This is a genomic window from Novosphingobium sp. JCM 18896 (assembly GCF_025938095.1).
In the GTDB taxonomy this organism is placed as follows: Bacteria; Pseudomonadota; Alphaproteobacteria; order Sphingomonadales; family Sphingomonadaceae; genus Novosphingobium.
In genome coordinates this window covers 1-112,989 of sequence record NZ_JAPCZF010000007.1, presented here as the reverse complement: position 1 = coordinate 112,989, position 112,989 = coordinate 1, and the positions used below count along the sequence as shown (strand labels likewise).

At 62.2% G+C, this 112,989-nt stretch carries 107 protein-coding genes, 3 pseudogenes, 1 riboswitch and 1 other annotated feature; of the genes and pseudogenes, 48 read left to right on the top strand and 62 right to left on the bottom strand.

All coding sequences use genetic code 11. The features are described from left to right. The first annotated feature begins 227 nt into the window (after positions 1–227). Both OLX23_RS21425 and OLX23_RS21420 read left to right on the top strand, forming a co-directional pair. Positions 228–698 carry an MASE1 domain-containing protein gene (locus tag OLX23_RS21425; RefSeq protein ID WP_264447210.1) on the top strand — a complete coding sequence of 157 codons (471 nt, stop codon included), beginning with the start codon at positions 228–230 and terminating at the stop codon, positions 696–698. A gap of 35 nt (positions 699–733) precedes the next feature. Further along, a complete protein-coding gene (locus OLX23_RS21420; protein WP_264447209.1) occupies positions 734–3,226 on the top strand; it encodes an ATP-binding protein in 2,493 nt (830 codons plus the stop codon). 201 nt (positions 3,227–3,427) lie between these two features. Here OLX23_RS21420 and OLX23_RS21415 read toward each other — a convergent pair whose 3' ends face one another. The 8 genes from OLX23_RS21415 to ectA form a co-directional block, all read right to left on the bottom strand. Beyond that, positions 3,428–4,402 (bottom strand): YihY/virulence factor BrkB family protein, encoded by a 975-nt coding sequence (locus OLX23_RS21415; RefSeq protein ID WP_264447207.1) that lies wholly within the window; start codon positions 4,400–4,402, stop codon positions 3,428–3,430. Positions 4,403–4,467: 65 nt separating this feature from the next. Beyond that, positions 4,468–5,793 carry an MFS transporter gene (locus tag OLX23_RS21410; RefSeq protein ID WP_264447205.1) on the bottom strand — a complete coding sequence of 442 codons (1,326 nt, stop codon included), beginning with the start codon at positions 5,791–5,793 and terminating at the stop codon, positions 4,468–4,470. Then, the gene (locus OLX23_RS21405; protein WP_264447204.1) at positions 5,790–7,073 is read right to left on the bottom strand and encodes a mechanosensitive ion channel family protein; all 1,284 of its coding nucleotides are present in this window, start codon (positions 7,071–7,073) and stop codon (positions 5,790–5,792) included. Before OLX23_RS21405 ends, OLX23_RS21410 begins: the two co-directional genes overlap by 4 nt. Beyond that, entirely contained in the window at positions 7,074–8,306 is a 1,233-nt protein-coding gene (locus OLX23_RS21400) for an MFS transporter (protein WP_264447203.1), read from the bottom strand. 37 nt (positions 8,307–8,343) lie between these two features. Beyond that, positions 8,344–9,267 (bottom strand): ectoine hydroxylase, encoded by a 924-nt coding sequence (gene thpD / locus OLX23_RS21395; protein WP_264447202.1) that lies wholly within the window; start codon positions 9,265–9,267, stop codon positions 8,344–8,346. A gap of 35 nt (positions 9,268–9,302) precedes the next feature. Next, positions 9,303–9,695, bottom strand: coding sequence for an ectoine synthase (locus OLX23_RS21390; RefSeq protein ID WP_264447201.1), 393 nt, complete (start codon positions 9,693–9,695; stop codon positions 9,303–9,305). An 11-nt stretch (positions 9,696–9,706) separates the two neighbouring features. After that, positions 9,707–11,014: a diaminobutyrate--2-oxoglutarate transaminase gene (ectB, locus tag OLX23_RS21385; RefSeq protein ID WP_264447199.1), complete on the bottom strand. Its 1,308-nt coding sequence runs from the start codon at positions 11,012–11,014 to the stop codon at positions 9,707–9,709. Beyond that, positions 11,011–11,598, bottom strand: a complete 588-nt coding sequence (gene ectA, locus OLX23_RS21380) for a diaminobutyrate acetyltransferase (protein ID WP_264447197.1) — start codon at positions 11,596–11,598, stop codon at positions 11,011–11,013. The genes ectB and ectA overlap by 4 nt, the downstream gene beginning before the upstream one ends. A 69-nt stretch (positions 11,599–11,667) precedes the next feature. Here ectA and OLX23_RS21375 point away from each other — a divergent pair, with 69 nt between their 5' ends. Beyond that, positions 11,668–12,294 (top strand): MarR family winged helix-turn-helix transcriptional regulator, encoded by a 627-nt coding sequence (locus OLX23_RS21375; protein ID WP_264447196.1) that lies wholly within the window; start codon positions 11,668–11,670, stop codon positions 12,292–12,294. Between the two features lie 266 nt (positions 12,295–12,560). Next, positions 12,561–13,097 carry a hypothetical protein gene (locus OLX23_RS21370; RefSeq protein ID WP_264447195.1) on the top strand — a complete coding sequence of 179 codons (537 nt, stop codon included), beginning with the start codon at positions 12,561–12,563 and terminating at the stop codon, positions 13,095–13,097. A gap of 589 nt (positions 13,098–13,686) precedes the next feature. Here the strand turns inward: OLX23_RS21370 and OLX23_RS21365 are convergent. Then, on the bottom strand, positions 13,687–15,000 hold the full coding sequence (locus tag OLX23_RS21365) for an SLC13 family permease (protein WP_264447281.1): 1,314 nt from the start codon (positions 14,998–15,000) through the stop codon (positions 13,687–13,689). 264 nt (positions 15,001–15,264) lie between these two features. Here OLX23_RS21365 and OLX23_RS21360 point away from each other — a divergent pair, with 264 nt between their 5' ends. The 6 genes from OLX23_RS21360 (at position 15,265) to OLX23_RS21335 (ending at position 21,368) form a co-directional block, all read left to right on the top strand. Beyond that, positions 15,265–15,978 (top strand): hypothetical protein, encoded by a 714-nt coding sequence (locus tag OLX23_RS21360; protein WP_264447194.1) that lies wholly within the window; start codon positions 15,265–15,267, stop codon positions 15,976–15,978. Positions 15,979–16,122: 144 nt separating this feature from the next. Further along, entirely contained in the window at positions 16,123–17,229 is a 1,107-nt protein-coding gene (nhaA, locus tag OLX23_RS21355) for a Na+/H+ antiporter NhaA (protein WP_413629924.1), read from the top strand. Then, the gene (locus OLX23_RS21350) at positions 17,226–18,530 is read left to right on the top strand and encodes a chloride channel protein (protein WP_264447193.1); all 1,305 of its coding nucleotides are present in this window, start codon (positions 17,226–17,228) and stop codon (positions 18,528–18,530) included. Before nhaA ends, OLX23_RS21350 begins: the two co-directional genes overlap by 4 nt. A gap of 179 nt (positions 18,531–18,709) precedes the next feature. Further along, positions 18,710–19,201: a hypothetical protein gene (locus OLX23_RS21345; RefSeq protein WP_264447192.1), complete on the top strand. Its 492-nt coding sequence runs from the start codon at positions 18,710–18,712 to the stop codon at positions 19,199–19,201. A 269-nt stretch (positions 19,202–19,470) separates the two neighbouring features. Then, a complete protein-coding gene (locus tag OLX23_RS21340; protein WP_264447191.1) occupies positions 19,471–20,733 on the top strand; it encodes a DUF4118 domain-containing protein in 1,263 nt (420 codons plus the stop codon). Positions 20,734–20,966: 233 nt separating this feature from the next. Then, positions 20,967–21,368, top strand: a complete 402-nt coding sequence (locus OLX23_RS21335; RefSeq protein ID WP_264447190.1) for a hypothetical protein — start codon at positions 20,967–20,969, stop codon at positions 21,366–21,368. A 254-nt stretch (positions 21,369–21,622) separates the two neighbouring features. On the opposite strand, the gene OLX23_RS21330 is transcribed toward OLX23_RS21335, so the two are convergent. Genes OLX23_RS21330 through OLX23_RS21320 form a run of 3 tightly spaced genes read right to left on the bottom strand, consistent with a single transcriptional unit; the run spans position 21,623 to position 24,638 of the window. Further along, positions 21,623–22,900 carry a cation:proton antiporter gene (locus OLX23_RS21330; RefSeq protein WP_264447189.1) on the bottom strand — a complete coding sequence of 426 codons (1,278 nt, stop codon included), beginning with the start codon at positions 22,898–22,900 and terminating at the stop codon, positions 21,623–21,625. Next, positions 22,897–24,456 (bottom strand): DUF389 domain-containing protein, encoded by a 1,560-nt coding sequence (locus tag OLX23_RS21325; RefSeq protein ID WP_264447188.1) that lies wholly within the window; start codon positions 24,454–24,456, stop codon positions 22,897–22,899. Before OLX23_RS21325 ends, OLX23_RS21330 begins: the two co-directional genes overlap by 4 nt. After that, positions 24,453–24,638 (bottom strand): hypothetical protein, encoded by a 186-nt coding sequence (locus OLX23_RS21320; RefSeq protein ID WP_264447186.1) that lies wholly within the window; start codon positions 24,636–24,638, stop codon positions 24,453–24,455. Before OLX23_RS21320 ends, OLX23_RS21325 begins: the two co-directional genes overlap by 4 nt. A 202-nt stretch (positions 24,639–24,840) precedes the next feature. Between OLX23_RS21320 and OLX23_RS21315 the strand changes: the two genes are divergently transcribed. Continuing rightward, positions 24,841–25,032 carry a hypothetical protein gene (locus tag OLX23_RS21315; RefSeq protein WP_264447185.1) on the top strand — a complete coding sequence of 64 codons (192 nt, stop codon included), beginning with the start codon at positions 24,841–24,843 and terminating at the stop codon, positions 25,030–25,032. Positions 25,033–25,191: 159 nt separating this feature from the next. Here OLX23_RS21315 and OLX23_RS21310 read toward each other — a convergent pair whose 3' ends face one another. Together OLX23_RS21310 and OLX23_RS21305 are read right to left on the bottom strand one after the other, a co-directional pair. After that, entirely contained in the window at positions 25,192–26,304 is a 1,113-nt protein-coding gene (locus OLX23_RS21310; RefSeq protein WP_264447183.1) for an HlyD family efflux transporter periplasmic adaptor subunit, read from the bottom strand. 216 nt (positions 26,305–26,520) lie between these two features. Beyond that, positions 26,521–27,354 carry a tetratricopeptide repeat protein gene (locus tag OLX23_RS21305; protein ID WP_264447182.1) on the bottom strand — a complete coding sequence of 278 codons (834 nt, stop codon included), beginning with the start codon at positions 27,352–27,354 and terminating at the stop codon, positions 26,521–26,523. Between the two features lie 470 nt (positions 27,355–27,824). Between OLX23_RS21305 and OLX23_RS21300 the strand changes: the two genes are divergently transcribed. Continuing rightward, a complete protein-coding gene (locus tag OLX23_RS21300) occupies positions 27,825–28,661 on the top strand; it encodes a LysR family transcriptional regulator (RefSeq protein WP_264447181.1) in 837 nt (278 codons plus the stop codon). A 118-nt stretch (positions 28,662–28,779) separates the two neighbouring features. Here OLX23_RS21300 and OLX23_RS21295 read toward each other — a convergent pair whose 3' ends face one another. Next, on the bottom strand, positions 28,780–29,817 hold the full coding sequence (locus tag OLX23_RS21295) for an AraC family transcriptional regulator (RefSeq protein ID WP_264447180.1): 1,038 nt from the start codon (positions 29,815–29,817) through the stop codon (positions 28,780–28,782). Positions 29,818–30,367: 550 nt separating this feature from the next. On the opposite strand from OLX23_RS21295, the gene OLX23_RS21290 reads away from it, so the two are divergent. Further along, positions 30,368–30,637: a hypothetical protein gene (locus OLX23_RS21290; RefSeq protein WP_264447178.1), complete on the top strand. Its 270-nt coding sequence runs from the start codon at positions 30,368–30,370 to the stop codon at positions 30,635–30,637. Positions 30,638–30,876: 239 nt separating this feature from the next. On the opposite strand, the gene rodA is transcribed toward OLX23_RS21290, so the two are convergent. After that, a complete protein-coding gene (gene rodA / locus OLX23_RS21285; protein ID WP_264447177.1) occupies positions 30,877–31,971 on the bottom strand; it encodes a rod shape-determining protein RodA in 1,095 nt (364 codons plus the stop codon). Positions 31,972–32,400: 429 nt separating this feature from the next. On the opposite strand from rodA, the gene OLX23_RS21280 reads away from it, so the two are divergent. Together OLX23_RS21280 and OLX23_RS21275 are read left to right on the top strand one after the other, a co-directional pair. After that, on the top strand, positions 32,401–32,589 hold the full coding sequence (locus tag OLX23_RS21280; RefSeq protein ID WP_264447176.1) for a hypothetical protein: 189 nt from the start codon (positions 32,401–32,403) through the stop codon (positions 32,587–32,589). A 59-nt stretch (positions 32,590–32,648) separates the two neighbouring features. Further along, on the top strand, positions 32,649–33,152 hold the full coding sequence (locus tag OLX23_RS21275) for a DUF305 domain-containing protein (RefSeq protein ID WP_264447175.1): 504 nt from the start codon (positions 32,649–32,651) through the stop codon (positions 33,150–33,152). A gap of 228 nt (positions 33,153–33,380) precedes the next feature. Here OLX23_RS21275 and OLX23_RS21270 read toward each other — a convergent pair whose 3' ends face one another. From OLX23_RS21270 to OLX23_RS21245, 6 genes are all read right to left on the bottom strand, one after another. Further along, the gene (locus OLX23_RS21270; RefSeq protein ID WP_264447174.1) at positions 33,381–34,511 is read right to left on the bottom strand and encodes a two-component system sensor histidine kinase NtrB; all 1,131 of its coding nucleotides are present in this window, start codon (positions 34,509–34,511) and stop codon (positions 33,381–33,383) included. A 354-nt stretch (positions 34,512–34,865) separates the two neighbouring features. Next, positions 34,866–36,344: a SulP family inorganic anion transporter gene (locus tag OLX23_RS21265; RefSeq protein WP_264447173.1), complete on the bottom strand. Its 1,479-nt coding sequence runs from the start codon at positions 36,342–36,344 to the stop codon at positions 34,866–34,868. Between the two features lie 63 nt (positions 36,345–36,407). Further along, positions 36,408–36,463 (bottom strand) — a sequence feature (sul1 is cis-regulatory element that is thought to sense ions involved in sulfur or methionine metabolism; They are found in Alphaproteobacteria). A gap of 159 nt (positions 36,464–36,622) precedes the next feature. After that, the gene (locus OLX23_RS21260) at positions 36,623–38,044 is read right to left on the bottom strand and encodes an alpha,alpha-trehalose-phosphate synthase (UDP-forming) (protein WP_264447172.1); all 1,422 of its coding nucleotides are present in this window, start codon (positions 38,042–38,044) and stop codon (positions 36,623–36,625) included. Beyond that, positions 38,041–39,837, bottom strand: a complete 1,797-nt coding sequence (locus OLX23_RS21255; RefSeq protein ID WP_264447171.1) for a glycoside hydrolase family 15 protein — start codon at positions 39,835–39,837, stop codon at positions 38,041–38,043. Before OLX23_RS21255 ends, OLX23_RS21260 begins: the two co-directional genes overlap by 4 nt. After that, entirely contained in the window at positions 39,834–40,643 is an 810-nt protein-coding gene (gene otsB, locus OLX23_RS21250) for a trehalose-phosphatase (protein WP_264447170.1), read from the bottom strand. The genes OLX23_RS21255 and otsB overlap by 4 nt, the downstream gene beginning before the upstream one ends. A 107-nt stretch (positions 40,644–40,750) precedes the next feature. Beyond that, positions 40,751–41,803, bottom strand: coding sequence for a mechanosensitive ion channel family protein (locus OLX23_RS21245; protein ID WP_264447169.1), 1,053 nt, complete (start codon positions 41,801–41,803; stop codon positions 40,751–40,753). Positions 41,804–41,872: 69 nt separating this feature from the next. Here OLX23_RS21245 and OLX23_RS21240 point away from each other — a divergent pair, with 69 nt between their 5' ends. Continuing rightward, positions 41,873–42,073: a hypothetical protein gene (locus tag OLX23_RS21240; protein WP_264447168.1), complete on the top strand. Its 201-nt coding sequence runs from the start codon at positions 41,873–41,875 to the stop codon at positions 42,071–42,073. A gap of 1,023 nt (positions 42,074–43,096) precedes the next feature. On the opposite strand, the gene OLX23_RS21235 is transcribed toward OLX23_RS21240, so the two are convergent. The 5 genes and pseudogenes from OLX23_RS21235 to OLX23_RS21215 all read right to left on the bottom strand — a co-directional run bounded on the left by OLX23_RS21235 (position 43,097) and on the right by OLX23_RS21215 (position 47,796). Beyond that, positions 43,097–43,765 carry a chloride channel protein gene (locus OLX23_RS21235; RefSeq protein WP_264447167.1) on the bottom strand — a complete coding sequence of 223 codons (669 nt, stop codon included), beginning with the start codon at positions 43,763–43,765 and terminating at the stop codon, positions 43,097–43,099. Positions 43,766–43,871: 106 nt separating this feature from the next. Next, positions 43,872–44,369 (bottom strand): annotated as a pseudogene (locus OLX23_RS21230) (chloride channel protein); the annotation flags it as partial. 134 nt (positions 44,370–44,503) lie between these two features. Continuing rightward, a riboswitch (Fluoride riboswitch) is annotated at positions 44,504–44,579 on the bottom strand. 293 nt (positions 44,580–44,872) lie between these two features. Then, a complete protein-coding gene (locus OLX23_RS21225; protein WP_264447166.1) occupies positions 44,873–45,832 on the bottom strand; it encodes a hypothetical protein in 960 nt (319 codons plus the stop codon). A gap of 48 nt (positions 45,833–45,880) precedes the next feature. Then, positions 45,881–46,906, bottom strand: coding sequence for a zinc-dependent alcohol dehydrogenase (locus tag OLX23_RS21220; protein ID WP_264447279.1), 1,026 nt, complete (start codon positions 46,904–46,906; stop codon positions 45,881–45,883). Positions 46,907–46,935: 29 nt separating this feature from the next. After that, entirely contained in the window at positions 46,936–47,796 is an 861-nt protein-coding gene (locus OLX23_RS21215) for an SDR family NAD(P)-dependent oxidoreductase (protein WP_264447165.1), read from the bottom strand. A 169-nt stretch (positions 47,797–47,965) separates the two neighbouring features. Here OLX23_RS21215 and OLX23_RS21210 point away from each other — a divergent pair, with 169 nt between their 5' ends. After that, entirely contained in the window at positions 47,966–48,619 is a 654-nt protein-coding gene (locus OLX23_RS21210) for a GntR family transcriptional regulator (protein ID WP_264447163.1), read from the top strand. A gap of 177 nt (positions 48,620–48,796) precedes the next feature. On the opposite strand, the gene OLX23_RS21205 is transcribed toward OLX23_RS21210, so the two are convergent. Then, positions 48,797–49,813, bottom strand: a complete 1,017-nt coding sequence (locus OLX23_RS21205) for an AraC family transcriptional regulator (protein WP_264447162.1) — start codon at positions 49,811–49,813, stop codon at positions 48,797–48,799. Positions 49,814–50,042: 229 nt separating this feature from the next. Here OLX23_RS21205 and OLX23_RS21200 point away from each other — a divergent pair, with 229 nt between their 5' ends. After that, on the top strand, positions 50,043–51,101 hold the full coding sequence (locus OLX23_RS21200; protein ID WP_264447161.1) for an alpha/beta fold hydrolase: 1,059 nt from the start codon (positions 50,043–50,045) through the stop codon (positions 51,099–51,101). A 40-nt stretch (positions 51,102–51,141) separates the two neighbouring features. Here OLX23_RS21200 and OLX23_RS21195 read toward each other — a convergent pair whose 3' ends face one another. Beyond that, complete coding sequence (locus tag OLX23_RS21195) at positions 51,142–53,631, bottom strand: TonB-dependent receptor (RefSeq protein ID WP_264447159.1); 2,490 nt, start codon at positions 53,629–53,631, stop codon at positions 51,142–51,144. A gap of 312 nt (positions 53,632–53,943) precedes the next feature. On the opposite strand from OLX23_RS21195, the gene OLX23_RS21190 reads away from it, so the two are divergent. The 5 genes from OLX23_RS21190 (at position 53,944) to OLX23_RS21170 (ending at position 58,150) form a co-directional block, all read left to right on the top strand. Further along, on the top strand, positions 53,944–54,783 hold the full coding sequence (locus tag OLX23_RS21190) for an SDR family NAD(P)-dependent oxidoreductase (RefSeq protein ID WP_264447158.1): 840 nt from the start codon (positions 53,944–53,946) through the stop codon (positions 54,781–54,783). A gap of 2 nt (positions 54,784–54,785) precedes the next feature. Continuing rightward, a complete protein-coding gene (locus OLX23_RS21185) occupies positions 54,786–55,946 on the top strand; it encodes an LLM class flavin-dependent oxidoreductase (RefSeq protein ID WP_264447156.1) in 1,161 nt (386 codons plus the stop codon). Between the two features lie 141 nt (positions 55,947–56,087). Then, positions 56,088–57,353: an MFS transporter gene (locus OLX23_RS21180; RefSeq protein WP_264447155.1), complete on the top strand. Its 1,266-nt coding sequence runs from the start codon at positions 56,088–56,090 to the stop codon at positions 57,351–57,353. Between the two features lie 36 nt (positions 57,354–57,389). Further along, complete coding sequence (locus OLX23_RS21175; RefSeq protein WP_264447154.1) at positions 57,390–57,923, top strand: hypothetical protein; 534 nt, start codon at positions 57,390–57,392, stop codon at positions 57,921–57,923. Beyond that, the gene (locus tag OLX23_RS21170) at positions 57,920–58,150 is read left to right on the top strand and encodes a hypothetical protein (protein ID WP_264447153.1); all 231 of its coding nucleotides are present in this window, start codon (positions 57,920–57,922) and stop codon (positions 58,148–58,150) included. The genes OLX23_RS21175 and OLX23_RS21170 overlap by 4 nt, the downstream gene beginning before the upstream one ends. 19 nt (positions 58,151–58,169) lie before the next feature. On the opposite strand, the gene OLX23_RS21165 is transcribed toward OLX23_RS21170, so the two are convergent. After that, complete coding sequence (locus OLX23_RS21165) at positions 58,170–58,961, bottom strand: alpha/beta hydrolase (protein WP_319641339.1); 792 nt, start codon at positions 58,959–58,961, stop codon at positions 58,170–58,172. Positions 58,962–59,454: 493 nt separating this feature from the next. Here OLX23_RS21165 and OLX23_RS21160 point away from each other — a divergent pair, with 493 nt between their 5' ends. Further along, positions 59,455–59,742, top strand: a complete 288-nt coding sequence (locus OLX23_RS21160; protein ID WP_264447151.1) for a hypothetical protein — start codon at positions 59,455–59,457, stop codon at positions 59,740–59,742. A gap of 81 nt (positions 59,743–59,823) precedes the next feature. Further along, positions 59,824–60,039, top strand: a complete 216-nt coding sequence (locus OLX23_RS21155) for a hypothetical protein (protein ID WP_264447149.1) — start codon at positions 59,824–59,826, stop codon at positions 60,037–60,039. A gap of 96 nt (positions 60,040–60,135) precedes the next feature. Here OLX23_RS21155 and OLX23_RS21150 read toward each other — a convergent pair whose 3' ends face one another. Together OLX23_RS21150 and OLX23_RS21145 are read right to left on the bottom strand one after the other, a co-directional pair. Continuing rightward, complete coding sequence (locus tag OLX23_RS21150) at positions 60,136–61,464, bottom strand: type II toxin-antitoxin system HipA family toxin (RefSeq protein WP_264447147.1); 1,329 nt, start codon at positions 61,462–61,464, stop codon at positions 60,136–60,138. Continuing rightward, positions 61,464–62,039, bottom strand: a complete 576-nt coding sequence (locus OLX23_RS21145) for a helix-turn-helix domain-containing protein (protein ID WP_264447146.1) — start codon at positions 62,037–62,039, stop codon at positions 61,464–61,466. The genes OLX23_RS21150 and OLX23_RS21145 overlap by 1 nt, the downstream gene beginning before the upstream one ends. A gap of 417 nt (positions 62,040–62,456) precedes the next feature. Here OLX23_RS21145 and OLX23_RS21140 point away from each other — a divergent pair, with 417 nt between their 5' ends. Next, positions 62,457–62,945: a tRNA-dependent cyclodipeptide synthase gene (locus OLX23_RS21140; protein WP_264447278.1), complete on the top strand. Its 489-nt coding sequence runs from the start codon at positions 62,457–62,459 to the stop codon at positions 62,943–62,945. Positions 62,946–62,956: 11 nt separating this feature from the next. Then, positions 62,957–63,289 (top strand): hypothetical protein, encoded by a 333-nt coding sequence (locus OLX23_RS21135; RefSeq protein WP_264447145.1) that lies wholly within the window; start codon positions 62,957–62,959, stop codon positions 63,287–63,289. A gap of 291 nt (positions 63,290–63,580) precedes the next feature. Here the strand turns inward: OLX23_RS21135 and OLX23_RS21130 are convergent, their stop codons facing one another. The 6 genes from OLX23_RS21130 to OLX23_RS21105 form a co-directional block, all read right to left on the bottom strand. Then, positions 63,581–65,710, bottom strand: a complete 2,130-nt coding sequence (locus OLX23_RS21130) for a TonB-dependent receptor (protein WP_264447143.1) — start codon at positions 65,708–65,710, stop codon at positions 63,581–63,583. Between the two features lie 157 nt (positions 65,711–65,867). Continuing rightward, positions 65,868–66,797 (bottom strand): NAD-dependent epimerase/dehydratase family protein, encoded by a 930-nt coding sequence (locus OLX23_RS21125; protein ID WP_264447142.1) that lies wholly within the window; start codon positions 66,795–66,797, stop codon positions 65,868–65,870. Positions 66,798–66,825: 28 nt separating this feature from the next. Next, the gene (locus OLX23_RS21120) at positions 66,826–68,043 is read right to left on the bottom strand and encodes a cytochrome P450 (protein WP_264447140.1); all 1,218 of its coding nucleotides are present in this window, start codon (positions 68,041–68,043) and stop codon (positions 66,826–66,828) included. A 12-nt stretch (positions 68,044–68,055) separates the two neighbouring features. Next, positions 68,056–68,550, bottom strand: coding sequence for a hypothetical protein (locus OLX23_RS21115; RefSeq protein WP_264447138.1), 495 nt, complete (start codon positions 68,548–68,550; stop codon positions 68,056–68,058). A gap of 175 nt (positions 68,551–68,725) precedes the next feature. After that, the gene (locus tag OLX23_RS21110; protein ID WP_264447136.1) at positions 68,726–69,766 is read right to left on the bottom strand and encodes a helix-turn-helix domain-containing protein; all 1,041 of its coding nucleotides are present in this window, start codon (positions 69,764–69,766) and stop codon (positions 68,726–68,728) included. Beyond that, complete coding sequence (locus OLX23_RS21105) at positions 69,732–72,191, bottom strand: TonB-dependent receptor (protein ID WP_264447135.1); 2,460 nt, start codon at positions 72,189–72,191, stop codon at positions 69,732–69,734. Before OLX23_RS21105 ends, OLX23_RS21110 begins: the two co-directional genes overlap by 35 nt. 325 nt (positions 72,192–72,516) lie before the next feature. On the opposite strand from OLX23_RS21105, the gene OLX23_RS21100 reads away from it, so the two are divergent. From OLX23_RS21100 to OLX23_RS21065, 8 genes are all read left to right on the top strand, one after another. Further along, positions 72,517–73,437, top strand: a complete 921-nt coding sequence (locus OLX23_RS21100; RefSeq protein WP_264447134.1) for a helix-turn-helix domain-containing protein — start codon at positions 72,517–72,519, stop codon at positions 73,435–73,437. 10 nt (positions 73,438–73,447) lie between these two features. Continuing rightward, positions 73,448–73,969: a VOC family protein gene (locus tag OLX23_RS21095; RefSeq protein ID WP_264447133.1), complete on the top strand. Its 522-nt coding sequence runs from the start codon at positions 73,448–73,450 to the stop codon at positions 73,967–73,969. 13 nt (positions 73,970–73,982) lie between these two features. Beyond that, positions 73,983–74,375, top strand: a complete 393-nt coding sequence (locus OLX23_RS21090; RefSeq protein WP_264447132.1) for a VOC family protein — start codon at positions 73,983–73,985, stop codon at positions 74,373–74,375. 229 nt (positions 74,376–74,604) lie between these two features. Next, entirely contained in the window at positions 74,605–74,934 is a 330-nt protein-coding gene (locus OLX23_RS21085) for an ArsR/SmtB family transcription factor (protein WP_264447131.1), read from the top strand. Between the two features lie 10 nt (positions 74,935–74,944). Continuing rightward, a complete protein-coding gene (arsC, locus tag OLX23_RS21080; RefSeq protein WP_264447130.1) occupies positions 74,945–75,370 on the top strand; it encodes an arsenate reductase (glutaredoxin) in 426 nt (141 codons plus the stop codon). 1 nt (position 75,371) lies between these two features. Continuing rightward, positions 75,372–76,445 (top strand): ACR3 family arsenite efflux transporter, encoded by a 1,074-nt coding sequence (gene arsB, locus OLX23_RS21075; protein ID WP_264447129.1) that lies wholly within the window; start codon positions 75,372–75,374, stop codon positions 76,443–76,445. Between the two features lie 17 nt (positions 76,446–76,462). Beyond that, positions 76,463–77,212, top strand: coding sequence for an arsenical resistance protein ArsH (arsH, locus tag OLX23_RS21070; protein WP_264447127.1), 750 nt, complete (start codon positions 76,463–76,465; stop codon positions 77,210–77,212). A gap of 176 nt (positions 77,213–77,388) precedes the next feature. Beyond that, the gene (locus tag OLX23_RS21065; protein ID WP_264447126.1) at positions 77,389–77,739 is read left to right on the top strand and encodes a hypothetical protein; all 351 of its coding nucleotides are present in this window, start codon (positions 77,389–77,391) and stop codon (positions 77,737–77,739) included. A 293-nt stretch (positions 77,740–78,032) separates the two neighbouring features. Here OLX23_RS21065 and OLX23_RS21060 read toward each other — a convergent pair whose 3' ends face one another. From OLX23_RS21060 to OLX23_RS21025, 8 genes are all read right to left on the bottom strand, one after another. Then, positions 78,033–79,013, bottom strand: a complete 981-nt coding sequence (locus OLX23_RS21060; RefSeq protein WP_264447125.1) for an NAD-dependent epimerase/dehydratase family protein — start codon at positions 79,011–79,013, stop codon at positions 78,033–78,035. Between the two features lie 148 nt (positions 79,014–79,161). Next, the gene (locus tag OLX23_RS21055; protein WP_264447124.1) at positions 79,162–79,986 is read right to left on the bottom strand and encodes a phytanoyl-CoA dioxygenase family protein; all 825 of its coding nucleotides are present in this window, start codon (positions 79,984–79,986) and stop codon (positions 79,162–79,164) included. A gap of 444 nt (positions 79,987–80,430) precedes the next feature. Then, positions 80,431–80,862, bottom strand: coding sequence for a hypothetical protein (locus OLX23_RS25850; RefSeq protein ID WP_264447276.1), 432 nt, complete (start codon positions 80,860–80,862; stop codon positions 80,431–80,433). Further along, the gene (locus OLX23_RS21045) at positions 80,862–81,095 is read right to left on the bottom strand and encodes a hypothetical protein (protein WP_264447123.1); all 234 of its coding nucleotides are present in this window, start codon (positions 81,093–81,095) and stop codon (positions 80,862–80,864) included. Before OLX23_RS21045 ends, OLX23_RS25850 begins: the two co-directional genes overlap by 1 nt. After that, positions 81,092–81,160 carry an excalibur calcium-binding domain-containing protein gene (locus tag OLX23_RS21040; RefSeq protein WP_264447274.1) on the bottom strand — a complete coding sequence of 23 codons (69 nt, stop codon included), beginning with the start codon at positions 81,158–81,160 and terminating at the stop codon, positions 81,092–81,094. Before OLX23_RS21040 ends, OLX23_RS21045 begins: the two co-directional genes overlap by 4 nt. A gap of 221 nt (positions 81,161–81,381) precedes the next feature. Beyond that, entirely contained in the window at positions 81,382–82,023 is a 642-nt protein-coding gene (locus OLX23_RS21035; protein ID WP_264447122.1) for a hypothetical protein, read from the bottom strand. Between the two features lie 798 nt (positions 82,024–82,821). After that, the gene (locus tag OLX23_RS21030) at positions 82,822–83,058 is read right to left on the bottom strand and encodes a hypothetical protein (RefSeq protein WP_264447121.1); all 237 of its coding nucleotides are present in this window, start codon (positions 83,056–83,058) and stop codon (positions 82,822–82,824) included. Between the two features lie 313 nt (positions 83,059–83,371). Further along, entirely contained in the window at positions 83,372–83,833 is a 462-nt protein-coding gene (locus OLX23_RS21025) for a hypothetical protein (protein ID WP_264447120.1), read from the bottom strand. A gap of 296 nt (positions 83,834–84,129) precedes the next feature. Here OLX23_RS21025 and OLX23_RS21020 point away from each other — a divergent pair, with 296 nt between their 5' ends. From OLX23_RS21020 to OLX23_RS20995, 6 genes are all read left to right on the top strand, one after another. Continuing rightward, positions 84,130–84,501, top strand: coding sequence for a hypothetical protein (locus OLX23_RS21020; protein WP_264447118.1), 372 nt, complete (start codon positions 84,130–84,132; stop codon positions 84,499–84,501). A 73-nt stretch (positions 84,502–84,574) separates the two neighbouring features. Next, positions 84,575–84,697, top strand: a complete 123-nt coding sequence (locus OLX23_RS21015; RefSeq protein WP_264447116.1) for a hypothetical protein — start codon at positions 84,575–84,577, stop codon at positions 84,695–84,697. Positions 84,698–86,237: 1,540 nt separating this feature from the next. Next, on the top strand, positions 86,238–88,724 hold the full coding sequence (locus OLX23_RS21010; protein ID WP_264447115.1) for a hypothetical protein: 2,487 nt from the start codon (positions 86,238–86,240) through the stop codon (positions 88,722–88,724). Continuing rightward, the gene (locus OLX23_RS21005; RefSeq protein ID WP_264447114.1) at positions 88,724–89,566 is read left to right on the top strand and encodes an META domain-containing protein; all 843 of its coding nucleotides are present in this window, start codon (positions 88,724–88,726) and stop codon (positions 89,564–89,566) included. The genes OLX23_RS21010 and OLX23_RS21005 overlap by 1 nt, the downstream gene beginning before the upstream one ends. Positions 89,567–89,762: 196 nt before the next feature. Next, a complete protein-coding gene (locus OLX23_RS21000) occupies positions 89,763–89,996 on the top strand; it encodes a hypothetical protein (protein WP_264447113.1) in 234 nt (77 codons plus the stop codon). Beyond that, positions 89,996–90,295 carry a hypothetical protein gene (locus tag OLX23_RS20995; protein WP_264447112.1) on the top strand — a complete coding sequence of 100 codons (300 nt, stop codon included), beginning with the start codon at positions 89,996–89,998 and terminating at the stop codon, positions 90,293–90,295. The genes OLX23_RS21000 and OLX23_RS20995 overlap by 1 nt, the downstream gene beginning before the upstream one ends. Positions 90,296–90,345: 50 nt before the next feature. Here OLX23_RS20995 and OLX23_RS20990 read toward each other — a convergent pair. The 3 genes and pseudogenes from OLX23_RS20990 to OLX23_RS20980 all read right to left on the bottom strand — a co-directional run. Further along, positions 90,346–90,678: pseudogene (locus OLX23_RS20990) on the bottom strand (DUF4113 domain-containing protein); the annotation flags it as partial. Continuing rightward, a pseudogene (locus OLX23_RS20985) lies at positions 90,671–91,008 on the bottom strand (transposase); the annotation flags it as partial. The pseudogenes OLX23_RS20990 and OLX23_RS20985, both read right to left, overlap by 8 nt. 219 nt (positions 91,009–91,227) lie before the next feature. Further along, entirely contained in the window at positions 91,228–91,860 is a 633-nt protein-coding gene (locus tag OLX23_RS20980; RefSeq protein ID WP_264447111.1) for a tyrosine-type recombinase/integrase, read from the bottom strand. A 79-nt stretch (positions 91,861–91,939) separates the two neighbouring features. Between OLX23_RS20980 and OLX23_RS20975 the strand changes: the two genes are divergently transcribed. From OLX23_RS20975 to OLX23_RS20965, 3 genes are all read left to right on the top strand, one after another. Further along, complete coding sequence (locus OLX23_RS20975) at positions 91,940–92,167, top strand: AbrB/MazE/SpoVT family DNA-binding domain-containing protein (protein ID WP_264447109.1); 228 nt, start codon at positions 91,940–91,942, stop codon at positions 92,165–92,167. Between the two features lies 1 nt (position 92,168). Beyond that, complete coding sequence (locus OLX23_RS20970) at positions 92,169–92,558, top strand: type II toxin-antitoxin system death-on-curing family toxin (protein WP_264447108.1); 390 nt, start codon at positions 92,169–92,171, stop codon at positions 92,556–92,558. Between the two features lie 320 nt (positions 92,559–92,878). After that, positions 92,879–93,736, top strand: coding sequence for a LysR family transcriptional regulator (locus OLX23_RS20965; RefSeq protein ID WP_264447107.1), 858 nt, complete (start codon positions 92,879–92,881; stop codon positions 93,734–93,736). Between the two features lie 20 nt (positions 93,737–93,756). On the opposite strand, the gene csgH is transcribed toward OLX23_RS20965, so the two are convergent. The 10 genes from csgH to OLX23_RS20915 form a co-directional block, all read right to left on the bottom strand. Next, positions 93,757–94,113: a curli-like amyloid fiber formation chaperone CsgH gene (csgH, locus tag OLX23_RS20960; RefSeq protein WP_264447106.1), complete on the bottom strand. Its 357-nt coding sequence runs from the start codon at positions 94,111–94,113 to the stop codon at positions 93,757–93,759. 6 nt (positions 94,114–94,119) lie between these two features. Next, a complete protein-coding gene (locus OLX23_RS20955; RefSeq protein ID WP_264447105.1) occupies positions 94,120–94,827 on the bottom strand; it encodes a hypothetical protein in 708 nt (235 codons plus the stop codon). 25 nt (positions 94,828–94,852) lie between these two features. Then, on the bottom strand, positions 94,853–96,181 hold the full coding sequence (locus OLX23_RS20950; RefSeq protein WP_264447104.1) for a hypothetical protein: 1,329 nt from the start codon (positions 96,179–96,181) through the stop codon (positions 94,853–94,855). Between the two features lie 76 nt (positions 96,182–96,257). After that, positions 96,258–97,202: a hypothetical protein gene (locus tag OLX23_RS20945; protein WP_264447103.1), complete on the bottom strand. Its 945-nt coding sequence runs from the start codon at positions 97,200–97,202 to the stop codon at positions 96,258–96,260. A 111-nt stretch (positions 97,203–97,313) separates the two neighbouring features. After that, positions 97,314–99,425, bottom strand: a complete 2,112-nt coding sequence (locus tag OLX23_RS20940) for a beta strand repeat-containing protein (RefSeq protein ID WP_264447102.1) — start codon at positions 99,423–99,425, stop codon at positions 97,314–97,316. Positions 99,426–99,625: 200 nt separating this feature from the next. Beyond that, a complete protein-coding gene (locus OLX23_RS20935) occupies positions 99,626–100,657 on the bottom strand; it encodes a CsgG/HfaB family protein (protein WP_264447101.1) in 1,032 nt (343 codons plus the stop codon). 22 nt (positions 100,658–100,679) lie between these two features. After that, a complete protein-coding gene (locus OLX23_RS20930) occupies positions 100,680–101,213 on the bottom strand; it encodes a curli assembly protein CsgF (protein WP_264447100.1) in 534 nt (177 codons plus the stop codon). 1,181 nt (positions 101,214–102,394) lie between these two features. Beyond that, positions 102,395–104,431, bottom strand: a complete 2,037-nt coding sequence (locus OLX23_RS20925; RefSeq protein WP_264447099.1) for a TonB-dependent receptor — start codon at positions 104,429–104,431, stop codon at positions 102,395–102,397. Between the two features lie 589 nt (positions 104,432–105,020). Then, positions 105,021–105,857, bottom strand: a complete 837-nt coding sequence (locus OLX23_RS20920; RefSeq protein ID WP_264447098.1) for a hypothetical protein — start codon at positions 105,855–105,857, stop codon at positions 105,021–105,023. 252 nt (positions 105,858–106,109) lie between these two features. Then, positions 106,110–106,817, bottom strand: coding sequence for a hypothetical protein (locus tag OLX23_RS20915; RefSeq protein WP_264447097.1), 708 nt, complete (start codon positions 106,815–106,817; stop codon positions 106,110–106,112). A 112-nt stretch (positions 106,818–106,929) separates the two neighbouring features. Here OLX23_RS20915 and OLX23_RS20910 point away from each other — a divergent pair, with 112 nt between their 5' ends. From OLX23_RS20910 to OLX23_RS20900, 3 genes are all read left to right on the top strand, one after another. Then, complete coding sequence (locus tag OLX23_RS20910) at positions 106,930–107,586, top strand: HAD family hydrolase (RefSeq protein WP_264447096.1); 657 nt, start codon at positions 106,930–106,932, stop codon at positions 107,584–107,586. Positions 107,587–107,794: 208 nt separating this feature from the next. Then, complete coding sequence (locus OLX23_RS20905; protein ID WP_264447095.1) at positions 107,795–108,829, top strand: IS110 family transposase; 1,035 nt, start codon at positions 107,795–107,797, stop codon at positions 108,827–108,829. 316 nt (positions 108,830–109,145) lie between these two features. Then, positions 109,146–109,433 carry a hypothetical protein gene (locus tag OLX23_RS20900; RefSeq protein WP_264447094.1) on the top strand — a complete coding sequence of 96 codons (288 nt, stop codon included), beginning with the start codon at positions 109,146–109,148 and terminating at the stop codon, positions 109,431–109,433. Positions 109,434–109,486: 53 nt separating this feature from the next. Here OLX23_RS20900 and OLX23_RS20895 read toward each other — a convergent pair whose 3' ends face one another. The 3 genes from OLX23_RS20895 to OLX23_RS20885 form a co-directional block, all read right to left on the bottom strand. Beyond that, positions 109,487–110,137 (bottom strand): VOC family protein, encoded by a 651-nt coding sequence (locus OLX23_RS20895; RefSeq protein WP_264447093.1) that lies wholly within the window; start codon positions 110,135–110,137, stop codon positions 109,487–109,489. A gap of 219 nt (positions 110,138–110,356) precedes the next feature. Then, entirely contained in the window at positions 110,357–110,791 is a 435-nt protein-coding gene (locus tag OLX23_RS20890; RefSeq protein ID WP_264447092.1) for a hypothetical protein, read from the bottom strand. A 766-nt stretch (positions 110,792–111,557) separates the two neighbouring features. Further along, complete coding sequence (locus OLX23_RS20885; RefSeq protein ID WP_264447091.1) at positions 111,558–111,779, bottom strand: hypothetical protein; 222 nt, start codon at positions 111,777–111,779, stop codon at positions 111,558–111,560. Between the two features lie 285 nt (positions 111,780–112,064). Between OLX23_RS20885 and OLX23_RS20880 the strand changes: the two genes are divergently transcribed. Then, entirely contained in the window at positions 112,065–112,664 is a 600-nt protein-coding gene (locus tag OLX23_RS20880; protein ID WP_264447089.1) for a hypothetical protein, read from the top strand. Positions 112,665–112,989: the final 325 nt, after the last annotated feature.

Here is a 112,989-nt window from a genome sequence, read left to right as displayed (position 1 = left end):
TTGAAACCCGCCGTTCGTTCATCGCATAATCGCGGAGTGGCGATGGGCTGGGTCTGGTCGCGAACTGCCCCGCAGTGACCGCAGCAGGACACGCGGACCTTCCTGCCGCTTTCGTGTATCGACCAGTTGGCAGAAGCGGACGCCCTTATCTGGTCCGATGTCACAATTGCGCAAAGCGAATGTTCAGCGCAGAGTGAGATTTTGGGAGGCTCGGAGAGGATCACGCTATGCTGCTGAGATCCTTGGTGATCGCAGTCGCACTGGGATTTGCGATGTTCGCTGCCATGGCGGTCGAAAGCCGCTTCACAGCAGAACCGACATCGCACGCGATTTTCTGGTTCGCCAATGGCTTACCGCTTGCCGTTTTGCTGCGGACGAAAACTCAGGTTTGGCCGCTGGCAATCCTCAGCGCGGTCCTTGGAGATCTTTCCGCTCGTCACTGGATTGCCGGGATGCCACTGGATTGGGCGGTTTTCCAGAGTGTCACGAGCACCCTGCAATACGGTGGCAGTGCTTTCGTCCTGCGACGTTTCTGTCGCGAATTCGACCTTCTCAACATCTCCCATTTGACGGCCTTTGCCGCCATGGCGTGTCTAACCGGACTTGCAAAGATTGCCGTCGTCGGGAGCGGGATCATCACGCTCGGACGGCCACAAGCGCTAATCGCCACGGGCGGGAGTTTTCCGCCCAGCCTTTGATCTGGATCGCGTGCGTTGCGCTCAGCACATTCGCCTTGGGTTGGCCGCTGCTGGCGATCACCGCGCAACAAGATGCACAGCGCTTCAAATTCGATTGGCCGGGCTATCCGATACTCATAGCATTGGCTGTCGCGTCCTATTTCTTTTTTGGACCGCCGGCGTTCTTTGCCGCCTACCTTATAATGCTGCCGCTGATGTGGTTGGCCTGGCGATATGGCCTCCAAGGGGCGGGCTGGGGCGCGTTTGTCACCAATGGCACAGGCCTGATCCTGCAGACGATGCCTGGATCTTACACACACAGGCTCGCAGCAGCAGGATTCTCGCCGATTGAAGTCGGGTTTTTTGTCGAGCTATTCCTGGCGGTGTCGGTCTTGGCAAGTATTCCGCTTGCTATCGGACGCGCGAAGCACATCGCGCGCGAGGCTGCACTGCAGGATGCCCTCACCACGACGCGCCTACAGGAAGAGCGATGGCGCATGGCCATCGACGGTTCGGGCTTGGGGGTATGGAACCGTGATCAGATCAAACGGCATCTCGAAGTTTCGTCAACTTGGCGAAAAATGCGCGGATATGGCGAGCGCGATCTGCTGCCCAAAGACGCAGATCTTGCCCATCCCGATGATCGGACCTTTGTCAGCGAAGAATATCGCCGTCACATAGCAGGCGAAACGGCCCAGCTAGAATTCGAATACCGGGCCCGCTGCAAGGACGGCAACTACAAGTGGTTTCTGGCACGTGGAATGGTTTCCGAACGTGGGGAGAGCGGGGAGCCCACGCGAATTACCGGGATCGAGATGGACATCGATCTGGCAATGCAAAATGCCATAAAATCAATGCGCCACAGCAAGCTGTTCAGTGCGATTGCGGCCGCAAGCCATGCCATCCTGCAACGTCGCTCAATGCGCGACATAGCCGATGAAATATGCAGAATTTTGGTTGAGGAGGGCGACATCGCCTTGGCCGGCGTATGCGTGCCCGACGAGACGGGAGATCGGATCGTCCATTATACCAGTTTCGGCAGCGCAACTGATGCTCGTTACCTTGAGGGGCTGGAGGTCTCGACTAGCTCGGCAGATGTGACAGGGCAGGGGCCGCTCGGCAGGGCCTATCGCGAGGGCACAGCCGCCTGGGTTGACGACTTTGGTTGCGACAAGAGGACAGGTCCATGGCACGATCGGGCGGGCACGTTCGGATGGCGGGGCGCGGCCGCATTGCCGATCAACCAGCGCGAAGGTGTTCGCGCGATACTCGTCCTCTACACACGTCAAGAGGGCTACTTCGACAGCGAGGCGCGCGCGCTGCTTTCGGGCATGGCCGCGCAGTGGGGGGCAGCGCTGGATGCGATCAGCGCGGAGAGCACCGCACAGGCGCTTCAGCATCAACTCCACAATTCACAGCGCAGAGAGGCGATTGGCCGAATTGCCGGAGGTGTAGCGCATGACTTTAACAACATCCTGACCGTGATCATCGGCAGCAGCGAAGACTTGACCGAGCAGATTTCTGACCCAGAGCTTCAGGACGTCGCCCACTTGATCCGACATTCAGCAGAACGCGCAGCCGAGTTAACCAGCAGCATGTTGGCCTTCTCGCGGCAGCAAACCTTGTCGCCACGCACGTTCGACGTCGCCGAACTGCTGGACCGGTTAGAGGCATTGATCCGGCGAGCGCTGGGCAGCGAACTGGATTTCGCGTTGGAAGCGGGCTCTGACTTTTGGTCTCTCAATGCCGATCCCGCACAACTCGAGAGCGCCATCCTCAACCTTGCGCTGAATGCGCGCGATGCCATGCCCCGGGGCGGCTCTCTTCGCCTCTGTGCCGAAAACGCGATAGTCGGCGAACTGCTTGCCCGGCGCTGCCTGGATGCCAAGCCCGGCGAGTATGTCGCAATTCGCGTTAGCGATTCCGGAACGGGGATTCCGGACGAAATCATCGACAAAATTTTTGACCCCTTTTTCACGACCAAGGAAGTTGGACGAGGCACGGGACTGGGTCTCAGCATGGTCTACGGTTTCGTTCAGCAATCCGGTGGTTTCGTCGATGTCGAGACGTGCCTTGGGAAGGGGACGACGATTTCGCTCTATCTGCCAAGAGGAGAGCCGGACACCCAGACAGCGGAAGCGCCGCGGCGGCAGGAGCATAAGGGGGGAGGCAAGTGCATATTGCTCGTCGAGGACGATGACCTGGTCAGGCAACACGTTTACCGGCAGTTGCATGGCTTGGGCTATCGGGTTCTCGACGTCGCACGCGCTGCGGATGCGTTGATGATCTTGAAAGAGCGCGACGACATCGACCTGCTGTTCACCGATCTTAGAATGCCGGGAGGTATGGATGGCGCTAGCCTGGCGGAGAGAGCGATTGCAGCACGCCCAAGCTTGTCCGTAATTCTTTCGTCGGGATATCCCAGCGAGTCCTATGCGAATGGAATGCCCGGTCACACCCAGGTTAAGTTTCTGGCCAAGCCTTACAACAAGGAGGCCCTTGTCGAAACGCTAGCGCTGATTTTTGGTGCCGCGCCTTCCGGCGCTTAAAAGCAGACTTGTCAACAATGCGGCGGCTTCCGCTGAGTTGGAGCGCCTGACAGGACATCGGCGCGTAAGCCGATAAAGAGCAGAACTTGATTTGGTCGTTTTTGCAGTCTGGAAAGTACGTTTCCTGGTAGTCTAGAGTTCGCGGAAGATCACATCGGTCACGACGAAGTCGAACTATACCGAACTAATTGCTGAATAATTTTACTGACGTAGGTCGGCATTCGCGCCGGCTTCGTCCAGCGCTGCACTGATGTCGGCCATGTGGGCGCCGCGCCGCCCCATTGGACGGGGCAAACCCGTCGTCGTATCGCGCGCGGTCTGTCGCTCGATCTCCGCATTGACGAGCGCGCCGACCAGCACTGCGTAAGCCGAAACATAGAGCCACATCAGCAGGACCGCGACCGCGCCAAGTGAACCGTAAGTGGCATCGTAATTCCCGAAATTTGCCGCATAGACACCGAACAGAAGCGTCGCCACGAGCCACAGCCCGGTGCCCATCGCGGCTCCCACACTCAGCCACTGCCAGCGCGCGTCGGATCGATCGGGCGCGAAGCGGTACATGGCGCCAAGGGTGAGGCAACATAACAAGGCAGCCGTGGTCCAGGCCAGCGCTCGGGCAAGAGGCGCGACGAAAGAGCCCGCGCTTGTGAAGACCGCCTCGGCAAATGCGAAAAGCGCCGCTGCGGCGAGGCCCGTCAGCGCGATGGCGACGGCGGCGACGATCAGCGCCATCGCAACGAGCCAGTTGCGGACGAGGCCGCGGCGGTTCCTTTCTTCATATATGACGTTCAGCGCTTCGATCATCGCGCCTGCCGCCCGGCTCGCGCTGAAGACCGAAATGATCATCGCGACGATCAGCGCGATACCCTTTTTCTTGCTGGCGGTTACGAGCAGCGTCACGAGCTGTTCGTTGACCAGCCGGGCCGCGTCGGTCGGGAGAACCTCGATCATGAAGGCCATGTGCCGTCCGACCGCTTCCGGGTCAGCGATGATTCCGTAAGACATGACCAAGGCGCCCAGCAGCGGGACGAACGATAGAAAGGCGTAAAAGGCGATGCCCGCCGACATCAGCCCCAGATGATGGCGATCGCTATTGAGCCAGACGCGACGAGCGATCGAGCGCCAGGCATTGAAAGGCATTGCCGTTGGAGAAGTGGCCTCGGCGCCGCGAAGCATCTGCTCGCTCGTCGCGGCTACCCCATCGCCAGCCTTGGACTGCGGGCCTTTGGGCGGCAAACCGTTCACGTCCCCGGCGTGCCGATCCCGCGAAGCGACTGACCGGCTGTCTCGACGAGAAAGGGCATTGCCGCGAGGCCCACGGTGCAGGCCGCCATCATGGCATATGCGGGAATGAGAATGTCGCCCGTCTCACCGATCGCCCAGGAATTGATGACGGGGGCTGTGCCACCGAATAGCGAGGTGGAGACGTTGTAGGCAATCGCGACGCCCGCGAAACGGACGTGTGTCGGAAACATTGCAGGAAAGGTCGAGGAGATCGTCGCGAGCTGGGGAACGTAGAGCAGTCCCAGCAGGACGAACCCCCCGACCGCGCCGGCAATACCGGTCGCCATCAGCTCGTAGGCGGGTATCGCCATCACCAGAAGGCCGGCAAGCGAGGCCCACCAGAGAGGCTTGCGTCCGAAGCGATCGGACAGGGCGCCTGCCGCCGGCAGGAAAGGTATCATGAAAAGCATGCCGACGATGGGCACGTAGAGCGCCTGTTCGGGCGTCAAGCCAAGCCGCAGCTGGAGATAGGTCGGCATGTAGCTCAGTAGGGTATAGTTCACGACATTGAGCGCGACGACGAGCATGCCGAGCACGATCAGCGGGGCGCGGAACCGGCGCAGGAGATCGCGCAGTTCGCGCAGGTGCCCGCGCTCTTTAGCGCCGATCGCCTCGATTTCGCGAAATACCGGCGTGTCCTCGATGCGCGACCGCAGGTAGAGGCCGGCAAGGCCGAGCGGGGCGGCGACGAGGAAGGGCAGGCGCCAGCCCCAGGCCTGCATTTCGGGCTCGCCCAGGACCATCGAGCAGCCAAGCATCAGCAGCGCGCCCAGCGAGAAGCCCGCGAGCGTTCCGACCTCGAGGAAGCTTCCGTAGAACCCGCGACGTTCGTCGGGCGCATATTCCGCCATGAAGGTGGCGGCTCCGCCATATTCTCCCCCGGTCGAGAAACCCTGGACGAGCCTCAGCAGCACGAGCAGGACCGGAGACCAGAACCCGATCGAGGCGTAGGACGGGACGAGGCCGATCGCGAGTGTTGCCGCTGACATGATGACGATCGTCAGAGACAGCACCGTCTTGCGACCGTACCGGTCGCCGAGAGGGCCCCAGAAAAGACCGCCGAGAGGGCGGATGAGAAACGATATCGCGAAAGTTGCCAGCGCGAAGAGCGTGGCTTTCTCGGTCGTGCCGGGAAAAAGCGCGCCCGACAGGTAGGTCACCCCATAGGCATAAATGCCATAGTCGAACCATTCGGTGGCATTGCCGAGGGCGGAAGCCGCGATCGCGCGATGCAAAGTCGCGCGCGATGACGGCAGCAGCGGCGCTGCGCTTCGAGAAATCATACGGGCAATTCCTCACCCTCTTGGTTTCGCTGGCTGTCCTCCCAGTTTTCGGCGGCAATTGAGCCGCCGCGCGGCCGAAAGTCGCTGCCGCCGGGGCGCTGATAGAGACGGAGGCCGAACCGCGGCAGGATCGCGAGGAGATGATCGAAAATGTCAGCCTGGATCGCCTCGTAGGCGCCCCAATCGGAGGTGTCCGCGAAGCAGTAGATCTCGAGCGGCAGGCCCTCGGGGCTCGGCGCAAGTTGGCGCACGATACGCGTCATGTCGGAACGCAAGCCCCGATGACTGGCAAGGTAGTGGTCGACATAGGCGCGGAACGTACCGATGTTCGTGAGCGCGCGGCGATTGATCGCGGCTTCACCGCGGTCGTCGAGTTCCGCATTCCAGCGAGCGATCTGCGCGCGCTTGTCCTTCAGATAGATGCCAAGCGCCTGGAACTGGGCGAGCTGGGTCTCGGCATCCTCCGACAGGAAAGCGACGCTCGTCTGGTCGAGCAGGAGCGCCCGCATGATCCGGCGGGCGCCGGTCTCCTTCATCCCGCGCCAGTTGCGAAACGGTTCGGCAATGAGGCGATGCGTGGGGATTGTCGTGATCGTCCTGTCGAAATTCTGCACTTTCACGGTGTGAAGCGCGATGTCGACGACGTCCCCGTCGGCGTCGAATTGCGGGGCAGCGATCCAGTCGCCGACGCGCAACATATCGTTCGAGGTCAGTTGAACCGAAGCGACGAGCGAAAGGATCGTGTCCTTGAACACCAGCATGAGCACGGCCGCCATGGCGCCAAGCCCCGAAAGCAGGAGCAGCGGCGACTGGTCCATGAGCAGGGCCGCCACGAGGATCGCCGCGGCGCCGAACAGCAGGATCTTGGCGACCTGGAGATAGCCCTTGATCGGACGGCTCGCGGCCTGGGGGCGGCGCTGATAGAGGGCATTCAAGGCGTCGAGCGCGGCGCTCAGCGCCAGAACGACGGCGACGATGATGGCCGCATGGGCGACGTTGCGACCGAACGATATGGCATCGGCTGGGAGTCGGGGGATCCAGGCAATCCCGCGCGCGACCACGATCGCGGGAACGACGTTGGCGAGGCGCCGCGCGACCGGATCGAGATAGGCGGTACCGGTCTCGAGACCGAGCCGGACCAGGGCGCGATCGATCAGGCGCAGGATGACGCGTTTGACGAGGATGTTTGCCAAGACCGCGAAGAGGACCAGCGCGGCGGCGCCTGCGATAGCCTGCGTCCAGACCGGCCAGCCGGCGACAAGTTCGTTGACGTGCTCCATCTAGCGTCTCGCCTCGCGGGAGCTCGGCGCGAGCTTTGCGGTCAGCGGCGTCGTACGCGGCAGCGGCAGGAAGCGGCGCTGCCTCTCACCGGGAACGGGAGGGGCCACGACAAGGCGGTAGCTGGCGAAGACGACGACGAGCGCCGCGCAAAGAGCGATGAACAGGAACAGGCCGCGCGGCCCGCCAATGTCCATGAACAGCGCTGCCGGGACCGGTCCGGCGGCGGCGCCGAGGGCATAGACGAGCACGAGGCCGCCTGTCGCGCTTACCCGCTGCTCGGCACCGAGGTGATCGTTGGTATGAGCGACACACAGCGGATAGAGCGCGAAGGACATACCGCCGAAAAGTCCGCCCGCGGCCATCAACTCGGCACGTCCCTGGGCACCGAGAACGATTGCAAGGCAGATAGCGAAGCTCGCGCCAAAGCAGGCCACGAGCACCTTTCGCCGATCCAGCCGGTCGGAAAGTTTCCCCAGCGGCCATTGCAGGGCAACACCGCCAAGGATCGTCGCGCTCATGAACAAGGCGGTACCCGCGTCGGTAAGGCCCGAGCCGCGCGAGAAGACGGCGCCGAGGCCGTAGAAGGCGCCGAGCATGAGGCCCGTCGCGCCGGCGCCGACGGCGCCGAGCGGCGAGGCGGCATAGAGCCGACCGAGCCGCATGACCCGCCCTTGCGGCAGCGGCGGCGTCGGCATGCGCGTCAGGGCCACGGGCAAAACGGCAAGCGAGAGCAGGATCGAGGCAGCGATGAACGGCATCGACGGCCAGGCATGACCCAGGTTCAGCAGGAACTGTCCGATCGCCTGGCCCGCGTAGAGCGCGATCATGTAGAGCGCGAGAACGGCGCCGCGATTTTCGGGCCGGGCGCGTTCGTTGAGCCAGCTTTCGAGACAAACGAAGACGCCGGCCATGCAAAGGCCGTCGACCAGGCGCAGCAAGGCCCAGAACACCGGATCCAGCGCGATGGCATAGGCGATCGAGGTCGCCGAGAACAACGAGACGAAAGCCGCAAAGGCGCGGATATGCCCGACCCGGCCAACGACGCTGAAGGCCAGAATCGAACCGATCGCGAGGCCGGCGAAATAGGCCATGGCGACGATGCCCACTGCAAAGGCGGCGGCGCCCGAGGCCTGGAGCCTCAGCGCCACGAGCGTGGCCAGGAACCCACTCCCCATCATCAGCATGAAGATGGCGAGAAGCAGGGTGCCAACGGAGCGAATGTTCTGGAGCATGGTTTTTCGAGACAGGCCGAGACAACTCGGCCCGCTGTCAGCAGATAGTGGCGATTTCGAGCGGCAGCGGCGGTCGCCCCGAAACTACGGGTGCTGCCTTACGCGCGGCGATGAATTCGGGACGCGGCTCGAGGTCTCCCGAAGGAGGCCCCAGCCGGTTCGAAATGGCATTGTAGACGATGAAGGCATTGCTACGGGGGAAGGGCGTGATGTTGCCGTTCGAGCCGTGCATGGCGTTGCAGTCGAACAGGATGACCGTTCCCGGCTCGCCCGTCGCGATCCTGATCCCGTGCTCGGCTACGAGATCGGTCAGCGTCGTTTGATCGGGCACGCCGAGGTCCTGCTTGCGCAGGGAGGCCCGATAGTTGTCCTGCGGCGTCTCGCCGGCGCAGGCATGGAAGGCGAGGTGCGAGCCGGGTATGATCATCAGCGGGCCGTTGGTCGCATCGTTGGGCGAAAGCAGGAGCGACACCGACAGGGCGCGCATGCGCGGCATGCCGTCTTCGACGTGCCAGGTCTCGAAATCGGAGTGCCAGTAGAACTCGCGTCCCGCGAAGCCCGGCTTGTAGTTGAGCCGCGACTGATGGACGTAGATCTCGTCTCCGAGCACAAGGCGCGCGATGTCGGCGAGGCGTCGGTCCGCCGCCAGACGAGCCATGGTCCGGTCCTGGCGATGGATCATGAAGACCGACCGCACCTCGCGCGAGCCGGGCTCGGCAATCAGGGTGTCGGGCTCGAGCGCTTCGGGATTGGCGAGCAGCCCTGCGCTCGCCTCGCATAGGGCGGCGACCTCCTCGGTGGTGAAAAGATCGCCGAGAACGAGGTAGCCATCTCGTTCGAATTGCGTCAACTGCTCCTGCGTCAGCGGCGCGCCTTCATGCCAGGTGCCGTGCACGACCGGATCGACGCGCGGCAGCACGGCCGCCTCCCGGCCGCACCGGGAGGGATAGGGATCGGCCATTGTCGCTCCTCCTTTGCTAGTGGGGTCCGATGCGTTCACGAGGCGGGAACAGCGGGCAGATAGGCGCCGCTCTCGTCGTGAATTTCACTGCCCGTGACCGGCGGATTGAACACGCAGACAGTGACGAGCTCGGTCTCGGCGCGCAGCGTGTGCCGATCATGCCGGTCAAGCGCGTAGAGCGTGCCCGCCGACAGGGCATGGAGCTCGCCCGTCGCCAGGTCCTCGACACTGCCCGTACCGTTGAGGACGAAGACGGCCTCGACATGGTGGCGATAGTGAAAGGTCCATTCGCCGCCCGCCTGAAGCGTCGTCACATGGAAGGAAAAGCCCATGCCATCCTCGGCGAGAAGAAGGCGGCTGCTTTCCCAGCCCTTGTCGGTGACGTTGCGGTCGGACCTGCGAATCTCGTGGAGCTTCTTGATCAGCATTGTCGGTCTCCTCAGGCCGCCGCGCCGAGCGGCTGGGCTCCGGTGCTGCGAAAGGCATGGGCGAGCAGGTCGAGCCCGTTTGCGAGCACGTCGTCGTCGATCGTGAGCGGTGCCAAGACCTTCACGACCTCGTCGCGCGGACCACTCGTCTCGATGACGATGCCAAGGTCGAATGCCGCCGCGGTGATCGCCGCGGCGCGTGCGCCCGAGCCCACGTCAATCCCGCGCATCATTCCGCGCCCCTTGACCTGGGCGGGCACATCGCAGGCCGCGGCGATCGCCTCGAGACGTTCGGCGAGGAACTCGCCGCGACGGTGCAGGTCCTGCGTGAAGGTCGGATCACCCCAGAAGTGCCGCAAGGTCGCCGTCGCCGTGACGAAAGCGTGGCAATTCCCGCGGAAGGTGCCGTTGTGCTCGCCCGGATCCCAGACGTCGAGGTTCGGCTGGATCAACGTCAGGGCGAATGGCACGCCCATGCCCGATAGCGACTTGGCCATGGTAACGATGTCGGGGGCGATGCCGGCCTCCTCGAAGCTGAAGAAGGAGCCCGTTCGCCCGCAACCGGCCTGGATGTCGTCGACGATAAGCAGCGCGCCGTGATCCTTGGCGATCGCCGCGATCTTGCGCAGCCAGCGCGGCGAGGCGACGTTGAGGCCGCCTTCGCCCTGGACGGTTTCCAGGAGGATGGCTGCCGGCGCATCGAGACCGCTCGAAGGGTCCTCGAGCCGCTGGCGCAGGAGATCGGCCGTGTCGATCTTTGGTCCGTAATAGCCATCGAACGGCTCGTGGCTGACGTGGCTGAGCGGGATGCCAGCGCCGCCACGCTTGCCGGCGTTGCCCGTGCAGGCGAGGGCGCCGAGCGTCATGCCATGGAAGCCATTGGTGAAGGCGATCACATGCTGTCGGCCTGTCACCTTGCGCGCGAGCTTGAGGGCCGCCTCGACCGCATTTGTCCCCGTCGGGCCGGTAAACATGGCCTTGTAGGACAGTCCGCGCGGTTTGAGGATCGTCGCATCAAACTCTTCGAGAAAGGTCGTCTTGGCCTCGGTGTGAAGGTCGAGGCTGTGGGCGATGCCATCGTGCTCGATGTAGTCGAGCAGGGCTTTCTTGAGGACGGGATGGTTGTGGCCGTAGTTGAGGGTCGAACAGCCCGAAAGGAAGTCGAGGTAGCGCCCGCCCTGGCTATCCATCATCCACGGGCCGCTCGCGCTCGCGAACTCCCGCGGCATGGCGCGCGAGTAGCTGCGAACGCGCGATTCAAGCCGGCGATAAAGGGCGGCGTTCGGCTGGGTCGCGGATGGGCGCGGGATCGTGTTCATCGAGTTTCCTTTCGGGTCGATCGTGTGGGAAGATGGACCGGGAGCGGACCAATCGAATAGAGGTCCTCGCTCTCGTGATGGCCGCCGAAGTGGGCGGCGGCGTCGAACCAGGGCTCGCGCCGTATGGGCGCCCCGCGCTTCGCCGCGAACTTCTCGAACATGCGCAGCGACGCCTTGTTCGATGGCGTGACCGAGGTCTTGAGCCACCGGGCATCGGCCATGCCGTCCCGCTCGAACAGCGCTTCGAGCATGGCAACGCCGAGACCCGCGCCGCGGGCGCGCTCGTGCACGGCGACTTGCCAGACGAAGAAGGCTTCGGGCTGGTCGGGCGGCCGGTAGCCGGAAATCCAGCCGTCGATCTCGCCGTCACGCGAGGCGATGATGCAGGTTCCAGCGAAATGCGTGCACTGCAGGAGATTGCAGTAGAGCGAATTGCCATCGAGCGGCGGGCTGGCCGCCACCAGGGCCGCGACCGCGCCCGCGTCGCGCGATGTCGGACTGCGAAAACAGTGGTCCGAGCCGGCACGCCTGCTCGGCTGGGCGGAACTGCGGACGATGTCGTCCGCATGGTCGCTGTCGATCAAGTGAAGTCCCCCATTATTTCGAAATAGGAATGAAATTACCTGGCTCGCTGGCACGAGTCGGCGTCATAAGTGGACATAAAAACCATATTAAACAAGATGATGGATCTATGCCTTTCGTTCGAAAAAACGGAATGCTGCGTTCATCTGTTTGGAATTCGAAATAAAATATACGATTGGCGCGGCTGCATTCGGCGGGTAGCTGGGGGCGTGATCGAGCCCCGCACCGAGTTCGCCTTGAGGGCCATCCGCCGTCTGCTGCGTTCTGCCGATCTCAGCGAAAGGCGTCTGGCAGCGGCGACGGGCCTGACCCCGTCGCAACTGGTCGTGTTGCAGGAAGTGGCACGCGAGGGCGAAACCACCGCCGGGGGGATCGCCACCGCGGTCCAGTTCAGTCAGGCTACCGTGACGAGCATCGTCGACCGGCTCGTCGAACGATCGTTCGTCGTGCGAAGCCGCCGGGAGAAGGATCGCCGGAAGGTCTGGGTGACGATCACCGCTGAAGGCCAGGAAATCCTGTCATCCGCGCCCGATGTCATGCAGGATCGCTTCCAGCAGCGGTTTTCGCAGCTTGCCGACTGGGAGCAGGCGATGATCGTCGCAATGCTCGAGCGCCTTTCCGCCGTGCTCGATGCCGACGGCCTCGAGGCCGCGCCGGTCATCGATGCGGGCATCATCGACCGCATCGCACCAGACTGAACGAGATCGGCGGGCGGCTTGCGCCTCTCCCATGCCCCTTCATGCCGCCTTGATGCGTCCGGTCCCCGCTCGCTTGCGAGGGGCAATTGACCCGCGGTCCTGAGGGCGGGCCGCGAGGTCACAGGCTGTCCCTCGCGGCATTCCTCGATCCCATGAACACATCTTCGCCGCAATTGCGCTTTCCAATGCCGATGCGGTCGAGGTCGATCGCATCAGCGAAAGGCTTTCGATCCGAGTTTTTCCAGTTTTGGGAGTAATTTATGAGAATGCACCTCACGATCGCGGTCCTGGCGGCAACGATGACGCCGACGGCCGCCTTCGCGCAGGGCGCGCCTTCGGCGCCTGCCAGTCCAACCCTCGCCGCCGGCGCCACGGTCTTTGACCCGCAGGGCGGAGAAGTCGGCAAGATCGTCAGTCAGTCAGGAGACGCCGTCGTCCTCGACACAGGGGCCAATAAAGCGACTTTACCGCGCAGCGCCTTTACTGCTGGCGCCAAGGGCCCGGTGATCAATGCCACCAAGGCGCAGCTTGACGACATGGTCGTTGCCGCTGCCGCGAAGACCAATGCAGCACGCGACGCGGCTCTGGTCGTCGGGGCCCAGGTTCATGGCAAGGCCGGCGCAATGATCGGCACGATCAAGGAAGTATCTGGCGATCAGGTGCTCATCGATCGCCCAGAAGGCGCCGTCAGTCTTTCCAGGAGCGCCTTCACCCTCGGTACTGCGGGCCTGACGATCTGGATGACCACGGCCGAACTGGAGGCCGCCGCAAAATCGGCGGCATCACCCGCGCCCGGCCAGTAGCGGAAGGTTTGCATTGGTGGCTCGCGGGGCGTTGAGTCTCGCGGCCCTTGGCGGACAATGTGCGACGAAAATTCCGGATCGGCGCGCAGGCAGATGCAGTTGAGCCACGTGAATAGGCAAGGGCCGGAGACCTGGCCCGGCTCTCGCGCCGCGAAATTCGCGCCATTGCCATCGGGGTTCGCCGCCTGTCGGCCGTAATCACGGATTGAACGAGCGCTGGCGCCCGGGTGTCCTGGCTATGGCGAACGGACTGCTCGAACCTTCGGCGGAGCGTCGCCGACCCGATCGCGATGTGCGTGGCCTGCCGGGGAACGGGATCGAAACCCACGCGCAGGCCACGCCCCGCATGCGTCGGGTTCGACTTTCCTAGCTTGTCGGCGCCGACGGTTCAACCGGGCGGGCACCGCTGCGGCACTCGAGCCGTATTCGCGTGCCTGAGGGCCGCGGCATCTATGGTGCCGGCGCCTGGACCAGCGGAAATCGGGTCATCCGCCCGTGGATTGTTGCCTGGCGCCCACGAACTGCGGGTTGATCGCCATGCGCGCGGAGGGATCGATCCCGCATCATCTCATGCGGGCGCGGGTCCCTTTCAGAAGGGAAAAAACGCGTGGATGGCCGCGACACCGACCATCCAGGTGATGAGGTTGAGCGGAATGCCGACCTTGACGAAGTCGAGATAGTTATAGCCGCCCATCTGGTAGACGAGCACATTGGTCTGGTAGCCGAAGGGCGTTGCAAAGGCCGCGCTGCCGGCAATCATGACCGCGACCAAAAAGGGGCGAGGACTTACGTGCAAGGCCTCGGCAAGCGACACCGCGATCGGCGTGAACAGTACGGCTACCGTCGCATTCGACAGGAGCTCGGTTGCAAAAAGGGTCACGCCGTAGATGATCACCAGAGCCAGGAAGGGGCTCAGTCCGTCGAGCGAACGGATCAGACCCGCGGTGACCGCCGCTGCAAGCCCCGTGACGTCGAGCGCGATCCCCAGAACCACCATCCCGGCGATCAGCATGAGGACCTCGGGTCTCAGTCCCGAATAGGCCTCTTCGGCCGTCAGCACGCGTAGCAGGATGAGAAGAACCGCCCCGGCAAAGGCACAGGCCGCGATCGGCGCGATATCGAGCGCCGCCAGGACGACGACGCCTACGAAAACCGTCGCGGCCGTTGCAGCGGCCGCCGGTCGCAGACCCGCCTGCTCGGCAAAGGCTGCCGCCATACCGATCTGGCCCCCCGCAAGACCAGGTTCCGAAAGCGCCGAGGCATCGGGCCGCGGCGATGGCTCGGCCTCCGGCTCGGCCCGGATCAGCACCTGGCTGAACAGCATGAGGTAGATCCCGCCCGACAAGGCCACGAGGACGCCGACCGGCGTGATCTCGAAGATGCCGAAGCGGGGCTGTCCGGCGACCGAGGCCATGTCATTGACGAGGAGATTGGTCGAGGTGCCGATCAGCGTGCAGCAACCGCCCAGCACCGCGGCATAGGACAAGGGAATCAGGAAGGGCTTGGGGGAAAGCTGCAGCGACCTTGCGACATCGCGCACCACCGGCGCGCCGAGCACGACGATCGGCGTATTGTTGAGAAAGGCCGAGGCCGCGCCGGCGAGACCTATCAGCAGCCAGAGTCCCGCCCTGCCGATCTTCTCGCACAAACGCGTGACGCGCGCGATCGCCGCGTCGAGCAAGCCTGACAGTTCCATGGCGTAGGCTATGACGAAGAGCGAGGCGAGCGCGATGATGGCAGGGCTGGCAAAAGCGCTTTGCACTTCGACCGGCCGCACCACTCCCGTCATCAGCAGCACCGCGGCGCCCGTCAGTGCCACGACATCGGATCGCAACCGATCCCAGATCAAGGCGGCGACGACGGTAACGAGCACGGCGAGCGTGATCAGCTGGCTCATGGTCATGGGCCGCTTATGATAGGAAATCGGCGCCGCGCCAAGCAATCCGGCTTACAAAGTTGAGACCAGGCTCGCAAAGTCCGCGACAATCGTGTTAGGGCCTCTCGCATGACGCGATGGTCCGCAACAGCCGCCTTAGTGGCGGGCGTCTGCCTGTTGTCCGCCTGCAAGAAGGGGGACGCGCCTCAAGTCCTGCCCACCGCGACCCCCAGCGCTGGCGCACCCACGTTCGTACCACCGCTCGTCGAGACGCCTCTGGGGCGCGAGGCCTTGCTGCTCGCGATTGCCCGGGCGGCAAGCGATACGGCGCTTGGACGCGATCAGTCGGCAACCCAGCGTGACCTCGACGGAACGCGCTTCGCCCTGCGCATGCGGTTCGGATGCGCCGGCGACGAGCCGGTGCCGGGGCGCCGGCTGACGTTCGATGAAACGCGCGGCAAGCTCGAGCTCAGGATCGACAACGAGATCGGCGCGCAATCGCCGCTGGTCCTGGGCCTACATGAAAGTGGCTACGAAGCCGTCGAGGGGTTCTGGGTCCGCAGGCCCTGGCTCCTTGCCGCCGATTGCCGGCAGGCTGCCCCGGGCGCCGAGGCGCCGAGAACCGTCGCGGCGTCGGCACCGGGCCCGGAGCCTTCGGGACAGCCTCAATCTTTGAACGCCGATGCCGGCGAGAGGTCTTCCAGCGAGCAGCGGCATATCGGTATCGCCCAGTTCTTCACGCCCGACGACGCGCGCACCCATCGGCGGGCCGAGCGCGGCTATGCGGTGACGAAAGTGCTTCGCGCCGGCGAAAGCCCGAGCCTCGAGGGGTACGACATCGTCCTCGCCGGACGTCTGCGCCGCCTGGCCAGCGGCCGCGTCATAGCCTGCGCCCTAAGCCGTCCTTCAGCGCCGCCCGACTGCCTCGTCTCGGTGCAATTCGATAACGTCGCCATCGTCAATCCCAGCACAGGCGAGGTTCTCGCCCAGTGGTCGGGGGCCTGAGCACTCGACTGCCCGAGTGAAGGCCATGGCATTTTTCTGTTCAGGGAGCTTGATACCGTGTCCGTCCTGCGATCGATAAGACGCGTCCCCGCCTCCGCGCTGCGAACATTCCTGCGCCACGAAGCCGCCGGCGGTCTCATCCTGATGGCGGCTGCAGCGCTTGCACTGGTCCTCGCCAACAGCGATCTCGCGCCGGTATTCGCAGCCGTCCTCCACCTTCCGGTCGGACCGCTCTCGCTGCTTCACTGGATCAACGATGGTCTGATGGCCGTGTTCTTCCTCCTCGTGGGGCTCGAGATCAAACGCGAGCTCGTCGATGGGCATCTTGCATCCTGGTCGGATCGGGCGCTTCCGTCGATCGCGGCCTTCGCCGGCATGGCCGTTCCGGCGCTGGTCTACCTCGCGGTCGCCGGCCGCACTCCGGGCCTTGCGCCAGGCTGGGCCATCTCTTCGGCAACAGACATAGCCTTCGCGCTGGGTGTCATGTCGCTTCTGGGGCGCCGCGTGCCCGCATCGCTCAAGCTTTTCCTGACCACGGTTGCCATCGTCGACGACATGGGCGCCGTCGTCATCATCGCCCTGGCCTACACCCAAGCGATCGGCGGTCCCGCCCTTTTGGCCGCAGGCATTCTGCTTGGTGTCATGTTCGTTCTCAATCGCGCGGGTGTCACGGCCCTGTGGCCCTACCTCCTTCTGTTCGCGATGCTGTGGGTGGCCGTGCTTCTCTCGGGCATCCACGCGACGATTGCCGGCGTTCTTGCGGCGAGCCTCATACCCATCCGCGTCAGCCCCGCTGCGCCGGACGCCGAGGATTCGCCATTGCATCGCCTGGAACACAGGCTACACCCCTGGGTCGCATTCGTCATCGTGCCCGTCTTCGGCCTGGCCAATGCCGGTGTCTCGCTGGTCGGCGTGACGATGCGGGACTTGCTCGCGCCCTTGCCGCTCGCCGTCGCGGCAGGCCTTTTCCTCGGCAAGCAGGTCGGTGTCCTGGGTGCGGTCGCCTTGTGCGACCGGCTCGGGCTTGCCTGCCGGCCCGGCCATGCGAGCTGGGTGCAAATCTACGGCACCGCGCTGCTTTGCGGCATCGGCTTTACCATGAGCCTGTTCATCGGCGGGCTTGCCTTCGACAATGCGGCGCTCGTCGATGAAGTGAAGATCGGCGTGCTCGGTGGCTCGCTCCTTTCGGGCATCGCTGGCTTTCTCGTCCTGCGTTTCGCACCGCAGCCCAGGATCGGAGGAGCGTCATGATCTCGAACGCGCGTTTCACGCCGCGCCGGGCTCGCGCGCTCCTCAGGCTATATGGCCTGGGTGCCGTGGTCATGCGACGGCGCGCGGCCTTCCTTGGGGGAGCGATTCTCGTCGGCCTGGCAGCGCTTCTATTCGCCCGGCTCGCCGACGCGGCGGGAGAGCTCTTCCATCACATCGTCGCCCGCTGGTGGTGGGCGCCGATGGTGATGACGCCATTCGGCTTCGTCGCCCTGGTCTGGATGACGCGCCGGATCGCGCCCGAGGCTGCTGGGTCGGGTATTCCCCAGACCATGGCGGCGACCCGTCACCCCGAGCGCGGGATGGAGCGCCTGCTATCGGCGCGGACCGTCGTGACGAAGCTCGTCCTCACGATCGCGGCGCTTCTTTGTGGAGCTTCGGTGGGACGCGAAGGCCCGACCGTACAGGTCGCTGCCTCGATCATGGGCCACGCGCATCGGCTCATGGCGGTGCCGATCCGCGCTTCGGTCTACATCGCGGGCGGTGCAGCCGGCGTGGCGGCTGCATTCAATACGCCCCTGGCAGGCGTTGCCTTCGCGATCGAGGAGCTTGCCGCCGCATACGAGCAGCGCATGACACTGCTCGTCATGGCAGCCGTCCTCATCGCCGGCATGGTGAGCCTCGGCCTGGCAGGTGACTACGTCTATTTTGGCGCAATGGGGCAGACACTGAGCGTCGGTCAGGCGCTCGTGGTCGCTCCGGTCGCCGGCGTCGTCGGTGGCCTCCTGGGGGGGCTTTTCTCGCGCGCCATGCTCGCCGTGGGCGCCTCTCGCGCTCGGCCGCTTGCCTGGCTTCGGGCACGTCCGCTGCATCTCGCCGGTCTTTGCGGGCTGGTCGTCGCCGCGCTCGGCCTCCTCACCGGGCTCACCTGGGGGACCGGCTACGCCACGGCCCACGCGATCATTTCAGGCACGGACGCGCCCTACTGGTTTGGTCCAGCCAAGATGCTTGCGACGCTCGCGACTGCCGTTTCGGGCTTGCCGGGCGGCATTTTCGCGCCCTCGCTTTCGGCCGGCACCGGCGTGGGCTATGTTCTGAGCGTGCTCTTTCCAGATTGCCCCACTGGCGCAGTGGTTCTCCTGGGCATGGTTGCCTATTTCACGGGCATCGTGCGCGCGCCGCTCACCGCGGTGATCATCATCGCCGAGACGACGGCCAGTCGCGGGCTGATGATGCCCTTGCTCGCGGCGGCGCTCGTCGCCGATTTCGTTGCCCAGTTCGTGTGCCGCGAGCGCCTTTATCACGCCCTGTCGCTGCGATTTTCCGCGGATAATGCGCGATGATCGAGCCAAGACCCGCCGATCAGCAGGGAGAAACGCGGTTCCGCGGCGTCACGTCGAGGCATCATTTCTGCTATGGCCCTTACCAGTCGCCCGACCGGATCAACTGGGGGCGTCTGCGCGCTTTCAATCGCCTCGAGGTCGCGCCGGGCGGGGCGCGCGGACCGAATTTCCTGGGCGCCATGGAAGTCCTGCTGATCGCCGAGACGGGGGCCGCGCTCGTCCAGTGCGGCGGCGAGAGGATCCTCGCGCGACCCGGAGAGATCATCCACTTGCGCATGCGCGGCGGCGATGATTTCGGGCTCGTCAATCGCGGATCGCAAGTGGCCGGTCTCATAGAATTGTGGCTCACCTCGGACGAGTGGTCGGGGCCTTCGCAAATGTCGCGCCAGCGGTGGAACCACACCGAGGGTCTTGTCGCTTCCTCCCGTGTCGAGGACGCCCCCGCGATTTTGCTCGGCACCGGTGCCAGCCTTCGTTTTGTACAGTCCGAGGGAAGGCGCTTCTGCTCCTTGCCGCTGGGCTCGCGTCATTCCTACGTTTGCGCCATGGCAGGGAGCATCCTGGCCTGCGATGTCGAGCTCGGCGCGAACGACGCTCTGGCGCTTGCCGACGAGCCTCGGGCCGATCTTACCATGCGTGCTGGAGCGACTTGCCTGGTCCTGGAATGCTGATGCGCGAAGCGGCGGGCGACGAGGGCAGGCCGGCCGAGCTGGCGGTGCCGCCGCTGCCGATATCGCGCTGCGCTTGGGGGATGAACCCATTTTTACCGGTTCGCCTGGCGTAGCGGCTTTCCCGGGCTTCGTTGTCGGCGGATTGTGCCCGCTCGGTTCGTTGCCGTGTTTTCACCGCATTTGCATGGCCATGGCTCGAGGGAGCGGCATGGTGACATTTGCCGGTATGACGAACTGCGGGGGCGCTAAGTCCCGTGGAGAAGCGGCGAATGGATGCAGGAGCTGACACCGAGAAGATGGGCAGCGACCGTATTGTCGTCGTCATCGATGGTTCGGCGGGCGCCGAGAAGGCGGTGTCGCTCGGCCGTGACCTCTCTCGCATCTGCAATGTCCCCTGGGAGGCCATTCTTCCCGTGACGCGGTCGGTGGATCCTTCGCTCGACGACGGGCGTGGCGCCAAGGCGCTGACCCTCGCGGTTCGGCTAGGCGCGAGCGTATCGCAGGTACCGGCCGCAACGATGGCGGATGCGATCGCAGCCCATGTCTCGGGCTATTCGCGTCCCCACATCGTGCTGGCGCTCTCGCCGCGAAGTCTGATCGAGAGACTGCGTGCTCCCTCGCTCGCGCAAAGCCTCGTCCTGCGTCGCCCCGACTTGGTGGTGCACATGGTCGCCGGTGACCGCGCGCCGCGAAATGGGCGCGCGGCGGGATCGTCCCAATCCGCCACCGCCTACGTCGTCGCAGCCTTGGCCGCCTTGGCCACGCTTGCCTTGGTGTTCCTTCTCGAGCGTGCGACGGGTACCAGCTATTTCAGCCTGCTTTTCCTTTTCCCGGTGATCACCGTAGCCGCGCGGGCCGGATTCTGGCCGGCGCTTTTCGCTGCACTCGTATCGGCGGCGGGCTTCAACGTCCTTTTCCTGGCACCCGTGACCGCCTTCGATCCCTTGGCGGCTCAGACCTGGCTCATGTTCGCGGTCCTTGCCGGCATCGCCCTCTACACATCCTGGCTGACTGGCACACTGCGCGACCGCCTGCTTCTCAGCGACAGGAGCGCCCAGGAAAGCGCGGCGCTTGCCAGTTTCGCCCAGGATCTGACCCGGGTTGCCGACTGGGCAGCGACAGGCGAGGTCGTCGCTCGCGACATCGGAAGCCTGATGCACGTACACGCTCTCGTCGCACGCGAGATCGATGGCCGTCTCAGGGTCATCGCCTCGCATCCCTGTGAGGTCGAGCTCGATCCGCTCGACCACACGGCGCTCGATTGGGTCTGGGAGCGGGGAGAAGCCGCCGGGAGCGGGACGGGCAGGATCTCGGAGGCCAGCTGGCAGTTCCATCCGCTCGCGACGTCGCTGGGAACGCTCGCGATCCTCGGCCTCGCGCGCGAGGATGGCCGGGACCCCGTCCCGCCCGAGCGGCGCGTCCTGCTCGCGACCGCGATTGCCCAGGCGGCACTTGCACACGAACGCTTGCGCTTGGAGGACATCGCGCGCGACCAGGCCGACGCGTCGCAGATTGCCGGCGCTCATGGATAGGTAACGAGGGCGGGGGGAGCAGCCGGTCTTGCAGCTCGCGCCCGAGCGCCGCCGAGCCGCGAGGCGTATCGCCGGGCAAAAGAATTCACGGATGGCGACTGGCTCGTGATGGGCGAAAGGAACCGGTTGACGACGAGGACGTTGCAGGATTGAGCTCCTCGCGATTTCTGGTCGCGATGTCGCGCGATGGAACGCGAGATCGGCTCTGTCTTCGGGCAAGGAGGGGGCGCATCTTGTCGATGCCGGTTTCGCATTGCGCGCGGTCTACGTCTTTCATCTGGTCCATGTTGGTCGCCGTGCTCATGCCCCTTGTGGCCGTGCTCGCGCTCAAGGAGACGTCCCTGGTCGCCATGGGCAAGCCAAGTCGAGCGATGCAACTATCGCCGGGGGATTGGCCCGTCCCGCCCTACGAGCGCATGACGCAGCGCCTGGGGGGCGAAATCTTCGACCGCGCTACGCTCCGCGTGCCGATGATCGCTCAAGAGGTCTGGGGGGCTGGTGGATGCGACCGCGTCGATGTCGTCACTATCGCCAACCGGTCTACCCCGCGCTCGGTGATCTACAAGGTTGCTTGCCACAACGGCCATCAGGCGCAGATCGCCATCGACTTCACCGCGCAAAAGACACGTGGTTGAGCGGTGTCGCTCTCCCCGGCATCTCCCTTTGCATTGAACTCCTTTTTTCCGGGATAAGGGCGACTGGTGCGCCGCAGAACACGTTCGCGGTGCTTGGTTCGATACGTGCCCTTTCCGTCTCTCCTGACGGCAGTTGATTCGCCGCGGTGTGCAAGCCGGCCAGCAGCGCCCATGGATGAACAGGCGTCACTTTGGACATGCCCTCTCGCATCGCCGGAGCGTGCGGATCGGACGCGAATACCGCAACACGAGCGTCAGGATTTCTGGGACTTGCTTCGGCTTTCGGCATAGCGAAGGACGCGCTCGATCGTGCCGCCCTGGACGATCACCGAGAACAGGACGACGATATAGGTCGCGGCCAGGAGAACGGGTCTTGCCGCTTCACTCGCGAGGCCGAGCGCCAGCGCGACCGAGATGCCGCCGCGCAGGCCGCCCCAGACCAGCGTAGGGGCGGCCAATGGCCCAAGGTCGAGGCGCGGACGCATCGCTCCCAAGGGAATGAGCACCGAGACCGCCCTCGCACCTAGCGCGAGCGGAATTGCGAGGAGGCCAAGCAACAGCAGGCGCGGGTCCGCGGGTATCGTGACGACCTCGAGGCCGATCAGCAAGAACAGGACCGCATTCAGAATGTCATCGACCAGCGCCCAGAACTTGTGGACGTAGTCGCGGGTGATGTCGCTCATCGCATAGGTGACGCCGGCATTGCCGATGAGCAGGCCGGCAACGGCCATCGCCACGGGGCCGCTCACGTGGACTGCCCGTGCGAGGGCATAGCCTCCCATGACGACGGCAAGGCTGATCATGACTTCGACCTTGTATTCGTCGATCGAGCGCATCATGCGAAAGGCGATCCAGCCGATCGCAAGTCCGAGCAAAACGCCGGCGCCCGCCTCGAGCAGGAAGAGATGCGCGGCATGGGACGGCGAAAATGGCGCTCCCGACAGGGCTGTTGCAAGCAGGATGGCGAACACGACGACCCCGACACCGTCATTGAACAGGCTCTCGCCGGCTACTGTTGCCTCCAGGATGGGCGAGACCCTGGCGCGTTTGAGCACGCCCATGACCGATACGGGATCGGTCGGGCTGATCAGCGCGCCGAAGACGAGGCACCAGACAAGCGGGATCTCGAGGCCCAGGACGCCTGCAAGAAGCCAGAAGCCTGATCCCACGATCGCTGTCGAAATGAGGACGCCGAGCGTGCTCAGGACGAGAATGGGCCAGCGGCCGCGGCGCATTTCATGCCAATCGACGTGCAGCGCCCCGGCGAACAGGAGAAACGAGAGCATGCCGTCCATCAGGGTCGTATGGAAATCTATGCCGGCGATGAAGCGCGCGACATCTCCCGCCATCGTGCTGCCTGGGAGCAATCTGTCTAGCCCCACCACCACGAGCGAGGCGACCGCGCCCATGATCGTGAGACCCACCGAGGAAGGGAGCCCCACGAAGCGGTGATTGAGATAGGCGAGGCATGCGGCGAGCACGATCAGGATCGCGGCCGCGTCGAAGGGGGTGAGAGCGAAATCTGCGATCATTGCGCGAGCTCGGAGCGGATCAGCCGGAAGCGCTGTCCTGCGGGCGGTGCATGCACGGGCCCCAGGCCCTGATCGCGTAGCAGCCCCGCGATCGCGGCGCCGCGCCGCTGCGACAGCGTCGGCGTTCCGCCCGCGGTATCAGCAAATCCCGGAACGGCGAGCGTGCGGACGTTCCAGCGTTTGGCGGCCCAGGCCGAGGTCAGAACGGCGTCGCGCGCGGCGGCATCGAGCTCATCGTCGTTCTCGGCAAAGGCGATAAGCGGCAAGGGACCTTGCGGCGGTGTAATGGCGATTTCCCATTCCGCGGCTTCGAGGTGAGCGCGCTCTTCAAGCGCACGGTAGGTCGCAAGCGTCGCGCCGGGCAGGGGAGAGGCGGCAACGGTAGCGCGCTGATGTTCGCGGTCGATCGTCACGGCATCGACGGGAGTGCCCGCCGCCAGCGCCAGCATCCGCGATAGCGCGGCGATCCGGGCGTTCTCGATGCCCGCCGCCTCGCCCGCCTGTCGCAATTCTTCCCGCTGCGCCTCGAGCGCGCCCGAACCAGCCTCGAGCAGGACCTGGTCCAGTTGAAGGCGCACTGGCCTGTCGAGACGCCGCTTGAGGTCTTCTTGCAGCAATCCGGTTCGCTGCATTCGCGAGCGCGGGGTGATCACGACTGCCCGTACGTCGATCGGCGCTGTGTCGAAATCGACGTCGAGCTGGGTTACCCGCGCGTCTGTTCCGAAGCGGCCGGTGAGAAAGGAGCGCACCTGCGTGACCGTTACCGCTTCGCCGGCTATCTGCTTGAGTGAAATGCCAAGCGGCACGGCCATGACGACGAATACGAAAATCAGAACGATGGTCTGTGTCCAGGTCTGTTGGCTCGAAAGCGCGTGACCAAAGCCGTAGAAACGCGCCATTACCGTTGCCGAGAGCGCGATGGTGACGAAGTTCGTGACGAACAGGGCGAAGGCTCCGCCAAGGACGGGCAGGTTGCCAGTGGCGGCGCCATATCCCACGACCGCGAGCGGGGGCATCAGCGCCGTCGCGATGGCAACGCCCACGACCGTGTCGCCGCGTCCGCGGATTATCGCGAAAGTACCGGCAAGCGCCGCAAAGAGCGCTACTGCGAGATCGAAGAGATTTGGTCTCGTGCGTGCGATGATCTCCGCGGTGGGCGCCTGGAGCGGCGAGGCCATGACGATGATTGCGGTGAATACGACGGCACAGGCAGAACCTGCGGCAAGCGCCGTCAGGGCGCGCCGCATCTCCGCGAAATCGAACAGAGCGAGGCTGAAGCCGAGGCCGAGGATGGGGCTCATCAGGGGCGAGATGAGCATCGCTCCGATAACGACCGCCGGCGACGAAAGCAGAAGCCCGAGCACGGCGATCCCCGCCGACATCATCGTCATGAACAGAAAACGCGGCGACCAGCCGCTTTCCGCAACGATCTTCTCGACAACCGCGGGGTGATCGATGCTGCCCACGACGTGGCTGCGCCACCAGCGGTAAAGCGCGAGGCGGCTCAGCCTGTCTTCCAAAGTGGAAGCGTCAGCGCGCATCGAATGCTGGGTCATCTCGCCTCCTCGATCGCGACGCTGCCGAGGTTCGCGTCATCGATGCCCGACTGGCCGATATTGGCAAGCCCGGCCCGTTGCAACCGGCGAAGATGGTCGAGGTTTCGCGGCCGCGACCCGCTGCTTTGGCCGCCGCCAGCGCTTTTGTCCTGCGCGACCCCGAACCCCCGCCGTCCGTGCATGCGAAAATCCTTCGGCCAGCCGCACGCCTTGGGAAGAGCGGTGAAACAGGTTGGGGTGAATCCCGCCGCGCCGCGGGAACCGCCATGCCATGGCCGTCGTTCCACACAGGATCGCCGCCGACGAGGATGCTCGCACGGATGATCACCGGGAGCCTCGCTCCAGTGGCGGGGCTCCCTTCCGGCAAGGCTTGGAAAGCGGGGCATGTGGCGGGTCATCGCAAAGCATGAGGCCATTGGCAGTTCGCAGACCCGTCATACTATCGTCGAGATGGGCGAGGGGGACGACCGCGACTTCATATTGCAGGACGGCCGCGCTCTCACGCGCCAACAAGATGGAACCTTCCTCATCGCCGAAACCGGTGAAACCCTCACGCTGTCTTTCCCGATCAACTAAGCCGCGCCCCCCGATCGCTCGGAGTGCCCGTGCGGTCGGGGCGCGCGCGCCACCATCGTCCCCGCACTCCTGGTCAAGAATTCGCACTCGCCGGGCGGCTGCCTTGAACCCGCCGGCATCGCTCGCGATCGAAACCGGTCAGGCTTGCGGGCTTTCCCTTCACCGCTCCGTCATCGCTTCGCTCAGGATCTTGCGGATCGGTCTGGTCAGATAGTGCCAGACCGTGTCGCGGCCGGTCTGGATCTCCGCTGTCGCGGTCATCCCGGGCTGGATCTCGATCGTCTCGCCAGGCAGGTGCGGCTTCATGAGGCGCGTGTCGACCGAAATGTGGACACGGTAGTAGACCTGTTCTCCAGCCGGCGTTCGCTCGGTCAAGGTGTCGGGGCTGACATAGGTGACTTTGCCGATGGCCGAGCCATAGATCGAGCTGTCATATGCGTCGAACTTGACCGAGGCCCCTTGGCCGACGCGGATATAGGCGATGTCGCGCGGGCTCATCTTGGTCTCGAGGACCAGCTGGTCGTTGGTCGGGACGATCGAGAGTACCTCTTCCGATGGGCGCAAGACGCCCCCGACCGTGGTCACGCGGATGTTCCTTACCACCCCGTCGACCGGCGAAGCGATCCTGGTGTCGGTAAGCGCGTCGCTGCGCTGGGCAAGCATTTCGCGCGCTGAGACGAGGTCCTCCTCGGTCCGGGTATATTCCGCCTGGAGATCCTGAATGTACCGGTTACGCACGTTGACCATTTTCGACTGGATGTCCGATACGCCGCGCTGGAGCCGCAGCATGTCCGCGCGGCTGACATCGCCCTGCTTGAGCAAAGGCTGGTTCATGTCGAACTCCTGCTTCATCAAAGTCAGCATCGCTTGTAGCGCCTCCAGCTGATCCTTGAGGGCCTGCTGGCGCTTTTGATAGAGCAGGGTCTGGTTCGCGATGAATTCAGGAAAGGCCTGGACTTCAGGCGGGAAGGTCAAAGGTCGGTCGAACAACTCGGCGTTGATACGCGCCATCGAGCTCATAAGCGAGGCGACCTTGCCGCGCGCGTCGCCGACGGCCGCCGTGATCTTCACGGCATCGAGCTCGACCAGGACCTGTCCTTTTCGCACCCTGTCGCCCTCGCGTACGCGAATGGCCTCGATCTTGCCGCCATCGGTCGTCTGGACGACCTGGACCCGGCCGGTCGGAATGATTTGCCCGGGCGCACGTGCCACCTGGTCGAGCTGGGCCCAGAACGACCATAGCAGTGCCAAAGCGAAGAAGGCGCAGATCATCAGCGCGAGGCGCGAGGACTGGCCAAGCCGCCGGAGCCGAGGACTTTTTACAATACGAAATGTCGGGTACCCGGCGGATTGCCCATGGTGTCCTTGCAGCTGCATCGCCATCATTCGTTTCCTCGGACGGGCGCGGTAGAGCTGGCTGTCCAGTCCGCCTTCGGTGGGGCGAGCTTGGGCCAGCGTGCGGAATTTCGGTTGGCGAAGCGCCGATCGTCAGGCGTGATCTCGTGTCGCCGATGCCTGCCGACAGGTGACCGTTTCGCGGACCGATCGATAGTGTTCGCGCAGCCGGCCGACGGCTTCCATCGCAAAGACGTCGCCAAATTCGGCGAGCGCGATACAGGCGCGCTTGTCGTCCTTCAGGCTGTGCATGGCCTCGGCGAGAAAAAGCAGGCTGTCGGGCGCGCGCGCGCCTTGCTTGGCGTTCCTGTAATTGTCGAGAAACCAGGTCGCGGCCTCGCGCGGTTTGCCCTCGTCGAGGAAGGCGCGGCCAAGCAGGTTCCTGGCGAAGCTGATGCGGCCGTGCCGGGGATACTTGGCGAGGAACAATTTCAGTTGCTGCCGCGCTTCAGGATAGAGTCCGGCCTGCCACAAGCGAAACCCGTAGCTGTAATCGTCGTCGGCTGGATCGCTCGTGCGGGGCTTGACGATCGCGCGAACCCGTTCGAGCCGATTGGGGGAGGGGCCCGCGGGTGCTGTCGTGTCGACAGCCACCAGAGCCGGCGGGACCGGTTCCGACGGGGGCAGGCCGGGGGCCGCCGTCGAGGGCTTGTCGCCGCGAATTGCCTGCTCGTTCGCGACCATCGCGCTCTCGATCCTTGAAAGCCGTTCGTTCACCTCCCCAAGCCTCGCCGTCAGCCGCGCGATGTGCCGGCTCGCGCTGTCGAGGCGCAGCGAGATATCGGTCGCAGGGTTGCTGGCTGCGCGGCCGGGGACGGTCGTGCGGGTCGGTGCGTTGGTGAACTCGGGCGTGAAAATCTTTTCACCGCCAGCGCCGGGGAAGACCTTGCGCTGCAGGGCTCGGATTTCCGCTTCCATCTTCTGCATTCGCGGCTCGCCGGGCCTCTCCTGTCCGAGAGCTGGACAGGCGGCGACGAGCAAAACAGCCGCCAGTGGTCGGCAGAGCCGAATTCCGGTTCGCAAGGGCGGTCCGGAATTGACAAACTTTAAGGGTGTCTGGCCGCGCTCGCGGCAGGGCTGGGAAGATTCAGCGTTCAAGGAGATACTCCAGCTCGAACCAGCCGAGGAGCAGAACCCCGAGCCCAAGAATTGCAGCGATGAAGATGATTTCGATTTTGCTGAGTCCGTGCACCTGACATGCTCTTCGTGAAGGACCGCTAGGTGATGATCAGCGGTCTCGTCTCTGCCGCACTTTGCGGCCCCTCTGCGAGGCTGGCTGCACCTGACCCGCGCCTGATTGCGCGTTCTGGCGATCCTCTCCGCTAACCCGATACCCGGTCTGTAAGTTTTGTGTTATCGAATGTTCTGAACCTTGAATTCGGAGTTACTTAACCGAAATGGATGTACCGACCGCGCGCACCTTCCTTGCCGCCGCTGCGACGGGCAGTTTCGTGGCGGCTGCGCGCCGCGTTCACGCCAGTCCCCCGACCGTCACCGAGCGCATAAAGCAGCTGGAGCACGTGCTGGGCGCGAGGCTGTTCGATCGTGACCGCCGCGGTTGCAGGCTGACGGCTGCCGGCCGGCGCCTCGTCGAGCCGGCACAGGCGATGGTCCGGGCCTGGGATGAAGGATGTGCGCGCGTCGCGCTGCCGCCTAGATTCGAGGCGGTCATCCGGTTGGGAGGGCAGCACGCGCTCTGGCCGTCCTTGCTGATACCCTGGCTGGGCGAGGTCCGCGACCAGTTTTCGAGGCTCGCCGTCAGCGCTCTTGCCGCCGCTCCCGCGCAGCTCAACCGAGCTATCGAGGAAGACGAGCTCGACATAGTGTTCCTCTACGATCCCGTTCAGCGTCTCGGCGTGCGCGTCGAAGAACTCGCCCCCGACAGACTCGTGCTCGCGACGGCGCGGCCGGGGTTGGATTGGAAGGAGAACTTCGTGCGTCTGAATTGGGGCGAGAGCGCCAGCGCCGCCTTGATGGCCCGGCTCGATGTATGGCCTTCGGCCGGCCTCGAATTGGATCTCGGGGCCCTGTCGCTGCAGTGGCTCGTCGACATGGGGGCGAGCGGTTTCGTGCCGGAGCGCATGGCGCGGCCCTTTTTTGCCAAGCGCCTCTTGGAGCCAGTCGACGACACGCCATCGATCGACTTCTCACCCTACGTATGCTGGCGCAGCTCGATGGACGAGGACCTCGCGGCCAGACTGGTGGATCTGGCAAAGCGCGGCATGACGACTTGACGAGGCCATCGCCCTCGGCGGTTGACCTCTTCGCCGATCATGCCTCGCGCCGGTCGAGCCGCCGTTTGCAACCGCCCGCGGGCAGGGGCAGGCCGGCATTTTGCAGCGAAACTCGATTTCAGTGTCGGGCGGTAACGGTTGCCGCACGGCGCCAGCTGGCGGGGGGCTTTCCGAATTCACCGGCGAACCATCGTGAGAACGCGCTCGTCGTCGAATATCCAAGCGCGATGGCGATATCGAGGATGCTATGGTCCGAACTTGACAGATAGTGCGAGGCCAGGCCGCGCCGGACGTCGTTGAGAACCTCGGCATAGGTCGTGCCTTCCTGGGCGAGCAGGCGTTGGAGCGCGCGTGGATGGAGGCCGAGCCTCGCCGACACCTGCTCGATCGTGGCGACACCTTTACTCAAACGGTCGTGGACGACGCGGCGTACCTGATCGCTGATCGCGCTTGGGCTACGCCTGTCCGAAACCAGGTCGATGAATTTCTCCGCGTGGCGCGCAAGATGCGCGTTGGCCGAGCGGATCGGCAGGGCGAGGGCCGACGAATCGCATAGGATGCCGTTGAAGTGACTGTCGAATTGAACCTGCGTGCGAAAGAACCGGCGATGACGGGAAACATCGCTTGGAGCGCAATGCCGGAAATGGATGCTCGCGGGGTGCCAGAGCCGTCCCGAGAGGTCGTCGAGCGCTTTGAAGGGCACCGCGACGGCCAGTTCTAGCGTCTCCCTGGTGGCAAAGCCATGCAGGATGTCCACGCGAAAGGGCGTCGTCTCGCCATCATCCTCGAGCGACATATCGACGATGTCGTTGAGCATGGCCTGGTGCTTGCTGAGCGAGACCATCGCATCGCGCATCGTGCTGCGATGTTGCAGGAGAAGACTGATATGGCCGAGCGACGCGAAATCCCGGGGGGCGGCAAGCAACAACCCGAGATGCTCGCAGCCCGACCTATACGCCGTTTCGCAGACCAGTCGCACGGCCTTGTCGGCTGCGAGACGCGCTTCGGGATCAGCGAGATCTTCAGGTGCGATCCCCGCACGCAGCATCTGATAGGGATCGATGCCAAGGTCGATCGCCACTTCGATGTAGTTCGTCAGCGCCACGGCGCGAACCTGCGGCACATACCCTGTACGAGAAACCTGAATGCCGGACACGACACGCTCCCTGTCTGGCGGCGGGCCTGGCCAAGTTTGGTCCTAAATCTGCCTGGCTGCAATCGTTTCGCAAGCTCCATCTGACGCCATCCGGATTTCGCGGAAAAGCCGGCGAACAGCGCGCGGGACGGCAGTCGGCGCAACTGAGCTTGCCTGCGTCCACTGTCGGCAACCGCCGATGGGCCAGTCCCATCGCCGGCTGACGGCGGCGGCGGCAACTTTGGTAAATCCGAACGGTTCGTTTGGGGATTTCTGCATGGCCGCGGCGTGTCTTTCGACTATTCCAAGGGGCCCAAGGGGACAGAAGGCAGGCCGTCAGATCCCAGGCCTTGGCTTTCGCGGGCTGCGTCGGACTGGCGTGTGGTTCGGCGCAGCTTCGCGAACGCGCGGCGCGCTTATTTCGTGGCTCGCAGATGCCGTGATTATGCGCCCGAAGCCGATCGAAGGGTCGGGATCCGGGGTTTTTGTCCGCGATGAGGGAGGTCGCATCGGCTCGCCTGCGGTGATTTGTCCTGGCGCCGCTGCAAAACGTAACGCTGGGTCTGACACTATGTCTCTCGACGAAAGCGAACTGCGCAGTCATCTCATGGATCTGGTGGGGATCCGTTCGCCTATCGTCGCCGCGGCGCTGTTGCAGCTCGTCGTCGAGCTCCGCCTGGCCGACGTCTTGGATGCCGATGGACTCGAGCGCATCAAGGCGGCGATAGTCGCTGCCGCGGTGCAGGGGCGCCCATCACATCGATTTGCAGCCGATTTCGAGACGGAGGTGCGGGCAAAGCTCGATCGGCTCATCGCTGCTTCCGAGGCGCGAAAAGAATGAGGCGGTCGAAATCGCTTTCATCGCCATTTCGATGAGCGGAGCCGCCTGCGGCAGTGCCCAGTCGGCGAAATAGGTCGTGCGCCGCGTCCACCCCTGTAACCTCTTATCCGGCAACAGGTCAGGCGGCCGTCGACTTCCCCAGCCATGTCGAAATTGCTGGTGTCGGGGCGGGGACCGGCTGGTACCCCAGGCTTCGAGACTCCGGAACGATCGCGGACACATAACCAAATGCAAGCCAATCAGGACTTTCGCAGGTCCTCGCGATGGATCGCCATGAGAATTCCGAGAAGGATCATGACCGTCATCATGGCAGATCCGCCATAGGACATGAGCGGAAGCGGGATGCCCACGACAGGAGCAAGCCCCATGACCATGGACAGGTTGATGGCCACATAGAGAAATAGCGTGAACGATAGCCCAATTGCCGTGAGACGGGTGAATTCCATCGCACCGCCAGCGCCGAGCTTTGCTCCCCAGCGGATCTGGTAGGCATAGGCCGCGAGCAGGATCAGGCCCCCGGCCATGCCCCATTCCTCGGCCATGGTCGAGAATATGAAATCGGTGTGCGATTCGGGGAGATAGTCGAGGTGGCTCTGCGAGCCATTGAGAAAACCTTTGCCGAATACGCCGCCTGAACCCACTGCGATCTTGGACTGCGTGATGTGATAGCCCGACCCGAGCGGATCGCTCTCCGGGTCCATGAACACGAGGACGCGGCGCTTCTGGTAGTCGTGAAGCAGCGACCAGGCGAGCGGCGCGGCGGCCAGGACGGCAATCCCGCCGCCCATGAACCAGCGAAGTGGCAGGCCGCCCATGAACATGATGAGCAGGCCCGCCATGGTGATCATGAGGGCAGTGCCGAGATCGGGTTGCAGCATGACGAGAGCGGCCGGCAAGCCGACCATGAGCGCAGGTGCGATCAGGGCCGAGGTCGTCGAAACATAGGCCGGTGGCAACCGGTGGAAGTAACGTGCGAGACTCAGCACGACGGCAATTTTCATGAATTCGGATGGCTGCAGTCGAATGAAGCCGAGATCGATCCAGCGCTGCGCGCCCATGCCGATCTTGCCGAAGAGCTCGACGATGAGCAGCAAGGCCAGCGCAATGACGTAAAAGGGATAGGCGGCCGCCATCCATCGGGACACGGGAATTCGCGACAGGAAGATCATCATGCAGAAAAGCAGGACGAACCGTATGCCTTGACTGGATGCCCAAGGCGACATTTTGCCCCCGGCTGCCGAGTATAGGGTCGCAAGTCCAAAAAGGACGATCGCGATAAGCACGCAAAGCATGCCCAGTGGCAGCCTACGCACGGATTCTGGTAAGATCGACACGACTGTTTTTTCCGAACTTCTTTGGACTGCGGTTCCGGCGGAGAGCCCATACTGCGAGAATGTGCGACAGGACCGCGCTCCTTCGCCTTTCCGAAAGCGGTATGGCTACGGATTGTTATCGTAAGCGAAAAGATCCGGTCACACGTCGCCTAAACTAGGGGGGGTATGTCTATGAGGAATTTGAGATTTTAATGGTCTTGGCCTCTTTTTTGCTGGGCTGAAAACCTCCAACCCTGCAGCGATGTGACGCCAGATCAGATTGGAGGCGAAGGCGCGATAGATCGCGGGGTAGCTATCTCGCTTCATGACCGCAAGGAAACGAGCGCGACATCGTCTATAGTACCGACAATTTCGACTAGATCGCCGGCGCCAAAAGAGGGCCGCGGCAGCTTGCGAAGGCCATGTGCCCGGCGCGGGCAAGATCAGGCGATGGCATCCTCGGCGGCGCTCAGTAAGCGGCTCGCCCAGGTCCGGAACACGATTGAAACGATACCCAAAACGCCAATCCTCGACGACGTCAGGGGTGGCGGTCACGAGCGCGCGGTTTTCTGGTCGGCCGCCGACCCGATCGGCGCTCGCGGGGCCGAACGCAACGCGCTGGTCCCTCAGGCGTTGTAGGAGAGAGGGGGCCGCGAAACAGCCGACGGATTGAGCGCCTGCGAAGGGAAACCCAGACGATGAGCTATGCTCGCTTTGCCGCGATGATCGCCACCTCCACGATCGTCATGTTCGGCCTGATGTATCTCAACACCTATGCGATCGACCATGTCGAGTTCAGTCAGACCCGGGTCTGGATGTCGGTGCTGATGGGCGCGGTGATGACGATGATCATGCTCGTTTTCATGTGGCGCATGTACGGCAATCGCTCTCTCAACCTCGCCATCCTCGCCGCCTCGGGGGTCGTCTTCGCAGCCTCGCTGTGGCTGGTGCGCAGCCAGGAGACCGTTGACGACGTCTCCTACATGAAGGCGATGATCCCGCATCATTCGATCGCCCTCATGACCAGCGAGCGCGCGCATATCCGCGACCCCGAGGTACGCCGGCTTGCCGACGGGATCATCGCGGCGCAGCGGCGTGAGATCGCTGAAATGAAGCGCATGATCGCGCGCCTGGAGGCGAGGCCACCCGCCGCGCACGCGCCGGATCTGGCGCCGCAGGCATATCAGGCTGCTGGCCGGTAAGGACGCGGCCCTCGACGAGCGGCGCTGCGGATATCAGCATGGCAACCTTTTCCTGGCGTTGCCCGACGTTTGTAGCGCGCACGCGGATGCCAGGGCTTTGCTTGTCAGCTGACGCACCGCCTATGATTTTGAAACTGCGGCCGCAAAACTTCTCCTCGATCATTACCGATCAGCGGCAAGAGGATGTGCGCTCTATGGCAAGCCGGTCGATGGCGGTAGTGAACCGGTCTATGAAGTCTGGGCGCGCGGCAGGGATATCAGGAATGTCGTGCCATGATTGGGCTCGGATGACAGCTCGATCGTGCCGCCGGATTGGTGGACGAAGCCGGCGACGCTGCTGAGACCGAGACCGGTCCCATGCGGTTTTGCCGAAAAGAAGGGTTCGAAGGCCCGCGCCGCGATGTCGTCGGTCATGCCGCTTCCCGTATCGCTCACCTCGATGCGGATGCGGTCGCCAGCCATGGCCGTGTCGGGGAGATTGTCTTGATCCCGTTCGGCGCGGACGTTGGTTGCCGAAATGCAGAGCCGGCCGCCAGCGGGCATCGCGTCGCGCGCATTGATGGCAAGGTTGAGCAAGGCATTTTCGAGCTGCGTGCGATCGACGCAGATCGGCCAGACGTCGGGCGCGATCTGTAGCTCGACCGTGATGGCCTTGCCGACCGCGCTCGCCAGTATACGGCCCATGTCGTGCAACATCGCTGCGGTTTGGACGGCCTGCCGCGGCAGCGGTCTGCTCCGTATGTGCGCCAGCAGCTGCGCGACGATCGCCGATCCGCGAACTGCCGCCTCGCCTATCATCTGAACCTGCTCGCGCGCGGGATCGCCTTCGCGGATGTCGTCGAGCAGATTTTCGGCCGATCCCATGATTACGGTCAGCAGGTTATTGAAATCGTGCGCGAATACGCCTGTAATTTCCGCGCTCGCACGGCTCCGTTCAGCCTGCCGCACCCGTTCCAGCAGAAGTCGATCTTCTGCCATCTTGCCGAGATTGGCTGCGACCGCGGCAACCAGGTCGTGCTCCTCGGGCAGGAAGTCGGACTCAGCGCCCTGGTGGTCGACATAACCGATGACGAGCGATCCGATTTCCTCGCGCTCGCAGCAGATCGGCTCCTCCATGGCGAGGTCAGGCGATTTCCAGTTATCCGACCTCAAGTCCTTGTCGCCGAGCCGTATCCGCACGACCGTGCGGTTTTCGTAGAGAAAGGCTCCCATCAGAAGTTCGATTACCCGCGCGCCTACCTCTTCGACGTCTGCCTCCTTGTCCGACGTCACCTCGAGGACGCGGTAGAGGCAATGCAACTCCTTGACGCGCTCGCGCAGCCTGCCTTGGGGGTGCGAATACGGAAAGGTCGCGAACAAGCCGCGAGCCCGTTCGGGGCCCGTCGCATTCCCGGCTGTTTTCTCCCTAGTCATAGGCTGATCGGCCAATTCTTTCGGAAGCGGAGATTATATGAGCACGGTTGCAGGGCAAGCCCGCCCGCGCGGAAAGTTTGCAGCCAACTGCTTCCGGAACGATTCATCCCTTCGAGCGAAAAGGCGGTGTGTCGAAACCCCAATGGACAGGCCGACCTCTGCTTAGAAACCATGCCGATGCCGCAGCCATCGGGGCAACGTGCGAGTGCAGCTCTGGCGGACGGGAAGTAGCCCTAAACATGCCTGCCTTTGACGACGGCAGGTATACGTCGCGATGACCGGCGTTGGCTTAACGGCTGCTCAGGCAGGATTGCCCAGGAGGGGAGCGTGGCGATCGACCAGGATCGCGCTCGCCTCGTTCATCCCTATGACCTCCACCGTAATGCCATGACGACGCATCCTGGTGACGAGGTCCTCCAGCGCGCCGACCGCCGTGACGTCCCACAGGTGCCCGGCGGAAAGATCGATCCGCACGGTCCGGGCCGTATCGCGCAGGTCGAACTGATCGACGAAGATCTCGGCACTCGCGAAGAATATCTGGCCCGAGACGACATAGGTCCGTGTGTCCGTGGCGTCGCAGTATTCGGAACGGACCTGCATCAGGCGCGTCACCTTGAATGCGAAGAAGACCCCGCTGAGCAGCACGCCCACGCCGACGCCCATCGAGAGATCGTGGGTCGCGACCGTCACGGCGACCGTCGCCAGCATGACGGCGCCCGAGAGCTTCGGATGCCGGGCCAGATCGCGAAGGGAGGCCCAGGAAAACGTGCTGATCGACACCATGATCATGATCGCCACCAGCGCCGCCACCGGGACCTGCGCGATCCATGGCCGCAGCGGCACCATGACGAGCAGCAGGAAGACCCCGGCGACCAGGGTCGAGAGCCTGCCGCGCCCGCCATATCGCACGTTGCCCACCGTCTGCCCGATCATCCCGCACCCCGCGATGCCGCCGAACAGGCCGGCGGCCAGATTGGCCAGGCCCAGCCCCGTGCATTCCTGTGCTTTCGAACTGTTGGTGTCGGTCAGGTCATCGACGACACTGGCGGTCATCATCGATTCCAGCAGGCCGACCGCGGCCATGGCCAGCGCGTAAGGCGCCACGACAGTCAGTGTCTGCCAGGCATATGGAACCGCAGGGAGCGCAAAGGCCGGTAGGGTAGCCGGCAGCCGGCCCAGATCGGCGACCGTGTGGATCGGCATGGGGAAGGCCATGCTGATCGCGGTCAGCACGATGACACAGATCAGCGGCGAAGGAATCGCCTTCGTAACCTTGGGGGTCAGATAGATGATGCCTAGGCCGGCCGCTATCATGGCATAGGTATGCCAGCTCACGTTCAGCATCTGCGGCACTTGCGCCGAGAATATCAGGATCGCGAGCGCGTTCACGAAGCCGGTCCGGACCGATCGCGACACGAAGCGCATCAGCACGTTCAGCTTCATCAGGCCGAAGGCGATCTGAAACAATCCTGCCAGCAGCGTGGCCGCCAGCAGGTACTGGAGGCCATGGCTATGGACGAGGGCAGCCGCGACCAGCGCGACCGATCCCGCTGCGCCCGAGATCATCGCCGGCCGGCCGCCGGCAAAGGCGATGACGATGCCGATCACGAAGGATGCGAACAGCCCGACCTCCGGATCGATGCCCGCGACGAACGAGAAGGCGATAACCTCGGGGATCAGCGCGAAAGTCCCCACCATTCCGGCCAGGATGTCGCGACGGGCGTTGCCGGCGCTGTCGAACCATTCGGCGCAATACCGAGCGAAAGCTTGGGAAGTCATGGAAATACCAGCGGAAGTCGCAGGACGCCGCGAACTGGCGCGGACGGGCAAGAGTGCGACATGCGTTGTCCGGCGGATAAGCGGCCGGAATAGCCACCCGGAATTCCACCGGGTCCTTGCGAATGCGGCCGCCTAACGCAGCTGTCGCCGTTCTACAAGGATACATGCATGCGGAGCGTCTGAGGACCGGGCCTCGTGGAGCGGCCGTCCCTTGATCTGGAGCATCATAGCCGCCGTGCGTGTCGACCGCGGAATGATTCGATGCGAACTGACAGCGATCAGGCGGCTGCCCCAAGTTCCTGATCGGGCGCTCCCGCATCGCCGCACTCCCCGCCTTCAATGGAGGTGACGAAACATCGCAGCCACCACATGACGTCCTCTCGGCAGACCCCTTCCATGAGCGCGCGCCAGCGCCGTATGCGCTCTTCTCTCGGCATCGCCAGGGCGACCGAAAGCGCGTCTGCCACGTCTTCCGCGCTGTAGGGATTGACCAGAAGAGCCTCGCTCATCTGCGCGGCGGCGCCGGCAAAGTGCGAGAGGATCAGAACGCCAGGGTCTTCAGGATCCTGCGCCGCGATATACTCTTTGGCGACCAGGTTCATCCCGTCGCGCAGCGGCGTCACCAGGCCGACCTTCGCCGCGCGGTAAATCCCGGCGAGCTGGTCACGCGGGTAGCCCTTGTTGACATAGCGGATCGGGACCCATTCGGCACTCGCATATTCGCCGTTGATCCGCCCCGAGAGTGCGTCGAGCGAGGCGCGTATTTCCTGATAGCTCTGCACTTCGCCCCGAGAAGGCGGCGCAATCTGGAGGAGAAAGACTTTTTGGTGCTGGTCGGCATTGCTCGCGAGGAATCTTTCGTAGCCGAGAAAGCGCTCCTGAAGCCCCTTGGAGTAGTCCAGCCGATCGACGCCGACGATCATCTGCCGGCCTCCGGCGCTGCGCTCCATCGTCTCTTGCATCCGCACCGCCGCCTCGCTTTGGGTAGCTGCTATGAACTCCTGGCTGTCGATCCCGATCGGACAGACGATCGCGCGAAGGCTTCTGCCCGCATAGCGAACGGTTCCGTCCTCGGCGACTTCCGCCTCGAGCTGCTCGCGTGCGTAATGGAGAAAGGAATCGAGCCAATCGCGCGTGTGAAAGCCGATGACGTCGTAGGCGAACAAAGATTCGACGAGTTCGCGGTGGCTGGGCAGCGAGAGCAGCAGCCGCATCGGCGGCCACGGGATATGCAGGAAGAAGCCCATGCGGTTGGCGCATCCGCGGTTGCGCAGCTCGCGGCCGAGCGGAATGAGGTGATAGTCGTTGACCCAGACGACGTCCTCGGGCGTCACGAGCGGCGTCAGCGTGTCGGCGAAGCGCGCGTTGACTCTTTCGTAGCCGCCCGCGAAGCCGCGCTGGAACTCAGCGAGATCGATACGATAATGGAACAGAGGCCAAAGCGTACGATTGGCGTAGCCGTTGTAGTACTCCTCGATATCCTGGTTCTCCAGGTCGATCGTCGCGGTGGTGACGCCGGCCGCCTTCTGGAACTGGATCTGGCCGGTGAAAGTCTCGGTCTCTTCTCCGGACCATCCGAACCAGACGCCGTTGCTTTCGCGCAGCGCCGCCGATAGCGCGACCGCCAGCCCGCCCTGGTTGGCCGTGCCTTGGCCACTGGGAGGCTGAACCCGATTGGATACGACGATCAGCCGGTTCATCGCACGGTACTCCATGGCTTGCTCAGCAGACCTGCGCAGTTGATTATGCCGACGAGCGAATAGGTCTGTGGATAGTTGCCCCAGAGCTCGCCGGTGTGCGGATCGATGTCCTCCGAAAGCAGCCCCGCAGCCGTGCGGCGCGCGAGCATCTCCTCGAACAGCGCGCGAGCGTCCTCGATGCGCCCGGTGACGGCGAGCGCCTCGATCAGCCAGAAGGTGCAGACGTTGAAGGCGGTCTCGGGCAGGCCGAAGTCGTCTTCCGTCGCATAGCGCAGCATGTGACTGCCGCGCCGCAGCCCGTCCTCGACCGCGACGAGCGTTGCGCGAAAACGCGGATCGCCGGGCGGCAGGAAGCGCAGATCGAGCAGCTGGATCAGGCTGGCGTCGAGATCATCGCCGCCAAAGGTTGCGGAAAAGCGACTGGTCTCCTCACGCCAGGCGCTCTTCTCGATTGTCGCGCGGATGACCTCGGCACGATCCTGCCAGAATTCGGATCGCGGACCGAGATCAAGCGCCGTTGCGGCATTGGCGAGGCGGTCGCAGGCGGCCCAGCACATCGCCGCCGAATAGGTGTGGACATTGCTTTTCGTGCGCAGTTCCCAGAGCCCCGCGTCGGCCTTGTCGTAGACCTGCCAGGCGCGCTCGCCGACCGCTTCCAAGGCCTCGAAATCCTCGACGCCGCTCATCCGATAGAGCCGCGTGTCGAAGAATGCCTGGGTGCTCGAAAGCACGATCTGCCCATAGGCGTCGTGCTGGACCTGTTCGTAGGCCTGGTTGCCGACGCGCACCGGACCCATGCCGCGATATCCGGTCAGCCCCGGCGTAACCCGCTCTTCGAGCGTCTCCTCGCCGCCGACCCCGTAGAGTGGCTGGATATGCCCGCCCCGGGCATTCTCTACGATATTGCGCAAGTATTCGAGATAGCTTTCCAGCACGTCCAGCGCGCCGAGCCGGTTCAGTGCCTGGACCGTATAGTAGGCGTCTCGGATCCAGCAGTACCGGTAGTCCCAATTGCGCTGCGAATCCGCATGCTCGGGGATAGAGGTGGTCAGCGCGGCGACGATCGCGCCCGTTTCCTCGTGCTGGCACAGCTTCAGCGTGATCGCCGAGCGAACCACGGCATCCTGCCACTCCAGTGGGACCGCGAGCCCGCGCACCCAGTGGCGCCATTCCTCGACAGTGCGATCGAGCATGGTTTCCAGCCCGATGCGCAGATCGCTCGTGAAGCTCTCGTCCGGGCCAAGGAAGAAGTGCAACGGTCGCTCGACGCGAAACAGCCTTTCGCTCTCAATCCAACCGATCGGCGCAGACGAGGTCAGCCGCAGCGTGATCTCATCCAGCAGGAAGCGCAGGTGGTTCGAGCCGCGCGTGAATGGTGGCGATTCGCTGCCCCAGTCCCGCGCCGGACGCAAGCGAATGCGGATCCGCGGCGATCCGTGCACCGGTCTGACGATCCGCGCGAAAGCCACAGGCCGATAGATGCGGCCGTTCTCGCGGTAGCGTGGGCAGAAATCGACGACTTCGACGGCGCTTCCGTTCGCGTCGCGATGCCGGGTGACCAGAACGGGCGTATTGCGCAGATAGGATTGCGTCGTCTCGACGCAGTCTTCGAGATCGATCTCCCAAAAGCCGCGCGCGCCTTCGCCGGCGCGCGGCGCGGCGTCGAGCAACGAGGAGAACACAGGATCGCCGTCTACTCGCGGAACGCAGCCCCACACGAGACGGCCGGCACGGTCTACCAGACCCGAGACCTGGCAATTACCGATCGGCCAAAGATCGAGCGTGGCGGTCATCGGGCAGCGCCCGCCGTTACGGCATCCGCGAGCCAAGCCCTGACTTCCGCCGGGTTTGGCAGACGGTACCGTGCAGCGGTGGGCCGCTCTTCCCCGACCAGTATCGCGTGGCCATTGAGGGCCAGTGCCGCTTCAAAGCCGGGCTCGTCGGTAACGTCGTCACCGATGAACACCGGAACCGTTCCGCGCATCGGCGGACGTCGCATCAGGCGCTCGACGGCGAGTCCTTTGTCGCCGCCCGAAACACGCAGCTCGACCATCATCTTACCTGGCTGAAGGGCGAGATCGAGTTCCTGCGCGAGCTGCGCCGCGAGCTCGCGGACCTCGCCTTCCGCCTCCGGAACTGCACGATAGTGAAGCGCCACGCCGAAGCTCTTGTGCTCGAGCAGCAACCTAGGTTCGGCGGCGGCGAGCGTACCCAGCCGCTCGGCGGCGACGTCGAGAGATGCGGGCCGGTCGGGGCGGGCGTGGATCCCGCGCCATCGATGCTCGCAGCCATGGCTGCCCGAGACCGCGAGTTCCTGCGCGCAGTCTCCCAGCATCGCATCGACCTGTTCGAGCGAGCGGCCGCTGACGATCGCCAGGCGTCCGTCGAGGCGTTCAGCTAGATCGACAAGCAGGCGTTCGAGCGCCGCATCGGCGCGGACCAAGGCCGGATCGGCGACGATGTCGAAGAGAGTGCCGTCGAGATCGAGAAAAAGGCTCGCTCCCGACAGGAGATCGGTGGCCGGATGGGCCAGTTTACTGGGTTTTGCCCGTATGATGTCGATACCTCGTGATGTCGCTGCAAGGTGACGAATGGACACGAAAGCCGCGTTCGCAGCGGCGACTGGCCTTGCAGAACATCCTTTTCCCTGCACCAGGAATGCCTCGCGCGATGAAAGGTTCCTCGCTCCGCCTTACCTCAGGCGTCCTAGCGGTGCGAGGCTGGCTCCAAATAAGCGCGGTGGCGCACGATCGCCTCGGGCATTTCGGCGCGGATGAAGCGGAGCAATCCCTCGCGCACGTCGCATCGCAGATCGAAGGCCGTCGATGCGTCCTTGGCTGTCATCAGCGCGCGAACCTCGATCGCCTCCGGCTTCGCGTCGGTGACCTGCAGATTGCAGAAGCGGCCGTCCCAACGTTCGTTGGCCTCGACGAGTGAGACAAGCTCGGCTCGCAGGCGCTCGACGTCTGTGGCGGGATCAAGATGCCAGAACACGCTGCCGAGTATCTGACTGGTCTCCCGGGTCCAGTTCTGGAAGCTCTCTTCGAGGAACTTCGAGATCGGAACGACCAAGCGGCGTTCGTCCCAGATCTTGACGACGACGTAGGTCAGCCGGATTTCCTCGATACGCCCCCATTCGCCATCCACGATGACGACATCGTCGATACGGATCGGCTCGGTAAAGGCCATTTGCAGCCCGGCGATCAGGTTCTTGAGCGCTGGCTGCGCCGCGGCTCCGACCGCGAGAGCCGCCAGGCCGGCCGAGGCGATCAGCGTCACGCCGATATTGCGGACGCTGGGGATGCTCATCAGCATGAAGCAGAAGGTGGCGAGAACCACCACGAAGACGGCGATCCGCCGGAGTATGTCTATGCGCGTCCGGCGTCGCCGGGCCCGGAGATTGTCCGCGACCGAGATGTCGGCGCGCTCCTTCAGGATGTCCGCGATGGCTCCGAGAATGGCGACGATCATCCACCCGAGCAGTCCCGGCACCGCTATGCCGGCCGCGCGGTTCCACGCGTCGACACCGCGCGCGGAGAGGTCGAGCGCGGGCTGGGCCAGCGACAGCGCAATGCCGATGACGAACCAGAAACCGGGGCGTTGAAGGCGCGCCAAGACCGTCATGCCGTTGTCGTGCCTGGCGAGCATCCGACGCAGGATGATCACCATCGAACGATAAACGATTATTGCGACCAGCAGGACTACGACAATGACGAGGCTACGCCAAAGCCAGTCCGGCAGCGTGGCCAAGAGCGCCATGGCTGTCTCCAACGCGACTGGGGGGTATGCGATGTAAAGAAGCGAGCGCGCCCATCGTTCCGCACTGCGATGGCCAAGGCGTTCGACAGCGAAAGTGTGGATGCGCTGGTGCGATGGGCGCAATCGAACAATCCCGACTACACCTATGCTGGCTTCTGCGAGAGAGTGAAGGCCGCAGGTTGTGCGGGTTATCTTGTCTCCTTCCTGGCGCGCCGCGCAGCCTATTTCGGACGCACCGGCGAAACGCATGTCGAGCTGTTCCCGCAATGAAGTTGGCGGGCGTCATGAACAGTGGGGGGCGTTCCGGCGATCTGCGTGGGTTTGGGTACCGTGCTACCTCGGTGGCATTGGCGTGGTCGCCAACATCCCGGTGCGCTGGCGGGCCTACGCCAACGAAGCCGACGTAATGCCGTGAGGATCAGGGCCTCGAAAGCAGTCGGCGCGTTATGCGATCGCAGAGGTCAGATCCACCGCACACTCGCGGGGCACGAGCTCACGGTTCGCTGCTTCGATGTGAGCCGATGGCGAGAAGGCAGCCAGACCCTGACTGCGGTATCAGTCGTCTCGCGCAGCAGCTTCAGGCAGTGGATCCAGGGTCGGCGCGGTCTCCCTTGACCGGCTAAAATGCGATAGTCTTCTGGTGAGATATGCAAGCGGTCCAGTTCACCGCGCGAACCGATCGAAACCCGAGGGCCGCCTCGTCCGCCAAAGACTTCGCGAATTGGAAATGATCGTACTGAAACTTCTGAGCGCGCGCCGGCGAACTGGATCAGATTTGCTGTGCGCCAAACCAATTGATCGGCAATTACCGCGCCGAAAAACATACCGAGCGAGCACATGATGAAAACTAGAGCGCGCCTTTGGATGCGGCGAGCAGCGGGAAGCGCTGCGGATCGATCCAGCTTCGAAAGCTCGTAACCAAACCCGCACCCGCTCAAAAGGCCGGCCATTAAGGCCGTCCAGCGAATCCGAGTGTCAATCGGTGTCATGAGGATTGTGTCTTGCAGGTTTATATCCACAACCCACCAGGCGAAGACGGCTATCGCGACCCACCTTATGCGGATTGCTCGGGGACCGATCGGCGGGCGGGTGTGGTCGGTGAGCGCGGCTTCGGACATCACTCCGTGATAAGGTCAGTCACGTTAAAAAGTCATAGGACCTAGGGGGGGCTCGTCTCGCCGACATAGCGGACGTTCGTGGCGTCAAACTTCGCCCCTGATAGCAGCCATCCATTCACATCGTTCGGTCGGGCCGTCACCCTAGACCGCCGTGGTCGAGAGCACTGCTACCAAATCAATCACTCGCTTTTGGATGGGGTAAGGAGGTTGCCGCGCTTTCCCGCCGGCGTACCCGGGCTTCGCGCAGGGTCGCCTCCTGCGACAGAGTATGGCTGCGATGCTTGGGTACGGCGATGCGCTGCGACAGGTAAATGCCGCTGTGCCCCGAGCAGAGATAAGCGACGAAACAGGCCACGGTGATCGGCACGGCATAGGCCGATCCGAACAACTCGATCCCCATGATCGCACAGGCCAGGGGAGTATTGGCGGCACCGGCGAACACCGCGACGAAGCCGATTGCGGCGAACAGGTCGACCGGCGCTCCAAGCAGGCCGGCCAGCGCGTTGCCCAATGCAGCGCCGATGAAGAACAAGGGCGTCACCTCGCCACCTTTGAACCCCGCGCTGAGCGTGACGACAGTGAACAGCATCTTGAATGCCCAGCTCCACGGATCGACGGGATCGTGGAAGAACCCGGCGATAGTCGGATCACCGGGGAGCGCAGACCAGACGCCGAGGCCGAGATAGGCGCGCGTACCGCACAGGTTGACCAGTGCGATCACCGCGACGCCGCCCAGCGCCGCACGCAGCGGCGCATAGGGAACGCGCCGCTTTAGAAATCCGCCGCACGCATGGTTGGCTTCGGCAAACGCCAGCCCAGCGAGCCCGAACAGCACGCCCGCCACGGCGACCTTCGCCAGCAGCAGCGGCTCGCTTGCGGCGGTGGGGGATAGGTGACGAGATAAGGGGTGTGATGGATACCCAGGCCAGGCAGACCCAATCGCCGACCAGCGCGGCTAGCAGGCAGGGAACAAGGCCGGCGTATTGGATGCGACCGATCGCGAGAACTTCGAGCGCAAACACAGCGCCTGCGAGTGGCGTGCCGAAGACGGCGCCGAAGCCCGCGGCGATGCCAGCCATCAGCAGAATGCGCACGCTCGGCGCGTCGAGGCGGAACCGGCTGGCCACGGCGCTGGCTAGGCTACCGCCGAGTTGTACCGCCGTTCCTTCGCGGCCGGCCGAGCCGCCCAGCAGATGCGTTACAATAGTACCGGTGAACACCAATGGTGCCATCCGCAAGGGCACGCCACCGTCCGGCTCGTGGATCTGCTCGACGATCAGGTTGTTGCCGGCTTCGACGCTGCGGCCTGTCAGATTGTAGGCAAATGCGACAAGGGCGCCGCCGACCGGAAGCAGGAACAGTAGCCAAGGGTGATCAAACCGTGCACGTGTCGCCGCATCGAGGCTCCAGAGGAATGCGGCGCAGAGCGTCCCGACGCCGACGGCCATCGGGACCAACAGTAGCACCCAGCGCAGAACCGACACCGCGTGGTCGTGTCGATGGCGCACGAAGGCGGCCAGGTTCAATCCGTCGAACAGGTTCTGAAAAGTCGCGCGCACGATTCCTCCTTGCTGCCTTGCGGCGCCTGGTAGGAATCATCGGCCCTTGCGAGGGCGGTTCGGCACGATGCCCGGCAGAAATCCATTGCCGTGGCCGTTCCTATGCCGAGTTGAACATCGTGGGTCAACGCCGGTGTCGGGCGGCTTACACACAACATCATTGTTTGCCGACCGAGCCGCCGTTCACGGGGCCTTCGCGACGCTTTGGGCGCGACTTTCGAGTTTAGCCGACAGCGTCAAGACCGCGATCGCTCCGAATTCCGGATGGCACCTCCGATACTCGTCTTCGGTCACCCACAGTTTGGCGCAATGATCGACCATCTTTGGGGTGTTCGCGACTGCTAGCGTGGAAAATTTCTGCTTTGCGACGCGCGGCGACGGGAAGTGACAGTCTAGGCGGGGGGACTAGGCCACGTTACGGATCGGGACCAGCCATGCATGCGGTCCCAGAACAATTGCCGCGTTCCGGCGTAGGTCTGGCAGTGTGCTGCGTGCGGAAGCAGATACATTGTGAAATCGGTGCAACGGGAAAAACGCGCTGCCTCGGCTTGCGGATCTGGCGAGACGTCGCGCTCGCTGTTACCGAAGAAAACCGGCACGTCGATCGCAGCCGCATCCTCCTTGATGATGTCGAGCCTGATGGAATCGAGCCCGATCTGGGTGGGCGTTGGGACGGCCAAAGTATCGTCGAAAGCGATGACCTGCGCAGGTACGTCGCCCCAATAGAAATTATAGCGCTGGGCCGCGCGGTCGTTTTCCGCATAGTCCACATAGGGCTCGGGGGGCATGTAGTCGCCCGCGCGAACGCGCGTCGTCCCGTGATAGAAATGTACGCCCTGCGTCGTGTAGCCGAGGAACATGATCGCATCATAGGTCCGGTGCCGGGCTTGCTGGACAACCGTCTGCATGGCCCCCATCGAGTGCCCGCCACCGATCCGCACGGGTGCAGCGAGCGGCGGGAGGGTAGGGTGAACGTCACCCTCAGCGAGGCGCCGATGGATCTCCTCAACGGCTGCATGCATGGCGCTCGCACAGATCTGGCGCGTGGCTTTCGACTGATTGGGTGCGCGCGAACTTTCGCCGACCCCCAAATGGTCGGCAAGGATCACGACATTGCCGAGTGCGGCAAGGTGTTCGGCAGCGCTATAGCCGGAAAATCCCGGAATGACGGCATGATGGTAGCGCTTGTCGTAACTGCCGCCGGCTAGCAGGGTCATCGTCACGGGGCGCTCGCCCAATGTCACCGGATCGTCGGGGAAGAACAGCCAAGCCGATATCGTAAGCCGCTTTCCGTCGGTGACGTCGGGTGGCAGGGAGTCCGTCACCTCCACGTCGAGAGCAATCGGTCCCACGGCTGAACTCCTCGTTGCTGGTTTGTCCTCTCGCCCGCGAAGGGCGCGTCAGAACGAGATGCAGACCTTCTGCGCCTCGTCGGGTTTGGCCGCGAGCGCGATTGCCTCGCTGATTTGATCGACCGGAAACTCGTGGGTAACGAGCGACGAGAGGTCATATCGCCTCGAACGCATCATCTCGAGAATAACCGGCAGCAGGTTTTCGGTAGTCTCGCTGCCGCAGCCGCGGATTTGCCAGTTGTTGAAGGCAATCTCGGTGAAGTTGAGCGAAGTGGCTTCCTTATGGACGCCGACGATGGACATGCTGGCACCAGGACGGGCCAGGGCCGCGAAATCGTGGATGACCGACGGCACTCCAACGCAGTCGACATAGAGCTGCGCGCCGCACTTCTCGGACGGATATCCGCGCTGCGTACCGAACTCGGCGATGGCTTTCGCCTTCAGGTCTTCGCGGCGGGGGTTGCAGGTCAGGAAGCCGAGCCGGCGCGCGTTCTCGAGCCGGAAATCGGAATAGTCGACGACCATCACCTTTTTGCAGCCCAGCCAGTCGAGCATGATCGCGCTGGTCATGCCGATGATGCCGGCGCCGAAGACGATGGCGGTATCGCCCGCCTGAGGCAGCAGGCCCTGAACGGCCCGCGCGCCGATGACGAAGGGTTCGAACAGTACGGCCGTTCGCGTCGGCAGGTCGTTGTCGATCGGCAGCAGGCTATAGCCGACCTCGCATTGGGGGATCCGCAGATAGTTGGAAAAGCCTCCCGTCGCCGAGATACGGCGCGCATCGCGAAAGGCCCTGTCCTGGTTGACGAAGACCCGGTCGCCGATCGCGAGACCTGTCACGTTCTTGCCGAGCTCGACCACTTCGCTGATCGCCTCGTGCCCGAACTCCTCGTCGATCCAGATCCGGCTTTCCGGCGTGTGCTTATGAAATGCGGAGATGTCCGAGCCGCAGATGCCCGTGAGCACGTTGCGGACTATCGCCTCGTCGTCACCGCAGGGCGGGTACGGAAGGTCTACCACGTCGATGCTGCCTACCCCGCGGAAGATGGCGGCCTTGAAGGTCTGCGGTGCCATGCGTGAAGTCCTCTGGTCCATGTTCTGGTTCAATAGCCAGCCCGGGCGAGCAGGGCCTGGCTCTCGGTCCAGAGCCGCGCGGCGTCGCTGGCATTGCTGGCCGATGGGGCGGGCGTCACGAGCTCGCGATCGAAGTAGTACCCGCCCGTCGTGCAGGCGGCTTCGTCGGAGGCCGTCAGCCACGCGATCGTGCGCCCTGCCACATGCGGCGAGATCGTCTCAAGACTGGCGATGTAGGCCTGCATTTCCGGAACGGCGTAGCTCGAAAAGTTGGTGGCTGCTTCGCCAGGATGCATTCCGTGGGCGACGATGCCGTCAGCTTCGAGACGCCGCGCCAGTTCAAAGGTGAAGAGCAGATTGCAGAGCTTCGCCAGACAGTAGTTGCGCCCTGATACCCAGTTGTTCGTGCCCTGGAGATCGGCCCAATCGAACTCAGGGGCCTGACGGTGGCCCTCGGAAGATACATTTACGATCCGCGCCTTGCCGCTTTGCGCGCCCAGGCGCAGCGCGGGCAGCAACCGCTTCGTGAGCAGGAAGTGGCCGAGATAATTGCCCGCGAAGGTCGCCTCGTTGCCCTCGGGGGTGATTTCGCGCCGGTTGCGCACGCCGCCGGCGTTGTTGATCAGGGCGTCGATCTTGCCGGTGGTGCTCAGGATTCCGTCGGCCATCCGTGCCGTGCCCGCGAGTAGGTCGAGGTCGCCTACGATCATCTCGATCTTCGCCCCGGACGTCGCGGCGCCGCGGATCGTGGTCAGCGCTTCCGCACTTCGTTCGGGATTGCGTCCCAGGGCGATGACATTCCAGCCCAACCGAGCCAATTCGATCGCGCCGGCGAGGCCAACGCCCGAGCTGGCACCCGTCACGACAGCAGTCTTCGCATCGCCGGTCATCGTCGTCCCGAATCGTTATCTCTTTGCTCTTTAGGTGACAGTAACATTGAAAAAATCACCAAATCAAATATCGTTTTGAGCTTCTCAACCGCTCCACCTCGAAGGTCTGTACGTGCCAGCATCGAACCACCGGTCTAACGTCCCCGAGGTCGTCTCGCGTCTGCGAGCCGTGACGCTGGCGCGCGCAAACGACGAATTCCTGGGCAACGAGGAAGCGCTCGAACGGCTTCTCGGCGCCTCGAAGCCTACAGTCCGGCAGGCCGCGCGCGTACTCGAGCGCGAAGGACTATTGCGGGTCAGGCGCGGTAACAATGGCGGCTACTTTTGCGCAAGGCCGGACGCGAGCTTCATCGAGGCGACGGTCGCGAGTTATCTGGAGGTGCTCCAGGCCAGTCCCGAGGATCTGACACACGTTGCGACGGCGCTCTGGGTGGAAACGGTACGCAAGGCAACGGCACTCCGGGACGAGCGGCTCCTCAAGCTAGTCGCCCGCGGCCAGCGCGCCCTGGAGCGTCTTCCCAGGGATGCGAGTTTCAGTGCGATCCAGAAATTCGAGCACAAGATCCGCGCCGAGCTGTTCACGCTCTTGGAAAGTCCTTACGTGGAACTGATCTTCAACATCAACGCGAACTTCGCCCGGCGCCGGTTCGCGACGTCACCCGCAGGGGAAGACGATGCGTCGAGCCACGCCTTGTTCGTGGAGGCCTGGCGACGGGCCACGCGACTGGAACTTGATGCGATCGCTGCCGGGGATGAGCAGATCGCGGTCCTCGCCGCCAATCGCGCGCGGGCCGAAATGCACAGGCGGATTTGGGGCAAATAGGCAGCAAGCTAGAGTGGCGGGTCTAGCGATCGAACTCGGACCAAGGCGGTTTGCTTTGACCGTGATCTCAAAGACTGGCGTTTTTGGATAATCGGCCGGCTCCGATAATCGAGGAAGTTTTTGCGGCCCGTCTTTGCCTTCGCAGGGCAATGCAAAGCTTCCCGAACAATGGCTTGGCTAAGCCGCAGCCGGCCGACGAATAGCTGCAGGGCGGGTGAGGCTGCCGGAAAGCACGCTGAACTCGCGTGACGAACGGGTGATCTCTTGCGTCGCCGCGGACGCCGACCGCATCGTGCCGGGTGTCACTCCGAAATGCTTGGCGAAACGCCGATTGAACGCTGCCTCGCAGCCGTAACCGACCATTTCGCTGATTTCCTGGAGGGCCATATGGCTGTCGCGTAGCAGCTCGGCAGCTCTCTGCATGCGGACCGACGTTACGAACTCCATCGGCGACTTGCCGTAGCTCTGACTGAACTGGGCAGAGAAATTTGATCTCCCCATTCCTACGGCTCGGGCGAGCGTCTCGACAGTCCATCCCTTGCCCGGACTGAGTTCGACCAGATTGCGCGCTTCATCGAGTGGATCGGCGATGGCGATGTCCTTCTTCTTGCGGTGCAGAAGCTCTCGTCGCAACGCATCGGTGAGCATTGCCGACGCCAGTCGCGTCAGGACCAGCGTGGCGCCTGGGCCGAAGCCACATCGTGAAAGCAGGGCCGGATCGAGCGTGTCTTCGGCAGATGATCCTACGGAATGCCCCAGCCGAAGTGTTGGGGGAATTGACGCTCTACTAAGTCCTTCGGGCCAGGACATCCGGAGCCGGGCCGTGAGGAGACGGGCACAATAGTTGCCGGCTCGGCCGAGACGGATCGTAGGGGGAATGTCCACATCTTGTTCGGTCGACAGAAAGTCCAAGGTCTGCGTGCTTGCGGTCGCACCGGCCCGGATTGCATGGGCTTCGCCAGAAGCGACGACAATGCCCTCGCCGGTGCAAATCCGCACCGGTTCCCCGCCTGATCTTGCAAGTACGACCTGGCCGGCAAGGACCACATGCAGGAACACGGCATCGCTTGGCTTTACGGAGTAGCCACCCGTATCGGAAAGGTCGACGTAACACCAACCTCTGCCGCGCAGCTCCACCGCCTCCAGCAAATCGGCCATCGACGGCGAGCGGCTCGGGCTATTCACGCCTTTCATCGATCTGGTCTCTCCCGGATGCCATCTTCGACCATTTGTGGGCGCGTGGCGGTTGTCCGTGCGAAAACGATAGGACCGAGAGAAGGGCTGTCAACTCGGCAACTTGGCCGGGCGTCCAGAACGACTGACCAAGGGTCCGGCGGCATTGTAATGCCCGTGCAGATTCGTCAGTTAGGTGATGGATCGTTTGGGCAGAGCATCTGCATCGTAGCCCCGGGGGGTGGCGGGATTGACGGCAAGTATCGAGCTGAGAATCGACGTCGACGTGCCCGGCATTGCGGAATACGCGCAAGTCGCGGCAACGGTTGTCTTACCGCCGGCGGATGCGCTCAGCGACCCTCCGATCATCTGCTTTTCAAAGCCTGCGGGAAGCTATTCGCGCGCCTATTTTACCTGCGATCTCCCTGGGCCCGGGAGCGGGGCACAAGCCGACTGGCATGCGCGCCGCGGCTGGATCTTCGTGGCGCTCGACAACGTCGGGACAGGTGAGAGCTCGCGGCATCCGTTTGACACCCTGAGCCTTCCGGCCGTCTGCGAGATCAACCGGCGAGCCGAAGAGGAAATCCTGCTGCGGCTGGCCAACGGGATGCTCTGTCCCAACCTCCCACCCGTCATCCAGCCTGTCCGTATCGGGCTCGGACATTCGCTTGGTGGTTGCCTGACGATCATGCAGCAGGCCCATCATCGCTGCTACGACGGCGTCGTCGTGCTGGGGTACGGTCTATTTCATAATCATCCGCCCACGCCTCCGGGACTGCCGCCCGTCGTGGTGCCATGGTTCAGCAGGGACATAGCCGCTGATAGGCCCGGCGGGATCCTGAATCTCGACGAGGTCGAAGCCAGTCAGGCTTCAGGAACCGATGGCGGTGGTCTCACCGCGTTGCAGTGGAGCTCCTATTTCGATGACGTGTCCGAGGACGTCATCGCCACCGACATTTCACACTACGAGTACGCGGCTGACGGTATCCCGCCGATCGGAGCCCCGACGGTTCCCTGGGCCGCCACGGGAATCGCGGGCAAGGCCTCGAGAAGCGTCATGACGCCGGGCATCGTTATCCCCGAAGCAGCTGCCGTGACCGTTCCGGTCCTGCTCGCCATGGGAGAACGCGATTTCATAGCCGAGCCGGGCGGAGAGCCGCGTGCCTTCCGCTCGGCTCCGAGCGTCGATCTGTTCGTCTGTCCGAAGATGGGCCACATCCATAACTTTGCCAGCACAAGACAGCTTTTGTGGCAGCGCCTCGACAAGTTCGGTGCCTGGTGCGCAGAACTCGTCGAGGCGAACCGCTAGAAGATCCAGGGAAGCCTGGGCTGCATGACTTCCTGTCCGTTCAATTGCCGAAGCGGGTCTTCAAACGCGCACCGGCCATCCGGGGAGCGCCCGGCAGCACCGATTCCACGCCGATGGAATTGTAGCCGTTGCCCACGTTCAGCCATACCTTCTCATTGGTGACGTTGGTCACGAAAGCGGAGAGGTCGATCGGCTGGCCCAGCACGTCCGACCACGTCATGTTGAGGTTCAAGAGATCGGACGGCGGCAGCAGGCCGAAGGGATTGGACCGGGCGGTCGCGAGCTGACTATCGGTGTGCGTGAAGGTGGCGCCAAGAGCTATGCGGCCGATGGCTTCGTCGAGCGGCAGCGTGTATGTGCCAGTCACCGTAACGCGGTTCTTGGGGGTCAGCGGCAAGCTGTCTCCGACCGCCGGCTGGACGAACGATCCGTAAGGGCTGTTGGGATCGATCGCCGGGAACACGATCGCCTTGAGCTTGGTATCGAGATAGGCATAGCCGACGTCGAGCTTGAACCCGTCGAACGGACTGATCGAGCCTTCCACTTCGACGCCTTTGATCGTCGACTTGCCCGCGTTGACCGTGACGTTCGCGCCCGCAATCGGAATGCCGGGGCGCGCCAAGGCGTTCACCTGCACCTGTTGGTCGGAGAAATCGTTGTAGAAGGCGGCAAGGTTCAGATAGCCTCGCACCGCACCGTCGAAACTGGCCTTGGCACCGAGTTCATAGGTATCGACTTTCTCCGGGTTCCAGGTCTCGAAGGCGATGACGTTCGGATTGATGTAGCCCTGGCGATAGCCGCGCGACCATTTGCCGTAGACCATGAGGTCGTCCATCGGCTTGTATTCGACATCGATGAGCCAGGTCGGTTTCTGCGAGGATGTCTCGTAATCGACGTGGCATTGGCTGCGATCGGTAACCGTCTTGCCGATCGCAAGACTGGCACCTGGATAGCGGATGCTGTTGGAGCACGTCAGGAGCGGCGTGTTCGGTTGCGGGAACAGAATGCGCAGGTTTTCTGCGAAGGCCGTAGTCCGGTCCCAGGTGTAGCGAACCCCGGCGGTGACGCTGAACTGTTCCGTCAGTTTGTATGTGCCCTGCGCATAAAGGCCGATGCTGCGCGAGGCGAGCTGCCAGGAAGTCGACGTGATGGTCCCGGCGGAATAGTTCGGCTTGGTCGGATCGAGCCCGTTCTGACACTGCAGATTGAAATAGTCGGTGCAGGACAGGTTGATCGGGTTGAACGCCGCGCTGCGCCCCAGAGGCCTGCTCGATTCCAGATAACCGCCGATCTGCCAGTTGAACCGCCCGTCACTCGAGCGACCCTGGAGCTGCAATTCTTCCGTGAAGCCATTCTGGCTTGCGGTGGGATAGCCGGGCGCATGGCTGGCAATGATATAGTTGAACGGCCGGCCGGCGACCGGCTGCACATTCAGGCCATTCAGATCGAACCGCGTCTGCTCCTCGTACTCCGAATAGCTGGCGATGTTCTTCACCGTCAGCGTGTCGCTGACCGTCCAGGTCGTCGTGTTGATGACCTGCCATTGCCGCAAGTAGCTGCGGGGATCGGGATGCGCGTTCTCGACATCCCAGAAATCATCGCCGCGCGCGTTCTGGCGGTCGATCTGGGCGCAACCTTGCACGGTGAGCTGATTGAGGCCGCTGCGGTTGCAGGCGATCGGGCGTAGCAAGATGCCGTAGGTGTCCGAACGGCTGAAGCTGCCGATCGTATAGTTTTCCAGATCAGGGGTCAGGTCTGCCAGGATGCTGAGCCGAGCGGCGAGGTAGTCGACGTCGCCAACCGCATCAGGTCCGATCCCCGAGCGATTTCTCAGGTAGCCGTCGCGCTTGTTGCGGTCGACACCGAGGCGAACCTTGAAGGTATCTGCCAGCGGAACGTTCAGCACCGCCTCGACGCGTTTCTGGCCGTAATCGCCAAGCGTGCCCTGGACATAGCCTTCGAGGTTTCCGGTCGGCTTGTTGGGGACCAGCAGCACGGCACCGCCGGTCGTGTTTCGGCCGAACAGGGTTCCTTGAGGTCCCTTGAGCACCTGGACGTTCTGGAGATCGAACAATTGGCCTGGGCCCGAGCCGCTGCCGCCGGTGGTCGCGCCGGCCGATCGCGGGGCGACGACCTCGGCGAAATAGACGCCGACCGAAGGGGAAGTCGCCGGATCCTGCGAGAAACCGCGGATCGCGAACGACGCCTTGTCGGGGCCGAAACGTGTATTGGTCGACAGAGACGGAGTGTAGGTCCCGAGATCGGCCGCGGTGACGATATTGCGGTCTGAGATCTGTGCCTGGTTGAACACGGTGATCGAGATCGGCACGTCCTGTAGCCGCTCTTCGGTGCGGCGGGCGGTGACCACGATGTCGCTGCCGTCCGAACTGCTGCCCTGCTGCGCCAGTGCTGGCGTCGACATCGCCATCGCCATCGCGCTTCCGATCAACATAACCCTTTTGTGCTTCTTCCAAGCCATTCGTTCTCTCCCCTGACGAGGCGCCTGCGCGCTTCCTTTTCTCGCGCGCACTCCGCCGCGCGACCGCCGGGAGACTATGCCGTGCCGGCCGGCGGACCCTATGATCGACCCTCCATCTGCCGGAACTGATGCTCCATTGCGCAGTCCGCTGGAGCCTGCTGCGCTAAGGGAGATCTTCCCAATTCGGACGTTTCCAGGGGCGTCACGTGGCTCGGCGTCGTCGCGGCTGGACGATCAGTACGCGGTGCTGGAGCGGCGCCCCTTGCCCGGATCGCAGCATGCGGCGACTTTGCCCCGAGACCTCGATCTCGCAACGAAGATCGAGCGGAGGAGCAGGATGAGACAAGAAGGGACAGGCCAACCATGACGGTCGCACTCGATTTTACCGGCAAGACCATCCTCGTCTGCGGGGTCCACAAAGGGGGGATGGGCGGGGCGACCTGCCGCCTGATCGCGCAAGGCGGCGGCACTGTCATCGCTCTCGACAACCAGCAGGCCTATGTCGACGGCATCGCACAGGATGTCCGCGCATTGGGCGGCACGATCCATACGCTGACCGCGGACCTCATGGATATCGCGCAGTGCGAGCAGGTCATACCGCGCGTGCTCGAACAGTTCGGCCCGATTGACGGCATCGCCAATATCGCCGGGGGCACGCGCGCCGAGGAATGGATGCCGCTCGACGAAACGCCAGGCGACAGTTTCTGGAAGACGCTGCAGCTCAATTTCGCATACGTGTTCTATCTTTGCCGCGATGCCGCGGCGGAGTGGATCCGCACCGATCGGCCGGGTGCGATCGTCAACGTCGGCTCGGTCAGCGCCAAGGATGGCGCGCCCTGGCACGGTCCTTATGGCGCCGCAAAATCGGGGATCCTCGCGCTCACCCGGACCATGGCCAACGAATGGCGTGAATTCGGCATTCGGGCGAACTCGGTTTCGCCGGGCGCCGTGATGAGCGAGCGTGTCCTCGAAAAGGCTGCCAGTATGACCGAGCGCGTGAAGGCGAGCCGCGATCCGAATGACACGGTCATCATGACCGAACCACAGGAACTGGCCCAGGCCATCGTGTTCCTGCTGTCCGGCATGGCCTCAGGCATCTCGGGCCAGAACCTGACCGTCGATCGGGCGCTCAGCACCAAATTCTGCGGCGGCGCCCGGCGCAACCGCAAGGACTTCGACCAGACGAAACTGAACGGGAATTGATCATGGAACTCGGACTTCTCTACGAATTCGAAGCGCCCAAGCCCTGGGCCGGCGAACATCCCTGGGGGCAGCGTACGGCGGAGCGAATGGCTTACAGGAACTGCGTCGAGCAGATTGCCCTAGCCGACAAGAAGGGCTTCCACACAGCCTGGCTGGTCGAGCATCACTTCCGTGAGGGCCGCAGCCACATGCCCTGCAACGACGTGGTCTTGGGCGCCCTGTCGCAGATAACCGAGAATATCCGCCTCGGCTTCGGCGTTGCGCTGATGCCCCATGAATTCATCCACACCGCGCGCATTGCCGAGAAGGTCGCGACGGTCGATCTGCTGTCGCGCGGCCGGGTGGAATGGGGCATGGGACGCTCGACTCCGATGGAGCAGATCGCCTTCGACGTCGATGCGCCCAGTTCGAAGAAGAAGATGCTGGCCGCGGCCAAGACGGTCACCGGCATGTGGGAGCAGGAATACTACGAGGAGGATTCCGAGTACCTCAAATTTCCCAAGCGGATGATCACGCCCAAGCCCTACCAGTATCCGCACCCGCCCTGCTGGATGGCGGCCTCGTCGGAAGAGACGATCCGCATGGCCGGGCAGAACGGCCTCGGTCTGCTCTGCTTCTCGATCATGCAGCCGCTCGACAAGTTGGCCCAGCTCATCAAGGCCTATCGCGAGGAACAGCTCCAAGCCAAGCCCGTCACCTCGATCCACACCAACAAGGTGGGCGTCTACACGCTCGTCCATTGCACGCCGTCTCGCGCTAAGCTGGAGACCAACCGGCTCTGGGAATCGGTCTGGTGGTGGTACCAGAGCGTCGCCGAGTTCACTCTGAAATGGGAACTTTCTCACCTGCCGCCCGAAGCGCAGGAAAAGGCCTTTCCCCTGTTGAAGAAGCAGGCGGACGGCGATTTCGACATGAACCATTTCGACGAGCAGGACATGGTGATCATCGGAACCCCCGAAGAATGCCTTCGCAAGTTCCTGCGATACGAGGAAATCGGGGTCGATCAGGTCCTTTGCTATACGAACTTCGGCTATCTGCCGAACGACGCGGTGCTGGAGAGCATTGCGCTCCTCGGCGACTATGTGATCCCGGAGCTGAAGGCGGCGGGCGCGACCCGGACGGCGTCGGGGCTCGAGCGCTCGCTCAGGCTCGCAGCGGAGTAGCGTCGCTTGGATGCTAACCGGCCGCATGTCGGCGAGGGCGGGGGTGAGGCCGGGGGCCAGGCACCGTACCGGGTGTGCAACCAGTTCGGCGATGCCGTTTGGCCATCGCCTGCTCGCGCCTGGACGGCCTTGCTCCTGCTGATGGCAGGTCTGATCGTCTCGGTCCTCGACCGCGGTGTTATCAACCTCCTGGTCGAACCGATCAAAGGCGAGTTCGGCCTGTCCGACACCGAGTTCGGCGCCCTCCAGAGCATTGCCTTCGCCACCTTCTACGTCACCATGGCGATACCGATCGGCGTGCTCGCCGATCGGTATAAGCGCAGCCTGATCATCGCGGTCGGAGTGTGCGTCTTCAGCGCCTTCTCGCTGATGACCGGTCTCGCGCGGAATTTTACGCAGCTGTTCGTGGCTCGAATGGGGGTTGGTTTCGGCGAAGCCAGCATCAACCCCGCCGGCTACTCGATGATCAGCGATTATTTTCCGCCGGCGAAGCTGGGACGAGCGGCCAGCCTCTTCAGCGCGAGCAACTTCGTGGGGGCCTCTTTCGCTTATGTCCTCGGCGGCGTGTTGCTTGGCGCCTTCGAAACCCTGCACAGTCGCTCGCCCGGATACATGCTGGGCTTGGCGCCCTGGCAGGCCACTGTGGTCAGCATTGCCCTGCCGGGGCTGCTTCTTGGGCCGATCATGTTCCTTTTGCGTGAGCCGCCTCGTCAGGGCCTCGCGGGACGCAAAGTCGACCTCGGCCTGCGCGAAATCCTCGGTGAACTCGGCAGTCGTCGCCGTTTTCTCGTCCTGGTCTTCGCGGGCATGTCGATGGCGAGCATCATGACGCAGGCCGTCAGCGTCTGGACGCCGGCGCTGTTCATTCGCGTCTATGGCTGGAGCGCTACCCAGGCCGGCATCTGGATCGGCCTCGTGATCCTGCTCGGTTCGGTCATCGGAAGCTATCTCGGGGGCTGGATCACCGACTGGATGACCACGCGTGATCGCCTCGACGCGCCGATCCTGATCGCCACGGTCAGTTTCGCCGTTGGCGGCGTCTTCGGCGTCGCTGCACCGCTGATGCCATCGGGTGAAGGGGCACTTCTCATGCTCCTGCCGATGCTCTTCCTCAAGCCTATGGCATTCGCCTGCGCGCCAATGGCCTTGCAGATGGTCATGCCCAATCAACTGCGCGCCCAGGTGACCGCGGGCTATCTCACCATACTCAATCTCGTCGGTCTGGGGCTCGGGCCGATGATCGTGGGAATCATGACCGACCGTCTTTTTACCGATCCTGGCGATGTCCGATATTCGATGTCGCTCGTGTCGCTGGTGACGGTACCGGCCATGGCGATCTTGATGGCCTTTGCCATCCGACCCTTCGCTGACCTGCGCCGAGCCCTGGCGAGGAATGAAACGAACTGAAGAGAGAGCACCGCACGGGAGTTACGATGCCAAAGGTTGCCATTTCAACGCTCGAAAAGGGCGTCGCATCGCACGGGACAGGACGGGTATGAGCTTGAAGCCGGCTCAGTATCGGTCCTGCTTGGCCAATCGACCGATCCGATCAATGTGCATGTCATCACTCTAGAGCCCGGTGCGAGGCTCGTCTTTCTTCCCGCGACTGGTGATCGCGTCGCCTATGTTTGGGAGGGCGGCTTGCGCATCAGGGATGTGATCCTCGCGCGGGGATCGAGCATTGTCGTCGAGCGGCTCGCCGAGGCCGTCGCCGAGGGTGGCGATCTCGGCGCAAGGATCATCGTCTTTGCCGCCATGGCGCCGGTGTCGGGCTGCGCGGGCGGAGCGGTTCACCTCCTTCCTGCCGATAGAGTGCCGCGTTTCCTCAGCGAGAACGGTCTCGCTGGCGCCTGCATGCCGATGGGAGCTGCGCGACCTGCTCCGCCTGGCTGCATGAGAACGAATTTCCGCCAACCTCCGGCACATCGTTCCAATCTGTCGAAGCAGGGATCCACTGCCACTCTGAAAACGAGGTGATCTTCGTCGCCGCGGGCGAGATCCGACTTGGTCAGCGCCTGTTCGGCCCGGGTACTGCTATCGCGATCGCAGCCGACACTATGTACAGCTTCTTGCCGGGCCCCAACGGCCTTCGGTTTCTGAATTTTCGCGCCGAGCAGCCTTCTGCCATCCGCTTCAAGAACGGAAATGTGATCGACGAGGTCGGCTATTGGCGAGACAGGGTTGCGAGACCCGAATACTCGTGAGTGCTGTTGCTTCGTTCGGCTATGAGAAATGCGCGCCGCGGGGCGCTGCATTGATAGTGTCGATCAGGCGATCGATGAAATGCGTCACATGATCGAGGCATTGCGCGGCGCCCGGCAGGGTTAGTCCTCGTGTGACGGCGACGTGGTCCATTCCCGCAATAACCTCGAGGGTGCTCTGTACCCCCTCGGCCCGAAGTCGGGCATCCATTCGAATGCTGTCCTCGAGCAGGACCTCTCCCCGGCCGGTTACGATAAGTGTAGGCGGAAAACCATGCACGGAGGCGTGCAAGGGCGATGCAAGGGGGTGATCGGCCGGCGTGCCCTGAAGATAGAGGAGTGCTGCCGTTTCCGCGGTGTCTGCAGAGAACAGGGGGTCGCTTGCGGCATTGCTGCGGTAGGTCGGAGCGCTGACGGTGAGGTCGAGCCAAGGCGAGAGCATCACCAGGCCATCGATCAGCATGTCTTCACGCGAACCATTGATGGCGGCCAGCCCCGCGGCCAGACCGCCGCCGGCAGAATCTCCGCATACGATGAGCGGCCTGTCGCCATGAAGCTGGCGCAAGGCCTCGAGCGCGGACCAGGCATCCGAGAGGCCTGCGGGGAAAGGGTGTTCGGGAGCCAGCCTGTAGCGGAGGGCATAGACGCTGAGCCCGCAGCGACGCACGAGCGCTTCGGCGAAGGCACTGCTGATTTCCGGAGCTCCCTGCCGAAACCCGCCGCCATGCAAGTGCAGGAGCGTTGCCCGGGAGGGAACGTCAGCGGCTTCGAAAAGCAAGGCTTCGCGGCCGCCGACGACGATCGATGTCGGCACTAGGTCGGTCGACCATGCCCCGCCCTTCGTTGCCTGTGCAATCTGATCGCGCCTTTCAGCGAGATCACGCGGCGCTGAAGTTCCCCGTCTTTCCGGCGGAAGGTTGTAAGGCCAGGCTACGACAATTCTCCCCATCGCCTGCCAAGCGTCGCAGGCATTGCCGTAGGAAAGCTCACCGGTCTATTTTCGACAATGTCTGATGCTCCACTCGTCTGGTCGATCGTCCAAGAACGGACTGAACCGACAGCGGGCACACCGAGCCGCAGGAAGCGGCATGGCGCGAACGTAGCTCACTGGCTACGAAGGTTGGTCGAAGCCCGCTGCCTGCGTTTGACCTGACGGCAAACTCCCAGTTCGATCTCAAAGACACCTTCAGCGCGAGACGCTATCGCTGGAACGGCGACGGCACGCGACCCCAAGGCGTGATACCTCGACGTCGAGCACTCCCAGCGCGATGCCGAGATCAAATGCCTGCGCAAGAAGATCTAATATCGTGATGCAGATCCGCTGGTCCACGGCTGGACGCCCACAACCGGGCTTTCGGAACGGAAAACGGCAGGGCTGGAAGTTGAGCCGGGCGATCAGAAGCGCGAGGCGATCGTTGCGCTATCTCGCGTCTCTTGGAAGATACGGCTCCGGCGGCGGCGCTGCGCTTACCGCCATGGCCCGGCGGCTGCGATCGCATTTGCGGCGACGGCTTCGCATCCCACATGCCAGCGGTTCGCTGATGGCCGATCTGGAGGTCATCGCGCAGCGCCTCGAACAAATTGCGGTCGACTGAGCGGTACCGCCACGCGAGCTGGTGGACGCGCGAGCGCGCTTTCTTCAGCGAAAGCTCAACCTGCCGCGGCCTCGCGCAGCGATGTTTCTTCTGCATTTGGCGGATCGCCCCGAGCGTCTGTGCCGCTACGACGAAATCGAGCGTGAGATCGGCGGTCCCCACAATGCCCTCGCCGTCTACTCGATCTACATCAGGACCGCGCTTGTACCCTATGGGCTCATGCCTGCGATCACGGTCGAGAAGGGCAATGGCTACTCGGAGAGCGGCGGTCTCGAGCCGCAATCCAACAAGGCTTGAGATTTCGGTCGTTGGTGGTGGTTTTGTTCCACGACATGGCCGGCTTTCGTTCATTAAGCCGATGCGCCGGATCGGTCGGCCCCGCGATCATTGCATTCAGCTCAATGCCCAGCCACCGCCCTTGACTACATGCGCGTCGCGTTGTCGGATATTCAAGCCGAGCTCGAGTGCGGTGTTAAGATGGTCGGATGTCTCGCCCAAAAGGCGATCTAGCGCTCCCATCTCCTTCGGGAAGTCCGGAGATAGTGCTTCGAGATGCTCCAGCAGATCTCGCGCCGCGTTGGCGAGTAGCCTGCGGGCGCCCTTGGCGGGAAGGCCGATCTTTTCGCAGAATTGAAGAAGGTCGGCGGCCCCTACCTGCTCAGGCAATTCAGCTTTGCCCAAGCGGAATGCGAGGTCTTCCTTGAATCCGGCAACGGTCTGCACCGGGACAAGATCGTAGAACGGTGCCAGTTCGACCGAATTGCCCGGGTCATGGAATAACGTGTGGTTCTTGGCATGGTTGTCGTTGTTGCCGACTAGCAAATTAAAGAGCGTGATGCGCATGAACGTCTCGCGGGCGATCGCCGGCCGGTTGGTCGCTGCCAGGATGCGACCGATCGTAGTGGCGTCGAAACGCCGGCCAGGCCGTCCGCGCCTCTCGTACTTGAGCTCGGCCGGCAAGCCTGCGGCCTGTGCGAAGTCCTCCTGATGCCGGCGGTAGATGAAATCCCCGTCGATTATCCGGTCAAACCGCTCGATCAGCAAAACATCATGTCCCTCGACCGTATCGGCGATCGAACTGCCAACCTGGAACCCGCACCTTGCCGCAAGAAGCGTGAGAAATGCCTCGTCGCGAGCCTCGTGCCGGTGGTCGGGATCCGGGAGCTTGAGGATATGCGTTGTGGGAGCCCCGCTGCCTGGCTTGGGAAAACCGAAGCGGCCGTCGGGCAAGGCCGCCAGCGAGATCTTGGGCCTGACGCCTGCGACCGGTGACGGATCGCGCATCTCCTCCCGCAAGGGACGGCCCGTGGCGAGCCGCGTCACGATTTCGGTGAAAGTCGCTTCATCGATCGGGTCGTAGTCTTCCCGAACATTGCCGGGGCGCTTGACCGGCGGATGGTCGGTGCGAAGTACGCTGACCGCGCCCGCACAATCTGCGCCCAGGTGCTCCAGCAAGCCGGCGATATCACCGCGCTGGAGACCCTCGCGCGCCATCAGGCTCTCCAGTTGGCTGTTTTCCTGGAGCAGATTGTCGAAGTAGGCGCGAACCGGGACATCGTCGTAGGGCTCGTCGCGCAAGGGCAATGACAGGGAGAGGGGATGATTGTTGGCGTTTTTGAGCCAGTCTTGCGTATAGGCGAAAGCGAGGTTCATCGCGTTGTCGCGAACCAGATGGCCGATGGGGCTAGGCGCGGCCTCGATCCAGACATCCAGGACCAGCATCAGGATGTCCGGCTACGGGCGGTCAGGTCGATACCCGCGGCGATCGCGCAGCCTATCACCTTGTCGAACTCCAGCGAGCCCTTTCCGCCCTCCAGCTCGGAAATGAAGCGCCTTCCCACCCCCGCATGCGCCGCAAACTCGGTCTGATTGAGCTTCATGGACTTGCGCGCCTTGCGGATCATCCGGCCCAGATCGTCTGTGCTGCGGATTGTAGCGTTGGCGACGGGCGGCACGTTGGGTTTTGTCTTCGACGCGCTTGCCTCGTCCGGCAATTGTCCCAGTTGCCGCGCGAGGTCGGTCGCGCGCAAAGTGTCTGAGCTCTCCAACGAACTGAGGAAGTGCAGGAACACCGGGAGTTGGTGTTCTCCGATCCCGGCAAGCGCACTTTTGGACGTCGCCGCGATATCGTTTGGCCGATTGCCTGTCTTGGCGCCGTTGATCTTCGCCAGAAAATCCTTGAAATAGCGCTCATTCGCGAGAGGTAGGGCGACGGCCTCCAACGACTTGAGCAGTGCGTCACGCTCGTTGAGCCCTTTCAGGAGACGTGCCGCAGCAGTTTCAGGTGGAAGTGCCATTTGATCCCTTTCGGGAGCAAATTGGTTTTTTGTCCAGTGAAAGTCAATTAATTTTCCCGATCGGGTGCAAAATTAAAAAACGCCGGTGGTCTTAGTGATTTTGCGCTAGTTCGGGGGCATTGGAACATGTCGCTCATCCATCGAGGCAGTCTTCGAGCCTCAGCGCCTACCTTGTCGAAATCTCTGAAGCCAACTCGATCCACCGATGCGATCGCCACCGCAGTGGATCTGCTCCTGGCTGGAGAGTCGGTAAACCAATGGCGGGCTTGGTCCTGCATGCCCAAGCAGACAAACGCGGGTTCTTGAAACGCGTACGGGTTGGCGACCGCGGTTGCATCGGGCATCTAGCTCTGGCGCAGCGGGAGCAGGCCAAATGTCTGGGAGACCCAACTTCTTGAGACGTCCAACTGGAACGCCATCTCCTTTGGCAGTCATCGATACAAGGCCGCCCTCGACCGCGTCGCTCCCCTTGCGCGTGCGGGGCTCGTCGACGGGCGGGGGGCGTGCATGCTGGGCGTGTCGCTGGGGAGCGCGAATTTCGAAGGCGCCCGGCTTGAAGCCTGTATCGAGTGGATCACCGCCAACTTCACCGAGTACGCGATCGTCGTTGGCGACACCGTGTACAGGCTGACGCTAGCCCTGCTCGGAGGCTTGGATGAAGTTGCAGCGCGGCACCGGGCAATCGCGGCCGGGCGTGACTTCATCGCCACCTACGCGCCGCTGTTTCGACAGTACGTCGATCGTTGCACGTTCACATTTAGGCCGTTTTCCGAGGTGGAACGCCACCCGGGCTTTGCAAACCATCTAGCAACACTCCAGGATCTCGCGCGCAAGGATCCTGCATTCGCGGCTTCTGTCGAAGCCTTCGCGGACCTGTACCTCGCGCGGGCGACAAGCTCGATGTGAACCCGTTTGCCGTGTCAGCAGAACAGGCGCGGGAGATCGCTCGCGCCTACCTGCTTGAGGAATCCGCCTTGTTTGCCGTTCTTCGCGAAGAGGGCGGCTCGCTCATCGTCTATCCCGGGGCGATCGACAGCATTGAGGCCTTGTGCGAGGGCCGGTTTGCCGGGGCACCCGAACCGTTGAAGGAACTTGCCTTCGCATCACTCTCCCTTCGCAAACGAGGGCTGTTCTTTGCCGACGGCTCGGCTACCCGCGATCACCACTTCGACGAGAGCATCCGTCGCGCCGGCGGGCGGGAGTGTGAGCATTTCGCTGAGGAAGTCTGCCGTTTCCTTTCTATGGAGTGAGCTTGCGCCGTTCGCCGGGCGGTCTTGCGGACGCCGGCTACGTCGGCCAGCGGCCCGACGAACGGAAACGTCGCGGCGATAAGAAGGCTGCCGACCATGGCGATGAGTGGCGGCCAGCACAGGAGGCCAGTTTCTTCGCATTTATCCAATGTAGGTCATGCCGCCCGTCCCGTTGCGAGTGCGATTACGCGCGGTCCTGGCAGGGCGGAGGGCGACCAACCAAAACCGCTGCCGCGTGCGCAATGGGCCGGTGTCTTGCGACAATCCCGACCGGCCCTGCGCCTCGGCGGTTCAATAGGACATTCTGAAGTTCAGACCGTATTGGCGCGGGGCGCCTGCGATGGCGTAGCCCGGGGAAACGGTCGCCATCTGAACGTTGTAGAGCTTGTCGCCGATGTTCCGCATGTAGAACTCGACCGAGTAGTGGTCGTTCGCCTTGAACTCGACGGAGCCATTGAACACGGCATAGGCGGGCTGCGTCAGAACATTGTCCGGCTCGAAGAAGATGCGGCTCCGGCGACTTACGCCACCGGTGAAACGTAGCTCGCTGCCGTTCTCGAAGGGCACGGTATAGGTGCCTGTGAGATTGAGCGTCAGGCGCGGGGCTATCGGCGTGCGGTTGCCCGAAGCATTGCCCGGATCGCTCGCGGGATAGAAGCCGGGTGCCGTGATACCGGTGCCGGGGCCACCGAAGTTGGCGAAGCGCGAATTGAGCCAGCTTGCGCCCGCGGTCAGGTGCAGTGCCTTCGATACCACGATCTCGGCGTTGGCATCGACGCCGTCGATCTTGACCTTGGCCGCGTTGTAAAGGCCCGTGATCACGCCCACGCCGCTCGGGTTCGGATAGGTCGAGCGTACCTGGTAATCGCTGATGTCGTAGTGGAAGGCGGCGAGATTGAAGCGCAGGTGCCGATCGAGCACGTCGCCTTTCAGGCCGACCTCGTAGGCCATGATCGTCTGGGGGCGAACGGGGGGCAGGTTGGGGGCCTGGAGATTGAACTGGCCCGACTTGAAGCCCTTGTTGACCGATGCGTAGAGATTGAGGTCCTCGGTCAGATCCTGCCGCAGCGCCGCGCGATAAGTCACGTTGCGGTAGGTCACTTCCTTCAGCGCATTGCTCGAGCGGCTGAGCACGGCACCCGTGCTGGCCAGCGAGACTTCCACGAAGCCGACGGGAAGCTCGCGGCGATCGCTGGTCCAGCGCACGCCGCCGGTAAGATGCGTCGACGGGGTGAGTGCGTAGGTCGCCTCGCCGAAAACCGATATCGAGTCCGTGATGCCTTGCGCGACGACATGGCTTTGGGTGCCGCGCAGCAAGCTGCCGCCCTGGAGCTGATCGACGTTCGTCTTCATGTGGAGATAGAAAGCGCCCACCTGCCAGGACAGGGGATCGGTCGAGTTGGACGACAGGCGCAGCTCCTGCTGGAACGTGCGGTTCCGCGCGGGATAGTAGATGTGATAAAGGTCGGCGGGCAGCCCTTCGACGTCGAAGTTGCTGAGGTTCTTGAGGCTGCGATAGGCGCTGATGCTCGTAAGCGTCGCGCCGCCGAGGTCGAATTCTGCCTTGCCGCTGATCCCCCAGACGCGAATTTGCGTGAGATTGGGATATTCCGAGAGCGAATCCTGGCTCGCCGGCTTTCCGGTCAGAACGCCGGTGCTCGGCGTATAGCTGAGCGGCCAGAGGAACGTCGCGGTGCTATCGTCGGTTTGGTAATAGTCGCCCGACAGGGTGATCTTGAGATTGTCGGTCGGCTTGGCGACGAGCTTGCTTCGCAGGCCCCAGTAATCCTGCGTGCGGACCCGCTTGTTGAGCGTGGGATTGAAGCCGAAGCCTTCGCCCTGGCTCTGGCCGGTGAAGGCGACGTCCATTGCGACGTTCTCTGCGAGCGGCGCCGATGCATAGAGCTGGCCGGTGAAGATGTCGTAGTTGCCGACACCGGCCTGGGCGTTGAGCTGGACCTCATCGCCGGGCTCGCGCGTGATCACGCGGATCAGGCCGCCGGCGGCATTGCGGCCGAAGAGCGTGCCCTGCGGGCCGTTCAGAACCTCGATCCTCTGGATGTTGTTGAACGTGTTGATGGTCGAGGCGAGGTCCGGCATGTAGACGTCGTCGACGTAGACTGCGGTCGAGCCTTCCTCGCCCGCAGAACCGTTGGGCGTCGCGACACCGCGGATGACGAATATGCCGCTCGGCCCCGATCGCGTGAAGTTGAGGCTGGGAACGGCTTGTACGAGCGCAGACGTGTCCGCCACGCCGATGTTCTGGAGCGCCGAGGCGCTAACCGCGTTGACCGCGATCGGAACGTCTCGCAGCAGTTCTTCGCGATGCTGCGCGGTGACCACGATCTCCTCGAGACCGTTGCCGGTCTCGTCCTCGTTCTTGGCGTAAGCCGGCTGGCACATGACGGCCAAGGCGCTCACGGCGCCTAGCGTGAGCCTGCGGCAATACGGCGATTTCTTTGAAACAGGCATGACTTCCCCTCCGGCGCCGCGACGAGCACGGCTCTCCGTCTCGCGGCCCCATGTGCCGCGAGACATTTTGGTTGTTGAGTTTGGATGGCGGCTTTTGCCGCGCTTGCTATGCGACCGGTTCAGCAAGGCCCGCGTAGTAAGCGAAGCTGTCCTTGACGGTCTGGCGGAGCGTCCCGCGGTCGTAGCCGAGCAGCGCCGTGTCCTCGGCCGAGGGCTCATAGTTCGTGCCGCCGAATTCGAGGTAGGAAAGGACGTAATCGGGAACGAGAGCGTTACCGCGTGCGGTGGACAGGTCGCGAGGGCGCCCGGCTGCCTCGAACCAGAGCTCGAAGAATTCCTTCCAGCTGAGGTTCTCGTCGCCGATCATGTAGGCCTTGCCGGACTCGCCCCGCTCGAGACCGCCCAACATGCATTGCGCGATCGCGTGGCTCGACATGAAGTTCGCGCCGCCGACCGGCGCGCTCTCGGGAACGCCGGCGAGCTTGCCTTGCGCGAGCAGGGCGAGGGCGTGCCAGTGCTGGACCGGGACGCCGGGCGTGTGACCGACGATCCAGGGCAGCGCCGCCGAGCAGACATTGAAATTCGGCGAGCTCAGCGCTCGGATGGCATTGTCCGAGATGTCGCGCGAGCGAACGTAGGGGATGCGGTCCATCACCTGCGGCGCGACGAAGGAATAGAAGCTGCCCATGTAGACGCTGCGGCTGATGCCGGCCTTCTTTGCAGCTTCGAAGAAGCGGGGGAGGGCGACGATGTTGGCCTTTTCGAAGAAGTCCGCTTGCGAAGCCGTAGTGCCTTCGGAGTAGTTGCCCATGTCGCTGCCGGCGCAGAAGACGAGCCAGTCGAAGCCTTCGAGCACCCGGCCGTCGCTGAAATCGTCGTCGATGTAGTTTCCGGCAATGAAGGGGAGCTCATCGAGGCGCGATCCAGGACGAGGCTTCGAGCGCGACATGATGGTCACCTCGTGGCCTGCGTCGTGCAGGTGGAGCGAGGTCGCGCTTCCGACAAAGCCGGCGCCGCCGACAATCAGGGTCTTCATCTTCCTTATCTCCCGTTTTACGTCTTGGTCAGGCGGGGTCCCATTCGAGATCCAGCACATCGATGCCGATGGTGTTCGTCGTGTGGTATTCGTAGCGCCCGCCCTCAGGCAGGCGGATGTTGCGCATGCGTCCGAGGAAAGCTTCGAGCATGATCCGCATCTCGCGCTTGGCGAGATGGACGCCCAGGCACACATGCGGGCCAGTGCCGAAGGTCACGTGCCGAGGCCTGCGGTCGATGTCGATCACGTGCGGATTGTCCCAAACGCGCGGATCGCGTCCCGCCAGCATGGTGGGCAGAAGGACGGGATCGCCGGCCTTCATCGTCACGCCATCGAATTCGACATCGCGAGCGACAGTGCGCGAAGGCGCGCTCACGCCATAGGCCCGGCTGAACTCCTCGATGGCCGCGGGTATGTCGTGCGGATTTTCGCGCAGCCGCGTCTGCAGCTTCTGGTCGATCGCCAGATATCGCATGATCCAGCCCAGCGTCGAGGTGACCGTGTCGAGCCCGGCAACGAACAGCAGGTAGACGATCCCGAGGATCTCCGCCTCGTTGAGCGCCCGGTCGGCGAACCGACCCGTGAGGATCGCCTGCATCACGTCTGTCGAAGCCTGCGGGCGCGCTTGCTCGCTGGCGATGTGCTGCTTGAGATAGTCGATGATGGCTTGGCCCGCGGCGAAGCTGGATTCGGGCGTGGCGCCGTGGATGATCTCTTCTTCCCAGGCGAGAAACTGGGGCAGGGCCTCGGCGGGCAGGCCCAGCAGCGAGATGACGATGGCGTTGGGCAGGATAGCCGCGAACTCGGACACGAATTCGCACGAACCGCGATCGACGAAGCTATCGATGAGCTGATCGCACAGGTCCTGAACCGCCGAGTTCCGGTTCTTCATCGCCGCCGGCGTGAAAAGCGGGTTCAGGACATTGCGGTAGTGGCGATGCTCCGGGCGATCAGCCTCGACGGGGAGCAGGAGCCAGCTCGAGTCCATGACTGCGGCGTTGGCCCCGCGCTTGCTCGAGAACATCTCCCAGTCCGCGAAGCCCTTCTCGATCAGCGCATGCTGGGTGAGTACCCAGGCAGGCCCTCCATGGGCTGCGGTCGGCACCCAGATCGCTCCGGGACCATCGTGCAGGCGGCCGGCCGTTACGAAGGGATCGTCGCCCCCCTGCAGGAACGCGGCCAGGTTGTGATCCCAGACACGATCCTTGGGGACGTGCGGGGGAACTTCGGTGGTTGCGGTGATCATCACTCTATCCGGTCAATTCGCGGGCACGCTCGCGTAGAAATCGATCCCCGCCTGCAAGGGGCGAACGTATTCGAGGTAGTGCCCGAGTTCAGGCGCCTCGATGTAATATGCGTCGATGAAATTGCCGGTCAGCGTCTGGTGCGCGATCGGCCATTTGCCAGCGGCGAGGTCGGCTTCGAGTTCTCGCCAGCCGGCCTCGTCGTGAACGACGAAGCCGAGATGATGGAAGCGGATCGCGAACTCGTCGGCGGGCAGCGTGGCATTGTAGAATTCCGTGCCCGGGCCACTCGCTGCGATGATCTCGAGGACCTGGCCGCCCGCCCAGGCGAACGCGACCCTGATCTGTCCGCCGCTGGGCATGGGGCCTTCGATGAACTGGAAGTCCTTGATGCCGTAACGGTCCGAGAAGATCCCTATCGCTCGGTCCATATCGTTGGTCACCCAGGCCGAGTGCGAATGCTCGCGCCCCAAGAGCGCATGGCCTTGCCGGCTCGGTTTGCGTTCCATCAAGGCCGTCACATCGTCTCTCCCGCAAACATCCAGCCGCCAGCCTCGTCGAGTTTGACTGGCTGGCGATGTCTGGAAATCACGAGTGTAATCTCGGTAAATTCGACTGCCTGCAATATGGCGGGCTATGAATATGTCTGAATTTATCGAGTTCGCCTAATTTAGCGGACTTCGTTCATCGCCGTCGCACCTTGCTGGGCGAAGTGCCCGTATGACGGCGATAGGACTGGGCGAAGCTGTCCGAACTGGCGAACCCCAATTCGCGGGCAACCTCCCCCAGCGGTTTTTCGGTGGTCATCAGAAGGCGATGCGCGCGCTCCATGGTGACTTCCTCGATGAAGCGTCCGATGGTCTGTCCGGTCTCGGCCTTGAAGGCGCGGCTCAATTGCCGTTCGGTCAGTCCGCAAATGTCGGCAAGTTCGGTGACGCGCGGTGCCGGTCCGGGCTGCTGGATACGGGTCATGATCGAGCGCATGCGCCAGGTGGCGAGGACGCCCGCCAGGACATCCGGCCGGGCAGGGCGACCCCGCCGAAACTGCCGGCTGAGCTCGACGCAGATGATGTCGATGCAGGCCTTGATCACCATCTCGCGGCCGAGACCGCCGCGAATGAGTTCCTCGTGTATGCGGGCCATCTGCGTTTCGATGCCAAGGCCGCTGCGCCACTCGCCGCTGAAGGGACCGAGCGCGGACCAGTCGATTTTCTCTCCCGCGAGCTGCTCGAACCGCTCGCAATCGATCGCACAGTGGAGAGACCGCAATGTGCCGCTCGGAGCGACCAGATGGTAGGGCGCGCGCGGTATCATGACCAGGAGGCGTCCTGCCTCGCCGATCTGCGAATCCTCGTCACCCTGGAGGATTCGCTCGACGCGCGTATGCGCGGGGCGCGAGGTCAGGGCCATGTTGATGACCAGAGCGTCGTCCATCGCGAAGACGGTCTGCTCGAGTGGCTCGGTCCAGAAGTATCGGCGTACTTCCACGAGGCCGCCGGCGAACGCGTAGCTCGTCTCCACCCGGTGAGGAACTGGCACTGCCGGAATTGAAGCCTCCTCTCGCACCCCGCGCGCCGATCTAGAGCAAATCTCGAATCTTGCGATAGGCACAAGCAAGGGATTGGCGAAGGTTTCGCCGGGCTGTGGGCGGCAGGACGATCGGCCATGCCGCCCACCGCTGTCGAAGAAATCAGCGTCCGAAACGGTAGCGAAGGCGCAGGCCATACATCCGCGGCGTACCCAAGGTCGCGACATAGAAACCAAGGCTTCCGAACGAGGGGACGAAGCTGTAGTACTTCTGGTTCGTCACGTTCGTCGCAAAGGCGGCAACGTCGATCGGCGAGCCGAGCACCGAATTCCAGGACAGGTTGAGATTGACGAGATTGCGCTCGCCCAGTTCGCCCAGGTTCGAGCCGTAGGCCGCCAGCAGCGCAGGGTTGTTGAAGTCGTACGAGGAAAGCTGCTTGCCGATGTACGAGTAGGTGGCACCGAAGGTGATTTTCCCGATGCTGAGGTCGAGGGGCAAGGTGTAGCTCGCCGTGACGGTGGCCTGGTGCTTGGGTGAGAGCAGAAGCGGATCGCCAGGCCGCACCTGCGCGCTGACGACGTAGTTGGGGTCGCTGGACACCAGGGTCTCGATCTCGCGGATCGTTGCGTTGAGGTAGGTGTAGCTGCCGTCGAGCGTGAAGCCCGCGAAGGGAGATACCGACGCCTCCACTTCGGCGCCGTAGATGCGCGATCGGCCGGCATTTACGATGCCGGTGGTCGGCGAGAGGCTGCGACCCGGCGCCGCGTTGAAGCCGACCTGGATCTGCTGGTTGGAGAAGTTGTTGTAGAAGGCCGAGAGGTTGAAATAGCCTCGTACCGCTCCGTTGAAGGTAGCCTTGAGGCCGGCTTCGTAGGAATCGACTTTTTCCGGATTGAACACACGGTAGTTTGACGGCGACGTCGGGAAGATCCCGCCGGCACGGTAGCCGCGCGCATACTTCGCATAGACCATCAGCTCATCGACGGGCTTGTAGTCGAGGCTGACGAGCCAAGTCGGCTTGTTCGACGACTGCTTGGCCGTGATGATGCAACTCGGAGCCGAAGCTGCGTCCGTGCAGGTGCGCTCGACCGGACCAGTGAAGGGCGGCGTCACCGGGAAGGTGAAGCTCAGGAGCTCGTTCCTCGTCTGCTGCTCGTCCCAGGTATAGCGCAGACCCGCGGTCAGCTTCAGGCGCTGCGTCAGGTTGAGATTGGCCTGGGCATAGGCGCCGACGTTCTGGAAGCTCGTGCGATTGCGGACCCACTGTATGTTGCCGACCTTCACGGGAAAGGCGAAGTTCGACTGGGCGCTGAAACCGATGCCAAGCAAATCGGTGCACTGGAACCCATCCGAGGAGCCGTTGGCGCAGGATAGCAGGACGGGCGATGCATTGATCGTCTCGCCAAGCGGCTTGCTCGTCTCGTAGTAGCCGCCGGCCTGGAAAGTGAGGCGCTCACCCATTGCGCTGCCCTGGATCTGCAATTCCTCGACGAAGGTCGACTGGCTGCCCATGTCGTAGCCGGGGGGCGACTGGACTGTCGAGAACAGGACGTTCTGACCCGGTGCCAGGGTGAACAGGCTGCCACCGTAGGAGATCCTGAGGTTGTTGCGCAGTTCCGCATAGCTGGCGATGTTCTTGATCGTCAGGTTGTCGCTGGCGCGCCAGGTGGTCGTATTGACGACCTGCCACTGGTCGATCCGCGAGCGCGGCGAGGTCACGCCGTTCTGAACCGTATAGAAACCGGCGCCGCGGGCATTGGCGGCGGCGATCTGGGGGCAGGCGAGCGAGCCCAGTTGCCCGGCCGCGTCGCAGGCGATGAGGCGCTGGATGGTGCCGTTGTTGTCCGAATGAAGATACGAGAAGATGGTGTAGTTCTCGAGATCGGGCGTCAGGTCCGCGACCAGACTGCCGCGCACGGCAAGGTAATCGACGTCGGCCAGATTCTTGGGCCCGATGCCGGAATCGTTCTTGAGATATCCATCTCGCTTCTGCCGATCGACCGCGAGGCGAACACGCAACGTATCGGCCAGCGGCAGGTTCAGCACGGCCTGCACGCGCTTCATGTCGTAGTTGCCGATGCTGCCCTCGACATAGCCTTCGAGGTCGTGGGTCGGCTTTTGCGGTACGAAGAGGACCGCGCCGCCCGTGGTGTTGCGTCCGAAGAGAGTGCCCTGGGGGCCCTTCAGGACCTGGATGTTCTGCAGATCGAAGAAGTTGCCGGGGCCGGCGCCGTCACCCATGAGAACGCCGATCGATGCCGCGCGCGGCGCCACCACGTCCGCGAAATAGACACCGACCGAGGGCGGCGTGCCTATGTCCTGGATGAAACCGCGCAGCGAGAAGTTGGTGTTGTCCGCGCCGAAGTTGCTGTTGGCGGACAGCGAGGGCGTGTAGTTCACGAGATCGAGCGCGTTGACCACATTGCGGTTCGCCAATTGCTCCTGGCTCAACACCGTGATCGAGATCGGAACGTCCTGGAGGCGCTCCTCGACGCGCCGGGCGGTCACGACTATGTCTGCGTTGCTCGAATCGCTCCCCACGTCCTGTGCGAAAACCGGCGAGGCGAGGCCCGCGCCGATGACGACGCCCTGCATGATCGCGATGATTTTCTGAGCTTTCACGTCTTCCTCCCCATGGCCCGACGCTCTTGCGTCTGGGTGTGTTAGATAGTCTTCACTTTCCATAGTGGGGCGGTGTAGGATAAGGACAGAGGCGGCCGGCTCTTGCGGCGAAAAATGTCCGAATATCGCAAGTGAGATGCGAGGATTCGCGATATGATGGCGCCCCAAGGCTGGATTGGATGACCGGATTCGTGGCGCAAGGCTCGCCAGATGGCCGGCCCCGGACCTGAAAAAGCGTGCCTGTCGTGGCCTGGCGGGGGCGAGAGACTGAGCTGAGAAGGCCAGCGGACTTGGCGCAATGGCGCAGTCTCGGAAGGGGAGAGCGATGCAGAACATGCCAAGCGAACTGGCGCATCCGTCACCGTCGGTAGAGGCGCTGGCGGCAACGACGATCAATTACGACATCGAGCGGCAGGTGGTTCTCGATTGCGGGCTGATCGAGGTCGGAAAGTTCAGCTGGACGTCTCCGGTCGATGTCCGGTTGCGTCAGCTCGATGACCGCATCTCGTTCAACCTCGCGCTTTCTCCCAGACCCGTGAACGGGTTCCTCTACAAGACGGATCACTTCGGCCGCGAGCATCGTCGAAAGCTCGAGCGCATTGAGCTGATGAACCCCGGAGACGACTATCGCATGCTTCTCCCGCCTTGGCAGGTGAGGGCGATGTATTGCTCCATCGATCGCAACGAATTCGAAGGCCTGCTCGACCAACCTCTCGCCGGCGGCGCCGATGATTGGCAGGCCCATATCCGCCCGCGGATGTCGGTCATCGGTCTGCTTCTCAATCGCATCTACGAGGAACTGCGCGACCAGAATTTCGCCTCGGCGGCAGCCCTTGAAGCCTATGCCAGTGCCTTGCGGATCGAGCTCGTCAGATGTCTTCGGGCGTCCCAGTCGGCACAGTCGACGATCCGCAAGGGCGGCCTGGCGCCCTGGCGGCAGCGGCTGCTTCACGAGCGGATTTCGGCCGATGCTCCGGCCCCGCGACTGCCCGAGCTGGCGGACATTTGCGGCATGACGGTCAGGCAATTGAGCCGGGCCTACAAGGAGGAGACCGGCAAGACGCTGGGCTGCAAGATCATCGAAGTGACGATCGAACGGGCTGTCAGGATGCTGATCGAAAGCGACCTTCCGATTGCCGACATCTCCGCCGAGCTGGGCTTCTCCTCGCCTGCGAGCTTTACCTATGCATTCCGCCGCTCGGCCGGCGTCCAACCGCGCGAATTTCGCAAGCGAGCGGCATCCTGAGGCTGCGGCAATGAACGATGGCAATTCCCCGCTGGAACGGGCCTCGACCTTCGCCGGGCTTCGCGGCCTTCTCGCGGGGAACGAGCATTTCCAGTGCGCCTACGTGACTTCGGACCTGGACCGGGCCTGCGAGGTTCTGGGCCGGCGCTTTGGCCTGGGCCAGTTCAGCTTTCTTGATGGCGATCTGATCGGTGGCGGGAAGATCCGTGTGGCCTTCGCCTGGGCGGGGCGCACCATGTACGAGATCATCGACGCTTCCGGTCCGGGGGGAGCCTTCTACACGAACCGCCTGCCGACTGCCGACTTCGCGATCCGCTTCCATCATCTGGGCTTCCTCTTGCCCGATGAGGCTGCGTGGTCCCAGATGAAGTCGAGGTTCCTCGAGGATGGTCGCGAGGTCGTGTTCGAGACGTACAATCCCGGATTCATGGACGCGATCTACATCGATGCCCCGGAGCTCGGGCACTACCTGGAATACATTCGCGCCGAAGAACATGGGATGGCGTTTTTCAACGCGGTGCCGGGTAATTGAGGAAGCACCCGCGATGACGGCACAGGCATTCGGCTTCACCAAGCTGGTTGTGGAGGATCTTGAACGGGCGGAGCTGTTTTACTGCGAGGTCTTCGGCCTGCTGCCGCAACACCGTGTAACCACAGAAGCGCACGAGTTCGCGCTGGACGAAGTGATCCTGTCGCGCACCGCAGACGACCATAAGTTGATTTTGGCGCGATACCGCAACCGGCGGTGTCCCCCAGCCGGCTCGGCCTGGACCGGATTTGTCGTCGCCGATCTTGAACTAGCACTTGCTTCGGTTGTCAGGAGCGGCGGCGCAATCAGGGTGCCGATCCATGACAATCCTCAGCATCATGTGCTCGCCGCAATCGCATCGGATCCCGATGGCCATCTTATTGAGATTATCCAACTGGGTCGCAGCTAGAGCCTGCGGTTTCTTCGAGCAATCCTCCGACCCTGCGAAAAGCGCTATTTCGCCGACATTCCAGCCGTTCGGGGTGCCGCAGGCACTCCTCGAAATCCGCCCTTCGTTCATCGGCGATAGCCTTAGTCTAGGCCATTATTGGCAGCGGATAATCGAATACCTGAACCAACGTATCGGAAAAATTCGATGCGTATTGACGGCCTTCAATTGCATCGGTTAAATCCGATGTATGGAAACCGATTCCGCCCTATCGATGCTGGCCGCGCTCGCGCATCCTGTGCGGCTAGCGACGTTCCGCCTTCTCGTGCGGCATGAGCCTGAAGGACTGTCGACGGGGCAACTGGTCGAGGAGAGTGGGCTGACTCAGAGCACTTTCTCGACCCATCTCGCCGTGCTGGCGAAGGCAGGCCTGGTCATGTCAGAGAAGCGCGGTCGCCAACAAATCCAGCGCATCAGTATCGATGCCTTTCGCGACCTCATGCTCTTCCTTGCCAAGGACTGCTGCCAGGGGCGCCCCGATCTTTGCGAGCCGCTGCTCGCCGAACTCACCTGCTGCTGAAAGGCCGGCCATGACCACGATCGTCATCTACCACAATCCCGACTGTGGGACCTCGCGCAACACGCTTGCGCTCATCCGCAACTCCGGCGTCGAGCCGCATATCGTCGAGTACCTGAAAACACCCCCTTCGCGCCCGCTCCTGGTGGAGATGATCAAAGCCGCCGGAATGACACCCCGAGAACTCCTGCGCGAGAAAGGCACGCCCTATGCCGAACTCGGCCTCGGCGATGAGACGCTTTGCGATGAAGCGCTCGTCGACGCCATGATGGCGCACCCGGTCCTGATCAATCGCCCGCTCGTCGTCACGCCGATGGGTGTGAAGCTTTGCCGTCCCTCGGAAGCGGTGCTCGACATCCTGCCAGACGCGCAGCGAGGGGCATTTGCCAAGGAAGACGGCGAGCAGGTGATCGATGCTTCCGGGCAGCGCGTGAACTGACATGGCATCGGCAGTCGAAGCCGCACCCGCCAAGCCGGCGATGGGCCTGTTCGAGCGTTGGCTCACGCTCTGGGTCGCGCTTTGCATCGTTGCCGGCATCGCGCTCGGCCATGCAGTGCCGGGCGCCTTTGCGACTATCGCCTCGGCCGAAGTCGCCCAGGTCAATCTGGTCGTCGCGGTCCTGATCTGGCTGATGATCGTGCCGATGCTGCTCAAGATCGACTTCGGGGCGCTGGGCTCGGTGCGCCAGCACTGGCGCGGCGTCGGCGTAACGCTCTTCGTCAATTGGGCGGTCAAGCCGTTCTCGATGGCCTTGCTGGGGACCCTTTTCCTCGGCTGGCTCTTCGCGCCTCTCCTGCCGGACGGCCAATCCTCGTCTTACATTGCCGGCCTGATCCTCCTTGCCGCCGCGCCTTGCACGGCCATGGTCTTCGTCTGGTCGAACCTGTGCGACGGCGATCCGACCTACACACTGAGCCAGGTGGCCCTGAACGACCTGCTCATGGTCGTCCTGTTCGCGCCGATCGTCGCGCTTCTGCTCGGCGTTGCGTCAGTCGCGGTGCCTTGGGCGACGCTACTGATATCGGTCGGCCTCTATATCGTCGTGCCCGTGATCGTCGCGCAGCTACTGCGCCGATCGGTCTTGGCATCGGGCGGCCAGCGCTCGCTCGATCGTCTGCTGACCAAGCTCGGCCCGCTATCCTTGGTCGCCTTGCTAACCACGCTCGTTCTGCTCTTCGGCTTTCAGGGCGAGCAGATCGTCAGGCAGCCCATCGTTATCGCTCTGATCGCCGTGCCGATCCTCATTCAGGTCTATCTGAACGCGGGCATCGCCTATCTGCTGTCCCGCCGCCTTGGCGTCGCCTGGTGCGTTGCTGCACCCGCTGCCCTGATCGGCGCGTCGAACTTCTTCGAGCTTGCGGTCGCTGCGGCGATCTCGCTGTTCGGGCTCAATTCGGGTGCTGCCCTGGCCACCGTCGTCGGCGTGCTAGTCGAAGTGCCCGTCATGCTGTCGGTGGTCTCGATCGTGAAATCCACCCGCGGCTGGTACGAGCGCGCCGCGCCGGCACGCTGATCAGGTCAGGAATTATCATGTCACGTCTGCGCACTCTCTCCGATCCTGACCTGTTGCCCGCGCTGGATGGCCGCTTTGCGGTCGCCAGGCCCGGTTCAGGTCTGGGCGACGATCTGCCGCCGCCGCGCATCCCGCTGCTCTACGGTTCGCTGCGCGAACGCTCGTTTTCGCGTTTCGCGGTCGAGGAAGCGGCGCGCCTGCTACAGCTCTTCGGCGCGGAAACCCGCATATTCGATCCGTCCGATCTTCCGCTGCCGGATCAGGTGGCCGGTGACGACCACCCGGCAGTACACGAACTGCGTGAGCTGTCGATGTGGTCCGAAGGGCAGGTCTGGTGCAGCCCCGAGCGGCATGGGGCGATCAGCGGGATCATGAAGGCGCAGATCGATCATCTGCCTTTGGAACTGAAAGGAATGCGCCCAACGCAGGGACGCACGCTTGCCGTGATGCAGGTGTCGGGCGGCTCGCAATCGTTCAACGCTGTCAACACGTTGCGTCTGCTTGGCCGCTGGATGCGGATGTTCACGATCCCCAACCAATCGTCAGTCGCCATGGCCTACAACGAGTTCGACGGGGCAGGGCGCATGAAGCCCTCGAGCTACTACGATCGCATCGTCGACGTGATGGAGGAGCTTGTGCGGTTCACGATCCTGATGCGTCCGCACGCGGCGCAACTGGTCGATCGCTATTCAGAGCGAAAGGCATCGGGGACGTTGATCGACCCGCCGGCGCAGAAGGCCAATGCAGCTTTGACGGACGGGAAGTAGTCGCCAACATTGCCGCCGTCCGACAGTCCTTGTTCGCTACTCAATCTCTGACATTCGTTCATGATGGATGAATACCGGCGCTGGTCTGGTTCTTTGCGGAGAATTCGCGCGACGTCTCGCGGCCAAGAGCAGGATTACGTTTGCGAAGAACGTGCCGAACGTGACATATTATCCGCATGATTGAAGTCGTGATTAGCTCGGTCATCTCAGCAGCGGCGTTGCTGGCTCTTGTCGTAATGTCACGGAAGGCTGACAGGCGCTTCCAGCATATGGATCGTTTGCCGATGCAATGGTCCCTCGGTGGCGAAGTTACGTGGACTGCGCCTCGCCGGATAGCGCTCTCGGTCATCCCCGGTGTCGCAATCTGCATCCTACTCGCAGCGGTGCTTTCGACAGCTTTCCTGAAGCCTCATCCTGGACAGGAGGGGTTGGAAGTTCCTGTCGTATTGATTTTGGCGTTGTCTATGATTGGGGTGCATGCTCTTCACATCTGGTTGGTTGGCAAGGTCACGGGCAGCCAGAACTGATAAAGCAACGTTCCGAAATCTATGTTTGGTCGACATAAACGTTGGTGGAACCTCGGTTTCAAAGGCGAGGATTGGGTGCTCAAGGCGGTCCTTCCGGCCGCGTCCGCCGACCTACCCGCCGTTCGACGGGCCCGATCCACTCCCTGAGAGCGGTCCTTTGTTCACCGAGAGAAAAAGGGCTGGTGATACCGACGGGCTGGGCGACCTTGCTGTTCTAGAGTGATCGTTCGAACGGTGGGTTTCATCAGCAGCCGACATCCGGCCTCTGCTCCCGCCATCTGCAGCCGAATGGATCAAAAGACCTTACTTTCGGTGGCGCGCAAATTGACCTCGTTAGGTGAGACGTAGCTCGCGTTATGCGCGAAAGGCATCTTCTCTTGACCGCGAAGCGCGGCAAGAACCGCGCCGAAATCGTCTTTGCAGCGGAACTTGAGATCTCGCTCTATAGCAGAGGGATCGTAGATCCGCCCAATGCTTGTGGGCAGAGACCAGCCCTTGGCTGCATATAGGCCCGCGGCGTCAGGAAAATACCGTGCAATCACTGCGGGCGCATGCTCCTTCAGTTCAGCGCAGTCTTGTCGTTGAAACGGCGGGGGAGCCGAAACGATGTAGATACCAAAACCTATCGTCGGCGATTGGTTCAGCGCGGCTATATGCGCATCGACGCAGTCCTCCACCGTCAATCGACGGAAGAGCAACTCGTTCGCCTTCATATTCTCACCCGTAAGAACGCGATGCGTGTCGTCGTCCTCCGGAAAAAAGCGCGCCGTGCGCAGAATGATGATCGGCAGACGACTCTCTGCGTGGGTAAGGCGGCACAGATCTTCGGCTGAGCGCTTCGTTACGCCATAGATGTTGCGGGGTTCGAGTGGACCGGCCTTTTCATCCAGCCATATGGCTTTCGCTGACACTTCGTCTCTGATCGCCTGGGTAATCATCAGGGAGGTCGTCGAAGTGAACACGAAGCTTCGCGAGTCATAAGCAACCGCGGCTTCGAGGAGGTTCAGCGTCCCCATGACATTGACGTCAACGAAGCGCTGCTTGGTGTATCGGACGATATCGGGTTTGTGCAGAGCACCAGCGTGGACCACGCCTTCAAAGCCGTGCTTTGCGAACAGCGCTTCTATAAGTGTTGTGTCGCTGACGCTCCCCAACACATCGGTAGTTGGCGCGGGGACCGGATCGATTCCAATAACGTCGTGCCCTTGCGCTTTGAGCGCGGGCACCAAGAACCGGCCAAGCCAGCCAGACGAACCGGTCACAAGAACTTTCATTCGTGCCCGGTAGCAGTTCGAGCGACAAACTGAAAAGCGTCTGCTGTCGCCTCTTGCGGTCGAGATCCGCCATGCGGCTTTGCCACCCGTTTTCCGCCGTGTCTGTTTTTCCTCAGGAATTCAAAGCAGAAGGCCCGACCAAATCTTCCTACTCGTCGGAAATCGCATCCACGATCGCCTGCTCAACGGGCGAGTAGCCTCCGTCCTTCCGATGCAGAGAGAGGGGCTCGCGCGGCATCAAAGGCGGTTGCGCCATGAACCGTGGCGCTATTCCCCGATGCAATTGCGCAGCGTGCACGAGAAACGGATGACACAGATATACCGTGCCCGCATTGCCCAAGGCCAATTCCTCCCGCCTCTCCGCCGAGCTGGCGAAACCATCTGCGGCAAGCTCGCGAAGGGTCAGGCCAGCTTCGCCTGCGGGGGCGAGTTGCCTTGCGATATCAGCATGAGAGCCCACGCGGATGCGGGTCGGCGCATCATCGACACCAACATCTGAAAAAAGGAACAGCATAAGCAAGGCTCGCCCCTTGCTGCTGACATTGGCGCGCCACTCCATGAAGTCCGGGTGTTCGTATCCAAAGCTAACATCAATGTGCCAACCATCGTCGCCGACCGACTCTTGAGAGGGAAAGCGAATTGGAAAAGTGCCAAGGGTTCCACGAGGACACCAGCGGCCAGCACCGACAAGCTGATCGAATGCCGCACACAACTTCGGCGTATTTGCTGCCTCCCGAAACGGGGCATGGCTGAATTGGTCCAGTCGCACGACCGGCCGGGTCCATGTTGAACGATCGTCGGGATCGCAGCCGGTGGCTTCCCACAAGATTTCGCGCGCTTGTACCGCTGTATCTTCGCCGAAGGCCTCGTCGATACGGATGAAGCCGTCGCGCACGAACGCGGCAATGTCATCTGCGCTCAGCGCAGGATCTGATTGGTTTGGCATAAAGTCTCTCAAAAAGGCGTGGATCATCGGGCGGCAATGCCGCCAATGGAGCCGAACCCGGCCCGCTCAGATCAGCGGGAAGGCGAACGCGCGATTGAGAGTGATGAACTTCATACGCCGATCATAACCCGGTGTGCAGCTGGCGCAACTACGGATCGGCAGGGTTCACGGTTCGCACGTCGGCTTCTGTCAGATCCCGACGGTCATCCTCCCACTGGCGAGCGTCGAGAGCTGGTCGGGGAGCGGCGCTACGCGCCGAGACCGGGGGCAGGGCGGCGGTCGCCGACATTGCCGCCGTTCAAGCAACGGTGCGGTGTCCTTGAAAGCGGCCGGTCGTTCATTACATCCGGGAAGGCTTAGTCGGGGGCCCGATCGTCGGCATTTGGAGGCAGAAAACCAAATGCGGCCACGCGACCTATTCAAGCGAGTCGAGTCAGATTGATATCCAGTTCGGTGGGATGCCCATGCAGCCTAATCGGCCGCGCAGAGGTGGCGTTTCCAATATAGCTCCCAGCGAAGCGCCCAGCCACCTCGCACGATAGCGCAGCTCAGATCTCCACCGCGAGGAGACACGCACCAAGCCGCCGTCCTTGATCCGCCGGCCGAACCTTCCGACTGACAGCGCATTGTTGGTCCGCGCACCAGCACATGACCTTCACGGCCTCGGCCGATTGGAACGCCGACCAGCCTCACCAACTCGTCACGTGACCGCTCGGCGCTGACCGCGGGGCAGGGTTGGTTGGTTCGGCATCTCCCATCCATCTCTCTCGCGGCAATGCCAGCGAGGCGTATGCGCGGCCCTTCAGCGCACCAGATCGGGCCGTCACCGTCATAGACTGCTGTAGGAGTGCAAGCGAACGCCTGACCCGCAGGGACGATCACGGCTGCAATGATAGCTGAGATCAATTTCTTCCGTCTACTCGATCAGCTTTCAAGCCACGATCCTGAAATGCGCTCTCTGGGATACAGGTCGAGAAGCTCTTGAGCGAATTGTCCTTATATCCGATCTCGCGCTCGATTTCCCGTCCGAATGCATTGCAGGCTGGCTCGTTGTCGAAAGCTTGGCGCATGACAACCTTCGGCTGTAGCCCACCGACCAAGACGTCGAAGATGACATAGAGAAACAGCCATTTCACTCGCAGGCGATCCCGTCGCCGTCGCGATCCAAGCGCCTACTATAGCCCGGATCACCGGATCGCATACGACGATAGCCGTTGGCCCGAGCATCTGCGCAACTGCTGAAAGACACGTCGGCGCTTGATGACGAGAAGTAGCTGGCTGACCCGCCGCTTGATCGACGCCGCCCGCTAGACCGCCTCTTGGAGGATGATCTCCGCTTGGCCTCTGCTTCCCCTGGCACAAGCACGAGAGCGAGCAAGCCAGCGATCATATAACGCCGGCTGGCTGCCGTTCCCTTGTCGCTCACGGTTTCGTCGTGACGGCGGCGGGGATCACCCCTGCGGCCACTGGAGCGGGCGCAGCGGCGGGCACCTCCAAGACCTGTACGGGCGCGACGGTACGGAACACGATATCCTCGTCCAAGAAGCCCTTCGTAGCCGAGCCGCTGGCGATGTAGGCGCTGGTGCCGGTGGTAAAGAACCCAGCGACCGGGATGAAGGCGACAGCTGCGACGACGCCGCCAGTGCCGGTCACACCCTTGTCGTCGAATGTGCCTGTCAGGCGCACGTGGCGGTCGCCCAGGCGCAACGAGAGCACGCGAGCCCCGATGTAACCCGACTTGCCCCACATGCCCTTGTTGCGCACTTCGGTGATCTCACCGACCGCAGGTGTGCCAGCGGGAATTACGGTCACCCCGTTCTGCGTCACGTTCGCCGAGACTTCCATCTGGATGCGCTGCCCGACGCGGAGCTGTTTCTTCTTGGTGGTCAGTTCCTCGCGGATGATGAGCGGGATCTCGTTACCGGCACGGAGAACGTTGTCCGTGGTGTTCGGCTGGATGACGGCGACCTGGGCGGGCGCGGCAGGCTGCGCCACGACGGCTGCGTTTTGAGCGAAAGCCGGCACGGCTGCCGACAGCGCAAGAAGCGCGATAGCTTGTTTCATGATTGGCCCCCCAGCGCGTGCCCCTCACGCGCGAACTGTGATCAAACCACCAACCCGCTTTCTCACAAGCGGCAATGCCTCCAATTTGGATGAAAGCGACGCGGGCGGGCGGAAGCGCCCTGATGATTGGTCGAACTGGCCGCCAACCTTGGGCGGCGCGAGTAGGGCGACGGCCTTTGTCGACATTCCGGCGGCTGACATCCGATACTTCAGGGGATCGTAGGGCGAGCACGACATCGGCCGGTCGCAGAGCATGAGCGCAGCGCCCAATCGAATCGCCCTCCGGCGCAACGGCCAGTTATCTAATTGACATCCAATGACCTAGCGATCACTGCGACGCCGTGCTCGAAGGAGTGCCGCGGGGGCTTCTTGAGCGACCTGTTGTCCCGGCGCACCTAACCCCAACCCTCGCTTCGGCGGGGGTTTCTTTTTTAGGTAGCGAGTTTGTTGGCAGGCACTATCTTGGCCAAAGCCACTTAGCGCCTCCTAATCCGCAATGGTGGTCAGGGTCGTCGGCGGGCTCACCACCGGCGACCCGTTCGAGGTTGCGATATTCATCCCGCTCAGCAAGCCTCCGGGCAGGGAGCGCGACTATCGTTCAAGCAAAATCTGTCGATCGCCAAGCTAGCGGGCTTGTCGGCAATCAAGCGCTTCTGGCGGCAAACAAAGCAACGCGCTGAATGTGGCCGGGCGCCGTAGGCTACCCAGCGCCCGGCCTAGTCGAGTGGAGCTACTCGATTGGCGCTCACATACCGATAGGAGACACGGCGGCGAGGCCAAACTCGTTGACCCGGTCTCCTAGTGAGGTTGACGTACCTCAGCTTCGAGTCTCGCCTGAAAGCCTGAGCTGAGCGGGCCGACAGCGTCGCCGAAATGATTTTTCAGCGCTGCGATCTGCTCGGTGCCAAACGATTCCACCAAGCCACAGTGGGGACACGTGAAGCGCAATGACTCAAGATCTCGGCCCTGCAAAGGGACCGCGTAACGCTCGCCGCCGCATTCGCAGCCGGCATAGATCACAGCATGATCGGACATTATGTTCTCCCAACGTGGGCCTCGTTGATAGCAGCGCCGCCTGAACCGAGGCTTTCAACGTTGAGGTCGATCGCGAGATCTGGGTCCTCGGTGAGGTGCGGACCCGGTCACGGCTGACGCCGGGTCCGCGCAACAGCCCTTAATAACGCGTTGGTTAACAGCGCGCTAAGTGACGGATATCGCGACAGCATCAAGCGCTAGTGTGAGCCGGGCGCGAACTGCTTTGGCTCGAACGCTCGCTGTCGTCATGCTCTCGATGTGGAGGTCGGGGCAGGCGTTTGATCTTGGCCCACGACATCTCCCAGCGTGCTGATCATCTGCAGATCCCGTACGATGTCATGACGGCATAGTTCCCAACGAACATCGTTGAAACCGCTGCGAAGCGCTTAGTGCCCTTGTCGTCCACGTTCACGTGAATCAGATAGCTCATCACATCGCCACCAGCGGCGAGGGCAAATGACTTACTCAGATCGGAGCCCTCAAGCGACCTTAAGTTGAGTCCGCCTGCTCTGGCGGACGAAAAGCCAAACTGCGGTTCATTCCACAGGACGTCTGGCCCTGAGGCGCCCTCCAGCTTGATTCGAAAGCCTTCTTTCGCGGTCCCGGGCTGAGCCTGTGTCACCGAAGGTCGATCACTGATCAGGTAAGTGGTGCGGGTTTCGGTAGCAGCACAGACTAGGTCCGCGGCTTCCGCCTGGGTTCCGAAAGCTAGCGCGACCAGCCCAAGGCCTAACCTAATCATCGCGATCGTCCCCATGTATTCACAGCGGGCCATGCTGGCAGCGCTCGGTCGCCTCTACAAGCAGAAGGTATTGTCGTGCGCACAACGGGCGAAACTTCGACCTGGCCGTCGCCCTGGGGGGTTCGAGAAGGGCGACGGCTTGTCGTTGGCCTTGGGCGCTGCTCCCGGCGATAAGCTATCACCTTTCACTCAGGCTTCGCGCTGCGAACTGAAGCGGCTTTGGATGTTTGTCTCTGAGAGGCTCAGACGGTCCCGATTTACTCGCCGACTTTCGGAACGCAAGGGGAACATGCTAACGCCGTGGTTTGCTGAGTCGCCCGGAGGTTGGAATGCCCGACGATCTTGAAGTGCCCCTGGAACTGTTCAGCTCAATCCCCGATGATGCCGACGAACACACCAAGCGGTATATGCGCGCTCAGACTGTCATTCAGTCCGCTTTCTATTCGCTCTGTGATCGAGAGACGTCCCCGGGCGACGCGACATTGGGCTATGCCGAGCTTGAGGATATCCTTTGCCTCGCCCAGGCGATGCTGATCGCAGGTGATCTCAGCCTAAAAACGAAGCGCGACGTCCGGCTACGCGCCGAGGAGCACGCGAAGCTCGTGCGATCTGCGGCCGAGATGCTGAAGGAAGCCGGGGATCGGCAAACTGTCGACATTCTCGATATGCTGCGCCTTCGCCGATCGAGCACGGCAAATTGACGCCGTGGCCCACCGCTGCCGCCTTTGCACTACCAACGATCGCGAAAGCCTCGTCGAGGAGCTAGCCGCGCGCATGTGGGAAAGCCGCCGCGATCGTGAGATCGACCCAGACCAATGGTCGGACGCGCCGCCTTACTGGCAGATGGTGATGCGCGGATTTGCGTCCGAGACAATCAAGATGCTCGGCGATGGATGAGGCTATGGAGGTGCTTCGACGAGCCGCGCTTCGGTCCGACGAAGGTAAGCAAACGGGGCCAGAGATCAGGCTCGCCCTAAAGGCGCTCCGGTTCGTAGGCATCCCGAACGATGCGACCGGGGCGCCTGCGTGCCCCGGTGTCCTTTTGCTTTCGCAACTCGCGCCCGACGGCGATGTCGAATGTATGGGGTGGATCCGCATCAATCTGACGTCGCCCTCAGCCAACCGACAGTGCAAGTTCAACGACACAGAATGGGTAGCCGCGCTAATCGCTCGGTACAGGCGGTCAAATCGGCAGGACCGTGCAAGATCGGACGTTCACCGAAGCTGATATGATCGGCGCTGTCGCAAGGTGCCAGGCCGTGGTGCCGGAAGCGTTATCGGCCTTCGCCGACAGAGCTGCCGTTAGACAGTTCGCTTGCCTTCCCTGGTGCCTGCCGTCTGTTCATCTCGTCGCTGCGTTGGCGCAAACGACAAGCCTTGGGACTTTGCTGCCGCTCATCGCTTTGCTGGCAATGACCGTTGTTGGGCTGTCACCTGCCTTTCAGCAGCACCTTTCGCACCGACCTCCCCTTCAGCTCAAAATCGCATGGTATCAGCGATTTTCGATGCCGAAGCGCATGCAGAGGGCGACGCGCACTTTGCCATCATCCGGAGTGTCCAAGGCGAATAATCCACCCGATCGATCGTTCGGCCTCCAACCTGCGCCAACCAAAGCAAGTCACCCTCTGGGGCAGCATGATTTTTTTGGCGCCATCGGAACGCGACCAGTTCAACTTCATCAATTTTCTTACGAGAATACTCTTCGTACCCAGACATAGGTCTACCGCCATCGTAGGGTCCGAAAACGAAATCGATTTTGTATGTCGATCCTCGCAACTCGTAGATCTCGGAATCAATCCCGTTTCCGGGCTTGATGTCATTCGAGACGACTTTCGGAAGCGAACAGCAGCCCGAGATCACGAACCGATCGGCAGACCGGAACTGAGGCAAGCCGGCGACGGATTTTTCGCTTCCTTGAACTTTCTGCCGTGACCAAGGTGGAACGTCGGAACATCCTGAACTCCCGACGACCAGGCACGTCGTTAAGACCAAGCAAAAACAGCGATTGAGCCGCATTTATGAATCCCGCGAGACATTATTCAAAGCAATAGCTTCCCTCTCGGGATTGGTTCCCAGGCATCTAACTCACCAGTCATTCATTTGGCTGGTGTGTGCTAGGTCTGAGAGAGGATCATGGATGCCGTCACTTGCGAAAAAATGCGTTCTAATCCTTTTGCCTTGCGTGGCAGCCGGCGCTGCGTGGGGGCAGGACACCTCTCCTCTCGCTGAACGATGCTCGGCGCTCACCGTCGAGGAACGCGGGGCAATCGAGGGCTATTCCGGACCGTATCGCGGGGTCGCATGGTATGCGGAAAGCCAGTGCGTCTCGATCGCCGAGGCTCAACGGCGCATGGAAATCCAGAACCGTCATGCAGTCGCCCCCCGCACAGAGCCGGGTCCACCGCCCCCGCCACCGCCAGACAGCATAGGCGCGGTCATGTCGGCCGTAACCGAACAGGAGGCCTCCACATTTGCGGGCCTCTGGATCGAACATCAGCCAAAATACCGCGTCGTCGTGGCCTTCACCCGCGATGCTGCGCGGACGCTCTCCAAATACACGCGGGATCCCTTGTTCGAACCGCTTGACCGCCCGGGACCGACGCTAGCGGCGTTGCGCGCTACGCAGGAGCGGCTGACGCGCGAGCTGACTGCCATCAATGCACGTCCCAGCTACAGTTCTTCAAGCGAGCAGACCGGGCGTGTCGAGATCGGCCTTGCCGTAGAGGCGGACATCGTTCGCAGCGCCCAGAAAGCTGGACGCATCAACATCCCCGGCTATGTCGATCTGATCCCGCCGCGCCCGCTTCGGTTTAACGTTCCTCCTCCCTTCGCGGGCGATGCGAGGCTGCACGCCTTCCCCCGCGCCTACTATCGGCGAGGCGAATTGTCGACGATGATGCCGTCTTCGAAACGCAAGATCATCGTCTACGAAGGCTGCCTGTCCTTACAGGGGGAAGATGGTCCCCGCACCATCCTGTGGTCGAATGAGGCCGCCGTCGATCGTAGCCAAAACGGCGTGATCGCGATTGTCGATCGCGAGAATGGAGCCCGCGTTGCGGTCGGCGAGGATGCCGCGCTAGAAAGCTCTGCCATACCCAAAGGCTGGAGTGAACCAGTCATCGACACGGACCCGCGCTGTCCCGGACCGTACATGTTTATCGCCAGCTTCGAAACCTGGGCTGGATATAGGGACCGGGTGCTACAGGCGCAGGCCGAGGGCATCGCGAGGGATCAAAAGGTCAGCAAAGCGGACGCGCTTGCCGGGCTTCGCAGGACCGAGGCATTGACGGAACGCCTGGCAGCGCTGGCGCCGCAATTGAGCAAGTCAGCGCCTGATCGCTTTGGCGGCCTTGCCGCCTATGATGGCAAGGCAACCCTTTATCTGATGGGCGGTGAGGATGCGCGGCTGCTTGTCGCCGTACCGGCCGATCTTCGGCCGCTTATTACCACTGTTGCTGTTCCGCGTCCGCTGGCGGTGTTGCAGTCTAAGCGGCAGAAATTGCGCGACCAACTTGAAGCCATTGGCATAGAGGCCCGTGTCGGATGGGACATCCAGGCAGGACGGCTGACGTTGACCGATGTGTCAGATTTAAGAGGCCTCGCGCAGGCGGCGCAGACTGGTCAGGTCAACCTCTCACCGGATATCGATCTCACCACCGACGGGGCAACACTGGCGGGAAGCTACATCCCTGATGCGCTGGAGGTCGTCGACCGGGCCGCCGAAGCAGCACCCGATTTTGCAGTGATCCGCACGCTGATCGAAGCGACGCCAGTACCTGCGATCCTTGCAGGCGGCGGAGAAACCGATCCCCCTCGTAAGCCTAGCCGCGTGCAGTCATTAGATATCGCCCGCTTTCTCGTGACCTTGGGGTTCACCGCCGACCGCATCCGCGCATTGCAGGCCGCGGGGATCGATCCTGTGAATGCCTGGGTGCGTCAGAACGGGTTTGCCACGCCTGCGAACCAGGCGGTGTTGGCGAGAGAAACTGTAGTGGTCGAACCCGTACGGACTTACGAGGCCCAACTCGGTGACGGTTATCGCTCGACGGTGGTGCTTCGCGTGATCGAAAGCCTGAAAGGGGATGCCAGGTCCGGCGACCTCCTTACGATGCGGATGGTTTCGGGGCGTGAAGGCGACGCCTATGTGCAAGCGAACGAAGAGCCGCCCCTGCTCGCAGGACTTCCCGGAGCGATGACGACCGGGACGCGATGGATGCTCAACCTGTCTGACGGCTTCTATTCGCGCAGCGCGGCCCTTGTCGGAGGCAAGAATGCCTCTCCCGCCGGCTCGCGCTGGTATGTTTCGTGGTCGACGTTTGCGCGGGTCGAGGGCGACAGGGTGCTGTCGTATCGTTCTGATGAACAGATCCATAGTCTCGACGCCATTCGTCGCGAGATAGCGCCAGTGGATGAGGCATTCGACCGTCTTCCCGCCACCAGAGTGCTTCGTTCGGATCCGCCGCCATCCATAGATGACGCGATGTCGGCGCGTGCCAAGCCCGTTGCGGAAGCGTCAGTCAGTGATGCGGGTTTGCAGGCGAGCGACCTTGATCTTCTGTTCAATTTGGCGATTGAGCAGGCTGGACCGTCCTTCGGAGCGATGTGCTTTGCGATCCAACCGCTGGACGAAAACAGGCCTCGCGACGTTCCACAGGATCTCCTCGATAGATTCGGTGTTAGATTCGGCCTGCCCGCTTATGCAGCTTCGCAATGCGGGTTCCACATCTATCCCTTCGTGAAGGCAACGCGCGACCGGGCGACGCTGTACACGGCTCGGATCACGCGCAGGGAGGGTGACGGTTCACTGATCGTCATGTTGAGCGCAGCGATCGCTAATCTTGGCTCATATTCGGCCGAGTATCGTTTGTCCGGGAACGTTGGAGCGAGGAAGGTCATTCCCACCGGCATTATGGTGGTTTCCTGATGAAGCAACTTTCCAGCCCTTCGATCGGACTAGCGGCAGCCATCCTTGCCGGTTGTTCGCCGACCAGTGATCCTGTGCCACCCCAAAACTCCAGAAGTGACGCGAGTGGCACGCCGGCATCTACGGCGGCGCCTCCCGCCTTCGAAGGGCGATGGATCATTACGGCGTTCGACGGCAAACCCTCGGCGTCAGCACCGGAAGGCAACCGCCGTCCAACGGACCTTTCCATCATGCCGAGTAACTATGGCGCTAATGCAGGCTGTAATAGCCTGTTCGGAATCGCGGTTTTTCACGAAGGCCGATATTATACGCAGCCAGGTCCTCCAACCTTGCTGTCGTGCGGCGAGATCGTAAATGCGCAGGAGGCCGTGCTCAGCAGAGTGATGCGGGCGTCTCCTGCGGTTATCTTCGCCGGGGACAGCGGTGCAACATTACAAGGAGGCGGTCATAGTTTGAGCCTGCGACGTGTGTCCGACGACAAGGCGCCAGTCACGAATGCAGCGCCGATGTTGAAGGGTAAGCGGATCGAACTCCTCGCCGTTGATGGCCGATATCTGCCGCAAAGCCGTCAGATCACGTCCAGTTTTATTGATTTTGACGACGAGGAATGGCGGGCAACTGCGGATTGTGGCACGTTGTCAGGAACTTGGCGGCAAAGCGGTTGGGTTATCGAGGCGTCCAGCAAGTCAGCTTCAAAAGATTGTGGCGCTGATTCAGTCATCGATGCCGGCATTCGATCCGCCCTATCGTCGCACGCGCGCTTTTCGATGGGCCCAAATGGCGAATTTATCATGGCTGGAAGTGGCCACTGGATATCTGGTGCTTATGTTGCCCCTGAGTAAATTGCTCACCGAGCACATGTTGTCAGTGCTTCAGCCCTTTGCGTTGCGTTGTCTCTTCAAGGGAGATGCGCTTAACCTGCGCCAGCTCCTACTGGTACGAATGGGATGCCAGCTATTTCATCAATCGCGCACTTGCCGCTGAGGATCAGATGCGGTCGCGATATGGCTATCCCAGCCTTGACCAGACCTAGCGGGCATGTCTGATGGCAAGCAGATCATTCTCAGGCAATTTAATTTCCAGGTCGATCCGGCTTGGTTATATGGCATCTACATAAAAAAGGCGAACACGGTGTACTCTGCGAATGGAATCCGCGTGGTACTGAAAAAGGTGCCCGCTTCGGTTTCGCCAGACAAGGTGATAGTGCTGGTGTCGCCCCCCGACATCGATCCCGCCTATAATTTCATCTGTCTTCCCGAAGGCGTGCAGTGATGACCGAGGGCAACCTTGCTGGGCTAAAGGAAAGGTATCCTTATACGACGGATTATCTGGAAACAGTGTTTGTTGAACAGGGTGGCATTTTCGAAAACTATGACAGTGCCGTGAGCTTTTTTTATGAAAGCTCGACCGAAAGCTCCGAGGAACTGGAAGCCAATCTTCGCGAGGAACGGGCGGCGTTTTACCGCGAATTCCTTACTTCCGAAGATCGGATCGAGGCATTTTCGCGCCTCGGCGGGGTTGCCCGTAATGAACAATCTTTACATGTTTATTTGCCTGAGCTGCCAATTTAAGCGGGCTATAGCTAAGAGCATCCCGAAATTCATTGTGGTCGTGGCATGAGCTATCGCGCCACTGGAATCTCGCTGATTCGCGTCGTCCAGGCCGGGCTTTTCTGACTGCGTTTGGTGTCGAAAGCCTTCGCGCCGTGGCCTTGAGCTGCAAGCGTGATGGTGTTGCGACCGAAACGGCTATTCGGGCCGTCTATGGCGGCCAGCAATGCCGGGGCCCGAGGGTCGGGCGCGGCGAATAGGTCGGCCTGGCCCGCTTCTACCGGCGTCAGGTCCTCCGACAGCACGCCGCATTTCGTATAGACGCCCCCCGGCTGAAACATGGCCTCCGTCATCTGGCTGACGATGCGCAAGATGACACGGGGGTCATTGGTCGGCGGCGACAGCCATCACCCCTCGGATGTGATCGATACAGCGCCGTCGACGCGCGGGGCTCAGTAGTATCTCCCTTGGCGGCCTCCTGTAGGAACAGCTTGTAGAGCGTCAGGTCCGACACCGCTTGCCGTAGCCGGGCATTCTCGCTCTCCAGGTACTTCATCCGCCGGGCCTGATCCATTCGTCAGGCCGCCACTTTCCTTGCGCTAGCGATAGCAGCTCTGTTCGGTGACGCCGATCCGGCGGCAAGCGTTAACCACCGTCCCACCTTGCGCTAACACGATCTCCGCCTCACGCAGCTTACCGATAATCTCCTCGGGCTTGTGCTTGCGAGGTTTGATGTCTGCCGAACGGTGGGTCTTGGCACAAGCTGACGTTCCCGCATCTGGCGACGAACGGCGTATGTTGGTCGCAAGCTGCCATGCTTGGATTCGGTCGCGTTGTAGGCCTCTGCCGCCGACATTGCGGTCACCCAGCGACCGCGTGACGTGCCTTGATAGCCGCCATCGGTTCACAAGTGTGCACCGGCCCCTCGAACTGGTCGAGGAGCCGGTGATCATTCATATTTCTGTCCTTTCGGACAGTGTTAGGGCGTCATCTATATCGACGCCGAGGTAGCGGACCGTGTTCTCGATGTTGGTGTGACCAAGCAGGATTTGGACGGCTCGCAGGTTTCCGGTGGCTTTGTAGATGATAGACGCCTTCGTACGACGCAACGAGTGCGTGCCGTATTCCCGATGATCGAGACCGACCGTCGAAACCCATTCATCGACGAGCCTGGCATACTGCCGAGTGCTTAAGTGGCCGAGGTAGTCCACGCGACTGGGAAATAGAAAATCATGTATATTCCCGCGGCGTCGCTCGAGCCACGCCGTCAGGCTCTTGCGAGCCTCCGACATAATCTCGAATTGCACGGGGCGACCGGTCTTTTGCTGGATGACAGTGGATCGATTGCGGATCGTGCCACCGCTTACAACATCCCCGATCCTGATTTTGACCAGGTCGCAGCCGCGCAGTTTGCTGTCGATGGCGAGGTCGAACAGCGCGCGATCGCGTAGTCGCCGATGCTCGTCGAGGTAGAACCGAATGGCCCAGATGTCGCGGGGCTTTAACGGGCGCTTCGGCCCGACATTCTGGCCCGCATTCCATGGTCTCCGTTCGTGTACGGCGGGGTCGAGATCTGAATGTCCCATGGTGCTTCTCCTGTGGCCCGGATGGCCGGGGGCAAGATACGCCTCTTGAGAACCTCGCGCTTCATGTTATAACTATCGTATGAACGCGAGCCTCAAAATCACCAAGATCGGCAATTCCGCCGGTGTCGTCTTGCCCAAGGAATTGCTCGCCAAGTTGCGTGCCGGTGTGGGCGACACGTTGTATGTGTCCGAGACGCCCGATGGTATCCGGATTACCGCTGGCGATCCTTCATTCGAGGCTAAAATGGCGCTGGCGGAGCAGATCATGCGTGAGGACAGGGATATCCTGCGCGTACTGGCCAAGTAAGATGGGACAAGTTGCAGAGCCGGTCTGGATCGAGGCCGAGCTCGCCTTGGCCATCCATGATCGTCAGTTGGCTGAGCATGGTGGTCCGGTCGGCGTTCGCGACCCGTCGGCACTGGAGTCGGCGCTGGCGCGAGCGCGTAATCAGTGGGGCTATGGCGAAACCGATCTCTGCGCTCTGGCGGCAGCCTATGCTTACGGCGTGGCGCGCAATCATCCTTTTGCTGACGGCAACAAGCGCACCGCATGGGTATTGGCGCGCTTGTTTCTCGCCTTGAACGAGGCGCAAATCGCGTTTGCACCTGACGAAGCCATTCGGATGGTTCTGGCGCTGGCCAGTGGCTCTCTAGCGGAGGCTGACGTGGCGGAATGGTTCAGAGTCAGGCTATCTTAATTCGCCAACAAAGGAGACATTCGTCGGTCTGAAAACGCTCCCTGGAATCTGCCGTACATTCATGAAGGTGCTACGCTCTGGTGAGAGACTGAGCCAACCGATGGCGATCATCTCATGAGCTTGCGGCTGACTCAAATTTGGTAGCTAGGGTGATGTTGCCCTTACGGGTTGCTGCTGGCGTAGCAGCCGCCAACGATTGCGCTGAAGAGCTAAGCTCGCTGTCGGCCAAAAACCTCGAACTTGCCTCTGAATGCCAAGGCCGCTCTAAGGAGGGTGGGCCGACGGACGGTTCGACATAGGTTTAGCATCTTGAGGACTACGTGGCGCAGGATCGAAATTTCTCACCTGTCGAGCTCTTAGACCTCATTGCGGTGTACGAAACGGGTTCGATGGGAAAAGCCGCCGAGCGCAACGGGCGGACCAAGCCCGCGGTCAGCATGGCCATCACTCGTCTCGAACGGGCAGTTGGCTTTGAAATTCTCGAGCGGCCTTCATGGACAGTGAAGTTCACCGATCGGGGCGAGGCGCTGGTCTTGAGGGCGAGGTCTGTGATGGCCGAGCATGAAGCGCTTGCCAAGCTTGCAGAAGTCCTTGCGACCGGCATTGAACCCCAGATTTCAGTCGCGGTGGATCAAGCCGCGCCCAAGGAACTCTGGTCCTCGATAATTGCTGAACTCGCAAGCACTTACCCGAACACCAAGCTCGAACTCATCGCCGCAGATGGCACGAAAGGTAGCGAGCTACTGCGATCGGGCCAAGTGAACGTCGCTTTGGTCCTCGATAATACATTGGTGAGTTCCGATGATCTTGAGTGGGAGATCATCCAGGACGTGGAGCTTGTTGAGGTTTGCCGCACGGGGACCGCTTTCCATGGGGCCGAACGCCCCTCGTCGCTGCCCCAGATCGTTCTCATCGACGATCCGCATCACATCGACTGTCAGCACGCTCCGAGATGCATTCATGTGTCGAGCCGCATGCTGCAACTCTCGCTCGTTTTGGATGGGACCGGTTGGGCAAGGCTTCCGGCGCATTTGCTCGAAGATCAACTCGAAATCGGAAAACTGATACAGTTCTCGCCTCCGGCCGACATGCCATTTCATCCCTCGGTTTTGGTCTGCCGCACCAAAGAGCCCGCCGGCCCGGCGGCCAGATCCCTTTGGGAGCTATTTACCAAGTAGCTGCAGTGGAATTGTTGAGACTAGTTCTGGATGGTCTTCTCGCCAACGAGCTTGTCACCATCAAACAGACGCAGATGCACAGAGTAGTGGTCATTGGCGCCCAAAGCGCCGAAGGACAATTGCGAAAGCCGCGCTGGCTTATTTGCTTCTACTGCTACCTGTCCGCCTTGACGCACGACCGAGTTGCCAGAGGGACCCCGCTTTTCGCCGACAAGCTCGTACCGTGCGATAAAGCTTTCGGGTGATTGGACGTGGCCGACAAAGATTTGCCCTTCCTCGGCGATCCAACATTCTGTCACGGTGCTTCCTTCACTGGCGCCGCTCAAAAGCAAGCCGCCTAGTACTGCGGCACAGCTCGAGATGATGCGGCGAAACATATTCGATCAGTTGCCGGTGGGCGGAGCAACTGTGCCGCCGCCGGGCACAATCACAGGCGTGCCACCAGTGCCCGTGCCGGTACCGCCCGTAGCGTTTTGCAGCGCCTGGGCCGCGGCCTGGGCGGCGACGGCCTGGGCGACGGGCGAGTTCGCGATGTCGCCGGTCGACAGACGCAGCGCGACCTCGCCCGCGTCGGGGGCATTGCCGCGTGCGAACCGCTCGGTGGCGGCGCGCTGGGCGTCGCGCTCGGTAGCGTTGGTCAGCAGCGATTCCTCGGCCGAGACCAAGGCCACTGGCGGCGCGGCCTGGACGACGATCGAGCAGTCGACGCCCTTGGGCGCCGGCCCTTGACCTGCCGCGGCGCGGTCGCAGGCGTCGACAAGACCCTGCGGCAGCGCGGCGACGCCAGGACGCGTATTGCGGTCGACGAGTTGCGAAGTCGATGCGTTGCTTGAAGCACGCGGGGCGGTTTGGCCGAAACGCGGGTCCTGACCGGCGCGCGGGCTGACTACCTGACTTGCAGTAACCGGACTAGCCGTACGGCTAACCTGGCTGATGCCGCTCGAGGGGACGGACTTGACGTCGCCGATCTGCTGCATCGAGCCGCTCGAAGCCGGCGAAACCTGATCGACCGTGAGATCGCTACGCTGTGCAAAGGCGGACGTCGCACCCAGAAGCGCGGCGCCGGCAAGCAGAACGGTTCGCAATCTCATGTCAGGTATCCTCCGACAGCAACCTTTACTGCCGCACGTTAGCGAAGTTGCCGTTGCCCGTTTGAGTGACGTTGCTCACGCTGCCGGCTACGACCGTCTGCGACACGAAAGCCTCGTTGCCCGAACCGTTCTGCAGGATCGCGCTGATCACGGCGAGACCTTCCGTACCGACCGCGGCCGACTGCAGCACGCTGACATAGTTGCCGACGCCGCCCTTCTGCTCGATCGTCGACTTGGCATAGGCCGAGCCCGGCGCCTGGTACACGTAGGCCGTGTTGTTGTTGCTCAGCTGGCGGATCGTCGATTCCTGCGCCATGCCGCGCTGGTAGACGACCGCGAAGTTGTCGTCGGCATCGCCGCCGTCGAGGCTGCCCTGGTCGATCTCGCTGAAGCTGCCGCTATCGAGCACGTCGCCGTCCTGGCGAACGTAGGCCTCGTTGTTGCTGCCCACCTGACGGGTGATAGCAATGGCATAGTCTTCCTGCAGGATGGCACCGCGGTTGCCGAAGCCTTCCTGGTAGAGGATCGCGCTGTTGAAGCTGCCGACGGTATCGCCGGTCTCGGCGGCGAAGGTCGTTGCGTTGTCGAGGCCCTGCTGGATCACGCCGTCGTTGCCGGCGCCCAGCTGATCGATGCGCGCGCGGTTCTGCTCGCCGACGCCGGTCGTCGGGACATTGACCGAAGAGAAGTTGAAGTTGCGCATGCCACCTTGCTGGATCGTGGCATTGTTGACCGCATTGGTGCCGTTGAAGGCCTGCGAGCTCAGATCGAAGCTGCGGTGGGTCTGATTGACCTCAGCCGTGTTCGAATAGAGGTTGCTGCCCGTAGGCGTGGCATAGCCGACCTGGCCGATGTAGACGCGGTTCAACGATTCCTGGAACGGCGCGCCGGTGTCCGCCTGGCGGACCGTGGCCGATCCGTCTTCGCCGTTCTGGTTGACGATGGCCCAGCCGCGGTTGCCGGCGGTCTGATCGATCCGCGCGAGGTTGCGGCTGCCGTCCTGTTCGACCGCGGACTTGTTGCCCGCCGTCTGGAACTGCAGGCCCGGCACCTGGGTCAGGTTGAAGGTGGCGATGATGTCTTCGGCCGACTGGTCGAAGGCCGCGCGCACGGCGGCCCGGGTATCGGCCTTCTGGACGTCGCTGCGGCTGACCACTTCGATGTCGAGCGACTTGCGCAGGGCTTCCTTCAGAACCTCATCATCGAGGAAGCTTTGCGGATTGTCGGCGATCTGGATGTCCGTGATCGGCGTCGAGCTGCCATCGGGGAAGATGACCTGCGCGGCCGCCGGCGAGCTCGCCAAAGCGAGAGCCGATACGGCGCCAAGCGCGATCGTTTTTGCCCTGCTACCCACGTGAACCTCCTGTTGTGCCCCACGGATGGGGTGGTTCGGTCGTCTTCATCCCCGCCGACTGACGGAACTATTCAAGTCAATACTGCATCACCGAGAGGCCCGATGTGCCGAAGGTACCCGCGCTCTGCTCGATGGCGATGCTGCGTCCGCCGGCCTGGCTGATCGAGATGTCGGCGCCGCCGGTCTGGCGCAGCGCGATGTAGTTGGCGCCACCCGTCTGCGTCAGGTTCGCGGTGTTGAAGCCGTTTTCCTGTTCGAGCAGGATCGTGGAATTGCCGTCCTGCGAAAGGTTAGCAGTGTTGCCACCGCCAGTCTGCTTCACATAGGCGATGTTATTCGCGCCGCTCTGTATCTCCGACGCGGAGTTCCGCGCGCCCAGCTCACCCTGCTGGATGATGACCGCGAGGTTGCGATCGCCGGTGATGCGCTGGTAAGCTTGATTGTTGCCGCCGGTCTGTGAGATGTAGAAGTCGTTGTCGTCGCCATCCAGAATGGCGACTTCCGCCGAGTTGCGCGAACCGCGCTGGGTGATCGTGCCCGAGGGCAGGTTCGTCGGCAGCGTGATGGGCCGATCCGCGGGCGTGAGAACCAACTGCGTGGTGGTCGCGCCGGCGTCCTTGTTGTTGCCCTTGCCGTCGCTCTGATGATGCTGGTCGCCCTGACCTTTATCGCCATCCTGGCTGTGACCGTCACTCTTGCCCGGTGCCGATGCCGCGGGCACGACCACGACCGTCTCCTTGAAGAGCTGCACCGGCGCGCCGTTGCCGATCGTGGCAATCGTACCGGTGCCATTATTGTTGCCCTGAATGTAGACCTGCGCCTTGCTACCGTCGGCGTTCGATTGGTCGATCGAGGTGTTGTTGCCGTCACCGATCTGGGCGATGCAGGCGACGTTGGCGGTGCCCACGCAGCTCGCTGCGAACTCGGCGTAGGTCTGCGCGGCGGCGTGGCTCGCGGTCATCAGCGCGAGTGCGCCGGCCGTCGTTGCCAGAATGCCCTTTGCCAGTTTCTTGCCAGTCATTGCACTGTTCCTTTGGCCTTCGGTCCCGTTGGTATCGGGCCCTTTCCAGAGCCAAGCCGCAGCTTGGTTCGAGAAAGGGGCGGGGTGGCCGAAGCCACCCCGCACTAAAGATTACTGCGCAACGTTGGCGATGTTGCCGTTACCCGTCTGCGTAACGATGCTGTACGAACCAGCCTGGGCCGTCTGCGTCACGAAGGCGGCGTTGAGGTTGCCGGTCTGCTTGATGATGCTGTCGACGTCAGCGACGCTCTGCGTGACCGATGCCAGGTTGAGGTTACCCTTCTGGGTGACCGAGCTGTAAGCATTCGCACCCGACTGGGTCACACCAGCGAGATTGGTGTTGCCGTCCTGGCTGATGACGCTTTCAGCGCTCGTGGCACCAGCGAACTGGTTGACGTTGCTGACGTTGGCATTGCCCTTCTGGTACACGGTGCTCGTGGCAGCAGCGAACTGGTTGACGTTGCTGATGTTCGCGTTTCCGATCTGGTCGATCGTGCTGGTCGCCGCAGCGGCCTGGAACACGTCGGAGATGTTGGCAACGCCGCTCTGGTAGATGTCGCTGGACGAGTCGTCAGCAGCAGCAGTCTGCTCCACGGTTGCGATATTGGCAGTCGAACCAGTGGTCGACGAACCCGGGGTACGGATGAAGCCCTGACGGATCGACGAACGAGCGCGGTCACCAGCCTGATTCAGTTCGGCGTAGTTTCCGGTACCAACCTGATTGATGTAGCTCTCAGGCGTCGACGAACCAGTGTTCCCCTTGCCAGACTGCGTAACGAAAGCCTGGTGGCCCACGCCTGCCTGGAACACTTCGCTCGCGGCATCGTCCGAACCGGCATTCTGGTTCACAACTGCAGTGCTGCCACCAAGCGAAGCGCTACCGCCGCTCTGGGTGACATCGCTGTCGTTGTTAGCAGCCTTCTGGTTCACCGTCGCCGTGTGACGATTGCCGGTCTGCGTGATGTCGCTGTCAGCAAACTTTGCATCGGCGTTCTGATTGACGGTCGCCTTGTGGTTGTCGAGCTGGACCAGACCGAAGAAAATGCTCGAGCTGCCCGTCTGATTCACCGTGCTGGTGCCACGCTCACCGTTCTGAGTGACATCCGCGGTGTTACGGTTGCCAGTCTGGAACACCTCGCTGTCGGCGCGAGCGCCACCCTGGCGAACGTCGGTGACGTTGCGGGTACCGTTCTGATCGACTTCGCTCGTCGCGTTGGCGGTCTGACGAACGTCAGCATCGTTGAAGTCGCCGCCGCGCTGCAGGATGTCGCTCTGAGCGTTGAATGCGCCGACGCTGTCGCCGCTCTGGTTCACAGAAGCGATGTTGTTGTTCGAAGTCTGGTTGATCTTGCTGCGAGCTTCGACACCCGACTGCGATACGTATGCTTCGTTGGAGTTACGGTTAGCACCGTTAGCGCCCTGATAGACTTCGCTGTTGGTGTAGTTGGCACTCTGCACGACGTACGTCTGGTTGCTGTTGCCGTACTGCTCAACCTTGCTTGTGCGACCCAGCGTGTCCGAACCACCGACGTTGGTTGCCGTCTGCGACACGTAAGCCGTGTTGCTGTTGCCGACCTGCAGCGTCGTCGAAGTGTCGATTTCGCCCTGAACGGTCTGAGCCTTGTTGCTGTTGCCGGTCTGCGTGATCGTGGCCAGCATGCGGCCGTCTTCTTCCGGAGTACCGCCGCTCACGCCGCCCTGACGGATCGCCGCCTCGTTGGCGCCGCCGTTCTGGTCGATCTTGGCGAGGTTGGCGAGGCCACCAGCCTGCAGGTTGCCCTGCGAAATCTCAGCCTTGTTGTCGCCAAGGTTGGTGTTGTTCTTCTGCGTGACGATAGCGCTCTGCTCGTATCCGGCCTGGATGCCCGCCGGGACGCCGAACTGGGTCAGAACGTTGAGGTTCGTACGATCGGTGCCGATCTGCGTAACCTTCGACTGGTTGCCGGCGGTGCCGCTCTGCGTGACCTTAGCGTAATTGTCGCCGCTGCGGTTGACATTCAGGACACCCTGCGTGATCGTCGAACGGTTCTTTGAACCACCGGTCTGATCGACGTCAGCGCGGTTGTTGTTTTCGTTCTGGACGATTTCCGAGTTGTTGTTGCTAGTGCTCGAAAGGCCCTGATAGGCGTTCGCAATCGGTGCGTCGGTCGAGGCGTTTTGCGCGTGAGCAGCGCTCACGGTGAGAGCGAGCGCCGAGGCGCCGATAAGAAGCTTCTTCATCATGATACTCTTCTCCTGTTTCATACGCATCTGCTGCGATTGTGTCGCAGCGGGTTGGGTCACCGGGTCTCTCTCTCCGGTGATTCCGTGCGTCCAGAAGCCGTGTGGCTGCCCCCTGGTGCACTGGTCGCACTCCCCCGACGGCCGGGACCGAGTTGGTGGACCGCACGGCCGCGACCGGGCCGTGCGGAATTAGGTTGGCCTTACGGCCGGGCCAGCTTCGCCGGCACGTTGGCCGAGTCTGCCGAGGCGGTCGCCGGGCGCACGGTCTGCGTGCTCGTCGGCGGGGTGACGGTGCGCGCCTGCTTGCGCTGACGCTCGCGGCGGCGGTCGGCCGGGGCGGCGTCGCGCCAGGCCTGGCTCAGCGCGCGGTTCTTCTCGGCCGCATAGTCGGTCAGCAGCTTGTCGCCCGCGGCCTTGTCCGCGAAGTTCCAGAGCTGGCGGGCACCGGGCTGGGCGCCTTCGAGGACGAGCGCGTAGACCGCCTTCTCGATGGCTGCCTGGGTGGCGATCTGCATCGGCTCGTTCGCCGAGATGCCGGCCTCGCCCTCGAGCAGCTCGTCGAAGGTGACGAACTTGAAGACGTTGGCGTTCATCGCGACCGAAGCGACCGTCTTGGTCGTGGTGACGTTGCCGAGCACCTCGCCGGTCTTCACCGAAATCGCGCGGAGCGAGATCGTGACCGTGTTCTGGCGCCACTGCATGTTGCCGCCGATGCCGAGGAAGCGGGCACCGAGGCCGCCGGTCTGCGTGTTGCTGTCGTAGCCGACGATGCCGCCTTCGAGCAGGATGCCCGCGAAGAGCAGCGAGGGCAGCACGTTCGACGGCGTCTCGGGCTCACCGAGGTAGCGCTGACGCATCTCGCGGATGATCTGGCGCTCCTTGAGCAGGTTGTCGAGACGCTCGCGCTCGACCACCGTGAACCAGTTGCCGTTGCCGGCATCGCGCAGCGCCTTGATCAGGATCGAGGTGCCACCCTGGGTGACGGCGCGCGACAGGCTCTGGATGTTCTCCGAGGGCTTGAGCTGGCCGGTCTGGTCGGTGAACGAGTAGACGGCGATGGGAACCGGCGCCGGCGGCGGCGGCAGGTAGATCAGGTCACGCTGGCTCGAGGTGACCTTGGCGAGCTGCGGTGCTTCGCTGGCCGTGGCGATCAGCGACTTCTGCGCGGCGGCACAGCCACCGAGCGCGAGCGACGCACACGACATCAGCGCGAGAATTGCGGTCTTCTTCATAATGTTGCCCCCCAATCCCCGTTTACTGGCCAGTCAGGCTGGTCAGGAGTGAACCTTCCACGCTCGACGTACCCGTGAGGGTGCTGCCGAGCAGCGAGCTTTCGGCCGACGTGTTGGCCGAGAGTGCGGCCGAAGCGGCCGAATTGCTGAAGTTGAGCACCGGGACCGAGATCACCGTGTTCTCACCCGTGGTGTTGTCGAAGATCGTCAGCTTGATTTCGCTGAGCGTGCGTTCGAACGAGATCTTCTGGTCGCCCACGGTGAACTCGCCGGTGGTGCCGGGGTTCGAACCGGTAATCGCCTCGACCACGGACGACGACAGGGCGGAAAGCAGGCGGCTCTGGATCTGGCGGGCGAACAGCTGCGCCTCGGTCAGTTCACCGGTCGTGCCGTCTTCGCTGGCCGGCTTGTCCGGACGCTGCGCCGTGGCGATCGCCAGCAGGTGATCCGAGTTGAACGGATTGCCGCCGAACGACGGGTTGATGAACTGGAACTTCAGCTCCTGGGCCGAAGCCGCGCTTGCCATCGAGACCGCGGCCAATGCCGCTGCGCTCATGGCGACCAACCTCACCTGCTTCATTATGGTAACCCCCTAAAGGTCTCGAAACCCGACTGTGTCACGAATCGTTACCGGCGTTTTCACCATTAGCGTTTCGTTAAGGAGCGACTACATGAGTCGTTAAGCAGGCGCAATGGGCTCGTTAAAAGCAGTGTTCCAATATGAAACACGCGAACTTGCTGTAATGAGTCGGTTAGAACTTAGACTAATACCGATAGTACCGGTGAGTTAATTGAAATGGTTAAAGTAAATGCCGCAGATTAAAGCGGAAATAGTATGCGTTATTTGTTACGGTTAACGGCCCGGCGGGCAGCCGCTACCTATTTAATTGGTTGAAACAACTCGCGGTATAGGTGGCACGGTTTGTCTCACCCTAGTGATTCTACTATTGCTCTGCCCGAATTTCTGAGCATTATACCGCCGCGCCTCGTCCCAAAATGGGCCGCCGACTTCGAATCGGCCGTGTGCGCATTTGCCTGGGTTGCGATTCCGCTCACTTCGACAGTCACCCATCGCCATTATAATCCAGTTAGCTGGCCGGGGGGGGGCAGACGCGGAGATGCCGCGCGAGGATGGCGGTGGTCGTCGCGTGCTACCTCATGGGTCTGAGGTCTGTTCCACAGGCGACCGGCGCTACTCCGCTGAGCCTGGTATTGTCGATGGTGCAGGTTGTCGCCAGGATCCGCCTGCTGCCGCCCGCGGTTTCGAGACTGGATCATCTCCTATTAGGGAGCCGCTGCGTTCAGGTGGCTGGTGATCGCATCGAGGTTCCATCAGTTGAGCTGAGTCGCTTCTCTCTGATGCCCCTTCACGATGCATGCCGGGACTGAAATGAGTAGAAGAGCTGATGCATTAGCGACACGGTGACAATGCACCGCAACGCTGAAAGTGCGTGGTCGAACGCGGCGTCGATGACGCACTGGAGCGCGCCATCAGCGAGGCTGAGATGCTCTCGCGAGGGCGGCTGGGGAGTTTTAGTCTCGCAGAGCTGGCAAGCCGGTTCGACACACGTGACATTTCAGCATCCTCGTGTACTGCGGGAACTAGCAGCCGACGAGGCGGCGATGCACGGTCCTTCAGTCCTCGTCGTTAGCGAAATTTCGTTCAGCGAAGACCGAGACGGTTCAGTTCAAGGTCTCATCTCTAGTGTACCGGCTCAGTTCGATCGGCGCGGTGGCTCAACGGCCGCCAAGTGTTTTGAGTAGCTTGAGTTGAAATTCGGGAGTTCTCTGCCGAGAAATCGCCTCTTGGGCAAAAGGTGCAATCAGGCGCTGGCGTGTACGCCGAGGGGACCGGAAGGTAGCCGATAGCGACAGCGTCCGGCTGATGCTGTGGGTATAGGCCAGGCTCGCGTCCCACCAGGCCAGGTCGGTAAGCTGGTAGTCGCGAGAACGGCTGTTGTACGACCACTGAAGCTGCGCCACGTCCCCGGGCACAGAGCCCCGCTCTGGAAGCGTCCATTCGAGCGTGCCGTTTGTCGTGTAGCGGAAGTCGCTTCGAACCTCGGGACGCCCGAAAGCATCGACCGGATTGCGTTGATTGAACAGATTGAGGCTCGCGCTGACCTTAAGGCGGCGGTTGAGCGCAGTGCTGAGATCGAATTGCGCGCCGGCATTTCGGCGGCTGCCCGCATTGACGAAGCTGTAGACGGTCGTTCCCGCAGGACTCACAGTGTAGGTCCTGCTCCACACATCGTCGGTGTCGCGCATGTAGGCGATTATGCCGGCCTGGGTTTTTCCCGAATGGTAGTGCAGGCTCACTTCGTAGGAATGCGTGCTCTGGTCCTTCAGGTTTGGGCTGCCCTGGAAGACCGTCACGGCATCCTCGACCAAACCATATGGGCGCAGGATCTCAAGGCGAGCTCGTTCGATTCTCTTGCTGTAACTGGCGCTCAGATCCAGCTTTCTCCCCAGCCGTTGCTTAGCGTGGAACGTCGGAAACAGATCTGATCGCCTGATCACCAATTCGGCGGATCCAGGGCTCGAGATGCGGCGGGCATTGTGTTCCACGCGTAGGCCGGGCGTCAGGATGAGAGCGCCCAGAGGCTGCTGAAAAGTCACATAGGCGGCAGTCGTGCTGCTCGAGCCGTCATACGCATCCGTCACATCAGGTCCGAGCGTACTGCCGGCGCCGATGCTCGTGAACCGATAGTCCTGCGTTGTGCCGTCGAGCCGCCAAGTGCTGCCGATCGACAGGATCTGGCCTGCCGCGGTGGGGCGTTTCCAGTCGATATGTGCATCCACGGATTGCGAGGGCTTATGAACGTCGGTCCGAAAGAGCCGTCCGTCGCTGAAGCGCGCGTCGGTCATATCTCGAACGTCGGGGTTCGCATAAAACTGGGCGGAGGCGCTGAGCGTCTCACCCTTGGCAGTCCCCCGATGGAGGATGCTGAACTCGCCCATCAGGTAGCTGGCGACGCTGCTCATGATGCGGTGTTCGTAGAACGAGGGAAAGTTGGCAGTGAGACCGAGGAACTGGCCCTTGTTGGTCACGATGTCGTGACCTCCTCCGCCTCCCAGCTGGGCCGAGATGGTGGTCTTAGGATCGAGATCGTAGGTAACCTTGCCGCTCAGCCGTCCGACCACGCCTTCATAGGAGAACTCTCCATCTTCCGAGTTCACGTTTGCAAGGTCGCCGCCTGGGCCTTCGACGGTGCGCAGCTTCTGATAGCGCGAACGCGCCATGGTCCCAACGTTTCCGCCTGCCTTGACCTCGTAGGCCCACTTCCCCCGTTTGACGTTTACGGTCGTGTCGACGAGGCTGTGTCCGTAGCTTGAGGATTGCAGGCTGACGTTGCCCGAGGTGCCTGCCGTTTCGTTCTTGCGCAGAATGACGTTGATGACGCCGCCGGTTCCTTCCGCAGAGAACTGCGCGGAAGGGTTGGTCAGGACCTCAATCCGGTCGATGTCGGTGCCGTGAAGCGTCCGCAGATACTGCTTGGCGTCGCCGATGTAGGGTCGGCCATTGATGTAGATATTTGCGTTACCGGCACCCAGCAGCAGGATACGGTCATCGGGCGTGACGGTGATCGCGGGCAACCCTCGGAGCAGTTGCACCGCGTCCTTCTGCGCCGAGTGGGGAGTTTGTTGGACCTGATAAGTCCGTCTGTCGATTTTCTCGGACTCTTGAGCCCGGGTGCCGATCACTTCGATGACATCGGCTTGATTTTCGACGGACGCTGCTTCGATCGCTTTGGGCAGAAAGGCTGCTGGCATGGGTTCTCCGCGACGATCGATCTCGATCTATACCGATCTTCGAGGATGGGAGAACACCGGAAAGCTCCAGATATGATCTACCCCGCCGCCGGGACACGCGATGATCGCCCACATTGCCGACATTCGACGGCTGATGCTCGCTCCCTAGAAGCGGCCGGCCATTCATGAAGCTTGACGAAATCAGGAGTAGCCTGATGACCGAGATCTCTGACATCGGCATGTCATGTCAGCGCTTCTGTTGCGCACTTGCAGATCTGCAGTAGGTTGCCTCCTATGCCTGACCAACCCCTTCAAGCGGGATATGAGTGGGTCGTAACCCACGTGTGGGACAGGTGCGGGCCGACGGCTGGGCGCCTAATGGCGCTGGCGCTCCTGCTGGCATTGATCGGCGGAGTCTGCGCGATCATAGGGCTCTGGGACTAGCGCGGTACCGCCGACATTGCCGCCGTTCAACCGTGCCTCCGAGCTCCTTGAAAGCGGCCACTTGTTCATGATGATGGGGAGGGAGGATCGGTTGGCGGTTGGAGCAGCGCCTTTCTCTGTGAATTGCAACGCTAGCCATTTCGCGCTTCTCATATCAGGAGGGTGGTCATCCCACTGAACGGCGCTCGACCGCATTATCACTCTGGCGCATTCCGTTGATCTTGCGGCGTCTACGGAGCAAAGTAAAAAGTATGGAAGCGAAACCTGCGATGGAAAGGCAAATTGTAATCACCTTCCACATGAAGGCGCGCCTTCGGACCGCATCCAGCTGCTGATATTCACGATTTAGGTCCTGTGAAACCTGCTCTCCGAAATGCCTGGATGCTACTGCCTCACCCTTAAGCGCCCTCTGAGCATCGGCGATGTTTTCTTGCGAGCTGTCGAGGATGAAAACACCTGCGCAGGGAGCCTGTAGGACTGTGAATAAATCTGGTCGCTGAGTTGGCAGAACCGTCGCACTGCCGCCGCGAAGCGGCGGTATCATAGATTGAGGTCTGCGAAGCGCGATCAAATATGGTCCCGCAGGAAACACCTCTGGTTCGGAGAATGTCGAGTTGTCCCAGGTAACTACTAATTTTCTTGGGACATTTCCGGTGATCGTTTGATGCACATTGACATCGAATTCCGCGTAGTCAGTAATCCATCCGGACTGGTTTTCCATCATAGCACGGAACTCAGGCGAGAGATCTGGGCGTTTTAGCATTTCCGCCCTATCGTCTCTTGCCCTTTGGTCGAGAACGACGTGAAAATTTGAGATTCTGCCTACCACGATCGCATCGGCATATCGAATGTCTTCGAATTTGAACGGAGCAATGTCGATACACGCATTTGCGGGCTCGGTTGAGAAGATGGATGCCGCGACCGCTGTGATGGTGGGGATGTGGTGACTGCGCATCCTCCCACGATAACTCAATGCAGCGATGCTCAGGTTAACGCCTGGCATGCGTCAGCCTGGATTTCGGACGCTCGAGTTCGCGGACCATGCCGCATGATCAATGGAAAGCTTTCGGAACTTCGCTCGGGATCTCCATGTGAGGGTAAAGTTGGCCGCAGCCGCCTATATCGACTGCCGCGCGTACCCCGGTCTCCGCCGACATAGCGGTCGACGAAGTAGGGGTTGGCAGTCCCTGAAAGCGCCGTGCGTTCATACTTCCGAGAAAGAGAATAGCAAAAGCCGCGCTGACTTTCGGAAACCTCAGGACAGAGTCGAACGGAAAACAGGTGGTTGCGGAGAGGTCCTCGCTTTGGCCTGAAAATTTCTCACATTCTGACCGACTAAAATTGGAGCCGACACTTTCGAAGATCGTACGAGCTGCACCTTGGTAGGGTCGTCATTCGTGCTCCAAAGTGATGTGAGCAAGAGGATTGCCCACATGACCATGAGTACAACGCAAATCGCATATGATGGCCAGCGACCATGAGAGGAAGTTTTGCTGATAGAAAATGGTTCAGGGAAGAAACGAGTTAACTCATTTGCTGCCCAACAATCTTTGAGATACTTTCGCTGAACCTGAGATGCGACAATACCCCGCATAGTCACATATGCGACAAAACCGGAAGAAAGTCCAATAGCCCATCCCAGAATTCCTTTCGCTGGCGTCGTGCCATTGGACGAAGCTACCAACGCGTATGCAGCGATCGTAAATCCTTGAAACGTAAGATTCCAGGTCATTCGAGTGCTTGCTAAACCTTGCTCAACCTCGATTTGTTTAGCGATCATCTCTGCGCAGCGAATCTGATCCTCGTTGGGCTTTGAGAAGATCGGCACAAATATACGCGGATCGCGAAAGTCAGGCGGATTGAAGCCGAGAAACCCATTCCAGGCTCTCTTAACCCAGTGCTCTGGTGTCCGCTTTTCGCCGCACTTTGTTTCACTTGGCTCGACAGAAACGATCGCGTCCACAATATCCCCCACGTAGTCGAAGCAGTTTCTCACATTCGATTGCCTAAGGAAATAGTCCGTTCCATTCTGCCGTAACGGCAGCGATCTGCTGGCGGGTTCTAAGGGTGACCACGTGAGCATTGAAGCACTCATTTTCGATTTCGATGGCGTGATCGCCGATAGCGAACACATCGCCAACGTCGTGGTGTCCGAGTTGTCAACTCAACTAGGCTATTCCGTTTGCCCTGAGGACGCTCTCGACATTTTTGTTGGAAAGCGATCCTCTGAGGTGCGCGACATCATAGAGCAGGAGACGGGCCAAGCATTGCCAGGATTTGAGACCACCCTCCTATCCCGTACCCTTGAAGCGTTTGCCAGGGGACTGGAGCCTGTTAAGGGTGCTGCCGCATACCTTGAGCGCCATTCTGGAACTCCGAAATGCATCGCGTCTTCGAGTTCGCATGCTAGGCTTGAGGCCAGTTTGGCAAAGATTGGCTTGAGGGAGCATTTTGCCGGTCGTGTGTTCAGCGCTGATGACGTTGCGAGGGGCAAGCCGTTTCCGGACTTGTTTCTTCACGCGGCAAACCAACTTGCCGTTTTGCCTAGCCGAGTGCTGGTGATCGAAGACAGCGTGTCGGGCGTTAAGGCGGCCAAGGCTGCAGGAATGTCTGTAGTCGGTCTACTTGCGGGATCTCACGTGCGCCCCAATCTCGCCGAACGCCTCGCAGCCGCCGGTGCTGATTTCCTCGTTGCTGATTACGAGGAGTTGGATCGCGTTGTTGTGCTCTAAGCGTCTGCTGTTCGTAATTCGCCCTCTGCGGAATAGTTTTTTGATCGGCAGCGCGAGCGAAAGGTAGCCGGTGTGGAGTCGTCGCCCGCCGACAAAACGGTCGTTCGTCAGCATGGTTCACGTTCCCGAAAGCTGATGGGGTGGACGCCCCCCGACGGCATCGATGTGCCAAAGTGGAGGTGTTGATCACCACTTGAGGGAGGCGTCCGTGTCGCAGGTTATCACAATCGGGTTGGATATCGCCAAGAGTTCGTTCCACGCGCATGGCGCCGATGAACGCGGTAAGGCGGTCTTCAGCCGCAAGCTGAGCCGGGGCAAGCTGCTTGACTTCTTCGCCACGCAACCGGCCTGCCTCGTCGCGATGGAGGCATGCGGCGGCTCGCATCACTGGGCTCGCGAGTTGACGCAGTTCGGCCATGAGGTGCGACTAATCCCGCCTGCCTATGTCAAACCGTTCGTGAAACGACACAAGAACGATGCGGTCGATGCAGAGGCTATTTGCGAGGCGGCGCGGCGACCGGGCATGCGCTTCGTTGCGATAAAAACGGAGGAGCAGCAGGCTGCCGGTATGGTCTTCCGGACCCGTGACCTACTGGTCCGGCAACGCACCCAGCTCATCAATGCATTGCGGGGCCATCTTGCCGAATATGGCTGGGTAGCGCCGCGCGGCAAGGCCCAGATGACGATTTTGGCGGACTTGCTCGACGAGGATGAAATGGCTTCGTCATTGCCCGAGGCGGCACGCGCCATGTTCCGCATCATGACCGATATGCTGGCCGAACTTGGCGACCGGATCGCCGACCTGGACAAGGAAATCGCACGTCGCGCCCGCGAGGATGAGGTTGCCCGCCGGCTAATGACGATCCCCGGCATCGGGCCGATCGCTGCTACCGCGATCGTGGCGCTGGCGCCTCATGCTGCCACGTTCAGCAAGGGGCGCGACTTTGCTGCGTGGCTGGGCCTCGCTCCGCTCCAACACTCGACGGGAGGCAAGCAGAAGCTCGGCCGCATCTCGAAAATGGGCGAGCGAACGATCAGGCGGCTTCTCATCATCGGCGGTAGCGCGGTCGTAAGGCAGGCTACTATACATGGCGCGCGGCCAGGCTCGTGGCTGGAAGGGATGCTAGCGCGTAAGCCCCGGATGCTTGTCTCGGTGGCGCTCGCGAACAAGATGGCGCGCATCGCTTGGGCACTGATGACCAGGAAAGAAGATTACAAAGCTCCGGTCGTCGCTGCAGCGTAGGGCTGCGGCGAAGGCCAGAGGTCGCCGGGAGACGTAGGCGGTCGAAGGAGGGTATGGCACAACAGTCGGTACGACGGGGTCGGAAAACCAGAGAATGGCGTAGCGCTAACCAAGCGCGCAAAGCCGATGTGGATCCGGTCCGCGAACTCCCATACTGGCCCACAGCCATAGGCTGTATCAGAGGCCGGACAGACGAGAGCACCTGACTACGTGCCGGACCTCATTTATCGCTTGCTTCTTTAGGGGCGTCCACAGACGTCGTTCGTTGTAATGTGACGGCGCGGCGCTAACCGCCGCATCAGCAGGGGATGTCATTGTGGCGGATGGTACGGATCAACCGGCTTTTGGCACAGTGCGATTGGCTCTTTGGACGACCATCGTGGGTTGCCTGCTGCTGCCATTTCTGGCGATGCAGGTCACCGATGAAGTGACTTGGTCAGGTTTTGATTTCGTCGCCGCAGCCGTTTTGCTGTTTGGGGCAGGCGGTGCGTTTGAGTTGTTGCTCCACTCGAGAATCTCGCGACGTTCGCGTATCATCATCGGGGCTGCGGTCGCGTCTGCTGTTGCCGTTATTTGGGCTCAAGGGGCGGTCGGGGTGATCTGATGACCACAGGCCGGCTGTTCGCCGGGTGCTCAAAGTTTTGCATAAGCGGCCGTTCAATGATCAGGCCCCGTATCCGGCCACGCGCAAACGCACACGCGATTGCCTGCGCGATCCGATAAGGTCCAGTGCGAGGGCGCGTGGCTTTCATCGACGATACGGCCGCCTGCGGCAATGGCCGCAGTGAGGCGCGCCTGCACCTGATCTCGCGAGACAGAAACGTCGATGTGCATCGCATGGCGAAGTGACTTCGTTTCGGACAGCTCCTGCATCCAGACCGTGGATCCGTGACCCAGTGGGTCTACCGCATTGTCATCGGCCATCGGTTCATACCCGAGCACCGCTCGCCAGAACCCGAGATCTATGCAGCTTTCTTTCGCGGCAACCGCAATCTGAACTTCCTGCACCGCGCTTCGGTCTGCAACAGCTCCTTGGTGATGGGCTACCGAAGACACGGCTCGAGCCAGCCCCCGGTGTTCGTCTTCAAGCTGCCAAACGTCCCGCGTGAGCCGGATCGCGACGCCCCCATCAGAGATCGTGATCTTCGCGCCGCGACCGGAGAGGTCCGATACCGCAGAGATGGAGGCGGCCAGGCGCCCTGCGGCTTCGAGCGAACCGGTCCTGAAGAACGCGGCGGCTCCGCCGTGTAGAACCACCCAATCAGTCAAACCCTCGGCAAGGAAGCTTTTCCAACCGTCTTCGCTCACGCTGTTTCTCCCTGCTTGATTGAGCTTACGCTGGACTCCCAATAACGACTGAGGCTCCTCGACGATGTGGCGTCAAGCGCCAACAGTTCGGGAGGGGGCAGTTTGCTCGTGCGGGCCGGAGCCGGGATCTTGAAGGACTCACTTGCGACAGTGGCCCTTCAACTTAGAGGACCCCGGACGAGCCGCGTTCGGGGGCACCCTAACCAACGGCTAAAGGCGTCAGTTCGCCGCGAATTGCTGAGCCGAGCGCAGATCGGCGGCCAAGCGGTCAGCATCGCGGTCAGCAGCTTTCACGAGATGGGCCCGCACATCGTCGGCACGCCGCGCGATAGAAGCGGCAACGTTTCCTCTATTTTCCGAACACTTGCCGAAATGACTGCCACGGATCACGTTATCGTCGTCAAGACGATGCGACAGCGCTGCGCCGGTGGTGGGGGTGACATCGCGGATGACGGCTACCCGGACCGACCAGAGACAGCGTTCAGTGCTGGGCCTAGTCCCCGCTGACATGCCAATCTGCTGGGTTGATGTCGTTACATCGGCGCGATAGCTGACTTCATATCGCCGACCCTCATTCTCGACGTTCGTCCGATGCACCTGATTAGCAATCGGCGCAGCACTAGCAGCAGTCATGGCGAGCAAAGATAAGATCACAACATACTCCTCTATCCAACTTCAATGGATCTAGCTCGCGGGGTACGTTTGAATTCGGAAGACCCCGTGAGTTCGATACGTCCGACATCACGAGACTATTCTCGCCAGAGGGGCCCGGTCCGCTCCTTCAAGCTATCGCTCGAAGGCTGAATTTCAAGGTGGCGCCCGCAATCACTGAAGGGGGCAATAATTTGTTACACAGGCTCGGAGCGGTTCAAACCGCCCCGGTACTCCCTTAAGTCGCGGGATCCTAGGAGGGGGCATGCAATTGCGGAGCGAATGGCGACGTCCGCCAACAGACCTGCCGTTCGCGGTCCTGGATCGCGGCATCGTTAGCTGCCGCCCGTTCATCCGCGGCGGGGATAGCGATACGATGACCGCAACCCCTTAGCCATTGCCGACATTCAGGCTACCAAATGGCCTACCTGAAGGCTGCCATTCGTTAAACGGAACCGGCAAGGACGCCCCTATTTTGCACGTTGGCCATGGCAGGTGCCTGGCCTAGACGAGCTTGCCGCCGAGCAATCCTACTATCGATCCCAGCCCCGTCTTCCAGGCAAAACCAAGCGCATCGGACACCCCCTGCTGATTCTGAGTTGGGAGAGGCCACAGAGCCGCAAGTAGAACTTGGCCTCCGAGACAAAGTATCGTTACGCAAAGAACGGACAAGAATACCATTCTGAAGCTACGCGCTGCCGATGAGCCACTTCCTTCTGGCCTAAAGGCGGGGGTAACCTGAGGGCTGTCCTGATCCATCACCATGCCCTTACTTGTTGTAGTGCTGCGAAACAGCGCCCGGAGATATGCCGAGCAAACGGGCCATGAAGGATTGCTTCACTTCTGCATCTTTCGCAGCCACGAGGAGAGCGCGGCCGAACTCCGTCATGCGCCCCCCTTCCGTCTTCGCTAGGTCCCGCAGGCCATCGACGAGCTCGAGCTCTGCCTCGATGGCTTTCAGCTGCTTGCGGATTATGCGAGTCGGCGACATGAACCCTCCAATACTACGAAGGGCTATTCTAAACAATTTTATCTGTCAAATCGTTTAGAAAGGCCTTGAGGGGGTTTAAAATTCCCATGGAGCTGTATGCTCGGCATCAACAGCCAACAGGGCTGGGATGCTGGCCACTCTTGCTGCGACCAAGGGCGCTCTCATACGCGGACCGCAGGCTGAAGTCCGCCGGCCATTCGCGCCAACATTGCGGACCTTTGTATCTTGGCATCATTCGGATAAAAGCGGACGAGTTTTTTGCGATGATCGGGCGAATGCGGGGTGATGAAAGCTGCTCTCCTGTCGGTTGGCGCGATTGTCGCGATCTGGTCTGCGGCGGCCGGCTTTAGCGAAAAATCTCGGCAGAGCGTTGCAGGGCATCAATTCGATGTGCCCAAAAACCACGTATTCGACGCCAAGATACCCTGGCTCCCCGCTCCCGAGAGCGATAGCTTCGTGTTTCTATTGGAACCCAACCGCTACCCGAACCAGATACCGAAGCATCGCATCCTAGTTCAGCCTTTAGCCGGACGCTGTCCGGGTGGTGTGTCGCATTTGATGGATGTTGTATGTGGGAAGGCAACGGAGCTGACTGGCACGAACCCAAAATTCGAGCGCCGTCAGAACGAACTCGGTTCTTGGTCCTCAGATCTATTCATCGTGTATCACGACGACCGAACTGGTCAGAAAACGTGGCAGCAGGTTGCGAGCTGTCAGCTCTTCGAACCCAATCCGGCGAACCCGAAACCCTCAAACCTATGCACCACCGTTTGGGGCTACAAAGGTATGTTACTCCAGTTCAGTTTTGACGAAACGGAAGCCGATGAGATGCCGAGGATGAAGGCAAAAGCAATGGCGTTTCTGGATAGCTGGGAGATTCAATAAGCGCGATTGGGGTGCTAGGTCTATAAGTCCGCTTTCCATTCCTCGCCGCTCGATAACTGCCTGTCCGGACACCACAACCGGGCCGTCGGGCGCTCAAGCCGGGCTGGGTGAGGGCGCCTCCCGCCGACATTCCTGCCGTTCGAGGAGCCGTAGCCGCTTCTTGAAACCCGCCATTCGTTCAGGGCAGTCCCGTTGCTAGAACGTAAGCGGAGCCTGAGCCCCACCTTGCGGGTGTGAACCGCGTAGCCGAGTTTCACCGCCTTTGATCAGGCGGAGGTCGTTAGTGCTATGACGATGTCATGTGACGATGCTGGCACTAGCGGGG

What these genes read in the sequence shown, in the direction of transcription:
- OLX23_RS21425 (WP_264447210.1), top strand. Translation starts at nt 228, where the DNA reads ATGCTGCTGAGATCCTTGGTGATCGCAGTCGCACTGGGATTTGCGATG.
- OLX23_RS21255 (WP_264447171.1), bottom strand. Translation starts at nt 39,837, where the DNA reads ATGACCGCCACGCTCGATCTTTGGCCGATCGGTAATTGCCAGGTCTCG.
- OLX23_RS20885 (WP_264447091.1), bottom strand. Translation starts at nt 111,779, where the DNA reads ATGTCGCCGACTCGCATAATCCGCAAGCAGCTGAAAGCCATCGAGGCA.
- OLX23_RS21090 (WP_264447132.1), top strand. Translation starts at nt 73,983, where the DNA reads ATGACGGCACAGGCATTCGGCTTCACCAAGCTGGTTGTGGAGGATCTT.
- OLX23_RS21020 (WP_264447118.1), top strand. Translation starts at nt 84,130, where the DNA reads ATGCCCGACGATCTTGAAGTGCCCCTGGAACTGTTCAGCTCAATCCCC.
- OLX23_RS21220 (WP_264447279.1), bottom strand. Translation starts at nt 46,906, where the DNA reads ATGGCACCGCAGACCTTCAAGGCCGCCATCTTCCGCGGGGTAGGCAGC.
- OLX23_RS21095 (WP_264447133.1), top strand. Translation starts at nt 73,448, where the DNA reads ATGAACGATGGCAATTCCCCGCTGGAACGGGCCTCGACCTTCGCCGGG.
- OLX23_RS21350 (WP_264447193.1), top strand. Translation starts at nt 17,226, where the DNA reads ATGATCTCGAACGCGCGTTTCACGCCGCGCCGGGCTCGCGCGCTCCTC.
- OLX23_RS21010 (WP_264447115.1), top strand. Translation starts at nt 86,238, where the DNA reads ATGTCGGCCGTAACCGAACAGGAGGCCTCCACATTTGCGGGCCTCTGG.
- OLX23_RS21215 (WP_264447165.1), bottom strand. Translation starts at nt 47,796, where the DNA reads ATGACCGGCGATGCGAAGACTGCTGTCGTGACGGGTGCCAGCTCGGGC.
- OLX23_RS20925 (WP_264447099.1), bottom strand. Translation starts at nt 104,431, where the DNA reads ATGCCAGCAGCCTTTCTGCCCAAAGCGATCGAAGCAGCGTCCGTCGAA.
- thpD (WP_264447202.1), bottom strand. Translation starts at nt 9,267, where the DNA reads ATGGCCGATCCCTATCCCTCCCGGTGCGGCCGGGAGGCGGCCGTGCTG.
- OLX23_RS20970 (WP_264447108.1), top strand. Translation starts at nt 92,169, where the DNA reads ATGGGACAAGTTGCAGAGCCGGTCTGGATCGAGGCCGAGCTCGCCTTG.
- OLX23_RS21400 (WP_264447203.1), bottom strand. Translation starts at nt 8,306, where the DNA reads ATGCTCCAGAACATTCGCTCCGTTGGCACCCTGCTTCTCGCCATCTTC.
- arsC (WP_264447130.1), top strand. Translation starts at nt 74,945, where the DNA reads ATGACCACGATCGTCATCTACCACAATCCCGACTGTGGGACCTCGCGC.
- OLX23_RS21035 (WP_264447122.1), bottom strand. Translation starts at nt 82,023, where the DNA reads ATGAAACAAGCTATCGCGCTTCTTGCGCTGTCGGCAGCCGTGCCGGCT.
- OLX23_RS21190 (WP_264447158.1), top strand. Translation starts at nt 53,944, where the DNA reads ATGACGGTCGCACTCGATTTTACCGGCAAGACCATCCTCGTCTGCGGG.
- OLX23_RS20930 (WP_264447100.1), bottom strand. Translation starts at nt 101,213, where the DNA reads ATGAGCGCAGCGGCATTGGCCGCGGTCTCGATGGCAAGCGCGGCTTCG.
- OLX23_RS21315 (WP_264447185.1), top strand. Translation starts at nt 24,841, where the DNA reads ATGTGGCGGGTCATCGCAAAGCATGAGGCCATTGGCAGTTCGCAGACC.
- OLX23_RS21240 (WP_264447168.1), top strand. Translation starts at nt 41,873, where the DNA reads ATGGCCAAGGCGTTCGACAGCGAAAGTGTGGATGCGCTGGTGCGATGG.
- OLX23_RS21320 (WP_264447186.1), bottom strand. Translation starts at nt 24,638, where the DNA reads ATGCACGGACGGCGGGGGTTCGGGGTCGCGCAGGACAAAAGCGCTGGC.
- OLX23_RS21325 (WP_264447188.1), bottom strand. Translation starts at nt 24,456, where the DNA reads ATGACCCAGCATTCGATGCGCGCTGACGCTTCCACTTTGGAAGACAGG.
- OLX23_RS21120 (WP_264447140.1), bottom strand. Translation starts at nt 68,043, where the DNA reads ATGATCACCGCAACCACCGAAGTTCCCCCGCACGTCCCCAAGGATCGT.
- OLX23_RS21345 (WP_264447192.1), top strand. Translation starts at nt 18,710, where the DNA reads ATGGAAGTCCTGCTGATCGCCGAGACGGGGGCCGCGCTCGTCCAGTGC.
- OLX23_RS20955 (WP_264447105.1), bottom strand. Translation starts at nt 94,827, where the DNA reads ATGAGATTGCGAACCGTTCTGCTTGCCGGCGCCGCGCTTCTGGGTGCG.
- OLX23_RS21060 (WP_264447125.1), bottom strand. Translation starts at nt 79,013, where the DNA reads ATGAAAGTTCTTGTGACCGGTTCGTCTGGCTGGCTTGGCCGGTTCTTG.
- csgH (WP_264447106.1), bottom strand. Translation starts at nt 94,113, where the DNA reads ATGTTTCGCCGCATCATCTCGAGCTGTGCCGCAGTACTAGGCGGCTTG.
- OLX23_RS21290 (WP_264447178.1), top strand. Translation starts at nt 30,368, where the DNA reads ATGTCTCTCGACGAAAGCGAACTGCGCAGTCATCTCATGGATCTGGTG.
- OLX23_RS20975 (WP_264447109.1), top strand. Translation starts at nt 91,940, where the DNA reads ATGAACGCGAGCCTCAAAATCACCAAGATCGGCAATTCCGCCGGTGTC.
- OLX23_RS21205 (WP_264447162.1), bottom strand. Translation starts at nt 49,813, where the DNA reads ATGAAAGGCGTGAATAGCCCGAGCCGCTCGCCGTCGATGGCCGATTTG.
- OLX23_RS20920 (WP_264447098.1), bottom strand. Translation starts at nt 105,857, where the DNA reads ATGCCAGGCGTTAACCTGAGCATCGCTGCATTGAGTTATCGTGGGAGG.
- OLX23_RS21410 (WP_264447205.1), bottom strand. Translation starts at nt 5,793, where the DNA reads ATGATTTCTCGAAGCGCAGCGCCGCTGCTGCCGTCATCGCGCGCGACT.
- arsH (WP_264447127.1), top strand. Translation starts at nt 76,463, where the DNA reads ATGTCACGTCTGCGCACTCTCTCCGATCCTGACCTGTTGCCCGCGCTG.
- OLX23_RS21180 (WP_264447155.1), top strand. Translation starts at nt 56,088, where the DNA reads ATGGCAGGTCTGATCGTCTCGGTCCTCGACCGCGGTGTTATCAACCTC.
- OLX23_RS21310 (WP_264447183.1), bottom strand. Translation starts at nt 26,304, where the DNA reads ATGATCTGCGCCTTCTTCGCTTTGGCACTGCTATGGTCGTTCTGGGCC.
- OLX23_RS21390 (WP_264447201.1), bottom strand. Translation starts at nt 9,695, where the DNA reads ATGCTGATCAAGAAGCTCCACGAGATTCGCAGGTCCGACCGCAACGTC.
- OLX23_RS21115 (WP_264447138.1), bottom strand. Translation starts at nt 68,550, where the DNA reads ATGGAACGCAAACCGAGCCGGCAAGGCCATGCGCTCTTGGGGCGCGAG.
- OLX23_RS21370 (WP_264447195.1), top strand. Translation starts at nt 12,561, where the DNA reads ATGCACCTCACGATCGCGGTCCTGGCGGCAACGATGACGCCGACGGCC.
- OLX23_RS21300 (WP_264447181.1), top strand. Translation starts at nt 27,825, where the DNA reads ATGGATGTACCGACCGCGCGCACCTTCCTTGCCGCCGCTGCGACGGGC.
- OLX23_RS21340 (WP_264447191.1), top strand. Translation starts at nt 19,471, where the DNA reads ATGGATGCAGGAGCTGACACCGAGAAGATGGGCAGCGACCGTATTGTC.
- OLX23_RS20940 (WP_264447102.1), bottom strand. Translation starts at nt 99,425, where the DNA reads ATGATGAAGAAGCTTCTTATCGGCGCCTCGGCGCTCGCTCTCACCGTG.
- OLX23_RS21150 (WP_264447147.1), bottom strand. Translation starts at nt 61,464, where the DNA reads ATGCTGGTCCTGGATGTCTGGATCGAGGCCGCGCCTAGCCCCATCGGC.
- OLX23_RS21245 (WP_264447169.1), bottom strand. Translation starts at nt 41,803, where the DNA reads ATGGCGCTCTTGGCCACGCTGCCGGACTGGCTTTGGCGTAGCCTCGTC.
- OLX23_RS21025 (WP_264447120.1), bottom strand. Translation starts at nt 83,833, where the DNA reads ATGGCCCGCTGTGAATACATGGGGACGATCGCGATGATTAGGTTAGGC.
- nhaA (WP_413629924.1), top strand. Translation starts at nt 16,123, where the DNA reads ATGGCGGCTGCAGCGCTTGCACTGGTCCTCGCCAACAGCGATCTCGCG.
- OLX23_RS21155 (WP_264447149.1), top strand. Translation starts at nt 59,824, where the DNA reads ATGTTTCTTCTGCATTTGGCGGATCGCCCCGAGCGTCTGTGCCGCTAC.
- OLX23_RS20945 (WP_264447103.1), bottom strand. Translation starts at nt 97,202, where the DNA reads ATGACTGGCAAGAAACTGGCAAAGGGCATTCTGGCAACGACGGCCGGC.
- OLX23_RS21265 (WP_264447173.1), bottom strand. Translation starts at nt 36,344, where the DNA reads ATGACTTCCCAAGCTTTCGCTCGGTATTGCGCCGAATGGTTCGACAGC.
- OLX23_RS21280 (WP_264447176.1), top strand. Translation starts at nt 32,401, where the DNA reads ATGGCATCCTCGGCGGCGCTCAGTAAGCGGCTCGCCCAGGTCCGGAAC.
- OLX23_RS20935 (WP_264447101.1), bottom strand. Translation starts at nt 100,657, where the DNA reads ATGAAGAAGACCGCAATTCTCGCGCTGATGTCGTGTGCGTCGCTCGCG.
- ectB (WP_264447199.1), bottom strand. Translation starts at nt 11,014, where the DNA reads ATGAACACGATCCCGCGCCCATCCGCGACCCAGCCGAACGCCGCCCTT.
- OLX23_RS21000 (WP_264447113.1), top strand. Translation starts at nt 89,763, where the DNA reads ATGTCTGATGGCAAGCAGATCATTCTCAGGCAATTTAATTTCCAGGTC.
- OLX23_RS21065 (WP_264447126.1), top strand. Translation starts at nt 77,389, where the DNA reads ATGATTGAAGTCGTGATTAGCTCGGTCATCTCAGCAGCGGCGTTGCTG.
- OLX23_RS21405 (WP_264447204.1), bottom strand. Translation starts at nt 7,073, where the DNA reads ATGGAGCACGTCAACGAACTTGTCGCCGGCTGGCCGGTCTGGACGCAG.
- OLX23_RS20980 (WP_264447111.1), bottom strand. Translation starts at nt 91,860, where the DNA reads ATGGGACATTCAGATCTCGACCCCGCCGTACACGAACGGAGACCATGG.
- OLX23_RS21055 (WP_264447124.1), bottom strand. Translation starts at nt 79,986, where the DNA reads ATGATCCACGCCTTTTTGAGAGACTTTATGCCAAACCAATCAGATCCT.
- OLX23_RS21365 (WP_264447281.1), bottom strand. Translation starts at nt 15,000, where the DNA reads ATGACCATGAGCCAGCTGATCACGCTCGCCGTGCTCGTTACCGTCGTC.
- OLX23_RS21125 (WP_264447142.1), bottom strand. Translation starts at nt 66,797, where the DNA reads ATGAAGACCCTGATTGTCGGCGGCGCCGGCTTTGTCGGAAGCGCGACC.
- OLX23_RS21015 (WP_264447116.1), top strand. Translation starts at nt 84,575, where the DNA reads ATGTGGGAAAGCCGCCGCGATCGTGAGATCGACCCAGACCAATGGTCG.
- OLX23_RS21005 (WP_264447114.1), top strand. Translation starts at nt 88,724, where the DNA reads ATGAAGCAACTTTCCAGCCCTTCGATCGGACTAGCGGCAGCCATCCTT.
- OLX23_RS21305 (WP_264447182.1), bottom strand. Translation starts at nt 27,354, where the DNA reads ATGCAGAAGATGGAAGCGGAAATCCGAGCCCTGCAGCGCAAGGTCTTC.
- OLX23_RS21145 (WP_264447146.1), bottom strand. Translation starts at nt 62,039, where the DNA reads ATGGCACTTCCACCTGAAACTGCTGCGGCACGTCTCCTGAAAGGGCTC.
- OLX23_RS21110 (WP_264447136.1), bottom strand. Translation starts at nt 69,766, where the DNA reads ATGGCCTGCGCCTTCGCTACCGTTTCGGACGCTGATTTCTTCGACAGC.
- OLX23_RS20995 (WP_264447112.1), top strand. Translation starts at nt 89,996, where the DNA reads ATGACCGAGGGCAACCTTGCTGGGCTAAAGGAAAGGTATCCTTATACG.
- OLX23_RS21275 (WP_264447175.1), top strand. Translation starts at nt 32,649, where the DNA reads ATGAGCTATGCTCGCTTTGCCGCGATGATCGCCACCTCCACGATCGTC.
- OLX23_RS21030 (WP_264447121.1), bottom strand. Translation starts at nt 83,058, where the DNA reads ATGTCCGATCATGCTGTGATCTATGCCGGCTGCGAATGCGGCGGCGAG.
- OLX23_RS21260 (WP_264447172.1), bottom strand. Translation starts at nt 38,044, where the DNA reads ATGAACCGGCTGATCGTCGTATCCAATCGGGTTCAGCCTCCCAGTGGC.
- OLX23_RS20880 (WP_264447089.1), top strand. Translation starts at nt 112,065, where the DNA reads ATGAAAGCTGCTCTCCTGTCGGTTGGCGCGATTGTCGCGATCTGGTCT.
- OLX23_RS21085 (WP_264447131.1), top strand. Translation starts at nt 74,605, where the DNA reads ATGGAAACCGATTCCGCCCTATCGATGCTGGCCGCGCTCGCGCATCCT.
- arsB (WP_264447129.1), top strand. Translation starts at nt 75,372, where the DNA reads ATGGCATCGGCAGTCGAAGCCGCACCCGCCAAGCCGGCGATGGGCCTG.
- OLX23_RS21100 (WP_264447134.1), top strand. Translation starts at nt 72,517, where the DNA reads ATGCAGAACATGCCAAGCGAACTGGCGCATCCGTCACCGTCGGTAGAG.
- OLX23_RS21415 (WP_264447207.1), bottom strand. Translation starts at nt 4,402, where the DNA reads ATGCTTCGCGGCGCCGAGGCCACTTCTCCAACGGCAATGCCTTTCAAT.
- OLX23_RS21330 (WP_264447189.1), bottom strand. Translation starts at nt 22,900, where the DNA reads ATGATCGCAGATTTCGCTCTCACCCCCTTCGACGCGGCCGCGATCCTG.
- OLX23_RS21185 (WP_264447156.1), top strand. Translation starts at nt 54,786, where the DNA reads ATGGAACTCGGACTTCTCTACGAATTCGAAGCGCCCAAGCCCTGGGCC.